This window comes from Methylobacter sp. (assembly GCF_004322395.1).
GTDB lineage: Bacteria > Pseudomonadota > Gammaproteobacteria > Methylococcales > Methylomonadaceae > Methylobacter_A.
On the sequence record NZ_SCTW01000029.1, the window covers coordinates 57,672 to 173,014 of the forward strand.

Genomic DNA, 115,343 nt, shown 5'->3' on the forward strand with positions numbered 1-115,343 from the left:
CTTCTGCTCACGGATGACATTCCCATCTGCCAAATCGCACAGTACGACCCATTCCGAACCGTCGTGCGCCTGTATTGCATATTGCGCCAAAAATGCTCCATGCCGATGTAATATTTGTTGTTTCTCAACCGTTCCCGGATGTAAAAGCAACGCCTTCCGTTGGCAGGGTTCGATATTAACCTTACTGGGAGGTAATGCATAGCGACCATCGGTCGTATTCGTATCCACTCTGTCGACCGCTCCGGGTTTTAATCCCGATAGATCTGCTGAATGGGCTATGTTTGACAATACAGTCTGAGCCATAAGACTCGACACCAAGATCAAAACTTTTTTAACAAACTTGCTATTCATAAAAGCGCCTCGTAAAACTGTAAAGAAACCGCTTGAATTAATCCCGGCCCAATCGATGCTTTATTGATTTCAAAAACAACCGGCCATGCAAAACTGATCATCAAGCAATTGGCTACATAATATAAAAAGCGCTGTAAAAAAATTGTAAATTTTGAACACGCCGCTATACATTTTTCTGAACCAAAATGAGCTATCGCAGCCAATGGCCGCGCATAAAAGAAGGACAACACAGGGCAAATTAAATACAGTGATGTTATTTCGGGTATCCCGACCTAATCAGTAATTTTTCACGCTGTCCAATTTAAAAACACCAGCCCCGTTAAGCCTTAAGTCGCTAGCCCACGCTTAATATTCGGTTAATCAATACCGCGGCTTAGTCAAATAATCGCAAAACTTTATTCAAACTATAGCCATAGATTGCTTCCATTAGCGCAACAATCCGTTTCCTATCAGTAAACATATCGTTACGAAATATTTACTTTAAAAACCCTACCATAAAACCATCGTTGAAATTCAATAGAAGAATTGACAGATGGACATTCTATTTTTTGTTTCCAGTTTTGGATCTCGCCAAACAGAAAAGCTTTCCCTTGAATCAACAAAATTTGAACGGCGCAACCCCCGACCCCGCACTGAACACAACAAAACCTTAACGATATTCCCGCTAGTTTAAAATCATAAGCCAGTTCAAATGAAAAAATTTACCCACCTCATCAACGTTCGTCATTTTTTTGCTTTAACAGTTCTTTTGCTTTTACCTGACTTCGCTTTTGCGGAAGACGTGACGCAACAATTGGATTTAAAAAACCATTTTATCGGTTATTTTGCCGTTGCGGTCACTGTCATTGCCTATGCCATCGCAATGACCGAAGATTTGCATCAAATGAGTAAAGCAAAACCCATGGTATTAGGTTCAGCATTAATCTGGTTCGCCATATTTGTTTTTTATAGCGTGGAATATGGGACAGCAAAAAATGTCGCCACCGTTTTCCAAAGTAATTTAACGGCTTATGCGGAGTTGTTTCTATTTATTACGGTGTCGATGACTTTTTTAAATGTCATGACCGAGCGGGGCATTTTCGACGCTTTGCGCATTGCATTAGCCAATAGACAGTACAGTTATCGGCAATTATTTTGGATTACCGGTGTGTTGGCTTTTTTACTATCCCTGGTTATCAGCAGTTTGACGGTAGGCTTGTTGATGGGATATATCATATTGGTGATAGGGAAAAGTAACCCTAAATTTGTGGGATTAGCAGGCTTGAATGCCGTGGTTGCCGCGAATGCAGGCGGTACTATAAGTCCTTTAGGCGGCATTTCCACCTTCTTCGTTTGGCAACAAAACGCACTGCATTTCATCCAGTTTTTTACTTTAACGATTCCCTGTATAGTGAACTTTTTAGTGCCTGCATCCATCATGCACTTTGCAGTTACTAAAGAAACGCCTGCCTTTTCTAAAGAAACGCCTGTTTTAAAACGCGGCAGCAAGCGGGTTATTTTTATATTTATCCTCACCTTCAGCATGACCATTTTATCGAACGTCTTTCTCGATATGCCCGCGATAGCGGGAATGATGCTGGGTTTAGCGTTATTACAATTCTTTGCTTATTATTTAACTAAATCTGAAAAATTGAGCCATTTTTTAATACCTGAAACACAAGAAACCAGCGATTCGAATAAAGGTTTCGATGTTTTTAAGTGTATTGCCGGTGTCGATTGGGATACTTTGTTATTTTTCTACGGTGCTATGATGATCGTCGGCGCACTGAACTTTTTAGGTTATTTAGATGCGATGGCGCATTATTTGTTCACCGAAATCAGTCCTACCGTAGCAAATATCTTAATTGGTTTATCATCCTCGTCCATTGATAACGGCACATTGATGTTTGCCGTGTTAAATATGCATCCCAACCTTCCAATTGGACAATGGTTATTATTAACCTTGACCTTGGGTGTCGGCGGTAGTTTATTGGCGATCGGTTCCGCACCGGCGTTACATGTATTGGGATTAATGAAAGGCAATATGGAAGAAGGCGAAGGCTATACCTTTACCCTGCATTTACGTTGGATGCCTGCCATTTTATTAGGTTTTTTCGCCAGTATCGTTACGCTTTTTTTTATAAATGGCGGCAGATTCTAATGTTCGTACGAAACTGCTTATTAGGTGTTTGCAGTGTTTTGATACTAAGTAATGTAGCCAGTGCAAACGACACACCTACTGGGTTGATTTCCGAACTGTCCGGAAAAGATGCGTCCAGTTGGACCGGACTGCACGCTTATGGACTGAATCTCGGCGGCTGGGCGGCGGGCGGCATCAACTATAACACCGATGATCCCACGGATAGTAATAACGGTCCGGTATCCATGACCGACCGAAGCGGCGAGTTTCATTTGTACCAGTTGAACCTATTCTTGGAAAAAGCCGTCGTCAAAGGCCCAACCTGGGATGTCGGCGGACGCTTCGACTTCATGTTCGGCACGGATAGCCGCTATACCCAAGCAACCGGCCATTGGGACATGGGTTTGATCAGCCAACGCGACCTGCGTTTTTACGACATCGCCCTGCCGCAGGCTTACGTGGAAGTCTTTGCTCCGATCGGTAACGGCTTGAGCGGAAAATTCGGCCATTTTTACGGCATCATCGGTTATGAGTCGGTGCCATCGCCACTGAATTTCTTTTCTTCGCACTCCTACAGCTTCAAGTCCTCCCCTTTTACCGCGACGGGCGCACTGTTTAGCTATGCACTGAACGATCAATGGAGCTTAAACCTCGGGGCGATAACCGGTGCCGACAATTTCGCCCGGGATTTAGGCGCCATGAGCCATACGAGCGGACTGACCTGGAACAATGCCAAGACCGGCACCACGGTTTCTTTTTCGGTGTTGCAAGGCGATGTCTACAAAAGCCAGAGTTCCGAGCTGGTGTATTATTCGGCGATTCTCCAGCAAGACCTCGGGAAATGGCATTACGTACTCCAACATGACCGGGGAACCCAGCAGAATGCCGTTGCTCAAGGACAAAATGCCGAGTGGTATTCCATCGTCCAATACCTGACCTATCAGGTGGCCGATACGTGGGGACTGGGTGTGCGTGGCGAATGGTTCCGGGATCACAACGGGGTTCGCTATTCGGCAGGTGCCGCCAACTATTACGCGATGACCGCCGGAGTGAACTGGAAACCCAAGAGCTGGTTGATGATCCGCCCTGAAGTGCGTTACGACTGGAGCCAGGCACAAATCGCCCCTTTTGACGGAGGACAACGGACCGATCAAGTTTTATTGGGAGTCGACGCAGTCATTCAATTTTGAAGAGCCCCCCGTGATGAAATCATTGCAGTTAAGATCTGATGTTATGCGGTTGATAGAATTTATCCTGATTTGGAGTCGCTAACGCGACGATTATTTGAATCGGGTTCTCGCACCCGAAGGCGAGTTACTTTCTTTTGCGCCTCGGCAACTGCTAAGTTACATGGATGTAATGAATGCAGAAAATGCAGGAGCATTTTTCTGTCCTGCATCGCCTAAAGCGCTTACTGTTGGTGCTCTCGATCGCTGTTTCAGACGCGATTCTACCTCCTGCATCTGTACAATCGAAAAGAAAGCAATCAAAGACCAATCCGATGGGAGCGGATTGGGACGCCAAAGGCGCACGAAGTGCGAGCGCCAGGAAGGCGCGAGTCAGCAGGCGACCCGGTTGCCGCTTTAATCACTCGGCACATACCTGTGCCTCGCCCTTGTATGGGAGAAACGGAAGCGGCTAGAATTGCGGAGGCGGAGCAGCTCAAAGTGCTGCTCATTTACGATGCCGACAACAAGCTCACGGAACACATGAGCAAAGCCTTTGCGACTTCGCAGTGATTTTATGTATAGAGCAGACTCTCTTGAAATCTACTAGAAAAACGACAGAAAAGCCTTCCGACTATCAGCATAGCGAATCGCCCTCCCATGGACACTGGCTTTGGGGCATCGCCATTCCGCTGTTATTGACATTAATCGACTGGCCGTTTCGAGAAATACTCACGACCAGCAATATTCTGATGTTTTATCTGCTGGGGGTATTTTTTGTCGCCATTCGGTTCGGTTTTTGGCCGTCTATTCTGGCATCATTGACTAACGCCGCCGCCTTCGCCTATTTCTTCGCTCCCCCGATTTTTTCCTTCGCAATCGCCGAGCCGGAAAACCTGGCCGGGCTGGCGGTAACGATGGTGGTTGGTACGGTGACCAGCAAGTTGGCGGAAAACGTCCGCCACCAGGCCCGCGTGGCCGAACAGAGGGAGCGGCGAGCGTCGGTCCTTTATCGATTGAGCAAGGAGTTAGCCGAAGCCCGTTTGGAAACAGAAATTATCGAAATCGGCGTGCATCATCTCTATGCCGAATTCGGTGGACGAAACACGTTTTTATTTCCCGACCGCAACGGGCTTGTATGTTATCCCAATGAACCGCCCTTGGACATTTCTTTACAAGGCGCCGATTTGGGCATGGCTCGGCGGGTCTTCAACCACGGGCAGATGGAAAGCAATAGCATCGATACCTTTTCTAATGAAAAAGCTCTATACATGCCCCTGACCGGCTCAACAGGAACCATTGGAGTACTGGTGCTTGAGTCCGTCAATCCGCGTCGAATATTCCTTCCCGAACAGCGCCAATTTTTAGGCGCTTTTATCAATCAAATCAGCCACGCTTTAGAAAGAGCCAGCTTAGCGGAACAAGCCAAGGACGCGACCTTGAAAATGCAGGCGGAAACCTTGCGTAATTCCCTGCTCAGCAGTATTTCCCATGATTTAAGAACGCCGCTGGCGGCCATCGTCTGCGCCGCCAGTACATTGGAAACGGATAGAGGGTATTTGAACGAAGACAGGAAAAGAAAATTGGCGAGCGCAATCAGTGAGGAAGCTCAGCGTATGTCCGACCTGACCATCAAAATCCTGGAAATGGCGCGGCTGGAAGCCGGCGAAGTAGTGCTCAACCGGCAGTGGTGCGCACCGGAAGAAGTTGTCGGTAGTGCGTTACGACGGCTCGACAAGAAACTGAAAGGCCGGCAAGTCAATGTGTCTATGCCGGATGGGCAGGCGTTGGTTTATGTCGATGCGGTATTGTTGCAACAAGTCATAGTGAATTTGCTGGATAATGCCGACAAATATTCGCCGTCCGGATTGCCTATCGACATTTCGGTTGAAACCACCCCGTTCGGATTGTCGATAGCCGTGGCGGACAGAGGATTGGGAATTCCTGAGGACTTGCAGGAAAAGATTTTCGACAAATTTTTTCGAATTCACACAGAAAGCGCGCAAAGCGGCGTCGGTTTGGGCTTGCCCATTTGCCGCGCCATTGTCGAAGCCCACAGCGGTGAAATTCACACAACCAACCGCAGCATAGGCGGAGCGGTGTTTCAACTGCATCTTCCCGTGTTGGAAGCAGCCCCGACTATCGATTCGGAAGAGAAAGGCTGACACCATGAAAACCACAGGCCCACTACTTTTGCTGATTGAAGATGACCCACAGCTCCGGCCGTTGCTGACTACCGCGTTGGAAAGCCAGGATTATACGGTGCTTGCTGTTACCGGCGGACGCGAGGGCTTGACCGCCGCCCGCAACCGTCAGCCCGGCTTGCTTATTCTTGACTTAGGATTACCGGATATCGATGGACAGGAAGTCATCCGCCGTCTGCGCACTTGGTCCGAGCTGCCTATCATAGTGCTTTCGGCTCGCGACCAAGAAAACGATATTACCCAAGCGCTGGACAACGGCGCCGACGATTACCTGACCAAACCGTTCAGCACCGCGGAATTGATGTCCCGCATTAAAGCCTTGCTCAGGCGCGTTGCCAAGTTGCCAGGTGGCGGCGCTCAGGAGTGTTTTCAGGTTGATGAACTGAAAATAGAATTAACCCGGCGGCGGGTTTTTGTCGGCGAACAGGAAGTTCACTTAACGCCGACAGAATTCCGCTTGCTCAGCGTATTAGTGCGCAACGCCGGTTTCGTGGTGACTCATCGGCAATTGCTGGAAAAAGTTTGGGGCGCTTCTTACATCGAGCACAGCCACTACTTGCGAATCTACATGGGACAGTTGCGGCATAAGATTGAATCCGACCCTGCCCGGCCACACTATTTACTGACTGAAGCAGGGGTGGGGTACCGGTTGAACACGGGAGAAAATTAGCTTGATAGAATGTGTTGGCCGCGGCGAAGCGCATTACCCGCAGCCTGTGCGCTTCCTTATTCCCTCTCTCCGCCGTGGAATTGATAAAATTCTTACTTTTCATCAAAACTTAGTTGTAGCATAGTCATCACTATCAATTCACTTGAGTTTCCATGTCTAGAGCAAACGATATACAACAGTTGTACGCACAAATGCGCGAATGGCGGCATCATCTGCACCGGTTTCCTGAAACTGCTTTTGAGGAAACCCAAACGGCGAAATTTATTGCCGATAAGCTGGCGAGTTTCGGCTTGGAAGTTCATCAAGGATTAGGCGAAACTGGTGTTGTGGCTACGCTTACTGCCGGAAGCGGCGACAAAAAAATCGCTTTGCGGGCCGATATGGATGCTTTGTTTATTCAGGAGCAGAACTCTTTTGCCCACAAATCCTGCCACGACGGAAAAATGCATGCCTGCGGCCATGACGGCCATTCGGCGATGCTGCTGGGGGCGGCTTGCTATTTAGCCGAGCATCGCAACTTTAGCGGCACGGTGTATTTTATTTTTCAGCCAGCCGAGGAAGGGCGCGCGGGAGCCAAACGGATGATCGATGACGGCCTGTTTGAGAAATTCCCGGCCGACTGCGTTTTTGGGTTGCATAATTTCCCCGATATTCCGCCGGGGCATTTCGCGGTTAAATCCGGCGCGATGATGGCGTCATTCGACTGTTTTGAAATTATTATCGCTGGGCAAGCAACCCATGCCGCAATGCCGCATTTGGGCAATGACGCGATAGTTGCATCCGCCAAGCTGATTACCGCATTGCAGACCATTGTCAGCCGAACGGTTAATCCGATCGATCCGGCGGTAGTCAGCATTACCCAGATCCATGCGGGCAATACCTGGAATGCGCTGCCGGAATCGGTGCTGTTAAGAGGGACTTTTCGCTGCTTTAGCAGTGAGGCTCAAAAAATCATTGCCGATAAAATCACCCGCTTGGTCAATGCTATCTGCGAGGGTTTTGAGGTCAGCGCAAAGATCAAATTCAATCCGGAAAATCCGGGCTATCCGGTGACTTTTAATGCGAAAGCGGAAACGGAACTGGCGCTACAAGTTGCGATGGCAGTGGCCGGAAAGGATTGTGTCGACCAACAACCAGCACTTTGCATGGGCTCGGAAGACTTTGCGTTTATGTTGCAGGAAAAACCGGGCTGTTATATCTGGATAGGCAACGGCTCTTCCGAAAACGGCTGTCTGCTGCATAACCCGCACTATGATTTTAATGACCGGATATTGCCGGTCGGCACGGCTTATTGGGTAAAACTGGTTGAAACGGTGTTAAGGTAATCAAGGCCTTAGAGTATTCAGATCTTCCAGGTTTTTAAAACCTGGAAGATCTAATTCAGCTCTTTTTCGGTTCAAACAGCATGTGCGCCATTTTTTTTGCTTTGGTTTTTAAATAACCGACATTGTCTTCGTGAGCCACGGCCTCGACCGGAATGCGGCCAGCCACGTTAATGCCGAGCTTTTTCAGCTCTTCTATTTTCTTGGGGTTGTTGGTGATCAGTTCTATGGACTTTACGTTCAGGTTTTCCAGCATTAACGCAGCAATGCCGTATTCCCTTTCGTCGGCAAGATGGCCCAAATGGATGTTTGCATCGACGGTATCCATGCCTTGATCCTGCAAATTATAAGCCTGTAGTTTTTTCAATAAGCCGATGCCGCGCCCTTCCTGACGCAGATAAATCAACACGCCGAAACCGGCTTTATCGATAATTTGCATCGCCATATCAAGCTGCTCGCCGCAGTCGCAACGCCTTGAACCTAATACATCGCCGGTAAAACATTCGGAATGGATGCGCACCGGCACATTTTCCTTGTCCGCGACATCGCCTTTAACCAGGGCTACATGCTCCTTGTCATCAATGGTATTGCTGTAATAATGCAGTATAAATTCGCCGTGTTTGGTCGGGATCGGCGTCTGTACCAAATTTTCTAATTGTGGCTTCACTTAAATATAACTAATCCAAAAATTGACTGTATTTTACCCAATTTGGCGGCTATCCAGTTAAAAAGTTTCATGCCGGTTGGGCCTTATGATTTCTAACAAAACGTATGATGTTTTTGTTTTTCCGCCTGGTATAAAGACATCCGCTGTAGGGCATGCCGTGCGCGCCTTGGGAGCTAAGGCGCGCACGGCACGCCCTACGTATGAAATTCTCCGCTATTTTCTGGCTTCAATCAGCTTGATAATGTCGCCGCTACGTTCATCGACATTCACCGAGGTAAAAGCGCAGGCTTTAACGTTTTTAACAGTGTTTCTGTTAATATTGGCTCCGAATAGACTGACAACGACAGGGTTAAGCAAGTTCATGACCGCTGCAACCATGCGGTTTGAACTTATCACATGTTCCAGCAATAAAACCTGTCCGCCCGGCTTGCAGACACGGTAAAGCTCTTTCAATCCTTTTATCGGTAACGGCACTGAACAAAACACAAAAGAGCAAATAACCGTATCGAAACTGTTATCGGCAAAATATAACGACTGAACGTCCATCAGCTCCAGCTCAACATTGACATTTTTCCTGTCGCGTTTTTTCTCCGCCTGCTTTAGCATTTGCCCGCTAAAATCAATCGCGGTTATTCTGGCATCCTTGGGGTAATAATCGAAATTTTTGCCCGTCCCTACGCCAACTTCAAGAATATGATGGCCTTCGACTTTGGCCCATAATCTCTTCCTCCAGCTTCTAAAAAACAGTCCTTCCATGACCGCTTCCATGCCTTCAAAATAGGGAGCAATCCGGTCGTATCGTTTTCTAATGGCGGCGCTGTCTGGCTTCATAATGGCTTCAGGTAGTTAATCGGGAGCTGCATAGTACAGCGCAAGCTTGGCTGTCATCAACAACAATATGGCGGCAAGGTAACTCGCAAAAAACTAACCACTACAATCACTTTGTAGCCAAAAATGGAACGCTGATGACGCAGATGAATATGATAAACGCAGAGTATTCATAAAAAAGCTTAGTTTAATCATACTCATCTGCGTTCCATTGTATTTAATAACCAGATATTTTATTTATTGCGAGTAGTTACCAATTGATTTATCAGGGATATTGCACAGGCACTGGCTCCAATTTCCAGATCTCCCGGTTATAGTCGCTGATGGTTCTGTCCGTGGAAAATTTGCCGCTGTTTGCACAGTTTAATATGCTCATCCGGGTCCAATGGTCTTTATCCTGATAGGCGGATTCCACCCGTTTTTGCGCGTCGATATAGCTCCTGAAATCCGCGATTGTCATCCATGGGTCATACTTGCTTTTAATCGATGCAATCAGCTCGTCGAAGATGCCCGGTTCAAACTGGTTGAAATGCCCGCTTTCCAATAGATTCATCACCCTTTGCAAATCCTCATCCTGATCGATGATAGCTGTCGGTTCGTAATGCTCACGCCTTGCTTCGATCTGCTCTTCGGTCAAGCCGAACAGAAAAAAGTTTTCATTGCCGACTTCTTCCCTTATTTCAATATTAGCACCATCCAATGTGCCGATAGTTAAAGCGCCGTTCATCATCAGCTTCATATTGCCGGTGCCGGAAGCCTCTTTGCCTGCGGTAGAAATCTGCTCGGAAAGATCGGCCGCAGGGCAAATAATTTCCATCGCTGAAACCCGATAGTCCGTCAAAAAACACAGAATCAGCTTATCGTCTACCTCGGGATCCGAATTAATAACCTGGGCGACATTATTAATCAGTTTAATGGTTTTTTTTGCCATCGCATAACCGGGCGCTGCCTTGCCGCCAATCAACACGCAACGTGCAACCCAGTTTGTTGTCTCGCCGCGCTTAATGCGATCGTATAGATGAATGACATGCAGCACGTTTAATATCTGCCGCTTGTATTCGTGGATGCGTTTAACCTGTACATCGAACAGTGCATTCGGATTTAAATCGATGTCCTGATATTTTTTATTGTGTGCGACCAGGCGTTGTTTTGCATGTTGTTTTATAGTGCGCCAGCGATCCCGGAACCCGGCATCTTCGGCAAAGGACTCCAGTTTTTTTAATTCATCCAGATGGGTTATCCAGCCGTCACCAATTGTCTCGGTTATCAGCGCGGCTAATTCCGGGTTACAAGAAGCCAGCCAGCGGCGCGGGGTCACACCGTTGGTCTTGTTGTTGAACTTGTGCGGCCATAATTCGTAAAAGTCGCAAAACAGGCCCTGTTGCAGCAGTTGGGAATGCAATTGGGCCACGCCATTGACCGAAAAACTGCCGACTATCGCAAGATAAGCCATGCGAACCTGCTGCTCGGCGCCTTCCTCGATGATCGACATTCTATTCAATCTGGCTTTATCGCCGGGCCAACGCGCGGCAACTTCCGACATAAAATGAGCGTTGATTTCAAAGATAATCTCCATCAACCTCGGCAATAATTTTTGCATCAGCCCGACCGGCCATTTTTCCAGCGCTTCAGGCAGCAAGGTGTGGTTGGTATAAGCCATGGTTTGCCGGGTAATCTCCCAAGCTGAAGCCCATGACAGGCCATGCACATCCATTAGCAGGCGCATCAGTTCGGCAATGGCGATGCTCGGATGGGTGTCGTTTAACTGAAAACAGCTTTTCTTCGCAAAATGACTAAAATCGTTTCCATGTTGCCTGATCCAATGAGAGATAACATCCTGCAAGCTCGCGGAAGCTAGGAAATATTGCTGGCGCAATCTTAATTCCTTGCCGTTTTCGTTGGCGTCATTGGGATACAGCACCATGGTAATGTGTTCTGCGGTAACTTTTGCGGCGACCGATTCGGCATAATCGCCGGCGTTGAATTCATCCAGGTTAAACTCCTCCGTCGCCACGGCTTTCCATAAACGCAACGTGTTGACGGTATTGTTTTTAAACCCCGGTATCGGCGTGTCGAAAGGGACAGCCAACACATCATTGGTGCTGATCCAGCAGACTCGCTGATTGCCTTGTTCATCGGTCTGTATTTCGGTATGTCCGCCAAGTTTGATGCGTAGCGAATATTCCAGCCGCTCAACTTCCCAGACATTGCCGTAGCGCAACCAGTGATCCGGCTTTTCGACCTGCTCGCCGTTGACAATCGTTTGGGTAAACATGCCGTATTCATAACGCAAACCATAACCCAGGGCCGGCAATTGCAAGGTCGCGCAACTGTCTATAAAACAGGCCGCTAACCGCCCCAAGCCGCCATTGCCCAAGCCTGCGTCAAGTTCCCTGTCAACCAGCTCTTCGATTTCAATGCCCAAATCGTACATGGCCTGAGTGGCTTCATCGGTTATGCCAAGATTAAGCATCGCATTGCTCAAGGTTCTGCCCATCAAAAATTCCATGGACATGTAGAATACCTGCCTGCTATCCGTGTTTTTGTAGGTTTTATAGGTGGATTTCCAGCGCTCCATCAGCCGGTCGCGGATGGACAAGGACAAGGCCTCGCAGGCATAGAAAGGCGATGACCGGAAAGTTACATCCCGCCCCAGCAAATGAACATAATACCGTTTAAAGTCATCAATAAAGTCCTCTTTTTTTATTCCCAATATCGCGACATCGGTGATTGAAGATTTAGGCTTGCTCATAACAAATCGTTTATTAGGCATGATCTACTCCAAGAGGTGAATGAGGATAAGGTATTAGTTTAGATAGCGTTCCTTTATTGTTTGTTGGATTTTATTTTGCGTAGTTGTTGACAACACACGGACCAGATTTCCTGCCACAATGCATCGTAAGCAGCTATGGATTGGCTTTTCTTGACATAGCTGCCTAACGGCATACGCTCCAGGCCCATGCGTTCAATGTCGCTTGCGTAAGGGATCGAGGCAGTTAAAATCTCGGGGTGGCTTTCAGTCAGGCTAGCCATAATGTCCCGATGCATTTTTTTGCGCCGGTCGACCATCGAGAAGAATGGAACCAGCGCCAACTTATTCAGATCATTGTCTTTGATAAATTTTTCCAGCTGCTCCAATGTTCTTAACGACAATGTGGTAGGAATTATTGGCGACAACAGAATATCGGCAGCCTCAAAAACGGCTTCGGATAACAGCGAAATATTGGGCGGACAATCCAGAAAAATAAAGTCGTATTCTTCTGCCAAGGGCTTCAGGAGTTTTTTAAGCTGTTGGGTCGGTTTTTTCTTGGCATCCAGAACCAAATCCAAGTTTCTAAACGAAAAATCGGCCGGCAATAAATCCAGATTTTCAAAGTCAGTACCTTTAATCAGGCCGTCCAGTTCGCGTTTTCCGGCGATCAGCTCTCTGCTGCCGCCTTTGACCTTGGGCTTGATGCGGAAATAATAGCTGCTGGCTCCCTGCGGATCAAGATCCCACACCAAGACACGGTGACCGTTGCGAGCTGCCGTGTATGCCAGATTTACCGCGCTTGAGGTTTTGCCAACACCACCCTTGATGCTGTAAACAGCTAATACGTTCATTACATGGTCTCGTGTTTATTCGGTAAAGTTGAAACACGATAACACAACCGCTGATATTGACAAGGCTACCGTAGCGTCAATCACAGGAATCGATTACATCCGTTTGGGGACCATATTAGCTGAGAATATCCGGGCAAGATCTTCTGCCTAATGTTCGCTAGCTTAGGACGATGAGGCAAGCTTTACGCCGTTGCGTTTGCCTTGTTTAACAAGATACAACGCGTCATCCGCCCATTTAATCAATTCCTTCCAGCTTGGCTTGCTCCCCATAGATCTTGCCACACCAATACTGACAGTAACGGGGTAACGCAACATGAGTCCCTGAGGCTGGTTTTCTTCAATAGAGCGACGGATGCGCTCGGCCAACGACAAGGCTGTGACGCTGTCGGTGTTCGGCGCGATAATCAGAAACTCTTCGCCGCCCAATCGGCAAACAATATCGCTGCTGCGTGCAGTTTTCCGCATCAAGTTGGCAGCATGGACCAGCACTTGATCGCCGACATCATGTCCCAACGTATCATTGACCGATTTAAAATGATCCAAATCCAGCATTAAAACGCTCAAGGACTGATTGGCGCGTAGCGCGGCCGCCGATTCCTGTTCTAGTCGATTCAGTGCATAGCGCCGATTAGGCAATCCGGTCAGAACGTCCGTATTCGCCATAGACTTAAGACGGCGGTTAGCTGCGGCCAGCTCGGCAGTATAGCGCTGGATATCCTTGCTCTCTTTTTCCAGCTCACGTTGCAACATGATGATACGCTGGCCTGCGCGCAGACGAGCCAGCAGCATACGCAGGCTGATCGGCTTCGTCACATAATCGTCAATACCGGCATCGAAAGCTTCAACCAGAGCATCCTCATCTTCAGTCGAGGTGAGCATAATTATATAAATGTTTTTGCCGAATGCCGATGCGCGCAACGCTTTGCAAAGCGCTAAGCCATCCATGGGTTTCATGCGCCAATCGGTAATCACCAATTGAGGCCCGTGCTCAATGACATGCTTTAGCGCGGATTCGCCGTCGCGGCACACCGCGACCCTATTCCCCGACGCTACAAGCTGCTTGGAAAGACGCGCCAACATCATCGGGTCGTCATCGACCAGCAGCAAGTCCAAGCCGGGCAAAGCCGGTTCCAAGGCAGTAGCAGTTTTTAGCGATGGCTGACGTACATCCGTTTTTACATCAATTAATTTCCCCCATTCACACCAAAGCTCAATTATTTTATCGATAAACTCAAGCAGAGCCTGTTCATCGAAAGCATGAAGACTGGCTTCCTCTATTAAACTCGGCAGTAATGCTGTTCGCCGGGTTTCATCGGCCACGCAGTAGTCCCCGATCAGTCGGGCGAGAATCAACTGTCTGGCAAACTGCTCAATTCGGCTGAATCCTACTACTTTCATCTCAAAACTCAGTTTGAGGGCATCCAGAAATACCGGCGGAAAACCCCAGTCCGCCAGCAACATTAGAGTTAAAGCGTTATGATCGATGGCAAAACGATCGCACTCCAAAGCAAGAAGCTGCTTACCCTCTGCCTTACCAAGACATTCTCCGTAAATCTCCGACCACGCGGTTGCCAGAGCGAGGCTGCCGATGTCGCCAAGCAACCCGATCGTAAAAGCCTCCTCCGGCACCACAGTGCGCTCACGGGCAGTAATCGCAGCACTGGACACTGAAATTGCCAAGGATCGCGACCAGTAAAGCTCGTAGTTAAAGCCCGAACAATATCCCTTGCTGTTGTCGCTAATCAGGGAAAGACTTAGCGCGAAGTTGCGCACTGCCTGCATGCCCATCATCATTACTGCAACTTGAATATCGGCAATGGGACGCCGGGCTCCGAAGGCGGCCGAATTTGCAAAACGCAAGATCCGTCCGCTTAAGGCAGGATCAATTTTAACCAGCTGACTCACTTGCTGTACGGTGGCATCGTTTTGTTGCACGAGCTGCATGATAGCTAATGCTGTTCCGGAAGGGGAAGGCAGGCGGTCGGCGGCTTTTAGTTCATTAAGATTGAATTCAGTTTTCATTGATTTGGTTTTTTCTTCGTAACAGATTGTCGATTAAATCCATAGTAGCCTGAGTTAACTCATTAACCATCGACTGAAAATCTGCATCAACACCGTTGCGAGCGGAATGTTCCAGTTTTATGGCAAGGCTGATTATTTTTTCGGCGCTAAAATGGCTTGCCATGCCTTTAATAGCGTGAGCCGCATCGGCTAGTGCGGGGAAATCTACTCGAGACAGAGCTGCGCTCAATTCTGTTAATTGTATAGGCGCCTCTTCCAGGAATAAATCTATCATCTCGGCCAGTAAATCATGATCGTCATCCAGCCGTTTAAGCGCGGCTGATTCGTCCCACCCCCTCGACTCCGCTCGGGGCAGGCCCTGATCTTTATCGGGAGACTCGCTCTGAGAGTTACCAAGAGGCTTGTCCTGAGCGGAGTCGAAGGACCTGCCCATCCAGCGCGCCAAAACCACTGCCAGATCAGTTCGATTGACGGGTTTGCTAAGATAATCGTCCATGCCTGCGGATAAGCATTTTTCACGCTCTCCTACCGACGCATGAGCAGTGAGAGCTATTATCGGCGTACGCGCCTTGCCGTCTTCCCGTTCACGCAAAATACGCGTGGCTTCGTAACCGTCCATAACCGGCATTTGGCAGTCCATAAACACCACGTCATAGGCCTGACGCTCCATCTGCTCCAGCGCCACTTGCCCATTATCGGCCAAATCGGGCTTAAGCCGAAACTTGGCGAGCTGTGCAAGTATCACTCTTTGATTAACCTTGTTATCTTCCACCACCAAAACGCGTTTGCCGCTGTAATCGAGCAAAACCTCTTGTAACTTGGCTGCTGTATCGGTCTTCTGGCCAGGAAGCTGCAACGCAGCAATAACAGCATCGAAAAGTTGCGATTGACGCACCGGTTTTAACAGACTTTGTGCAAACCCCAACGCGAGTCTTTCGGATTCGGAGCCTATGCTGCCTGAGGATAAAAGAATGCGCGGCGTATCGGCAATGGCGGGTTTTTCAATGATGGCGCGAGCCAGAGCGAAGCCGTCCATTTCCGGCATTTGCATATCCGAAAGCAGTAGATCATAAGATTGGTTTCGCAGCACGGCGGCTTCGAGTTCTATGAGCGCCGCAGGCCCGTCGTCTGCTTCGCTCAAAGTAAATCCCCAGTTACTTAAGTAATGCGTCAAAATCATGCGATTGGTAGCATTATCATCGACTATCAAAGCGCGCTTACCGGTAAAATATGCCTGCGGAACAGAGGCCTCGTTATCCACCGGTACCAATGGCAGAGTAAACCAAAAGTTGGTTCCCTGCCCCAATGTGCTTTCAACACCGATACTGCCGTTCATAAGCACAACCAGATCCTTGCTGATAGATAGGCCAAGCCCGGTACCGCCATAACGCCGCGAGGTGGAACTGTCAGCCTGGGAGAAAGCCTGGAACAAGCGCGCTTGCGTCTCGGCACTGATGCCGATACCGGTATCGATTACCTCAAAGCGTAGTACCCCCAAAGATGATGCGTATGCCGCCAACCTGCCGGGAGCAAGTGTGGCACCGGTATCGTCCTTTTTCAGCATATTTACTTTTACAGAAACTTCACCCTGTTCGGTAAATTTGACTGCATTGCCAATCAGATTGGTGAGCACCTGACGTATACGGTTGGGATCGCCTTGCCAACGTAGCGGTAGATTCGGCGGTAAAAAGCAGTTTAATTCCAGGCCCTTGCCTTGGGCGCGGCTGGACAACAGTGTGCAAACCTCTTCCACTAAATCGGGTAGATTAAACTCGATCCGCTCCAACTCGATTTTGCCCGCCTCCAGTTTGGAAAAATCCAGAATATCGTTGATGATGGTTAACAGGGATTCTGCAGAGCTTGCCGCAATATCTATCAAATCCCACTGCTCACGAGACAGTTGAGTATCCTGCAAAAGATCCAGCATACCCAATACACCGTTCATCGGAGTGCGAATTTCATGACTCATATTAGCCAGGAACTCCGCCTTGGTTTGTGCAGCCTGCAAAGCGGCATCCCGTGCCGCTTCCAGCGAAACATTAGCCTGATGTTGAAGTAGCGCGAGCGCCATCATTTCACCTACGTCCTTGAGCATCGCGATGCGGGATTCGCTATGCACAGGACAAGGATCGGTAAAAATAAATAACACGCCTAGAATTTCCCCGCCTGAAGCGATAGGCACAGTGTAATGGCCATGGGGCTGCTGTTTATCGCAACAGCACTGATCGGAAACGATAAGTTTTTTTGAAACAGCGGCCTGTCCGCATAGGCCATCACCCAAAACTATCCGCTGGCACTCAGACATACTCGAACCAAGTGCTACAAACCCTTCCAGACAATCATCCTGTCCGCGTAAAAATATGCAACCCTTGCGTTGCGGATCAAAAGCCTTCAAATCGAATAGAATTTCCAAAACTTGAGAGAAACGTTGTTCCAGTGGCAGGTGTTGATGCAATGCCTCGGAGATTGCCAAGCGTGCGGCGGTATCCTCGCTTTCGACTTGCAAGACCGCTTCCTGCTCGACCTGTTTGCTGACATCATGCTGAATCTGCACATAGCCGGACAGTGTGCCGTTTGCGGTCAGAATCGGCGTAATATTGGTTTTGGCCCAATATTCCAGCTCATCCTCTGAGGCTTGCCCTGAGCGCAGTCGAAGGGCTTGTCCTGAGCCGGGTCGAAGGGCTTGCCCGGAATTACCGCTGTCGTTTTCATGTCCCTGTGCGCGGTCATTATCATTACTTCGGCGGCGCCCCCTCAAACGGCCTGACCAGGCTTCGCAGCAACGGAGTCTGCTTTGCATCTCGGACAAGGTTTGCCGATCGGCGCTAGGACTGTCCAAAACAGAAGGTTTCTGCCCCATCAGCTCACACTCGGCCCAACCGGTGAACAGGCACAGCGCCGGATTTGCATATTGGATGAGTCCCTCTTCATTGGTGATGAGTATCATCTCGCTGCTGGCGTCCAGCGCACGCTTAAGCGCTGTCAGTTTTAGTTCATTCGCTTTTCGTTCGGTAGTATCCCGACGTATTGAAATATATTGCTTAGGCTTGCCGAGCTTATCCAGTACAGGCGCGATAGTGCTATCCACCCAATACAATTCTCCATCTTTACCGCGATTGCAAAACTCCCCGCGCCATACCTGCCCTCCAGCAATGGTGCGCCACATATTGCGCATATAATCCTGATCGTGATGACCGGAATTGACAATACGGTGATCTTGTCCGAGCAGTTCTGTCTGCGCATAACCGGAAACTTTGCAGAACATGTCGTTAGCATAGACGATGCGCCCCTGAACGTCGGCGATACTAACCAGGACATGGCTTTCCAGGGCTTTCAGCAGTTCTTTATTGGATGACCTTCTTTCCTGATCGATCTGCAAGACCAGAGGCCGAATCGCCAGCAACCACAGCAGCGGAGTGCTCAATGCCGTCAGCAAAATAATGTTCAGGACAGTATTTTGCATTGACGATAAAACAATTCCCCATTGATGGGCCGCGTCGAGCAATAATATAACCAGCGTTTCGGAAACGCTGGTAATTACAATGATAATGCCTAACAAACAGAGAAAATTACGTTTCGGATGCTGCGGCGACAATGTTGTTGACATGAATCTTTTCTGACGTTATTTGTTTATCATTATCTGGATAAGAAATAATAATCCGATAATCAAGGTATCGCTATTCTTTTCGGGTGTTGGTAAAACCCTTATTTTTATATGTTGTGAATATACCAAACAGCTTGTAAAACAGAGCAAATATCATTTCGACGTTAATCGAATAATGGCTGGAATTTCCGCTTTTTATATTCTTCGATGCCCTTAATTGGAGCGCAACCTTAAAAGCTTTGTTGTTTCATGAATATTGACGATAAACTTTCAATCGCGGCAAACTTATCCTATCCTTATACGCCATAAATTCAACCCGCGCCGAACCTGCCTCCCGGCAAACATACGGCACACCCACTATCCTTGGCGATAAAGAAGAAATCATGACTGAAGCAACCGCGTTATTTTCCGATGCAAAACTTGTAATTCCGGGCGGCGTAAATTCGCCGGTACGATCCTTTAGCGGCGTTGGCGGCACACCGGTTTTTATCGATCACGCCCAAGGCGCTTATATTTACGACAGTTCCGGCAACAGTTATATTGATTATGTCGGCTCCTGGGGGCCGATGATCTTGGGTCATGCCCACCCGGAAGTCATTGCGGCGGTCAAGCAGGCAGCCGAAAAAGGCCTGAGCTTTGGCGCGCCGACTGAAATTGAAACACTGATGGCCCAACGGGTTTGCGAGTTGATGCCCTCTATCGACATGGTCAGAATGGTCAGCTCCGGCACCGAAGCGACCATGAGCGCCATTCGCTTGGCCAGAGGCTACACCGGCCGGGATAAAATCGTTAAATTCGAGGGCTGTTATCACGGCCATTCCGATGCCCTGCTGGTCAAGGCCGGTTCCGGCGCTTTAACATTTGGCGTACCCAGCTCTCCCGGCGTACCGGCTTCCGTTGCCGAAAACACCATCACCCTGACTTACAACGATAGCGACTCGGTCAAAGCGCTGTTTGCCGAACTGGGTGAACAAATCGCCTGCATTATCGTGGAGCCTGTCGCAGGCAACATGAATTGCATCCCGCCTGAGCCGGGTTTCCTGGAATGCTTGCGCGTGGTTTGCGACCAATATAATAGCGTGCTGATTTTCGATGAAGTAATGACCGGCTTTAGGGTGAGCTTAACCGGCGCACAAGGGCACTATAATGTTAAGCCGGATTTGACCACGCTCGGCAAAATTATCGGCGGCGGCATGCCGGTCGGCGCTTTTGGCGGTTCGCGCAAAATCATGGAACATCTTGCGCCGCTCGGTCCTGTCTATCAGGCCGGTACGCTGTCGGGGAATCCTGTCGCGATGGCAGCCGGGTTAAAAACCCTGGAACTGATCGCTCAGCCGGGTTTTTACGAGGCATTAACCGTAAAAACCGAAAAACTGACTTCAGGCTTGAAAGAACGTGCCGGTCAAGCCGGTATCGCTATGACCACCAACAGCGTTGGCGGCATGTTCGGACTTTTTTTCAGTACCGAAACGCAAGTGAGCCGCTTTGCCCAAGTCATGCAATGCGACCAAAATCTGTTCAAACGTTTTTTCCATGCCATGCTGGAACAAGGTGTTTATTTGGCGCCTTCCGCGTTCGAGGCTGGTTTTGTTTCAGCTGCGCACAGTAATGAAGACTTGGAAAAAACCCTGGATGTTGCGGAAGCTGTATTCAAGCGCTTGTAATCTTGAGTCAAAAAGCTATGCCCGGTAATACCAAGCGTGGCTTTAAGCGGATTATTTTTGTTTTTGTAACTTCGAGATCAAATCTTTAATCGCCGGCTCCTGCGCCATGATACTCTCACATAATCGGAATTGACTGATTGCGCGTTGTAAGTTCTGTTCGGGCTCAGTCACCTTGAAATACCGGTTTCCTTCCAGATAATCGGTATAAAAACGGATGCCCAATTCAAAGGGGATCAGCCGGATAGCGAGGTACAAATAGTAATAGTCGTGCTCGGTAAAAAATGCGCCGGCCTCGGCCAAATAGCTTTTTAACAAAGCAGCGCAAATATCCAGATCAAATCCGCCCGACTCGGAGATGTAACAGCAAGATCGCAGACAGTCACCAATATCGTAATGCACCAGCCCCGGCTTGACGGTGTCCAGGTCGATAATGCTGACGATTTTGTTGCTGTGTCGATCGAACAGGAAATTATTCAATTTGGGATCGCCGTGGATAACTCGCAACAGCAGCAGACCCTGCTGTTTGGCAGCCTCAAGGCCATCGGCGATATGCTGGAACCGGGCGATAAATTCAGCGCAATAACGATCTTCAGGTTTAGCCGGCTGCTGTCTTACCTGACGATAATGCTCTAAATATTGTGGAGTTATATGAAAACCCGGCAGTGTGTCATGCAGAAGCAGAGGGTTAAGATCGCTAAGCAAACGATGAAAATGCCCCAGCGCAAATCCGACTTGCTCGGCGTCGCCGATAGCGCCAACGCTCTCTATACTTTCGGTATCGGCAATAAAACTTAACGCACGCCAGCAATCGCTGTTTCCATCTCTATAAAGTGAAGCTTTATCGGTAGTCTTCAAAATCTCCGGTATTTGCAGCTTAACCGATGCACTGAATTTTTGCGCTATATGCCGATTAAGCAGGGCCAGATTTGCCATGATTTGTTCCGGCGCAGGGAAAACCGTACGGTTTATGCGCTGCAGAACAAACGGCGATGATTGCGTTGCAACCAGATAAGTATCGTTGATCAGGCCGTTGCCGAGCGGCATGATTTCGGTAACGGCGTCGCTGAACTGGTTGGCGATAGGAAACAGTGTGTTCATCGAAGTATTGTTAAGAATCATCTCTCCCGATTAAGCCGTTTCTTTGGCCTTGATTAATGCCGTAAGAGTTTTCAGCGCCTGCGCTCTGTGACTGAGCGAGTTTTTAACCGCCGCCGGTAATTCTGCCGATGCGCAGTTTTGCTCCGGCACCCAAAACACCGGATCATAACCAAAACCGTTTTCCCCGATGGCATGATCCAAAATCCTGCCTTCCCAAACGCCTTGGGCGATCACAGGACAAGGATCATTCGCATGCTCCATAAACACCATCACGCAGATAAACCGCGCGGTACGCAGCTCATCAGGCACACCTTCCAGCTCCCGCAACAATTTGTCCAGGTTGTCCCGGTCACTGGCGCCAACTCCGGCATATCTGGCGGAAATGACGCCCGGCGCACCGCCCAACGCATCAACGACCAAACCTGAATCGTCGGCTATCGCCGGGAGATTGCAATGCAAAGCTGCATTCCTGGCTTTTAAAATGGCATTTTCTACAAACGTAGCGCCGGTTTCTTCCGCGTCGGCAACATTGAATTCGGATTGCGGCACAATAGGATGATTCGCCAGTATCGCCTGAATTTCCCTGATTTTTCCGGGATTGCCGCTGGCCAGAACGATTTTATGCATGGCAAGCCCTTCGGCTTCGCTCAGGGCAAGCCCTTTTGGAGTCAGGGGAAGTCCTTGGGAGTGGTAAAATGGCCCGTTCCCTGAGCGGAGCCGAAGGGCAGACAGATTTGTGTTGAAAAGTCATTTATGGTCTTCTATCGCTAGCCGTTGTTTTTCCAGCAATTCTTTGATACCTGAACTTGCCAGTTCCAGCATTGCGTCCAGCTCTTCTTTCCTGAACGCATGGCCCTCAGCCGTGCCCTGCACTTCAATAAATGCAGCCGCATCGTTCATCACCACATTCATATCGGTTTCCGCATTGCTGTCCTCTGCATAATCCAGGTCCAGCACCGGCACGCCTTCATAAATGCCTACAGAGACCGAGGCAACCTGACCGTGCAGCGGATTAGTCTTGATTTGCTTGCGTTTGAGCATTTGTTGTACCGCCAGAGACAGCGCGACAAAACCGCCGGTAATCGATGCGGTACGGGTCCCGCCGTCCGCCTGCAACACGTCGCAATCGATAGTGATAGTATGTTCGCCCAATGCCTTTAAATCAATCGCCGCCCGCAAGGATCGGCCGATCAAGCGCTGAATTTCCAGGGTGCGTCCGCCCTGTTTGCCGTGACTGGCTTCCCGTCCTATCCGGGTATGGGTCGAACGCGGCAACATGCCGTATTCGGCGGTAACCCAGCCTTCGCCCTTGCCTTTAAGAAAACGAGGGACACTTTTGTCAACACTGGCAGTACAAAGCACGCGAGTATCGCCGAATTCAACCAGGACGGAGCCTTCTGCATGTTTGGTAAAACCGCAGGTAAATTTGATGTCTCTCAGTTGATCCGGGTTACGTCCACTAGGTCTCATAGGTATTCCGCTAAAATAAAACCGCACAGTATACCTGAACAGCGCGCTGTCCGGCTGTTCAATTTAGACTCATTAACCGTCCGCAGCAGCCGGCCGCAATGCCATGGCCCAAGGAAAATGACCGAAATAGCCATCGACCTTAACGTTCTGATTGAGATGCGTTGGTGCTGCAATATCGTTTAAAAACAGCTTTGTAACCATCAGTATTCGTACGGATAGCTCCAAAAATATTTCCATGAGATATTAATTTCTGAAGAGGTTGTGCCTCAGCTTATCCACTACAAATATAAATACTAATTTAATGACTAAAAATAAATAAAGCTAAACCTACTGAAAGGTAGGGACAGAAAGTTACGGTTCCAAAACGGAAAGCCGGGACTGCCGAAGGTGACCTGCGTTAAGGTTATTAATATAGTTAGGCTTTTGCTGCATGATTGGGTTATTCCGCAGTGTATTAATATGCGGCATAAAAACCTTTTCCAAACAACAACTGACCTAGCGCTCAACGCGAGTATACAACTATGGCAGTTAAACAACATCACACAAAAATGTGGCCTCCACAAATTTTACCCTTATTCGCTCTCAGCCCCGTCATCGTTGGTCCTGAAATCATCCCCTCCTCAAAAACCTTCGATGGCGAAGCGCCTTATGGGGCTTCATTAAATTTCATGAAACGACAAAATCTTTTCGCCACAAAACGAGAAGAAATATTTTCAATGATAACAATTACTCGCGCAACAACTTAACCCGAGAAACCTAACTAAGGAGGTATGTCGGTGCCGGAGCATATTCACAAGCTCCGGAGATGGTTTTTGCTGTGCAAAAAATCCGACGATTCGCCGATATATCCTCCCGGCACAGGGAGCCCCTCATCACGGAAGTTTTCTCATTTACTCATAAATTATTAAGCAGGAGCTATTTTGATGAATAAGAAAAAATCCAAAACGCATGTCCATCTGCCCAGCACAAGAAGGATAGTGCAGACGATATTATCATTGGGATTGCTGGTTACCGCTTTCGGTACACAGGTTCATGCGCTGAGCCTGACGGTTCAAAGCCGAAATGGAAACACGGCGATTCCTGACTATAAATACATCATCAACATCGACAACACCGGCACCACAGAGCAGCGTAGCCCCGCGGATGGTTGTTCGCCTGCTAATCCCGCATATCCCGGGACGGTGTCCGATCCAGGCAGACCGTGCAACTGGGTCTCGATCACCGGCGTACCCGGCTCCAGCCCGATCTATACGCAGGGCGATCAGAGCGACATCGGCACTGTCAACTTGCCCCCTGGAAAATACCTGATTTCCGTATTGGCGGACGGTTACAAACTCGACGGCGTGCACATCACTGCACCGGTGGATAACGTAACTGTCCAGTTGCAGCCTAACGATGCATTGCCAAGTGCTACGATACAGGCCGCAGTATTCGAGGATATTTCGCCGACCAACGGCGCGCCGGATGTGCCCGCGGAGCGCGGTTTGGCGGGGTTCGTCGGCCATATCAACGACTACATCGGCGAAGTAACCACGGATATCAACGGTAATCCACTCTGCGCCGAGTATGATGCTGGCGGCAATGCTACTCCAGGTACCGGCGGTATCTGCGTGAGTAAGTGTTACATCGTCGTGAACGGTGTCGACACAGGCACTGTTCCTCCCGTTGACGCGGCCGGCCATTGTCCGGTTACCGACGCGTCCGGAAATACCGTCGAAGGCAAGCTCAAGATACCCAACCTCGGGCCTAACCGCTATGCGCTTTCCATGACGCCGCCAAACGGCTCCAATTGGCAGCAAACGACAACGCTGGAAGGCAACCTGGATTGGGATACCTGGGTCATGGAGGGCGCGACCGGTCTGGATACGGAGTTCGTCGTCGCGGGCGAACCCTTCCCGGCCTCAATTTTCGGTTTTGTACAATCGACAAATACACTATCGGGCGGTAACGGATCGATTTCCGGCGTCATTGACGCGGTAAAAATCTACGTTCCAACCACGGGCGGCATCGGAGGATTCCCGGGAACAATTTGGGGAGGCTTGGCCGGTGCAAAGATCGATGGCCCGGTAAAAAAACCCTGGATTGCCCTGACCGACTTGACGAACGGCGATACCGCAGTCTGGATAGGTCAAGGCGACGCCAACGGTCATTTTACGATTCCGAATGTCCCTGAGGGCAACTATACCTTGACCTGGTGGGATTCCAACTTGAACTATATCCTCGATCTCGTTCAGGTCACTGTGGGCTCCAATGAAAGCGTCGACATGGGCGTACTGCCTCTGACCGGCTGGTGGACCAAGTTTGAAGGTTACGTCTATTACGACACCAACAAGAACGGCAAAAGAGACTCTGGCGAAGCCGGTTTGGTTGGTTATCCCGTCGTCATGAAAAAGCGAGAAAATTCGCTGATGGACCGCGGTGCCGTAGGTACGACGACCAGACCTGATGACCCAAGTACCCTCGACATCGATGAGAGCGGGTACTACGCGATGGAAAACGCCTACCCGATGACGCAATGGCTTGTTATGGAGGCTTATGACGACCTGCACTACAGCACCGGCATCACTTACCAGGCCGACAATCAGCCGAGCGAAACGACCGTACCTGGAGAGGGCGTGGACGTCAGCGTGTTGCCCATCATCGGCCTGTCGGGACGTCTGGACTGGGGCAAACACGGCTACGAAGGCGGCACCAACGGCGGCATAGTCGGCACGGTCAGTTACGACACCACCCGTAATGAAATTGATCCGCGCTTTGCGGCTGTGGAGGCTTGGCAGCCGGGCGTTTCCAACTTGCCGGTGAATCTTTACGCGCCCGTTCCTTGCGGTACTAGTGCCAGCGCACCTTGCGATGCAAGCGGTCGCTATGAGTTAGAGGCAAACGGCGCTTTTAAAAAAGCAACTGTAAGTCCGATACAGACGTACGTCACCGAAACCTGGCAGCGGCCTAGCGGCTGCGTAGCACGCGATGTCGAAGGCAACCCTCTTGCCGGTCAGCAGGTTTTACCAACAAATCCCGATGCAGAATGTCTGGAAGGCCCGCTGATGGGTGTACAGTTCGGCCCGATGCCCGACAATCCGGCAACCCCGACCAACTTCGGCGCGGCGGTGGACGGCAACTACGGCTTTGGGGGACTTAGCCCCGGCGATTACCTGGTCGAAGTCGAGGTCCCGAACGACACACTCGGCCGGCCGCTGTACAAGTTTACCAAGGAAGAAGACATCAATATCGCCAACGGGGACACCTTTGTGCCTCAAATCCCGCCGCCGGAATGCGCCGGTCCGCTGCATACCGTCGACGTGGCCGGTCACGGCACCGACAACTACGGCCCGATTGTCGGAGACGGCAATACCGTACCGCTTGGCGTTACCGTGCCCGCATCAACCCCGACGGTAAATTCGACCTTCGTCGGCATCGGCGGCAGCCCATCTGAAGGCCAACCGAAGCCCCTGTGCAACATGAAGCTGGTACACGTCAGCAATGGGCGCTCAGTCGCACCGTTGTTTACTGTCTTCACCGATGTGCCTCTGCCGGGCCGTTTCTGGGGACTCATCGTCGACGACCTCAACTTCGCGTCCGATCCGAAGGCTCTGAATTACGGAGAAAAGGCCGGCATACCGTTTGCTCCGGTGGGTATCTATGACTGGTCCAACCAGTTGATTCATACAGTCGAGTCGGATTTCAACGGCTTATTCGACGTGCTGTTGCCTTCCACCAACCGTATCAATTGCCCGACACCTTCCGGCGTCTGCGCCAATCTCTACCGTTTAGTCGGTAACGATCCGGGCGTTCCAGGCAAACTGAACCCGAACTACCATCCGGAGTTCCGCACCATTTCGGCAGAGTTCGAGGCCTTCCCAGGCTTAATCGTCCCGGCCGACTTGGCGCCTGCACAGGTCGGTGTCTCGGTTCAACTGCCGGGCGGCCAGGTGGCTCAGCCCTTGAGTTGCCCTCTCAATATTTACAATGGCCCAAATGTCACGCCGGCTAATAAGCTGGTGCCTGAGTTGATGGCCGTGTCGACACCTGTTGTTACGAGGCCTTCCGGGAGTGGAACCGTCGATGTCACGATTCAGGGCGACAACTTCGGCAGCGCCAAGACAGGGCCGGCCAATGTTTATCTTGATAGTGTTCCTATTACGACAACAGCATGGACTTCCACGTCAATTACCATGAGGCTGACCTCTGGCGCGGCTATCGGGCCGCACCAGCTCACCATCGTCTCGGCCAATGGCCAGAAGACGGTGAACGGCCTGACCTTCCATGTGCTTGGCGGCAGCTATAACCCGACTGTCATCACTGTGGGGCCTGGAATCAATACCCTAACAAATCCACACGCAATCCAAAGCGCATTGGATTCGGCAGCCAACAACTCACAACCAAAGTTGGTGGTGGTTTATCCCGGTGTGGCGGACGCCAATCCGCGGATTAATCCACGCGGCGCTTATTACGAAAACCTGATCATCCATTCGCCGGTGAAACTGCAAGGCGTAGGGCCTGGGGGGATACGGAGCGACGGCAGCACAGTCGCGGGTACTATTATCGATGGCAGCGCCTTCGCCGGCGATACCCAGCAAGCGACCGACTGGCGCACTACGGTTGCTAATCTGACCTGGGTGGGAACCCAGACGGTATACGAAGGCGCCGTGATTACCGTGTATCCGGAAACGAGGAATCAGTTCCGTTCGACGTTCAGAGCCAGTATCGATGGCCTGGATCTGCGCGGCGGCGACCAGCAGGGCTTTCCCACCAACATCGACCAGATCGGCGGAACGCCTACAGGCTTGCCGCCTAATGTCGTGACGCAAGGCGGAGCCATCTTCGTCAACGGCTACGCCCATTATCTGCAGGTCACCAATAACGTGATCCAGAATAATGGCGGCGCCTACGGTACGGTGCGCATCGGTACGCCGAATCTGCAGGGCAATAACGCTAACGAAGGCACCGACCAGCACAACGACAACATACGCATTGCCAATAACCGCATTATTGCCAACGGCGGTACCAACCTAGCGGGAGCTGTTGGACTGTTTGCCGGAACCAGCAACTATGAGGTGGCCGGCAACGACATTTGCGGCAATTTTTCGGCGGAGTACGGCGGAGGTATCACTGCCTATGGCCTCAATTACGATCGTACGGAAGATTATGACAACGCCACCAACTTCGGCGGCAAGATTCACCACAACCGCATCTACCTCAATCGTTCCTATGACGAGGGCGCCGGCATCATGATCGCCGGGGCACTGCCGGCCAACCCAGGAAGTCTTTCAACCGGGTCAGGGCCGGTCGCCATCTACAGCAATCTCATCCAGGGCAACCTGGCCAATGACGACGGCGGCGGCATACGCTTTCTGCAAGCGGCGACGGACTGTGCGCCGGAGCGGGATACATACACCCCGTGCAGAAGCGATGTTTATAACAATATGATCGTGAATAACGTGTCGACCCACGAAGGCGGCGGTATCAGTCTCAACGATGCGCCGGCTGTTCGTGTGTACAACAACACGATCATGAAGAACATCACCACCGCTACAGCCGTCACCAGCATCGGTTTTCCGGCACCGGCAGGCCTGTCCACCTCATTGAACAGCGCTCAGTTGCAAACTGCGCTTGGAAATCCGGTAACCAACTGGAGCAATCCTCTGCTGTTCAACAACATCTTCTGGGACAACCGTGCAGGTGCGCGCTCCGGCGGTACCGTCACCGGTATCGGCGCGGCGGGTGACGCCACGGCGGTAAACCTGTGGGATTTGGGTGCGACGGATACCAGTGGCTTATTGTCTCCGACCAACTCTATTGTGCAGCAAGACCCGGTACAGTATCCGTACATTAGCTCACCGACTAATGCCAACACAGATCCGCTGGTCGTCACACCTTACGACACAATATTGGATTTTGCGGCGTGGCGAACCAATCCGGCGTTCCTTGGCGCCATTCTGGTGTCCGCAGACTTACCGCCTACACTCCTGGGAGACTATCACCTGCTAGGAGGATCTACGGCCATCAATTTTGGTGCAGGTAGCAAGAGCGATGTAAGTGCGCCGGCCCTCGATATCGACGACGGCATCCGTACCGGACTGCCCGACGCCGGTGCCGATGAACAAGGTATTGTAGCCTCCGGACCGGGCGGTGGTGCAGGCGGCGGCAGCACAGGACCAACGCTACCGGCGCTGACGGTGTTGGATAACTTCAACCGTGCTAATTCCAATACTCTGGGAGTGAATTGGAGCCAGATTATTATTTCCGGTAACGCAGCAATACGTGTTAACAGTAGCCAGGCGGTTGATTTGCAGGTCCCTGGTGCCGCGTACTGGAACGGTGCTGGCAACAGCTTCGGCGTTAACCAGGCGGCGGCCTTTACATTTGCCAACACGACGCTGAACAACGCAGCACTGGTGCTAAAAGCAAGCGGTGGATCCGCATCCTTACCAGCGAACTTCATCCGAGTGCAGTACCTGACAACGGATGATGGACGCATCCAGATACAAACGACCACCAACGGTAATACGCAGTCTCCAAACTACGTTACACGAGCCAAGTTCACCAAAGGCGTCAGCTTCGCTAACGGCGATACGCTGAGTGCTGTCGCCCGGGCAAATGGCACGGTGGAAGTCTATAAGACCGCAGGCTCCACAACTTCGCTGGTCGGTAGTGTGATCATTCCGATCAATGGGAGTGGTGCATGGACGCAAGGCGCAAGCGGTGGCCGGATCGGCATGCAACTCCCGAGTGGCGCGCGGGTCGACAACTTTAGCGGCGGTACGGTGCCATAGGCTTGGCGATGGAAACAGGGGTTGGCTCACGCCAGCCCCGAACCCTGCCCAAACGAATTCTTAGGAGAAATTGACATGAGCAATAACAAACTTTCCAACCACGGCCGCCGACGTTTTCTGAAACTTGCCGGCAGCGGCCTCGCAATCACCGGCGGCGCCGGACTGCTGCGGCGCCAACTCTTGCCTATCAGCGACGCGATGGCGGCTCCGGACGCTCCGGCCAACTTATTTTTCGTCGGTACCGACGGCTGGATCTCTTTACCGGCGACCCCGACGATACCCACGTTCCACCCCGACGTGTATGCCCCGACGAACTTTACGACTTATATCTTCGGTTTCCGCAACATGACCGGTATTCCTCCGATGGATCCTGCGGCGCCGGCGAACATGAATCCGCTGGTAATCGGGCAAAAAAACAAAGCCCAGCACAGCGCTCCTCTGTTCTGGGTCGATGAATTCACCGGCAGCAACACCTTCCGGCTGGACCTGCTGAACGTCGGCCTGGCGCAACGGCCCGACCTGACCGATTCGCACTCGATACACTGGCATGGTTTCCGCAACGTCATACCGTTTTTTGACGGGGAGCCGACCGGTTCCTTCGCCGTTCCGGTAGGCCGCGTGTTTCGCTATATCTTCAAACCGCGCGACCCCGGCACCTATATGTTCCACTGCCACGTAGAAGACGTCGAGCATGTACATATGGGCATGACCGGCCTGGTCTTCGTACGGCCACGGCAAAATGGACAGTCTTTCGGCGGTTTCACCAAGTTCGCCTACAACGACGGCGATGGCTCTACCGGCTATCACCGCGAGTTCGCAATGCTTCTGACCGAAGTATGGGCCGAATCCCACTGGTGCGACGCCCATATCCAACTGCCGGAATGGAGCGACTACAAGGTGGATTTTGCTTTGCTCAACGGACGGGTCTATCCAGATACCCTGGAACCCAATTCTCCGTTCAATGCGGCGACTTCCACGCATGCCTATGACACACAACGGCAAGCGGACGGCGATCTGGTCGTTCCGGCACGCCCCGATCTGCAATACCAGCCGCTGTCGGCCCTGGTGACCTGCAACGCAGGCGAACGGGTGCTGCTGCGTTTCGCCAATCTTGGCTTCAAGGAAGCCTCGATGACGCTAACCGGCATCAAGATGAAAGTGGTGGGCAAGGACGCGACCCCGATGCGCGGCTTCAATGCGGCCGGAACGGCGCGCACCGGAGCGGATACCAGCTATGAGACCAACACGCTGTCTTTCGGCGCCGGGGAGAGCTTCGATGCAATCTTTACCGCGCCGCCGCACTCAGGCGGCTCAGGACCTGACGTCTACATCCTGTACAACCGCGCCTATAACCGTTCGGACAATCAAATTAATGGCGCCGGCGGCCAGCGTACGGAAATCCGGGTGTATCCTTCCGGAACCATTAGCGCGCAGACCATACCCAACGAAAATCCTACGGTCGCCTGACGACTCGCCAAACGGAGTTCACTATGAATAAGTCAACTTTTAAACAGCTGTCACGGAAACTGGCAACACCGCTGGCGGTCGCCATATCAAGCCTGCTTACCGGCCTGCCAACGATGGCCATGGCCGCCCCCTTGGGTGTTGCCTGCACCAGCGGAGCCGGCACTAATCCGAGCTTCAATCTTACTACCCAAATTGGGGACATCCAACTGCCCGACGGTAATACCATGTATATGTGGGGTTACGCGTTGCAGGGTCAGGGCTTCCAACATCCAGGCCCGGTGTTGTGCGTCAACCAAGGCGATACCGTGACCGTCACCCTCACCAACAACTTGCCGGAAAAAGTCTCGATCATGTTTCCAGGGCAAACCGACGTTCTGGCGAATGGGGTTCCCGCCCAGCCGGAATTCGACCCTCCACTGCCAAACGCCGGCAGCCGTGCAATCTCATTGACTACGACAGCTCCCGCACAGGCCGCCAGTATTCCAGGCGTGGTCCAATACAGCTTCGTCGCAAACCAGCCCGGCACCTATATTTACGAGTCGGGCACCAACCCGCAGAAGCAGGTGCGCATGGGGCTGTTTGGCACGCTGATCGTGCGTCCGACCGGAACAGGCGGCGGCCCCGACCACCTGTACAATCGCGAGGATAGCCGTTTTACTACCGCAGGCAATTGGGATGAGGAGTTCCTTGTCCTGCTTTCGGAGATCGATCCCTACCAGCACTGGGCGGTTGAAGCCAATCCGGCAGCCAACTTCAACTTCAACAACTACAAGCCGCGCTATTGGCTTATTAACGGACGCGGCTTCCCCGACAGCATCGCCGACAATAATGCGGCGTTCCTGCCGACCCAGCCCTATGGGGCCTTGGCGCGCGTTCATCCGTACGGCGCTCCGGCACACCCTTATCCCGGCGCAATTAGGTATTTGAACCTCGGTTCGGAAGATTACCCATTCCACCCGCATGGGAACAACGGTTCAGTGGTCGGCCGCGACGGCCGTTCACTCGAGACGGAGGCAGGGGATGACGTGTCTTTCGAGAAATTTGTCGTGCCGGTCGGGCCGGGGCAGACCTGGGATGTGATGTTTAGTTGGCACGATGCGGAGGACTACAATATCAGAAACCCGAATGATCCCGTGGGTAGCCCAGATAACAACCCAGTGGATGTCAATATTCCTCAGATCGCCAACCAGTTTTTCGGGCAGTTCTACAGCTTCAGCCCCTATCTTGGCGTGCAGGGGCAGCAGCCTCCCAACTGGTCGACGCTTAACACCTGCGGCGAGTACTACATCATTTCGCATAATCATGCCCTGAACCAGATTACTTCATGGGGTGCACTCATGACGGGGCCGATTACCTATATGCGCGTCGATCCACCTCTACCCAATTCGTGCGCTCAGTAACGGGGCCTTTGCGGAAAACTCAGGAGATAACGGAAATGTTAATATCGACAAATATACTTAAAAAATTTAAACGCAAAGCACTACCTCTGACAATAGCAAGCGTATTAGGTTCCGGCCTGTATCAGGTACCGGCCAATGCCGCGTTGCCGACGAGCACGGCCTGCACCGGCACGGGAACTGTCAGCTGTGAACTGTGGGCAAAGGCGGGGACTGCAACGCTCACGACAGGCGTTACAGTCCCCGTCTGGGGCTATGCGGCTACGGCTGCAGACCCGGCCGGCTTGCCCGGCCCTGTGCTGGTCGTTAACCAGGGCGACACGGTCACCGTAACTTTGCACAACACATTATCCGAGCCGACAGCGCTGTTGTTCCAGGGTCAGAGCTTGCCACCGGATACGGCCGGGGCAGCGGCGGGAGGGACCAAGAGCTACACCTTCACGGCTTCAAATCCCGGCACTTATTTGTACGAGGCCGGGCTGCTGGAAAACACGCAGCACCAACCCGCGATGGGATTGTATGGCGCGCTAGTGGTGCGGCCTGCGGCTTCGAACCAAGCCTATGGCGCGACTACGGTTTTTGATGATGAGGCCCTGGTGCTGGTCAGCGAGGTCGATAGTGCTTTGAACAACAGCGCGAACCCGGCCGTGTTTGATATGCGCAAATTCGCGCCCAAGTATTTCCTGATCAACGGCAAGGCCCATCCGGGGCCCGATCTGGTTACGCTTCCGGATCCGGAAGTTACAGCTTATCCGACGACCGGTTTTAACCTGCTGCTGCGTTACGTTAATGCCGGGCTTAAACATCATTCGATGGCGCTGTTGGGGCTGAGGCAGAAATTTATCGCCAACGACGGCAGTTTGCTTCTGCACCCCCGCGACGGCGTGTCCGAAACCATCGCTCCCGGCCAGACAGTTGATGCCATTACCACGATTCCGCCCGCTGTAGTGCCTGATAGCAGGTTTGCTCTATACGATGCCGGCATGAGCCTGAATAACAGTAATGCCGCCGGCATGGGCGGAATGCTGACTTTCGTGGCATTGGGCGGAGACGGCATCCCGCCGACGCCGGGAACGCCTCCAGGGCCTCCGGCGCCTCCGGGCGACACGACCGGGCCCGTGACCAGCGGCGTCACTATGACGCCAAATCCCAGCAATGCGGGCACTGTAGCCTTAAGCGCGACAGGCAATGACGCGAGCACCGGTAACAGTAATGTGGACGCAGCCGAATACTTTATTGATGCAGCTCCATCCCCTTCTGCCGCAACCCGTGGCGTAGCCATGACTGTAGCGTCGCCTGGCGCGGTAGCGATTGCCACTGCCTCCATCACCGCACCGGCACAAGGCGCTCACGATATCTTGGTGCGCAGCCGCGACGCCGCCGGTAACTGGGGCGCGTTCGCTCCTGCCGTCAGCCTCATACAGGACGTAACCGGGCCGTCGACGACAGTCACGCCCATCGCCTCCAACGGCCTAAATGGCGTTAATTCGAGCACAGCTGCGGCCCGTATTGTTGCGGCGGCAACGGATAACCTGACCCATGTCAGCGCCGTCGAGGGCTATATCGACAGCAATACCACAGCGGTGTTCCCGTTCGTCCCGAGCGATGGCAGTTTCAACAGTCTATCGGAAAATGCCTACGCCGATATCCCGCTGTCAACTGTAACGGCGCTGAGCAGTGGCGATCATGTTGTTCATGTGAGAGCCAGGGATGCCGCCGGCAATTGGGGCGCGTTTACCGACACCAACAACTTGCTGGTCGACAAGACCGCGCCTAGCGTAACTGGCGCTGTGACCGCTACCCCGAACCCGGCCTTCTCCAGCTTCGTACTTTCCGCCAATGCGACCGACGCGGCCCCAACTTTGGGCATTGCCGGCGGCGAGTGGTTCGAAGGAACAGATCCAGGTATAGGCCGTGGCCATCCAATGACGGCAACGGGCGGGACGACGGGGCCATGGACTGTCACCTCTAACGAGAATGCGCGGTCATTGAACTGGGCAGAGGGGAATCATACAGTGAATGTTCGCGCCAGGGATGCCGCCCAAAACTGGAGTGCCGGCACAGTCAGCGGAACCGTAACGGTGCAATCGCCGATCTACTTCTCGACGCTTGGTAATACCAATCCGCCGGGTGTGGCAGGTACGGCCGACGATGCGGATATCTACAACTGGAACGGTACGGCGTTCAGCCGGACAGTTGATGTCACCACAATCGCCAATCCGCTACCAGCCGGCGCAAACGTTGACGGAATGCAACGTGTAGACGATACCCATTTCTATCTTTCCTTCACGGGCGACACGGCTTTGCCGGGTGTCGGAACGGTTCAGGATGAAGACATCGTCTTTTACAACAACGGCACCTGGTCGGTGTACTTCGATGGCACCGCTCGCGGGTTGACTGCCAACAATCTAGATATCGATGCGTTCACCATCGACGGAAGCAACATCTACTTCTCGACGACCGGCAACACCAATCCGCCGGGCGTGGGAGGCACGGCCGACGATGCGGATATCTACCGCTGGAACGGTACTGTGTTTAGCCGGGCGGTTGATGTCACCACTATCGCCAATCCGCTGCCTGCCGGCGCCAATGTCGATGGTCTGAAATTCGTGGATGCGACGCACTTCTATCTCTCCTTTAACGGAAACGTAACCATCGCGTTGCCTGGCCCCGACTTGACGGTACAGGATGAAGACGTCGTGTACTACAACAACGGCACCTGGTCGGTATACTTCGATGGCACCGGTAAGGGGCTGACTGCCGGCAATCTCAATATCGACGCCTTCGACATCCCGTAGCAGCTAGAGCCGTGTAAAGCGGAACCCAAACCAGCCGAATGAGGCAAGTGAAGGCCTCATTCGGTCGGATTGGAAAATTGCCCCGCTTTGCCTCCGGACGAAACTGCAACGGTGTTAGTTATGGGCTGCGCTAAGCCAACAAAAGCCTGAGCATAGCCCACGCAGTATTCTTTGATAACCAGGAGAACAGTCAATGAAAAAGCTATCCCTTTTTGCCGGCTTCGGCCGCAGATCCATCCTGTCCGTATCTGCAACAGGCGCCATGGCTTGTCCCCGTATAGCCGAGACCGAATCGAACCGGTCCAGGCACAAGCGGGCGGAACCAAGATTCCGCTATTTGGGGCGCATCCTTGCCGCCTTGGGCGCTATCGCCTTAATAATTGGGGGCGGATGGTATTACCAACAGCGCAGCATCACCGTACCGCCGGCAGCGGTTCAGGCATCAACCGGGTACATATCCAACGATCAATTGGAGGCCCAATACGGCGTTCGCATCACGCTCATCGGGGTTTCGGCAGTGGGCGGAATCGTCGATTTCCGCTACAAGATTGTCGATCCGGCAAAAGCCGCAGCATTGCTCCATGATCCTGAGAATGCGCCTGTCCTGACTGCGGTGGATAGCGGCTTGACGCTATCGCCGACCCAAATGGGCAGCAGGCACCATAGCCAGATGGGCATGAAGAAAGGCACCGCTCCGTTTACCTTCTATCCCAATGTCCGCAATGCCGTAAAAGCCGGCACTCCTGTTTCCGTAGCATTCGGCAAGATCAAGGTCGAACCGATAGCCGCGCAATAATTTTAGTTATGAGGTCCGTATCATGAAGACTGTATTGCTGATTGCGATAGGCCTCGCGCTGGCCTGCCATTTACCTGCTGTCCCTGCGGCAACCTCGGACCAGGGAAAAATTTCGTCCGAGGTGCAGTCTGCGGTCGCTGCTGCATCCTTAACACAAGAAATTTCCGTGATCGTGTATTTGAAGGACCGGGCCGATTTGGCGTCTTTCCGCCGCCTGCACCGCACCGAACGGCTCAAGGGCGTAGTCAATGCGTTACGGAATAAGGCCGAGCTCTCTCAACGCAGCCTGAAATCTTTTCTGGAATTGCGCCGCGGTCAAGGACGGATCGGCATGTATAGGCCGTTTTGGGTATTCAACGGCTTCTCCGTTACCGCCACTCCGAGCGTAATCCGGGAACTGTCCGCCCGAGCCGATGTGGAGCGGATTGAAGCGGATGAAATCAACATCGTGCCGGCGGCAATGCCTCCCGAGCCCAATCTTTCCTTGATAGGAGCGCCTGATGTCTGGAACTTGGGTTTCTACGGGCAGGGGGTAGTGGTAGCCAACCTGGACAGCGGTGTGGACAACACGCATCCCGACCTCGCCAACCGGTGGCGGGGCGGCTCGAACAGCTGGTACGATCCCTACGCACAGCATGCAACACCTTATGATCCGACCGGCCACGGCACCTGGACGATGGGGCTCATGGTCGGCGGAGATGCCGGTGTGACTTCCGTTGGTGTAGCGCCGGGAGCTCAGTGGATCGCCGCCAAGATTTTCAATGACAGCGGCACCGCCACGGCAACCGGAATCCATCAGGCCTTCCAGTGGATTCTGGACCCTGATGGAAATCCTGCTACCGTTGATGCACCGCAGGTAGTGAACAATTCTTGGTCCTATGGATTTCCGGGTTGCAATCTGGCCTTTCAACCGGATCTTCAGGCGTTCGTATCCGCAGGGATTGTCCCGGTGTTCGCGGCGGGGAACTATGGTCCGGGCGGCAGCACTAGCGTCAGTCCGGCCAATTACCCGGAAGCTTTTGCGGTCGGCGCTACAAACAATCTTGATCAACTCATTGCATACAGCGGAAAAGGGCCCTCGGCCTGCGGCGAAGCCTCGACGGTTTATCCGGAACTCGTGGCGCCGGGCATCAATATTTCAACCACCGATCTTTTCGGTTTTTATACCAGCCAATCCGGAACTTCCGTAGCAGCCCCGCATGTCGCCGGCGGTCTGGCGTTGCTGCTCAGCGCCTATCCGGAGCTGACGGCGGCGCAGCAACGCGATGCCTTGCTTTTGTCCGCGGTAGACCTTGGAACTCCGGGGCCCGACAACAGTTTCGGCTACGGCCGTCTCGATCTACCGGCCGCCTATGACTGGGTGGTGCTCAACGCCGGCAACCCGCCTCCGCCGGTTGATGCCTCCGGGCCCGACACGAGCGGTGTCAGCGCAAGTCCAAATCCCAATAACGGGACTCTGGGCTTCGACATCAATACGCCCGCCGTACGGGTCGCTGCTACGGTGGCCGATCCGGTCATCAACGGCTTGCAGTCCAATATCAGAAGCGCCGAGGTCTTCGTCGACTCGGTGGGAAGCAATGGCTCCGGCTTAGCATTTATCGCCGGCGACGGGGCTTATGACAGTCCGTCTGAAGCCGCCTACGCAGATATCCCTCTGACGACCGTCGCCCAGCTTGCCGAGGGTTCACATGCCCTTTACGTGCACGGTCAGGATTCTGCCGGAAACTGGGGACCAGTGAGCAGCGTGGCGTTGATCATCGACAAGACCCCCCCTATCGTCAACAACGTCACTGCGACTCTGGCGGACACGACGATCAATCTGACCGCTACAGCCGCCGATTCGTCTCCGGGCAGCGTCGATGCAGCCGAATGGTTCGAAGGCAATGATCCGGGCTTAGGGCTGGGTCATTCGATGTCGGTGTCGGGCGGCACTGTTGCAGCAACTATCGATGCCGGAATCTGGGCGCCCGGCAGCCACACGCTGTTCGTGAGGGCAAGAGATAGCGCTGGAAATTGGAGCGCCGCGGTATCGGCGAACATCACCATAGCAGCGCAGAACGTCATTTTCACTGACGGCTTCGAGTCGGGGAACTTCACGGCCTGGAACGGAGGAGCTACCGGCGCCCGTATTAGCGTTAATAGCGCCGCAAAGATGACCGCAGGCGGAATCTACGGCATGCAGGCCACTCTCGGAGGCGGCACCGCGCCGGGCTACGTTGCCGATGGATCGCCGACCCTTGAAAAAAGCTACCACGCACGGTTCTACTTCAACCCGCACAGTACCAATCCGGGAAGCGCGCAGGTGACGATTTTCTCCGGCCTGAATGCAGCCGGCACGACTATCTTTCAGGTTCAATTCAAACGCAACGGCAGCAGCTATCAAGTGCGCGGCGCCGTATTGAGATCGGGCGGGACGACCTATACGAACTGGTTTGCCGTCGCCAACAACGCCGCACATCCCATCGAAATAGCCTGGCAATCGGGTATGTCCGCGTCCTTCCAGTTTTACACCGACGGGACGCTTAAACAGACGCTGGGCACCCTAAACACCAGCGCCTATCTGTTGGATACGGTACGGCTGGGAACCTCTGCCGGTCTTGTTAATGCCGCCAGCGGAACCTTGTATTTCGATGCTTTCGCATCGACGAGGACTACTGTCATCGGGCCGTAACAGCAACTTGATTAAGACTCCCAGCTTAAAGTTGGGGGTCTTATTGTGCTACTGCTTTAGTGGATAGTGAGTAACAGGGGGTTACCGCCATCAACCGCCGGCAAGAGCCTGCTGCAATTCGGCAACCGATTGCGGACGATTTTCCGGTTGCAACTCCATTGCCCAGTCGATGGCTTTTAGCAGATGTTCAGGGAATTTTCGTTTAAACGCTTTGACTGCCGGAACCAGCGTGTCCTGCCGTGCCCTATCCAGGGCAGGCACCGGAGTTTTATTCTCCAGGCAATTGCGCATGCTGGCGCCCACCGCATAAATGTCCGTCCACGGGCCAAGCTGCGCACTTAGGTTATGCTGTTCTACCGGTGAATAGCCTTTGGTTAAAACCTTGCTTTGCTTACCCAGATGCGATTTCGGAAAGCTCTGAATTGCGCCGAAATCCAGCAATAACGCATCATTGCCCGGCCTCACCAGAATATTGGAAGGCTTAATGTCAAGATGAATAAACTGTTGGCTATGAATATGCCCTAGTCCTGCCAATAAGGAATTAAACAAAGTTAATAAAAAGTCTTCGGAAACAGACACTGTTCTATTTTTTAAAAGTTTATCCAGCGTAACCCCATAGTCATAAGTCATTACCATATAAACCGTGGAATTGGCCTTAAAAAAACCGATAACTTCAACAATATTGGGATGCTTTAACTTGGATAAAACCTTGGCTTCCTCAAAAAATAAAACTCTGCCGCGCTTGAATAAAACCGCAGCTTCTTCGTTGTTGGCGACAACCATATTGTTCCAGGTTCGGTGAGCAAACTTTCGGGGCAGATATTCTTTAATGGCGACCTGAACCTGATCCGCTATTTGCCTGGCCAGATAAACGGAACTAAAGCCGCCGTGAGCCAACTCCCGTTCAACGACATACTGGTCTATAATGGTGCCGGTTTGCAGGTAGTTCCACTCTTTCGGGTAGGTTTGCGGATCGTAGTATTCAGCCATTGGGTTGTTTTTGTACTTAAGTCCGTTAAATTATAGGTGAAAAATGATTAGAAGCATGACCGCATTTGCCGGTAATGAAACAGAAATAGGCGACTTAACCATAAGTTGCGAGTTGCGCACAGTCAATCACCGCTACTGCGACATTAGCTTAAGACTGCCGGATCGCCTGCGGTTTGTTGAAGCCGACCTGCGCGCAGCGGTCGCCGCAAAAATCAATCGCGGCAAGGTTGAATGCTCATTGAGCTATAAAAAACAATCTAAAAACGGACAAAACTTCATTATTAATACCGATGCCGTAACCGCCCTACTTACCGCAGCTTCCAGCATAGAGAAGCAAATGCTCGGCCCCCTATCCTTTTCTGCGTTGGATGTACTGGCATTCCCCGGCATCCAGCAGGAACCGGATATCAATAAAGAGCAGCTGACTTCGGGCATTTCGGCTCTTGTCGATCAAACCTTGGCGCAACTCGTGGAGGCAAGGGAAAGAGAAGGCGCGCAACTCAAACTATTAATTGAAGAACGTTGCGCAAAAATGCTGATTTTTGTCGTTTCAGCGAGCAAGCGCATGCCGGAAGTATTATTATCGATTCGCAATAAACTCAAAGACCGAATTACCGAGCTAGTCGCGCAGCCCGATTTTGACCGTCTGGAGCAGGAGCTGGTGTTGCTGGCTCAAAAACTGGACATCACCGAAGAACTCGACAGGCTGGAAACCCATATCAATGAAGTGTTACGGGTACTCAAGCAAAAAGACCCGGTCGGCAGACGGCTGGATTTTTTAATGCAGGAGTTGAACCGTGAAGCCAATACGTTGGGTTCTAAATCGGCTGATAAGGAAATGACCCAGATAGCGATTGAGCTTAAAGTGCTGATCGAGCAAATGCGGGAGCAGGTGCAGAATATTGAATGATGGGGGATTTCATCTGAAATTGACGCTTGAGTGCACCGAGAAGATAGACTGAAGTGCAAAGCCCATCAATTGAGCCTGATAGTATGAGCTTTACAACACCATAAAATAGAGACTCATGAATGCGGGCGAAAAAGTGTCGTCCTTCCTATCGATTTAAACCACAACAGCAGATAAAACCAAGGTGTTCGTCGTTCCTGCGTTGGATTAACGTTGAAAGGATACTGAAAGCTTGCAATGTTAAACTCGTCATTAGAAACCTTTATAAATGTTTTAAGTTTAATGCTTGCTCTACCTCAGCCTTAACGTACAATTTGACCCTTAAAACCACCAGACAACAGAGCTTAAGGAACACTAACATCATGGGTATACTCAGCATACTGCTCTGGACTCCGGCTGCCGGGGTCTTGCTGCTGGCTTTGACGCCCGGCCGAAATATTCAGCTAATCCGCTACATCGCGCATCTGTTTGCCGCTATTGCCTTGTTATTGGTCTGCTGGCTGCTGAGCATTTATAACGCGAATGACGCGGAGTTGCAGTTTAATGAATATTTTCCGCTGAACCCTAAATTGGGCAGTGCTTATGCACTGGGGGTAGACGGTTTGTCGATGCCGATGCTGGCGTTGGCGACGTTGCTCACGTCGATGGCATTATTGGCCTCATTCACCGTATCTAACAGCGTTAAGGGCTATCATATTTGCCTGCTGTTGCTTGAATTCGGCATATTGGGCGTGTTCCTGGCGCAGGATTGGGCGTTGTTCTATATCTTCTGGGAAGTGACCTTGATTCCGTTGTTCTTCCTGATCGGCCGTTGGGGAGGCAGCAGGCGGCACGCGGCCAGTCTCAACTTTGTGCTGTATACGATGGGCGGCTCGATTTTTATGCTGGTCAGCTTGCTGGCGGTCAGCCAGTACGATCTCGAACACGGCGGCTCTTTAATGTCTTCGATGCATCAGGCGGCGAAAGACATGCCAAGGATTGAGCAGGTTTTAGTGCTTCTGGGGTTTGTGATCGGTTTCGGTGTAAAAATGCCGATTTTCCCGCTGCACGGCTGGTTGCCTTTGGCGCACGTCGAAGCGCCCAGTCCGGTCAGTATTTTGCTGTCCGGTATCTTGCTGAAAATGGGCGCTTACGGTTTGATCCGGGCGGTAGTGATGCTGCCGGAGGCCGCAAAACTGTTGCAGCCTATCCTGATTTTTCTGGGACTGTTCGGCATGCTTTACGGCGGCCTGCTAGCCTGGAGGCAAAGCGATCTTAAAGCGATGGTCGCCTATTCCTCAATCAGCCATATGGGCGTTGTTCTGTTGGGCATCGCGACGTTGAATGAAACGGGCATCACCGGCGCAGTGTTGCAAATGACCGCGCACGGCCTGATTGCCGCGGCGCTATTCTTGCTGGTCGGCCTGCTGTACGAGCGCACTCATACCCGCAACATTCAGGATTACAGCTCACTGATCCGGGTGATGCCGCGTTTTGCCGTATTCCTGACCTTAACTTTGCTGGCAGCGATGGGCTTGCCCGGTTCGGTCGGTTTTGTTGCCGAGCTGCATACCTTGATTGGCAGCTTCAACTCATTTACCAGCCTCGGTATGGGCATGGGCGTAATTGTTCTTTTTAGTGTCAGCGTTCTGATCGGAGCCGCCTACGCGATACGCACTATCAGCCTGTTATTTACCGGGCCGGAAAAATCGCAAATGCAACAGCTTGAAGACTTGAGAGTCCCGGAGTTACTGGCTGCCGGAATACTGGTTACGGGCATTGTGTTATTCGGCCTGTCGCCCGGACCGCTGCTTGATTTATCCGCAGCCACCATCGGCCAGATGAACGGCGTGATCAGTCAACGGATTTTGTAGAGTTAGTAATGCAAGAGTCACCTTTAAAACTGCGCGAGCAGATCACCTCAGCGCTGCACCATTTGGATCACGTTCTGCCTGGACAGGCGCCGATCCTCGATTTCGTGCATCACAATACCTTGCATGGCTTTCAACACCTGCCGTTTAACGAAGCACTGGCTGAGTTTGAAGCCTTGACCGGTATTAACTGTTATCTTCCGGAAGCGCAAAACCGCGATTTCTATCGTCAGGGACGTATTAATGAAAGCGATTTATCCGTCGTATTTGATCAATGCCCGCACTTGCATGCAGAGCAAGTCATTTGCACTTTGCAAGACCGGATCATAACCCGGCAGGCTATTTATCGCATTGCGCTGTTATTCGATTTGCAGACGGTCAGCGTCAGTCAGTTGAACTGGCAAATAGAGGAATTGGCGGCGCTGGAAACCGTGCAGGCCGATGTGCCGGAGCCGATTCGGCGGCGATTGCTTGCAACCGATGGCGATGTGGCTCGGCACTTATGGGAAAGTATTTTAACCAAGCTCGGGTTGGAACAGGCAGCTTTGCATCCGGAGGATATGCTGGACTTATCGGTGGAGCAGGCCGAAGAATGGCTGGCCTCCTTCGACACGGCTCAGGACAGGCTTGGCGGGTCAGTCCATCAGCAAATGCGGCAACACGCAGGCGCGGCGCTCGACGAACTGTTGGGCACTTTAGGCGGCAGCATCAGCTTGCGCGGATTTATTCTGGCTTTGACCGGCACGGATATACTCGATGCGATCCGCTCGCAACTGATACGTTTTTGCGCATCGGGGCTGGATGAAGGCATGGCTGCGTGGCAGTTGCCTCAGCGTAGCGAACTGGGCCTTTATGCGGCTTGGCGGGCAACGGCCCAGTATGACGCGAATCCTTTTTTGCACGAGTTGAGCGACTGGCAACAGATAATTGCCGAGCTGCCCGAAGATGCGGTCGACACGATCATCCTGCAACTGAGCCACCTGGAAATACCGCAAGCGCAATGGGAAAACTATCTTCGCCGGTTGGCGTTGGAAATACCCGGCTGGTCGGGATTGGTCAACTGGCGGCAGCATCACCCTAACTATCATACCGCCAATGACGCAGAGCCAACGCTGGCCGATTATCTGGCTATCCGCCTGACCCTGGACCGGCTGTGGCTGAACCAGATTTGCCGGGATACCTGGAAAATCGAAGCCAAGCTTAGTTCAATCAACGGCTATTTTCGAAAGAACCTGTCGGAATTTATGGTGCGCAGCCGCCTGTATCAGGACGACTTGCCGGAATACTTGGCACACTGGGCGGAAGCATTGACGTTGCATGCCGGTTCAGAACGCTACGACCGCACCGACTGGCAGCAACTTGCCGACCTGATTTGGACTTGGCAGTGCAGCCCGATGGCGGATAAGAGCGTAGTTGCGCACTCCCCGCATAACAGCGGCTGGCGCTTGTTCCGTTTATGCCAGCATCTGGGGCTTAGCGCAGCAAGCCTGCAACAACTGAATACGGACGATTTGCAAGCCATGCTGGCCGTGCTGGATGAATTCACCTTGACCGAGCGCAGCAAAGTCTGGCTGCTTGCTTACGAGCATCATTATCGGGAAGACTTTTTACAGGCAATACGCGCCAATCATAACCGCGGCCGCTGGGCCGAACGCGGGCAACGTCTCGACGCGCAAATCGTCTTCTGCATGGATGACCGTGAAGAAGGTTTCCGCCGCCATCTTGAAGAGCTTAATCCTGCTATTGAAACATTGGGAGCCGCCGGATTTTTCGGCGTTGCAATGAATTACAAGGGACTGGACGACAGCAAGGTAACGCCGCTGTGTCCTGTTGTGGTGACGCCTGCGCATGAAGTTCGGGAAGTCGTCAGGCCCGGCAGCGAGCCGATGCTGCTTAAGCATAACCGTGGCCGGAAGCTGAACCAATGGCTTGCCAAGCTGGTACATCAGGGCTTGCGCCGTAACCTGTTATTGTCGCAAGCTGTTATCGACACTGCCGCGCCAGTTGCTTTCGCCGGATTATTGGCTAAATCGCTGCTGCCGAAATCCCAGCACAGCCTGGTTTCCGGCACGGCTAAGCTGGTTTCGCCCGAAGTTAAAACGCAGTTGCTGTTTACCGCTAAGGACGAGACGGTCGCCACGCCGGAGCGCCCCAGGTTGGGTTTTACCAATACCGAACAGGCTGACCGGGTTGCCGGCTTTTTGCGCAATACCGGCCTGACCTACGGATTCTCGGAACTGGTAGTGCTGATGGGGCACGGCTCGATCAGCCAGAACAACCCGCATCTGGCAGCTTACGATTGCGGCGCTTGCAGCGGCCGACACGGCGGTCCCAGCGCCAGAGTATTTGCGGCAATGGCTAATCGCCCTGAAGTGCGCAAATTGTTAGCCGAACGCGGCATCACTATCCCGACCGATACGTGGTTTATCGGCGCTGAACATAACACCTGCAATGAAGAAATTAGCTGGTACGATCTCGATCTGCTTCCAGCCGAGCGATTGTCCGGGTTAGAGGCATTGCAGCAGGAATTACGCCATGCCCAGCATATGTCGGCGCACGAACGCTGCCGCAGGCTGGCTTCGGCTCCGCGCAATCCGACACCCAAACAGGCTTTGGCGCATATAGAACAGCGCGCCGCCGATTTCTCCCAGGCACGGCCTGAACTCGGCCATGCGACCAATGCTTCTGCGGTAGTCGGGCGGCGATCTCTAACCCAAGGCGCATTTTTTGACCGGCGGGTATTTTTGATTTCCTACGATCCGACTCAAGACCCTGAAGGCAAAGTGCTGGAAGGTATTTTGCTGGCGGTAGGTCCGGTTGGCGCGGGTATCAATCTGGAATATTATTTTTCCACCGTTAATAACGAACGCTTCGGCTGCGGCTCTAAAGTGCCGCATAATGTCACCGGCTTTTTTGGCGTTATGGAAGGAGCCAGCAGCGATTTACGCACCGGCCTGCCCCGGCAAATGGTAGAAATCCACGAGCCGATGCGTCTATTGATGTTGGTTGAAGCGAAAACAGCGGTGCTGGAGCAAATTTATCATCGCCAGGAATCTATACGGGAGCTGGTTGCGGGCGGCTGGGTACAATTGAGCGTCAAAGACCCCGATAGCGGCGAGATTTTCTTGTTCCAAACGGGCACGGGGTTTGTGCCTTGGCAGTCCGAGGCGAAAGACTTGCCGGTTCGGGATAATTCACCGGATTGCTACCGGGATCAAACCTTACCGGTAGCGCCGATGTTGATCAAGCAAACTCAGGGTAAACCTGAAAGGATTGGGATTTAATCAATGGACGCATTAGTTTTTTTAATCCCCTTAATGCCATTGCTCGCCGCTTCGGCAATCGGCATCGGCCATCTATTTGGCGTAATCGACGGTGAACGTAGCGAAAACACTACGGCAGATATTGCAAGCTGGACGATCATCATGTCCAGCCTATTGGCGTTGACTTTATTAACCGCCGATATACTGGGAAAGAATGCCGGTTCTTACAGTGTAGGGCATTGGCTAAACAGCGACACGCTGGATATAAAGTTAAACTTTATCACCTCCGGCTTTAATGTCCGTTTGGCAGCGCTGCTTTCAATGCTGTTAGCCGTTGTGATTCGTTTTTCGATTGATTACATGCACCGTGAAGCGGGTTATCACCGGTTCTTTTTTATCCTGAGCCTGTTTTCTTCGGCCATGCTGTTGCTGGTGTTATCGGGTAACTCGGTCGGCACTTTTGTCGGCTGGGAAGTTGCCGGATTAAGTTCCTATTTTTTGATAGCTTACGCCTATGATCGACCGGTTGCCGCCGCTAATGCGACGCGTGTATTTGTAACCAACCGTATCGGCGACGCCGGTTTTATCTTAGGCGCTAGCTTAAGCTATGTCTGGGCTGACAGCGTCAACTGGAACACTATCAATGCTCAATCCGCACAATTGCCGCCGGCTGAAGCTACCGCGATCGCGCTGTGTTTTGCGGTGGCCGCCTTTGCCAAATCGGCGCAACTCCCGTTCACTCCTTGGCTGGCGCGGGCTATGGAAGGGCCTACACCGTCCAGTGCGGTATTTTACGGGGCGGTCATGGTGCATGCCGGCGTTTATCTGGTCATTTTGCTCAAACCTATTTTTGAGCATGCGCCATTGGCTATGGCTGTGGTCGCGATAGCCGGTCTAATGACGGCCTTATATAGTTTTGTCGTCGGGCTGACCCAGACCGATGTTAAAAGCTCGCTGATTTTTGCAACATCCGGCCAATTGGGTCTGATGTTCCTGGAATGCGGCTTGGGTTTTTGGCAGCTTGCCGGCTGGCATCTTTGCGCTCATGCGGTGGTTCGCGGCTATCAATTCCTGACTGCGCCCTCGCTGATGCATAACATGCAAGGTCTGAATGCAACTCCCCCAAACAAGGCTCCGACTTGGCTGTTCGTGGCTTCTTTACAGCGTTTCTGGCTGGACCAGATTACCGACTGGGCGCTGGTCAAGCCGGTGCGCGGCTTAGCTCACGATATGAGTTATTTTGACGATCATATCGTTGATCGCTTTATGGGGGCTCCTGTGCCTGCAATTCAGGCCATATCGTCACTGGCGCAACTGGAAGAACAGATCGTTGGCGCTCACTTGGATAATAAATCCGATAAATTCGCCCAAGGCAGCGGTCTGGCCGGAAAGCTCACCGAATGGACGGCAGCCGCCGTACACTGGTTCGAAGACCACTTTGTATTGAGCGGCATAGGTAACGGTACGGTTAATTATGGCCGCCGGCTTGGGCATGTCGCCAACAAGTTTGAACAATCGGTATTCAGGCCCCGCTATCTGGTGTTGTTTGTGTTCATAACATTGCTAGTCGCATTTTGAGGTGCTGATGGATATTACTGTTACTCCCTGGTCGGCATCGGCGGCCTTCCCGCTGCTCACTACGCTGACGCTGGTGCCGTTGGCCGCAATGATCGCTATCTTGTTTTCCCGGTCAGCGACTGTTGCGTTGCGTTTCGGTTTTGCCGGAGCGGCATTGACGGTACTGCTTAGCCTTTATCTGCTGACTATTTTCGATTCAGCCAGCCCCGGCATACATTTGGCTGAACAGGCGTATTTTGCAGGATTCAGTTATCGCGTCGGTGTTGACGGAACCAATATTTTATTTATCCCGCTGACTGCTGTTCTAACCTTTCTGGCGTTAATCTACACCTTGATTACCCGGCATGTGACCGACCGGCTGTTCATTGCCTGTTTGTTGGGTTATGAAAGCGTATTGATCGGCGCTTTTGTCGCGTTGAACGTGATGCAATTTTGGTTATGGTGCGTATTGGAACTGGTTCCTGTGACACTGTTGACGGTTCATGCCGGAACCGGCCAAAACAGGCGTTGGGTCGTCGCGCAATTGCTGCAATATTGGGGCAGCGGCTTGCTGATGATCCTGACCGGCTTTTTGCTGCTGGCTTTCAGCTTAATCGATTCCGAACATGCGTTGACTTTCGACTGGCTCACGCTTAAACAAAATAATGCCTATTTACATGACGAGGTACTGATTTTCGTACTGCTGTTCTTCGGCTTTGCGATCCGGATGCCGCTGTTTCCGTTCCACGGTTGGCTGCCGGTGTTGGCGGAGCAAGGCACGGTCGCCAGCGGCGTTATTTTTCTGGTCGGCTTGAAGCTGGGCCTTTATGCGGTCATTCGTTTTATTTTACCGATGGTGCCGGGCGTTGCCGAACAATGGTCCGGATTTGTCGTCACACTGGGTCTTATCAGCATTTTTTACGGCGCTCTATTGGCGTTGATGCAAATCAATATTCGCCGCTTACTGGCTTTTGCGGTGATCAGCCAAACCGGTATGCTGATTATCGGTCCATTCTGTTTTAACGCGAACGGCTTGGAAGGCACTCTACTGCTGTCGGTGGCCTACGGTCTGGCGACGGCAGGAATGTTGTTCAGCGTTGGTTTGATTTATGAGCGCTGCCGTACCTCTTATCTGCCGCGCTTGGGCGGGCTGTTCGATACCAACGGCACGCTGGCCTTGCTGTTCCTGATTTCCGCGTTGAGCACCATGGTTATGCCCGGTACGCCGGGATTTGACGCGGCGCATCTACTCGTTGAAGGGGTTATTGAGGAAGACGGTTGGCTGCTTGCGATCGCTATTTTGCTCGGCAACGTGATGTCCGCCGCGTTCTTGCTATGGGCTTTCCAACGGGCTTTTATGGCGACCCCCAAGCGCGCCGCACAACCTTACAGCTGCGCGCACCACCCGGTTTGGAAGGAGCGTTTTATTACCGTCGTGATTTGCCTGTTGCTGATCGGCACCGGCTTTTACACGACACCGTGGCTGAACTTTATAGACCAGGATGCGGCCGCTATCGGCAAACTATATCCGATGCACGGCGATCGATCCGCCAACGAAAACGAAGCCGGTAACAAGGACGGCCAACATGAGTAATGCCAGTTTTCCAGTTTTAAGCCTGATTATTTTGCTGCCTTTATTGGGCGCGGTTGCCGTATCGGCTATTCCCAATATCCGTCATGCCAAGAACGTTACGTTGCTGTTTGCTGCGTTGGAATTAATAGCAACGCTGGCGGTAGTACAGCTGTTTAATGCCGAACTCGGCAATAACTTTCAGTTGGTTGAGCGCCACGCCTGGATACCCAGCCTGAATATCGAATATCTGGTAGGCGTAGACGGCATTTCAGTATTGTTTTTGCCGATGTCCGCGCTGTTGACATTAATGGCGATCATCGCTTCATGGAATTCGGTGCAACATCTGACTCAATTGCACTTTGCGTTATTGCTGGCATTGGAAGGCATCACCATCGGCGTGTTTCTGGCGTTGGACATGGCGCTGTTCTTTTTGTTTTGGGAACTGACCTTGCCGCCGATTTTCTTTTTAATCGGCTTATGGGGCATCGGTTCGGCGCGGCGCAGCGCGGCGATAAAATACACGCTGTTTATGTTGTTCGGCGGCGTGCCGTTACTGTTTGCGATTATCATCCTGGCCGTCAACCATGCCACCGCAACAGGCGGTAGCATTCCGCAAGATATGGCTTTCAGCCTGCCGGTATTATTGGAAACGCCGTTGCCGGATAACTTGCAGGCGCTGGTATTTTTATTATTACTGCTCGGCTTTGCGGTTAAAGCGCCATTGGCGCCGTTTCATACCTGGCTGCCCACCGTCGCAATGGAAGGCCCGACGCAAATGACGGCCTTGCTGACTGGCCTGAAACTCGGCGCTTTCGGCATAATCCGTTTTGCGATGCCGCTGGCGCCTTCCGCCGCCGTTGAATACAGTTGGGTCTTGGGCATACTCGGCGCAATCACGTTGGTCTACAGCGCATTGATTGCGTTGCAGCAAACCAACTTGCGCCGCCTGCTGGCTTATGCCAGCGTCAGCCATGTCGGCTTGGTCATCGTCGGTATTGCTTCATTAAACATGCAGGGCATCCAAGGGGCGGTTTTTCAATTGCTGAATTTCACTATGGTTGCCGGTTCCTTGATGCTGACGGCCGGGTTTATCCAGCATCGTTTGGGTAGCACCGAAGCTATCCATCTGGGCGGCTTGGCTAAAGTGATGCCGCGATTGACCTGCTTTTATTTTTTGTTTGCGCTAGCCAGCATAGGGCTGCCCGGCACCAGCGGATTCCCTGCCGAATTATTGTTGATTATCAGCACCATGCTTGCACACCCCAGCATCAGCATCGCAGCCTTGATTGGCGCGGTACTCAGCGCCGCTTATATGCTGTCGTTTACCCGTCGCGCTTTCTTTGGCCCCGTCACCCAGACTAGCGTCAAACAGGTGCAGGATTTGCGACCACGCGAACTGACATTGTTATGCGTATCGGCATTGTTGATATTGGGTTTTGGATTTTTTCCGAATAGCGTGCTGAAAATGAACAAAGCAACGGCGGAGGCTTGGTTGACCCGGTTAATGGATCAGCCGGTATTGGCAAGTAAGGCAGAGCGGGATTAAAAGATGCGTGGCGTTGTGTTGACATTTGTAACACATTTGGCAGATACTTCTAACATAAAGTTATTTATGTTGGCATGAAATTCAATGAGAACAGAACATACACCTGCAGAAGTAAACATCCACTTACGTGCGAAAGCCCACGATAGATTGCTTATCGACCAAGCCGCCGAGTTGGTCGGTTCAAATCGTTCGCAATTTATGATGGCCTCAGCACTCAAGGAAGCCAAGAATGTGATCCTTGACCAAACCTCTATTTATATAGACAACAAGACATTCCAAAACGTATTGGAGTGGCTGGACACACCGGCAACACAAGAACAGATTGACGGGATGGACCGATTGCGCGCAATCGAACCGCCTTGGTCGGATGAGTAAAAATAAAGGATTTTGTTCGCCTGCCCATTTAACCGTACGGCATGAAATAGAGGGCTTTCACTCGGGCGAGGAAACGCTGGATACTTGGTTGCGTGAACGAGCATTCGCCAACATGGAAGCATCGGCAAGTAGAACCTATGTTATTTGTCCGTCAGGTTCGCCTAAGGTTATTGGATATTATGCCATCTGCATGGGGCAGATTCTTAACCAAGAGACTGTTGGCTCCATGCGCCGGAATATGCTCCTCCAGATTCCAGCGGTAATTCTTGGGCGATTGGCTATTGATAAACAATGGCAAGACCAAGGGTTAGGCAAAGCCTTGCTTCAAGATGCAGTGCAAAGATCTGCCCGTGCCACTAAAGAAGTATCCGCTCGTCTTTTGATTGCACATGCCATTTCTCCGGAAGCGGAAGCCTTCTATTTGCATTACGGTTTTACCCGTCTTCCAATCGAAACACCAACCTACGCTCTAGACCTTATCAAGTTTGCCAAGTTTTCGGAATAAACTTTGTCAGTTTGGATCGGCGGACCCAAGAAAGGAAGTATGCGTTTGGCATTGCTCTCAAAAATGCTTGCCCATGCACAATACAAGACTTACAACAAAGTAGCGATTAGGAAAAACAGCTTGCATTCAAAATTTCTGCGTACTAAAGTTCGCTTTGATGTAAATTAAAGGGAATAAGCCAGTGACCGACGCAACAATGCCAAAGCGGGTTATCGTTTATGCCAAAGAAAGCGGAAAGGAACCTTTTACCGAATGGCTTTATAGCTTGCGGGATGTCATCGTGCGAAAACGTATCCTTGCCCGCGTTTCCCGTTTGCAACAAGGCAACTATGGAGATTGTGAGCCGGTCGGCGAAGGGGTTAGCGAGTTGCGATTATTTTTCGGTTCCGGCTACAGGGTTTATTTTGGGGAAGAGGGTAACCAAATTGTCGTCCTGCTCTGCGGCGGCGACAAGGGAAGCCAAAGCAAAGACATTGATCAAGCCAAAACCTATTGGCAGGAGTATCTAAACCATGAGCATTTATAGAACGATTGGCGAAGTTGAAGAACAATATCTTCGCGACCATCCCGAGGAAGTGGACGATTATATTACCGTCCTCTTCGACGAATATGCTGAAAACGGCGACACCGCCGCCCTGTTGTCCTCCCTGCGCGTAGTCAGTCGAGTGAAAGGAGTAAGCCGAGTCGCGGAAGCTTCCGGCTTAAGCCGCAAGGGTGTGCAAAAAGCCCTTTCGGAAAACGGCAATCCACAATTTAGCAGCGTCAACGCCATTATGCATGCCATGGGCTACCGACTGACCCCGCAAAAACTTCCTGCGGCGAATCATACTTCTTAATCTTTAAGGAACGGGTTGAGTTTGTTCGTGCTGTTATCGAAGCTCGGTAGAGGGGGCGCATCGCGCCCATTTCCGATACCGTTGATATTTTAAAATCTGCAAATGGTGCGCGATGCGCCCCCTACTTGGCTTCCCCTGCTTAGTTAGCTCTCTGGTAAGGATAAAAGTTCTTAAAATTCCTATTGAGGTAAGAGCCAACAGATGGTGCCATCCTCAGATTCTCATATTCAAGTTCAGATACGCCTTTGTACGCATAGATAGAACCATCGAGAAATTGAACATATACCCATTGACTTTCGGCATCATAACCAACCGCAGATATATTTGATGAGCTTACAGGGTGCATTTCAGGAATAGACATATTTTCTCCTTAACTAAATGTTTGGTTTCGCCAATTTCGGATACTGGTTTCATATTCCAGCATATCTGGGCATGGATTTTCCCACAATTTTGAGGCAATAGGATCAGCACTTTTGGTAGCATTATTTGTTTGAAAGAATTTAACTCTTGATGGAATGCGGACTGCTTCCCCACTGACAATCGCTTCCCCAGTTCTCAAACTCGAAAGAACATCGGCCATTTCCCGTAGTTCATCCTGCATCGCTGATGAAACGTGGCCTTTGTCCTTTGTGTTTGTCATTCTCAGAGCGATAATGGAGCCGCATTGACTCAACACTGTTTCGTCCAATTCTGATGGACGTTGTGTGACCAGAAGCATACCGACCCCATATTTCCGACCTTCTTTTGCAATCGCCTGTACAGTCCTTGAAGAAATCGAGTCTTCGCCTGCTTTTAAATAGGCGTGAGCCTCATCCAATACGATAAGCAACGGCTGCTTCTTTCCCCCAACTAGTGTGTTTTGTCCCCAGTAGAGCGCGTCATAAATAATCTTCAAAATAGAACCTGAAATTGCTTGCATAATATCGGATGGAATCGCCGAAAGATCCAAAATGGAAACAGGGAAACCCTGCCCAAACCAACTGGCAAACAAGCTTGGGAGATCATTTGGTGCCTGCCCTTTGAGATCGGGACAATAATTTTCAGGATCAAACAAAAAACGGTATCTCTGATCAAAAAGGCGAGAACGCATACCATCGAGAAACCCAAGAATACCTTTTGCCCTATTGTTGAGAAATGGTTCTCCTCCACCGGGCGCAGCTGGCGGATAGCGATTTGACTTTAATAGTGCAGCATCCCCCTCTTCTACCAATTCAAAAAGTGTCTCTCTATCTTTACGAAACGTCATACGTTCAAAATTATCCAAATCAAACCAAAGCTGCTTAATCGAAAAAGGAATTGGACTGTCAGCCGTGATTGCCTCTTCCCGAAGCCCTGTACTTTCCGATGCCCAACTACGTTTCATGTCCAGCACTTTCTCCCGGATATAATCTTCATTCTGGTCTGAAAGCTTGCCTGGAAATATTGCCATCAACTCTTTAAACGGGAGCGCCCAGAAAGGAACGCAAAGTTCCTTATCGCCAGCTTCTGCATTCGCCCCTACTCTAAAAACGCAGCATTGACCGGACAACGAACTCGCATACTCGCCATGCGGATCAATCATAAGAACCCGCGTACTTTGGAAAGGCTTATCGGCAATAGCTTTAACCACGATGCTCACTGCATTCGATTTCCCACTGCCTGTTGCACCAAGGATAGCGCAATGTCTAGAAATGAGCTTATCCATGTCCAGCTGTGCAGCAAGCCCTTCCGAGGCACTTTGATTGCCAATCACAATCGACGATTGGACATTGTAGCCACCATAAACAATACGAAGGTCTTCATTTGTAACCAGATGCACTTGGTCGCCCGAAGTTGGCGATTGCAGCACACCTCTCTCAAAGTAAGAACCAACCTGTTCGCCAACCAAAATCATTTTTAACCAACGATGCCCATCAACAACTGACGGGGTTTCTTTGTAAGCTATAAGCAACGATTCCGGCATAGCCAAAACGCCCGCTTGGGTAATTAAGCCATACAGATTAGCGTAACCCAGAGGGATTTTAAGAAAAGAACCAATTTGTCCAATTCTGTAAACAGTGCCATCTATAATCGGCATATTCGACGGGTAGCTACCCAGCATCTTGATAGTCACTGAATTTCCACTGACGCTTTCGACTTCCCCGATGTGGGTAGGATTATGTTTCATATTGATTCTCAGCACCGGAAGCGTCTTTGGACGATGACAGTCCATTGAGAAACTCCGATAACTTGCAAAAATCAGGCAGTCGAAATTCGCCTGTTCCCTCCCATTTTTCATTTCCTTTATACTCTCCTGTTTCATCCGAAGGTATGGCACCGTCTTCGTCAAAATATTGGTCGACTTGAATTACCTCATCTTTTTTTGGTTCATCCCTGAGCTTCCATTTACCAAATTTTCCACCGATCACCGCATGACGTAAACCATACACTGACATTTTTCCTTTAGTCCCATTAGTTGCCATTTCGCGGACACCATCCTTTTCATCGGCAAGCCCATAGAGTGGGTTATTTTCCTCGCCGTGTTTATCGTAATACATAGCGATAACATGGGAGTTGGCTCCCCGTCTAAGCGACGTTGCGATTCGCTCGTTGATGTGGCTGTCGCCAAAGGAATAACCGCATGTAATCAAAACGGCATCATCTTGTTGTAAAAATGTGCAAAGGCGATCAATCAAACCGACATAAGGCTGCTTCTTTGAAGCATTATATTTAAGGTGCGATGGATAAATCAAAATGGACTCATCATCAGACTCGACTGTATTGGCTTGTTTACGAATCACTGCTTTATCGCTTTCCCGAAATACCCAACCCAACGATCCATGCATCTTCCAGAGCTTAACCAAATGCAGATATGCATCAATGTCCTCTACCGCTTCAGGGCAAAAGAACGGCTCATAGCTTCCAGAAAACCCATCGAAATAGGGTATGCCTAAACCTTCCAAGGCAATTTCAAATAAATAATCGTAATTGGTCGTAAAAATTTCTACCGGGTAGCTTCTTCGCGCATTTGAAACCCAACTGGAAAATTTTGAATGGGCCAGCGTGGCCCTGTCTTCGGATTTAAAATCCTCATGAACCGACACAAGCTTTACAATATTATCCTTCACCAGATTAGCAAGCGTTTTAAAGCCAGCGGAATCTAACCCATTCAAATTTCCGTTCCCAATAACCTCACGTTTAGCCTCAATGCTTGAAAGCAATGATTCTATGTTGAATATGTTGAATGGTGGTTTTCTATTTTCAATTTCTTGTTGAATTTGTTGTACAGCGTTAGCAAACTCAGCTGAGTGGTCGGCAGCTTCTTTCTCAATTAGTTTAGTCATCTGCCCTATGACAGGGACACCAATGGTTGAGATGCCTGTTGCATTTGTACAAGATGAACCCGCGCCAAAAAGAAAGCCGATGCGCTTTTTGTTATTAATCAATATTTGATGAACGCCGCGTATATGCTCACGAGGGTCATGCGTGTGTATTCTCATAATTTGCTTTCCCTATTGTTGACCTGTACTTCTACACATTAAGTTAGAATGCGCTAAAAATATAAACATCGTTCATTATTATTTAGCATAGTCTTTTCTATACGCCAAGCTCAGTCGATTTTATCGCATTCTTGTCCGATATGCTTTTGTTTCGTTTCTTAAAAGATACGTAACTATTCAGTGAATGCTAATGTTGAGATTGTCGATTACCATTGAGGAGAAAAAACATGATACATAACGGTATGCGGCCCATTCACCCTGGCGAAATCCTGCGGGAAGACTACCTGATTCCGCTAGGTCTGAGCGTAAACGCATTGGCTAATGCCCTGCGCGTTCCGGCTACTCGCCTGCACGAAATTGTCAAAGAACGCCGTTCCATTACGCCCGATACCGCACTGCGTTTGGCGCGTTATTTTGGCAGTGATGCTCAATCCTGGCTGAGTTTGCAAGTTGCTTACGATTTGCGCGTGGCGGAGCAACAAGCTTTGGCCGCAATTGAGAAAGAAGTTTTGCCGCGTGAGGTGGCTTAACCGACCACCCTTCGACAAGCTCAGGGCGAACCGTTAAGCTTAACAACGTGTATTGTCTTCAATAGTAATGCCTCAAGGCAATTACGAATCATCAACCTGATCGGCAAGCACAGTTAGTTTCTTAATCAACTCCGATAATTGCTTCTGGTTTTCCGCACGCACCGTCGCATGAGCCACTTTCCGCCCTTTGCGCGGGGCTTTATCGTAAAGATGCAAATGCGCATGGGGAATTGCCAATAGCTCTTCAGTCTTCGGAAGTCCGCCAATGAAATTAACCATGGCTGCATTGCCTACCGGCGCTGTTGAGCCTAACGGCAGATCCAGAATCGCCCGCAAATGATTTTCAAACTGGCTGGTTTCGGCCCCTTCAATCGTCCAATGGCCGGAGTTATGCACTCGCGGCGCAAACTCGTTGGCAACCAGTTTTCCGTCTACTTCAAATAACTCCAAAGCCAATACGCCGACATAATCCAGCGCTTCCAGCAAGCGGGACACATAGGTTTCGGCCTGTTTTTGCATCGGGTCATCCGCACGGCATTCGGAAACGCGCAATATGCCGCCGCGATGCAGGTTTTCCGATAACGGATAGAAAACAATCTCTCCTGAAACACTGCGCACGGCAATGATGGACACTTCGCGGTTAAACGGGACGAAAGCTTCGACCACAGCCGGTGCGCCTTGCAGTTGTTCCCAGGCCGCTTTTAAATCGTCCGCCGATTTGAGTACGGACTGGCCTTTGCCGTCGTAGCCTTGGGTGCGGCTTTTTAAAATGGCCGGATAGCCGAGGGTGGGCATAGCTTGTTGCAGGCTTTCAAGGCTATCCACCGCCGCATAATTCGGGGTAGGAATATCGATGTCGTGGAAAAAGCTTTTTTCGATCAACCGGTCCTGGGCAACGGCCAAGGCTTTTGGCGAGGGATGTACTTGGGTGTGAGAAGCCAGAAACTCAGCAACTTCTGCAGGAACGTTCTCGAATTCGTAAGTGACCACATCGGCGCGTTCCGCCAGTTGCGCCAATAATTCCGGATCGTTGTAGTCGCCGATCAAGGCTTCGCCCAGCCTGTTGGAGCAGGCATCGGCGGAGGGGTCGAGAAAGATAAATTCCAGACCTAAAGGTACGCCCGCCAGCGCTATCATTCTGGCAAGCTGGCCTGCACCTAATACACCCACTCTCATAATTCATCCCCTGGTCTTGGATCTGGGTGTGCAAGCACCGATTCGGTTTGCTCACTTCTGAAATTGTTTAATGCGCCCTTATATTGGACATGTTTGTTACTGATAATGGCCGCCGCCAGCAAGGCCGCGTTGATTGCGCCGGCTTTGCCTATTGCCAAGGTGCCGACCGGAATCCCGGCGGGCATTTGCACGATGGATAACAAGGAATCCATGCCGTTCAGGGCTTTGGATTGCACCGGTACGCCCAACACAGGTACGGCGGTTTTCGCGGCTGTCATACCGGGTAAATGCGCCGCGCCGCCTGCGCCGGCAATGATTACTTCCAGGCCTTTGGTTTCGGCAGATTCGGCATAATCGAACAGTTTATCCGGGGTACGGTGCGCCGAAACGACTTCAACCTCATGCGGAATGCCGAGCCGCTCCAGCGTTTCCGCGGCAAAGCGCATGGTTTCCCAGTCGGACGTCGAGCCCATGATGATGCCAACCAGTGCGGTCATGTGTTACTCCTAATTAAGCAGGTAATCATAAATGTCTAATAGCTACCACGAAAGGTGGTGTATATCAAAAAATCAAAGCCGCGTAGTATCGCATAAATGCCGGTATGTTCATCTTTATACACAAGTATTTTAAGATTCGTCATTCCGGCAGGGATTGCCGGAATCCAGGTCACAGGGATGTGAACGCTTGATTTATCTAACCAACTCCTGTTTTGCAAGACTTGTCGGTTGCTTCGGCATTGCCATCCATGGCGCCTGGATCCCGGCAATCCCTGCCGGGACGACGCGGCTAATAAGCACTTGCGTATAAAGATGAACACAAGTTTTTACCTTGGGTTTCTTCATGGAAATATGTTTTAAGTTAACGCTTACCGAATTTCTAACTTTCATCGCTATCAAGCCCCGCCTGATCGCTGATACTTTTCGGGAAAGTCTTTTTGACTTTAACGCCCAGCTCGACGAAGCTGCTGGCTTGGCGAATCAGGTTGCCGTTGCCTTGGGTTAATTTATTCATTACGCCGTCATACGTGCTGTTGACGGTGCTTAGCTGTTTGCCCAGTTTATCCAGGTCATCCACAAAGCCCCGGATTTTGTCGTAAACCAGCCCTGCCTTATCGGCAATAGCACGGGCATTTTCGTTTTGGCGTTCATAACGCCAGATGTTTTCGATAGTGCGCAAGGTAGCTAATAAAGTGGTCGGGGTAACCACGACGATTTTGTGCTCGAAAGCGTCGGCAAATAAGCGCTCGTCAGCTTGGAAAGCGGCGATAAAAGCGGCTTCAATCGGCATGAATAACAGCACAAAATCCAGAGACCTTAAGCCTTTTAAGTCCGAATAACTCTTGTTGCTGAGTCCCTTGATATGTTCCCGTACCGCGTCGGTATGCTGCTTTAATGACAGTACCCGCTCCTGGTCGTCTTCGGTTGAGCAATAACGCTCATAAGCCAGCAGGGACACTTTGGAATCGATCACCACATCCTTGTTTTCAGGTAGGCGGACGATCACATCCGGCTTGAACAGCCTGTTATCTTCATCCCGGAATGCGCCTTGCGTTTCGTATTCGATGCCTTTGCGCAGCCCCGATTTTTCCAGCACTTTTTCCAGGATCATCTCGCCCCAGTTGCCTTGAGCTTTTTTGTCGCCTTTTAGGGCGCGGGTCAGGTTAAGGGCTTCCTGGTTCATTTGCGCGGTATCGCGCCGCAACGAGACGATTTCCTCGCGCAGGGAAATGCGGTCTTTATTCTCGTTGTCGTAAACCGTTTCTATGCGTTGCTTGAACTCGCCGAGCTGTTCCCGCAATGGCGTGACGATATGGTCCAGGCTGGTTTTATGGTGTTCGGTGAATTGTTTGCTGCGGTCGTCGAAAATCTTGCCGGCCAGATTTTCAAACTGGGTGTTCAGGCGCAGTTCCGCGTCCAGCAAGAGTTTTAGTTTTTCCGCGGTATTTTTTGCCTGCTCATCCATGCGGGTTTGCAATTGCGCATTCTCGGTTTTGGTCTCGATAAACAGCTGCTGCAACTGTTTAAATTCGTTTTCACGGATTTGTGATTGTTTTAGTTTTTCTTCGGCGACAGCGAGATCGGTTGAGAGTTGCCGGATCAGGGTTTTATCCTTGCCGTTTAGCAAACGTATTGCAAATGCGCCAACCAAGAAGCCGATTAAGGTCCAGACCAGAGGAGGAATATTATTGAGAAAACTCATGTTAACTATACTTTAAAACGGTCAAGTTTTCGGTTTTTTCAAAAAACAGTTGGAATTTCATGGTCATATTAAAGTTTGCATATTGAGGCAGATAAAGGAGTCCGATCCCTGCTGCCGTGTCGACGATCGACTGGTATTTTTTTTGGTATTTAGCATTGTCCAGTATCAACGTGATGCGGCATCCGGCATTTGAAGTCTTTGTTATTTATCGATGTTGAACTTAAAGCCCACAATCCGCACATAGAGTGGAAAGTTACAATACATCAGCTATATAGACAATATAAAACGCTTTGAAACTTATGAATTAAGACTGCCGCTAAAATTGATTATACGCTAGCTCCTGGAATCCATTAAGAGCCAAGTTTAAATCGATTTACTTTCAAATTAACAGCGTTAATCCACGCTTAAAATTCCAATCAAAGACGGGGCTAAACGAATTGGCAAAACCTTACTTTTCTATTTAAATAGGAATCGTTTGCATCTTTATAAGCATTTAACCTATACTATTTTTACCAATTATTTGCGAGAGGCCGTATAAATGAAAAAAAATAAATACTTATTAAAAGGCGGAATACTGACAGCGCTTGTTACATTGAATGCACCCGTCAATGCATTGGAAAAACCGCAGACCATGGAAGATATGTGGAAAATCATCCAAGCGCAGCAAAAGCAAATCGATGAGATGAAATCGAGTATGGCAGCCGCTCCGGTCAAAGCTGCCAATGGCGACGTAAAAAATTTAGAGCGGAAAACCGATGTGTTGAGTCAGGAAGTTGAGAAATTACGCACCAACCTGACCATTCCGGATGAGGTGCAGTATAAAAGCGCTTATGGCTTGGGTCCTGCGGCATCCAAGGTCTATCAGGTAGGTAAAGGTTTGTCGATTGGCGGTTACGGCGAAGCCAATTATCAGGCCAATGTTGGTGAAAAAGGCACCAATACTGATAACGCCGATCTTGAACGTTTGGTGCTCTATACCGGTTATAAATTTAGTGACCGCATACTTTTCAATAGTGAACTTGAATTTGAACACGCTACTACTGGGGAAGGTGCTGAAGAAAAGGGCGAAGTTTCTGTCGAATTTGCAGCACTCGATTTCTTTATAAACCCGCTGGCCAACGTCCGCGCCGGTTTGGTACTGATGCCGATGGGCTTTATCAATCAAATGCACGAACCTCCATTCTTTTTCGGCAATAATCGCCCTGTAGTTGAGCGGCTTATCATCCCCACCACTTGGCGCGAAATGGGTGTGGGTTTATTTGGTCAGATAACACCGGAATTGACTTATACCACTTATGTAGTTAATGGGTTGAATGCAGACGAGTTTACTTCTGACGGGATCCGAGAAGGTCGCGGTGGCGGCAGTAATGCGAAAGCCGAAAATTTCGGATATGTTGCACGTATGGATTATACGCCTTCTGCATTACCAGGCGTGACCGTCGGGGGTTCTGCTTATGTGGGTAATTCTGGGCAAAACCAAACCTTTGATGGACAACACCCAGATGTCTTTACGCAACTTTATGAAGCGCATGTGCAATGGAAGTACCGTGGCCTGGAATTCCGCACGCTTGGTTCATGGGGGCACATCAATAATGCCGATATTTTAAGTGCAGCCAAAGGAGAAACCATAGGTACGGAAAACTATGGCTTTTACACCGAGCTGGGTTATGACGTGCTGCCGTTGCTATGGAAAGATACAACACAATATCTAGCACCTTTCTTCCGTTATGAAACGTTAGATACTATTGCCAAAGCACCGACAGGTTTTGCCGATGATCCAACCAAAGACATGAGTATTTATCAAGTAGGCTTGAACTACAAACCTATCCCCAATGTCGTGATCAAAGCCGATTATCGCAATCGGGTTGCCAAACAAGGACCATTATCGGATGATTTTAACTTAGGTTTCGGCTTTATTTTCTAACTGATAAGTATTTCTCAGCATGAAAAACACGAACGGCTGTAGCCGTTCGTGTTTTATACAACAAATAAGTAAAATCGATTGTTTGCCGGTAGTGTTAAACTATTTGTGTTTATCTAAATCAATTCTGCAAACGAGACACTCTATGAAAACAATCAGGCAAAGGGGATTTGTCATTCTCTTTTTATTGCTGATAAGCGCTGCTGCAACCCCAAGCTTCGCCACAGTCTTTTATAGCAAAAACGAAGCACTGGAACTGGCGTTCGGCAAAGACGCCAACGTCGAACAGTTATCGTTATTCCCCGATCCACAGCAAACTGCTAAAATCGAAGAATTGTCCAAAGTTAAACTGGAGTCAGGCCTGTTTACTTTCTATGTCGGCAAAGCTCAAGGCAGAGTGCTCGGTTATGCTGCTATTGAAACCAGTACAGTTAGAACCAAGCCGGAAACCCTGATAATAGTTTTAACAGCGGATGGCGAATTGCGCAATGTCACAACCCTCGCTTTCCACGAACCACCGGAATATCTGCCGCCCGAACGCTGGTTCGAACAGTTATACAAGCGTCCGTTAGCCGACATGGATTTTAACAAAGGCATCGACGGCATCAGCGGCGCGACCTTAAGCACCCGAGCGACAGTCAGCAGTGTCCGCAAAGTCATGGCGATTTATCAAGTTATGGTAAAAGAACAGGGCAAAAACTAATGCGCTATTTTGTTACCGGCGAACAGCATCGCAAATCGTTGATCAACACCTTAGTTTTAATGTTTTTGGTATATATCGCTTTGTTATGGGTGAGTAACGGCATGATGTATTTTCATCATATGGACTTAACGCCCGGTTCGGTAGTTGCCTATTATCTAGGTTCTGAAGAGCAATTTACCCAGCCGCGCAGTTATCAGGGCATGCTCGAAGTATCTCATTTTCATCTGTTCTCAATGGGCATGCTGGTGCTGACCCTGACGCATTTAATGCTGATGACCGAGTTCCCGGTACGGCTGAAAATCTGGCTGAGCAGCCTAACCTATGCGGCGGCACTGGCTGACGAAGCAGGCGGCTGGCTGGTCAGGTTTGTCGATCCGCTATTTGCCTACTTTAAAATCGCCGCGTTCGTCGTATTGGAGCTTTCGCTGGCGGTTTTATTGATTGTGGTCATTACGGCTCTGGTTCAAGCTAGAGCCCGGATGAGCAAAGCCAGTTCCGAATAACCCCCTGCTTTTTGATTTACCACGATGAAAAGCTCGTCGTGGTAAATCAACCAATCTCACCGGAACATCAGTTTAGGTGTTTCTACTCATTGCCTATATGGCTCGTTTCCTCTAGCCTCTCGTTACCCATTGAGATAAGTTACGTAGGGCGTGCCGTGCGCGCCTTAGGAATTAGGCGCACGGCACGGCACGCCCTCGGCGGCTGTCCTTATATATTGAAGCAACAAAACTTTTCCGAACAACGCTATCTTTCGTGGATCAATCAGCCTTTTAACAGACGATTCAAAATCACTCTTTAAGAAGATAACTATGAAAGCAAATATCGGATTAATCGGCTTGGCCGTCATGGGCCAAAATCTGGCTCTAAATATGAACGACCACGGCTTTAAAGTAGCCGTACATAACCGCACACTCAGTAAAGTAGATGAATTCCTGAACGGCCCTGTCAAAAACACGCAGATTATCGGCACCCATTCGCTGGAAGAGCTGATTGATAACCTCGAAACGCCCCGCATCGTCATGCTGATGGTTAAAGCGGGCGACATCGTCGATCAGTATATTGACCAGTTAGTGCCGCTGTTATCGGCCGGCGATATTATTATCGATGGCGGCAACTCGCTGTTCACCGACACCCACCGCCGTACTCTCGCCCTAAAAGAAAAAAACATCCTTTATATAGGTGCAGGCGTTTCCGGCGGCGAAGAAGGCGCAAGGCACGGACCGTCGATCATGCCCGGCGGCAACAAAGACGCATGGCCTGCAATCCAACCCATATTCCAGTCCATCAGCGCACAGGTCGACGGCGAACCTTGCTGCAAATGGGTCGGCGATAACGGCGCGGGGCACTACGTCAAAATGGTGCATAACGGCATTGAATACGGCGATATACAATTGATCTGCGAAGCTTATCAACTGATGTCCGACGGCTTAGGCTTAAGCGTCGACCAAATGCACGACATATTTGCCGAGTGGAACCAGGGCTCATTAAGCTCTTACCTAATCGAAATCACTGCCGCGATCTTGGCTTACAAAGACGAAGACGGCCAGCCGCTGTTGGAAAGCATCCTCGACGCCGCCGGACAAAAAGGCACCGGCAAATGGACCGTGACTAATGCCCTTGACTTGGGCATCCCTTTAACCTTGATCGGCGAATCGGTATTTTCCCGTTGCTTGTCCGCGCAAAAAGACGAGAGAGTTAGAGCCTCGTCCATCTTGCCCAAGCCGACCCAGCAATTTACCGGTGACCAAAAAACCATGATCAATGCGATTGGCGACGCTTTATACGCGGCCAAGATTATTTCTTACGCCCAAGGCTTCCGCTTGATGCGTGAAGCCTCGAAACAATACAACCTGTCGCTGAATTATGGCGATATTGCATTGATGTGGCGCGGCGGCTGTATTATCCGCAGCCGGTTTTTAAACGACATCAAGCAAGCCTACGATGCCGACCCTGATTTAGAAAACCTGCTGTTAGCCGACTTTTTTGTCGATGCGATAAAACAAGCCGATCAAGGCTGGCGCAAAGCCGTTATATCAGGCATCGAGCTAAGCATCCCGACCCCGGCCTTCTCTTCCGCGCTGGCTTATTACGACGGCTATCGGTCTGAAAGATTACCGGCTAATTTATTGCAGGCGCAAAGAGACTATTTCGGCGCGCATACCTATGAACGGATAGACCGGCCCAGAGGCCAATTTTTTCATACCGACTGGACAGGGCGCGGCGGCAAGACTGCATCGACTAGCTATAATGCTTAAATAAAGCATTTCAGATTACGCGACTTTCTGCATTCACTGATTTCCAAGCTTCTGATAGGAATCAGCACAAAATCAATATTTGTGTGGACATACTCCCATGCGCCCTCTATCGTGTTTACTTACGTTATAACAAGGCGACGTTATGTTAACCCTCAAACTTACAACTATTGGCAATTCCGTGGGCGTTGTTTTACCCAAGGAAGCGTTGGACAAGCTGCACCTCGAAAAAGGCGATAAAGTGTACCTGACCGAATCCCCTGAAGGTTTCCGACTGACGCCCTATGACCCGGAATTTGAAAAACAAATGACTTTAGCGCGGCAGATTATGAAAAAGCGCCGTGAAGTTTTGAATGAACTGGCAAAATAATGTCAGTCGTATGGATTGAAGAGTCCGTTGTCCTTGCCCTGCATGAGGAACATCTTGCAGAACATGGCGGCCCTGTTGGCGTTCGTGATCGCGGGCTACTGGAGTCCGCCTTGTTTCGTCCGCAGAACTTAATCGGCTGGTGATCCAGATCTCGCCGCTCTTGCCGCCGCCTATGGTTTTGGCCTTGCTCGCAACCATCCTTTTATCGACGGCAACAAACGCACAGCTTTCACGGTAATGGAGCTGTTCCTTGCTTTAAACGGTCAGGAATTAATTGCCGGCGATCCGTCATGCATTATTACTATTTTAAAACTCGCTGAAGGTAGCCTGAGCGAAGCAGAGTTTGCAGATTGGATCAGGGCAAACGCTAATTCTAGCTGAGCTAATGTGGCATACGGCGCAATACAGTAGGCTATTATCGCCCTACAGATCCGCCTTACCGAGTTACAACATTCGGTGTTAGAATCCAGCCATCTCCAATCCCTACGGTGAAAGCCATGTATGCAGTAGAATTTGAAACCCATATCGACAACGGCATCGTTCATATCCCTGCCCGCTATAAAGAATTACAAAACAGCAATAAAGCTAAAATCATTGTTATGGTCGATGAAATCGGCGATAAAAAAGATGAGCTTGCTTTTGACCGGTTTTTAAAACAAAGCAAAAAAGTAGAAAATCTGACCGTTTTCAGCAGAGATGAATTGCATGACCGATAAGGTTTTCATCGATACCAATATTTGGGTCTACGCCTGTCTCGATACCGACAATACGCAATCTCATAACAAACATCTTAAAGCGGTCGAATATTTGCAACGGCTTTACCGCGATACCGAAATGATCATTTCCACCTAGGTTTTAAGCGAGTATTACAGTGCCTTGCTAAAAAACAAAATTGACGACCTTGATATTCAAGAAAGCTCACGAGAACTTACACAAGCAATTGAAGTCGTCGCCTTATCAAAAAACACTGTAACAAACTCCTATCTGATTCGAAACCGTTATCGCTACAGCTACTGGGACTCTCTGATTATTGCTTCCGCGCTGGAACATGGCTGCACAAAGCTAATCAGCGAAGACATGCAAAATCATCAGTTCATCGAAGACCGGCTAAGCATCAGCAATCCCTTCGTGGATTAGCTCTCATCCTGCGCACAATTCAGTTGATCCTTAAGGCTAAATGTAGCCCGCGCAGGTCTGATCAGTGTAGCTTAACGTACCTACTCCCGTAGATTGAGCTGAGGTACGAAGCCCAACAAATAGAATGGCAAATGTTGGGCTTCCTCATGTCAGCCCAACAGCCCTGAGATGCAACGCCAATGCATCAAGCAGTAAACCGGATTTTCAAGATCATGATATGATGCGTTAGAGTTTAAGGTACGCGCCGCGTACCTATTACGATGCTAATTCCTTAATATTTTGAACTTGAATTAATATGGCTGAAGATAGAAATCTCTATTTAACGAATCCTTGGATTACCTCACTATTTATTTATTACTTTTTTGTGCTACTAGTTGGTTTTTCAATGTCTATACTAGCATTGCAACCAGACTTTATTGATATTAAAACATATAATATTTTAACGTTAAGTATTATTGGATCAATTGGTATGGCACTAAATGGAGCAGCAATATTTTATATTAGAAAGTTATATAAACTTTGCTTTGATGATAGATTAAAAATAGATGACTCTAATAATATTTATGTTCGTAGATTAGGAACAGTTATTTACTTTTTTGCCAGACCATTATTCTCAATTGGTTTCGCAATCCTTTTTATTATTGGTTTGCAATCAGGGTTCATGCTGACAAGCAACAAACCTATAGAATTGAACTCAGGTTTTATATATTTAACAATGTTTCTATCTTTCTTTGGAGGCTTCTTGTCTGGCAAGGTTATTAAGAAACTTGAAGTTTCAGGCGAAAAAGTTATTAGTAAAGTAACGAGGTAATATCAACAATGAGTAATAAAGATAATGATAAAAATATTTTAGAGTTAGAAGAGCTAGCATCTACTGTATTTAATTTAAAAAATGAGTCCATACCCCGCCGCCCTATTGTAATTGAGTTTTGCGGCTCTCCAAAATCTGGAAAAACCTCTTGTATTAACTCATTAGATCTTTTTTTAAGACGGAATAATTTTAGAACACGCGTATTAAGAGAACGCGCGAGCATATGCCCTGTTGAAGATAAGTATGATCCATATTTTAATATATGGACTGTTACTTCAGCTATAGCTGAGCTTTCTGAAATACTATCAAATCATTCAAAATACTATGATGTTGTTATCCTTGATAGAGGACTATTTGATGCCTTATGCTGGTTCTCTTGGCTACAGAAAAAACAGCATTTTGATGAATATGAGTTTACTTCTGTTGAATCCTTCCTAACAATGAATAGATGGCGTTCGGTAATTGACTTAGTATATGTTTTTACGGCTGAACCAAAAGTATCAATGCAACGAGAGTTTGCAAATTTGCTGACAAGAAAACAAGGAAGTATTATGCGCAACCCTGTATTAACTACTTATAAGCAAACTTTAATTGATATGATGTCAAAGTATAAAGATACATTTGGAACGATAGAGCATATTGATACTAGCGAAATAGATCAAAATCAAGTTAATTATAACGTAACTAAAAGTATTCTCGATGTTTTAAATAATAATATATCTGAAAAAGTCGGATTTATTAATAGAAGTCAAATTAAAGCATCGTTGCCCGAGCAATTTAATTTTAGTGAATTAAGTTGTTGTACTGATAAGTTACAATTTGACGCACGGTGTAATGTCGAAAAATCTTCTGACAAAGTACAACCTATTCCAATTCTAATAATTACAAATATAGAAAGAACAAAAGTGTTTGTTGTTAAAAAAAGTAAGAAAAGAACCTCTGAAGAATCTCCAGAATCAAATAAAATCTTATTGTATTTAGGAGGTCATATTCGCCAGGAAGATTTAAGCTATAGTGGAGAAAATGATTTACTTTGGGTTTCTCGTTACGCGTTACATAGGGAGATTAAAGAAGAAATTGGCATTGATTACTATGCAAACCCAAAAGATGAACCATTTTGTATATGGGTTAAAGATAATGATAGAAGTGAAAAACATTTAGCTATTTGTTACATTAAGGAAGTTGATTTTAATACTTTAAAATATAAGCTTGATAAAAATGAATTTGTTTTTTCTGGATCAACTAAAAGTGGAACACCCCAAGATATAGCAACTGTTTACAAAGATTATGATAAATTGGAAAGTTGGAGCCAAATAATATTACAAAAAGTCTTTGGATATAAATCCAAGCAAAATGCTATTCAATTAGAAGTATTTAACCCGTAAATCCGGCATTACACTAAGCCCGCAGAACGCAATAGCAGCTTTATCACGTATTGCGCCGAATGATAATTCTCTACAAATTACATTCTGCCGCGTTTACCCTCATCAAAATACATTGCAAAGCTACGTCTTCGTGGACTCAGCCCAATTTTCAACCTGCAATCCGTCAACACCAACAAATTCCCGCTCGTTGTTAGTAACCAATATCCAGCCTTCGGCGCGGGCATGGGCTGCCAGCCAAAGGTCGTTGTTACCGATAATCCTCTCTTTGCTTTGCAGGGCTGCGCGGATTTGGCCGTAGTGTTCTCCGGCGGCCTCAGGAAGTGGGGCAACCTGGATCACCGCTTCAAGTTGGCTGATAGAAGCCAATGCACGTTCGCGGGACTGGCTTTTTTCTGTGCCGAAACGAAGTTCGCCTAGCGTGATGAAGAACATAGCCAGCTCGGAGGCCGCGTGCCGTGCGAAGCGTTCGCGCACGGCACGCGGGTTATGCTTGGCAATATAGATGCAGATGTTGGTGTCCAGCAGGTAGCGCATTCCCATTAAAGCGCTTCTCTTTCTTGAGGCGGGGTATCTTCACGACCGTCCGCCATAAAATCGTCCGGCAGGCTGACCAACGCGTCAAAGATAGCGGCAGCATTCGCTGGGTGCTCGCGCAGCACGATTTCATCCCCGCGGCGGAAAATTTCTACCCGATCGACTTCCAAACGGAATTCCTTGGGCAGTCTAATGGCTTGGCTGTTGCCGGATTGGACTGCAAATAAGGCTTACATTCGGCGGAATATGTTATGTTATTTGACATTGCCATCCATGGCTTCTGGTTCCCGGCACAAATCCGTATGGAACGGATTTGCATTTATCCGAAGGGCTCCGGGCAGGATAGCCCGGAGTGAATCCCTGCCGGGATGACGGGCTGCGTAGATAACCATGAGCTCTACTTCCCCTAAAACAGCGAGGTACTAACAATGAAAGCCGAACCCTGTACATACGTTATTTTTGGTGCCACCGGGAATTTGTCCCGGATTAAATTAATGCCGGCTCTGTACCGCCTGGAGGCCGCCAACCGTCTGCCTGAAGGCACGTGTATTCTGGCAATAGGGCGCAGGCCGTGGGATCAGGGAAAATGGCAGACGGAAGTCAGGCAGATGATTCAGGACAAAGCGCCAGGCGATTTTAATGAAGCGGTTTTTCAGCGTTTCAGCGCCCGGCTGCATTATCATCAAGGCGATATCACACAGCCGCAATGTTACAGCGACTTATCCGACAAGCTCAGCCGGGAAAGCGGGTTTCCTAAAAACATGGCCTTTTACCTAGCCATCAGCCCGTCGGACTTTGGTCCGGTCATAGAATTATTAAACAATAACAACCTGTTTGATGAAGAACACGGCTGGCGCCGGGTGATTCTGGAAAAGCCGATCGGCTATGACCTGGACAGCGCTCAGGCCCTGCAAAACCGCATCAGCCGCTATTTGGCCGAACAGCAAATTTACCGGATCGATCATTATCTTGGCAAAGGCATGGTGCAAAATGTGCTGGTGTTTCGTTTCGCCAATGTGATGCTGGAGCCATTATGGAACCGCAATTATATCGACCATATCCAGATTACCCATTCCGAGGACATCGGCATAGGCAGCCGCGCCGAATACTACGACAAGGCCGGAGCGATGCGCGACATGCTGCAAAGCCATCTGCTGCAATTGCTGACTTTGGTCACGATGGAGCCGCCGGTTTCGATGGATGCCGAATCCCTGCGCGACGAGAAAGTGAAAGTATTAAAGTCAATCCGCCCGATTCCTCGGGAAGCGGTGCATGGACATGCCTCTCGCGCTCAATACAGCAAAGGCCGTATCGACGGCGAACAGGTCAACGGCTATTTGCAGGAAGAAGGCATTCCGGCCGACAGCTTCACCGAAACGTATGCCGCGATAAAACTGTATATCGACAACTGGCGCTGGCGCGGCGTGCCTTTTTATTTGCGTACCGGCAAACGCATGGCCAAGGCGCAATCGGTTATTTCGATTTGTTTTCGCCATCCTCCATTACAGTTTTTCCGCGGCACCGAAGTGCAATGCATGAACCCTAACTGGGTACTATTAGGCATACAACCGGAAGAGTGCATCCGCATCGAAATGACCGTCAAAGAACCCGGCCTGGAGATGCGCACCCGCTCCACCAGCCTGGATGCCAGCTTCCGTCTGGAGAATGAAAAGCCCATAGATGCCTATGAAGACTTGTTGTTGGACGTATTAAAAGGCGACCGCTCGTTATTTCTACGCTTTGATGAAGTAGAATACGCATGGCGCATTGTCGACCCCATTCTGCAAACCTGGGCGATTGAACGTGACTATATTGCCACGTACCCCGCCGGTTCCTGGGGACCTGAAGACAGCCGCCGCTTATTCGACAAAGAAAGCCAATCCTGGCGCAGCTCATTAACCCCGGAGTGTGACTAAATGCAAAAAAACTGCCGCTGGCATTATTTGGAAACCGCAGACGACGTAGCGACTGCCGCTTGCCGACAAATTCTTAACGCCGCCGAATCGGCTATTTCCGAGCGCGGCAAATTCAAGATGGTTTTAGCCGGAGGCAGCACCCCGGAAAAAGTCTATCGCCTGCTGGCTGACTCCAATGCCGATTGGGCTAATTGGACTATTTACTATGGCGATGAACGTTGTTTGCCGGCTGATCACCAGGACCGCAACAGCTTGATGGCAAGCCGGGTTTTACTGGACAAGGTAGCTATTCCGGCGAGCCATATCTTTACCATGCCAGCCGAATTCGGGCCTGAGGTTGCAGCCGATCGCTACAAAGTCGCCGTCGCCAAGGCCGGGGCTTTTGACATGGTGCTGTTGGGCATGGGCGAAGACGGCCATACCGCCAGCCTGTTCCCCGGCCATGAGCACCCGGAAAACGAACTGACCCATCCTGTTTACAATTCGCCAAAACCGCCATCGGAGCGCGTTTCGATCAGCGCCAAGGCGTTGAGCAACTCGCATGAAGTCATCTTCCTGATCACCGGCGCCAATAAGCAGGAAGCCGTCAATCTGTGGCGTTCGGGTGCGGATTTACCGGTTGCAACGATTGTTCCGGAAAACCCTGTCGATATTTATGTCGACAGCGATGCGTTTAAGCCCGTGGCTGATTAGCTAAGGACTTTTACTGCGAAGGACACGGACGACGTTATGGTCGCAACGGCTCCCGGCAGTTAGCGGCATTTCCTCCTTTCATGAAAGTCGGGAGGTAGAATCGCGTCTGGAACAACAGCGTTCAACAGCAGTTGCTCCGTTCGAAACATCCCGCCTGTTCAGAACGTCGCCAGTTAGACCTTCCAGGTTTTTAAAACCTGGAAGGTCTGCCTAACGGTAGTTAAAGGACTGTGGGAATGACAACATCCCGCAGATACTGGTATATAACGACGAGCGCCGGAGTCGGCATTTTCCCACCACTCACCTTACCATCGGTACTCGAAAGTCGCCGACAATGTATGCCAGTTATCGCTCTTGGCCAGCTCGGCGTTGTAAGCGACATTCAGTTGCGCCGTTTCGCTAAAGCGCGTTACCAGATCGGCACCGACCACGGCGCGGCTGCGGTCGAGTTGCGGGCCGTTGACGCGTTAGACGGCGGCAGGCGCAGCAACAAAATCGGCGGCCAACCGCGAAACCCTATCGCCATGCTCATGCACCCAGGCGGTATGAAGCGAAGGCAGTATCGACACACCCCATCCGGCCTTTACGATCTGGCTCAGCCGCGCTCCCAGCATCGTTCTAAAGAAGTGTCAGTGCCGTGAGTAATGATAATGCCGTCATATTGATCGGGCCGGGCGGCTTCTATGGCTCCAATGAGCGTATTCCAAGCAACGGGGGCAAGGTTCTCGCTTAATATCTGTAGCGGCTGGACGTGTTCAAAGCGGATTTGCCGGTGATTTTCATATTGCTGTTCAAATAGCCGGATCAATTTGAACGATGTGGTATTGGAGGTATTGATGGTGCCGCCGGTTGCAATAGAGCCGATAGTGCCTCCGGTAAATACAACCAGTATGTTTTTCATAGTATGATGGTTCGGTGAAATTAATTACTTAAAGAATACTGCATTAAAATGAAAATATCACTTATCGTCGCGATGGCGAGCAATAGGGCCATCGGTCTGAATAATCAAATGCCCTGGCATTTATCGGCCGACCTTAAAAAATTCAAAAAATAACCATAGGCGCACCAATATCATAATCAGCAGGAATCCGTCATACAGCCAACCGGGCTGTCTGGTGTTTAATGATATTGAAAAGGCGCTGGAAAATTGCAGCGATGCTGAAGAAGTTTTTGTTATCGGGGACTCGGATCTGTATAAGTCGATGCTGCCGATTGCCGATACGCTGTATTTGACCCGAATACACAAGGAATTTCCCGGCGATACGTTTTTTCCCGAGATCGATGCGGATAAGTGGGTCGAGGCGGAGCGGGAAGATATAGACAACGATCTCGATGTATCGTTCAGCTACAGTTTTTTGAAGCTGGAAAAACGCAAAGATTAAGAATCCAAAGCTTCCGCTCCTTAACATCAAAGGCTACGTAGGGGCGTTGGTTCTAAAACCCCATGCCGATTTCCATCCATGCCCTAACCGAATCGGTTTTACCCACCAAATCAGGCACCGGGCCGACCGGCGTGGCGATATAGGTTCTGGCGCTTAACCGACCCGCCCCCGCCCAATTCAGCTTCGGCCCCAACCAGTTGATCCCGCCGCCTGCTCCGCTCAGCGTGGCCCTGTTGGTTCCCGCAGACCATGGATTTTGATTGACCGTTACTTGCGCGCTGTCGATAAAGCCGACCACCTGAAATTGCCCAAACCGGCCCGAACCGAGGCCATGCCGAAGCTCGGCAGTTCCTATATAGCCCGTGTCTCCGGACACCGCACCCATGTCATAGCCGCGCACCGTGTAAGGCCCGCCGACAATCATCTTCATTGACGAATCCAGATTGTCTTGCGCCCACTGGCCGGCGAAAGCCAGATACAATTCGTCCCGCTCGGTCAGGTTTTGCAGGCGGGCCAGATTCGCGTTCCATTTAGAGAACATGCCCTGGGTTTTTACAGTCGCGGCATCCAACAACTGCGCATCCTGGTTGTCGAAGCCGACATGACCTACTGTCCAGCCCAAACTCCAGGTATTAATACCGCCTGACAGCAGCCTATCCCGCGCATCGCCGGAAACGCTCAACGTGCCGTTATCGATATGCCGAAAAGACCGGATATCACCTACATCGATACGGTCGCGCAATTCCCTCCGGTCATACTCGAGCTGCCCGTAGAGGTTGAAATTCCGGCTGCGGATCAGCGGGTGATTGCCCCATACACTGCCCACCTGTGCGCTGCCGTGTGCATTGAGGGCCGAGAGCGATCCGCCCAGCTCATAGTGCAGCGCTGAATAAGACCCGCCCAAGCGAGTGCCTTGCCCGTTCACCAAAGATTCGTAGGCAAGACGCCCGTAGTTCAGCCCATCTCCGGAACTGAGCCCGCTTAGGCTCAGCACATCGCCATGGTGCAAGGGGTTGATCCAGTTGACCGTCCCGCCGACTCTGGGCCTGCCGGTATAGCGGTTGCCGTACCCGTCAACTACCAGATTCCCGATGACAGCAGGGCCGGGGCTGGCGTTAACCAGCAAATCCGATGTCCCGACACTCTCGCCAGTTTTCAAGGTCGCATTAGCCGCGACACCCGGAATATCGGAGAGCAACAACAGCGCACGATCCAGTCCCGCTTGGCCGATAGTCTGCCCGACTTGCAGCGGGGATAATGTATCCTGCAACAACGAATCGATGACCTTGCTGTCGTTGTGGAGCTTGATCTCGCCGTAACGGGCCTCCATAACTTCGATGCGCACCATGCCCGACTGAATTGTTTGCGCCGGGATGAACGCCCGAGCCAGCGGATAGCCATGGCCGTGATAATAGCCGGTAATACGATCGGCCAGTTCGCTTAACTGGTGCAGGGTGATGCTGGTGCCTTCCGCATCCGCCACCAGGGCGTGCAGGGTTTGTGTATCGATTTTTTCGTTGCCGGAGATTTGGATAGATTTCACCGGGAAAGGCACACTGGTCGGCAGCTTGCCTCCGCCTTTTTGTTCAATGTTCAGCTCCGGCCCGATCGGCGAAGGGGCAGGCGGCTTGACCGGCTGAAGCTGCTGTAACAGAGAGCCTGCGCCGGGAGCAACAAAATCTGCAGCCGGAGCAACCAGCGGAAAAAGGACGAGTAGGGATGCCAATAACGGTTTCATGGTTTGATGCGATCTGGTGTTAAATTTCAAACTGAAATGAACGAGGTAAAAAATATCTTATTCATCCACGTTGAGCATATTGTCCGGCAGCTTCACGCCGGGATGCACAATTGTAAATGTCGAGCCGTTCTCCCTAGAGCTCAGGTTGGTATTATTTTGCACTGTGTCGGTGGCGGATTCAGGCGTCGATTCATCGTCTGTGCCTGCGCTGGAACTTTGTGCCACTGTATTGCTTGGGGATGAATCGGACGTTACAGGCTTGATGTTCGTTGGGGGTAAGAGAATCGTCGACTCCAGTTGCGCCACCGAATTTTTGACCAGTCTGGAGTCATTCAGCGTTAGGGCGGGGTTGCTGGTGGTGACGATCAAAGGTGCGGCATTTATCGTCAGCGCGCCATTGGCGTAACTGATGGTATAGTTGGACGATGTCAGGCCCGAGGGTGTGATGGCATAGGAACCGGTATTGACAGCGTTTTGCGAGCTGCCGCCGTAGGCCAGCGCGCCGCCCAGCACGCCGGAACCTTCGCCGTTGACGAAGCCGCTGTAGGAAACGCCGTTACCGCCGCTGTAGGCCAAGCCGTCGTAGATTTTGCTAAAGCCGTTGGCGGTGACGGTCAGCGCCGCCGGATTCACCGTCAGGCTGCCGTTTACATAACTGAAGTCGTAGTTGCCGGAAGTCAGGCCCGAAGGTGTGATGGCGTAGCTGCCGACGTTGACCGCGCTTTGGGAACTGCCGCCGTAAGCCAGCGTGCCGCCCAGTACGCCGGAACCTTCGCCGTTGACGAAACCCGAGTAACCAACACCATTGCCGCCGCTGTATGCAAGACCGTCGTAAGTCTTGGAAAACCCGTTGGCTGTCACGGTCAACGGCGCTTTGTCCACCGTCAGGTTGCCCACGTAGAGAATCTGGTAGCCCGGTCCCGTGCCCGTGGCGCCCGCGCCGCGCACGGCGCTGGTCGTGCCGGCGGCGCTGGCGGGGCTGGTCGAGGCGGTCCAGGACAGACCGCCGGTGTTGACGAGGCCGGTGGCATTCGCGCCCGTCTGGTCCAGAATGCTGGCGATGCCGAAGGTCGCCGCCGAACCGTAGGTCTGGCTGGCGCTGGCGGTAATAGTGATGTAGGGCAGCGTTTTGATCCCCGGATAGGGATTGCCCGAACCCCAATCGGCTGCGAGCCATGCACCGCCGCTGGGGGCGGTGCCGAATGGGCCAAGGGTGGACCATTCAGCGGTGGTCAGTCCGGTACCGTCGCCGCCCCCGCCGCCGGTGACGTTGGCGCTGTTGCCCTGGCCGGTAGTGTCTTTATCCCAGTAACTGCTGGTGACCGAACCGCCGCCGCCGTTCACTTCGCCGATCAGGCCGCCCAGGTTGGTGCCGCCGACGGGGAGGTTCGTGACGGGATCCTTGGCGCTGACGGCGCCCGTGGCGTAGCTGTTGCTGATGCTGCCACTGTTGGTCTGTAGCCCCACCAGCCCGCCGATGCCTTTATTATCGGCGGGATCGGAGGCCTTGCCGGTGACGCTGCCGGTGGCGTAGCTGTAACTGATGCTGCCGCCGTTGGATCCCACCAGCCCGCCGGCAAAGGCGTCGGTGGCAAAGCCGCCGTCGGAGGATTCGACGCTAACGTTGGCGTAGCTGTAGCTGATGCTGCTAGCGCCGGTGTTGGTGCCGACCAGCCCGCCGACTCTGTGGCTGTACGCTTTCACGCTGCCGCCGTCGGCGTAGCTGTTGCGGATGACCGTCGCACCGTTGGCCCAGCCTACCAGCGCGCCGGTGCCGTCCGTGCCGCCTTTGAGATTCACGTTCAGCAGCCCGACGTTTTGCAGCGCGGCGCCATTTGTATTGCCGAACAGCCCCACGCCTTCATTCACATTGCGATCGATGAACAGATTGCTGATGGTGTGGCCGAGGCCGTCAAACTTGCCGGTGAAAGGCGCATTGGGGACACCACTAAGTAGATTGATACGACCCACCGGCACGAAGCCTGTACCGCCGTTCCAGGTGGCGGTGCCGCCGGCGTCGATGTTCGCGCCCAGCGCGTAGTTGCCGGCGAGGGCGCCGCCCATGCCCTGCAGGGTGCCGTCATTGCTGCTGGCCGATGTACCCAGGCTGGTGATGACGGTGTAGGTGGTCGCCGCGACATTGTTACCCAGCTTGGTGCTGAAGTTGGGGCCGGCAGGAAGGCTGACTTGCGCGCCGTTGCTTAGGGTGTAAGTGCTGGTATTGCCCGCGTTCGCCGCGCCTTGGCCGTATTCCAAGGCAAGCTGGGCTGTGCCGGAACCGTTCAGGTTGGCGTTGATGGCGATGTTGCGGTACGCGGAAAGGGTCAGTAGGTTGGCGCTCCAGCTTACGGCGTCATTGACGAAGATGTCGCCGTTGCCTGCGGCATTCCCCGCTCCGCAGGTTGCGCCGGTGCAAGTGACCGATCCTAAGGCGGTCTGGATAGTTACAGCCCCAACACCCAGCGCGGCGGTCAGCGCAGTTCCGGTGATGTCGCCGCCGCTGGCGGCGATGGTAAAGTCATACGGGTCGATTAGCCAAGTACCCGCATGGCCGTTGGGCGCGGCGGTGGTGATTTTAGCACCGTCGGCGATTTTGACGTGGGCGGCGGAGGTTTCGATGAAGCCGCCGTTCTCTTCCCCCTCACCCCCAGCCCCTCTCCCTGTGGGAGAGGGGCGTACGGAGGCATCCAACGTACCGCCGACATTTACCGTGCCGCTGTCCATGTCGCCGAGCAGTTTGATCACGCCGTTGTGCTCATCGACAGTGCGGGCTTCGATGACGCCTTCGTTGTTGACGACGCCGGCCAGCAGCGTATCGGCGGCCTTGGCCGTCATCAGCACGATGCCGCCGTCGGCCTGGATCAACTGTTTGTTTTCCGCCAGCGCTTGCAGCGCGCCTTTATCCACTTCGACATTGAGCAGTTTGTCGCCGGCGAAATCCAGGCTGATTTTATCGCCCGCCGCCAGCGCCACGGTGCCGAGCCGGGCCTGGATGATGCCCTGGTTGCTCACTTGCCCGCCCAGCAAGGCGACGTAGCCGCCGTCGGCGGCGGTAATAGTACCTTGGTTGACGATTTTTCCCTCGCCCCCGTTTGCCTTGGAAGAGAAGGTGCGCTTGCCGGAAGCCGCATCGGCGTCGGAGATGTCCAAAGTGGACGCCACCAGACCGCCGACGTTGACTTGCGAGCCTTGGCCGAACAGCACGCCGTTGGGGTTGATCAGGTAAATCTGGCCATTGGCGTTGAGCCGGCCCATGATCTGGCTGCCGTTGGGATCGGCGATGCGGTTGACGGCAACGGCGGACGCGTTGGGCTGGTGGAAATCGACTTGGGCGTTTTGGCCGATGTTGAAAGTCTGCCAGTTGAGGCTGGCGTTCTGGCTGGCCTGGTTCACGTCCATGTGGGAACCGTCGACGGCGATGCTTGCTTGACCAGCGGTGACTTGACCGCCGCTAGGCAGTTCCGTGGGGACCGGTGCGGCGTAAGCGGCTGGAGTGAACAAGGGCAGAGTGGAAAGATACGCAATGCGTACTATACGCAACTCGATTTTTCCGTTACGGGTGAATGTGGTGGCTGAAACATAGCCATTGGTTACGGCATCCCAGATTAGGCGGTAGGTCAGATTCATGGCTATTCGCTTTGTTATTTTTGAGCCATGATACCTTTAAAACTTATAGGGTTGTACCCCCTAATTAGGGGGTATTGCCGAGTTTGAGTTGTTCACGGTACGCATATTGCTAGCCGTTAGAGTCTCGAAAATTCCGGTGTCCAGGTTAGACAAAAACGTAATATTAAATGTCACGCTTATGTGCTTAACACCCGTTAAATAATATTTATCGGATAGGGCGTGCTGATCCGTCGGTTCTGTGTCATCGGTGTTTTATTTTTCGTGTTTTTCGTAGTTTTCGCGGAATCAGTTAGGACGATTGCCCCAGCCACAGCGCCATCAGCGCTGCACGGTTGTTCACGCCGAATTTACGGAAAACAGCGCTGACGTATTCGTGGATGGTGTGATAACTGCGCCCCAGTTCTTCCGCGATCTGTTTTTCGGGAAGGCCGGTCAACAGCAGATGCAACACCTGCCGCTCGGTCGGCGTCAGGGGAGCCGCGGCCGCCAACAATCCGTGCGAGAGCATACGTTGGCGATGGAACCATTTGATGCCGCGCAGCGCGTAGGAGAGCAGTTCGACTTCTTCGTCGGTGAACGTCTTTCGGGAATAGAAACCGAAGTGGGATTCGGCGTCCTGGTTGAGAGGGAATCCGATAAAGACGGCATCGCAGGTGCCGACGGAGCCGTAATGATACCTGTAGAAAGGCGACTCAAACCATTCCGGCGACAACTCTCTGCGGAACGAGTAGGTTCTGAACGTGCCGACGCTTCGCATGGGGAGAAGAAAGGAGGGGTCGATTTCCCGCCGATCCCAAAGTTGCAGGATTTCCTTGAAGGGGCCTTCATCCGGATCGGGGGCAATGGGATGCAGTTGTATCATGGCGGAAACACGCCACCCTTGCAGCAGATCGTTATCATGCTCGCCATCCATGCGCACCGCGCCGCCCCAGGTGGCATTCCAGGCGTCAGCCAGATTGCATAGCGATTTCATCAGAAGGGAGACGGCCTGGTCGGATTGGCTGGCCTCGAAGTCCGACAGTTCATCCCAAATGCGATGTATTTTTTCCTGTATTGCGGGGGTCATGGTTTCTTACTCATTCATTTGCAATGGTTACGGTTGAACTTTTTAAACAAAGGGGAAAAGCTACGGCGCCTGGCCGAGCCACAGGGCCATCAGCGCGGCACGGTTGCTTACGCCGAATTTGCGATAGATGGAGGTGACTTGTTCATGAGCAGTGTGATAACTGCGCTCCAGTTGTTCTGCAATCCGCTTTTCGGAAAGCCCGGTCAGCAGCAGATGCAGTACCCGCCGCTCGGCCGGCGTCAGAGGATTTTTAGCTACCAGCAGGCCGTGGGAAAGCATCAGTTGCCGATGGAACCACTTGAGGCTGCGTAGGGCATAGGCTACCTGATCCCGGTCGGCTTCTGTGAAAGGCGGCTGGTCAGGGCCGCGATATATGCCGAACCAGGATTCGGTATCCTGGTTTACCGGGGAAGCCACCCAGACGGCATCCGCCTTACCGAGGCTTTGGTAATAGAGCCGGTAGTAAGGCGATTCGAACCACTCAGGGCCTACCAAGTCCCGCAACCGGTTAGCGCGGAAAACGCCCGCACCATCCAGATTACGGATGGTGGTTTCATCAATGTCACCCCGCTCCAGTTTGTCCACCTGTTCGCGCGAGGCGGCGTCCAACAGCGGAGTGGGGTGCAGGTAGCGGATGGCGCCCGCTCGCCAGCTTTTCGCCGGGTCGCCGGGAGAAGAGCTATCCAGGCGCACAGCGCCTATCCAGGTGATATTCCTAGCTCCCGTCAACACGCACAAGCCGCTCATGAGATGCGTCAAAGCTTCCTCGGAACGGCCGACATCGAAATCGGCCAGTTCGTCCCACAGGTTGTGGATGTCGTCCGAACGGTTGCAGCTCATCAATTCTGCCTTTTGATACCCGGCTTACAGGCACGGTAACGGTAGTTGAGCATGAAACTTTCGGTTGGACGCTTCGGATTGTTATAACGATAACGCTGTACAACGTTTAAGCTACGTTCCGCTGTCATGAAGGGTGTCTCCACAGTTGGAGCAGATGATTTCTTGATGGTATGTCATGATAAAAACTATACAAGATTTTTCAAATTTCACCCATCATCATTTTGATTTATTCAGTACTCTCCCGCCAATTAATCATCAATCCGTTATTTATAGGTAATTATGCGGATTTATCTAGGTACGCAAACTGGAGATACTTCACTATGAATTTGAAGTTTCTTTAAGCCATTATATAAAAAGGCCGGGGCACAACGAAGATGGAGACGTTATATTTCGAATCGTTTATGTCAATCGATGAAAAGCTATTTTGGCCGATACTAATACCTTTAGCCTTATAAATGCGATGGAGCGCAACTATCTAAGCTCATCATTTGTTAACGCGCGAGGCACAAACAAATCCATTGTGTCCGAAATTCCAAACTACAAGTATGAACTTAAGATATGGTCAGTAATAACTTCCCGACATGGATCGAGTAAAATTTTTCCGTTCGCCCTGAGCTTGTCGAAGGGTGGGCGGAAAAATTTCGGCCCCCACCGCACCAAGCCGATCATGCTTCGACAAGCTCAGCACGAACGGCTTGATGGCCAAAAATATTGATTTCGGGAAGTTATTTTTAACCAAGTCCTTAGGAGTTAATGATGCGATGGGACATTAAGTTCACTGGGTCTTACCTGGCTTGTTTATTGATTTTCTTGCTGCTAACCAGTTGCATGGTCGGACCCGACTATGTTTCTCCCGCTACCGAAACGGCTTCTCAGTGGCTGGAAGCCGAAGACAAGCGGCTTAATACGACCTCCACTCATGATCAAAATTGGTGGAAAACTTTCAACGACCCGGTCCTGAATCAGCTAATCGACCGCGCCTACCTCGATAATCTCAACATTCGCGCGGCCGGAGTGCGGGTACTCGAAGCCCGGGCTCAATTGGGAATCGCCATTGGAGATATTTATCCGCAAAATCAGCAATTAACCAGTTCGCTGAGCAAGGTACATTTAAGTGAACGTGCTTCGCAGGCTGCTTTCTCCAAAATATTCGATTACGCCCAAACACAACTAGGGTTGACTGCCAGTTGGGAGATTGATTTCTGGGGTAAATTCCGCCGCGCAATCGAATCGGCGGACGCCGGGTTTCAGGCTGCGCTGGCCGATTACAACAACGCACTGGTCAGTCTCACTGCCGATGTGGCCAATGCTTATGTCACTATCCGGACGCTTGAAAAACGCTTGAGCATTGCCCGGCAAAATGTCGAGACGCAAAAGGAAAGCCTGCATATTGCGGAGATTCGCTATAACGGAGGCACCACTTCGGAGCGCGACGTCGAACAGGCCAGAACGGTGCTGGCTAATACGCAGGCTTCCATCCCCGCACTGGAGATCGGGCTGCGGCAGCAACAGAATGCGCTTAGCGTTTTGCTGGGCATACCTCCCAGCCGGATGAACGATTTGTTGGCTGGGACAGCGCAGATTCCCTCGCCCCCCATGCAGGTAGCCGTGGGCATACCCGCCGAACTGTTGCGGCGGCGGCCTGACGTTCGCCATGCCGAATGGCAGGCCGCCGCCCAATCCGCCAGCATCGGCGTAACCAAAGCCGCCCTGTATCCGGCTATCTCGCTGACCGGTACTTTTGGCTTGTTGTCTACCGATGTCGGTTCGTTTGCCCTGGGCGATGTTTTTCTCTGGAAAAGCCGCACCGCCAACTTTGGTCCGGCATTGCAATGGAATATCTTCAACTATGGGCAGATTACCAATCAGGTACGGGTGCAGGATGCACGATTACAGGAATTGTTGGTCAATTACCAAAACACTGTGCTTACCGCGCAACGGGAAGTCGAAGACAACCTGGTGGCTTTTTTACGTTCCCAGGAACGCGCTCAATCGTTGGGAGAAAGCACCGCAGCGGCCCAACGCTCGCTGGATCTGGCAACATTGCAATACCGGCAGGGCATCACCGATTTTACTACCGTGCTGACGGCTCAGCAGGCGCTGCTAAGCGAACAGGATAATCTCGCCAGTACTTTGGGAGATATTTCCAATAACCTGGTCGGTGTATACCGGGCTCTGGGCGGCGGCTGGCAGATTCGGGAGGGTAAGGATGTCGTGCCCGACTCGATCAAGGAACAGATGGCTAAACGCACCGATTGGGGCGGCCTGTTAAGCCCTGCCGCCCAGCCATCGCCGGATACCCAGACGCCGTCGGGCGTCAGTTGGCCGCGATGGTAAGGTTTACCAAGGTGATATGGATAGCGATGATCTTCGGTACAGCTTGCGAAGACAAAAATACCTACGCACCTCCGCCTCCGCCACAAGTCACGGTTAGCCAACCCGTTCGCCGGCAAGTCAGCGAATATCTGGAATTTACCGGAAACACCCAGGCTTTTAACTCGGTCCAGTTGGTCGCACGGGTGCAAGGCTACCTGGAAAATGTGTTCTTCCATGATGGCGACAGAGTAAAAATCGGCCAGCCGTTGTTTCTGATTCAACAGGACACTTACCAAGCCCGCTTGAAGCAGGCCGAGGCTCAGGTGCTTCAGCAAAAGGCCAGTCTCGATCATGCGCAAACCGAATTGGATAGATTCAGCGACCTAAGGCGGCAACACGCAGCCGCCCAGACGGATGTGGACAATTGGCGGTTCGAGCGCGATAACGCCAGAGCCGCAGTGGTGGCCGCCGAGGCGAACCGCGATCTGGCTAAATTGGATTTGGATTACACCAAGGTTGTCGCGCCTTTCAATGGGCGTATCGACCGTCGGCTCAAGGACCCGGGTAATCTCGTTGGCGCCGGTGAGTTTACCCCATTGGCTCAGATCAATCAGACCGATCCCATTTACGTCTACTTCACGATCAACGAGACCGACCTGCTGAGGGTTATCAAACAGACCAGCATCGGACCGGGCGAGGCTGAGAAATTGAAGATACCGGCTACGCTTGCGCTATCCGGAGAAGAAGGCTATCCCCATACGGGATACCTCGATTTCACGGCGATTTCGGTGACGCCAACGACAGGCACTTTACTGTTACGCGCCAGTTATCCGAATGCCGACGACACGATCTTGCCGGGGCTGTTTGCCAGGGTGCGGGTTCTCGTGGTCAACTCGGAAAAAATGGCGCTACTGGTTCCGGAAGCAGCTATAGGCTATGACCAGTTGGGTTCATACCTGCTGGTCGTGAACGACAAAAATATTGTAGAACGCAGGCCGGTCAAGCTTGGCGTTAAAGCGGAAGATGGCCTGGCAATCGAAGAAGGGATCGGCGATCAAGATTGGGTGATTGTGACGGGGCTTTTACATGCAATTCCCGGCAATACGGTGAATCCGGTACGCAAGCCGCTAAACAAAACCGATGGCGCACCTGAGAACCGGAAAGCAGCGCCATGATTTCCCAATACTTTATCGAAAGACCGATTTTCGCCAACGTTATTGCGCTGATCACTATCATTCTGGGCCTGGTTTGTTTTATGAACCTGCCCGTGGCGCAATATCCGCCTATTGTGCCGCCGACCATACAGGTGACAACCCGCTACCCCGGCGCCAGCGCCGAGGTGGTTGCGAATACGGTGGGCATCCCTATCGAACAGGCGGTCAATGGCGTGGAGAACTCGTTATATATGCTGTCAACCAGCGCCGGCGACGGCAGCTACACCTTAACCATCACATTCAATGTCGGGACCGATCTTAATACTTCCACGTCGCTGGTACAAAACCTGGTCAACAGCGCTTTGCCGCAGCTTCCCTTATCGGTTCAACCGCAGGGCGTCAACGTAAAAAAAGTTTCAACGGACATCTTGTTGGTGGTAGGACTGTATTCGGAAGACGACCGCTTTGACGACACTTTTCTTTCCAATTACGCCGTAATCAACTTGCAGAATCCGCTGGCGCGCTTGCCCGGTGTCGGTCAAATCGCGGTACGGGGCGCCGGGCCTTATAGCATGAGGGTCTGGTTGAATCCGGAAAAGCTTCGCTACTTCAGCTTAACGACTCAGGATGTCATCAGCGCCATCCAGAGCCAAAATTTGCAAGTGGCCGCAGGACAACTGGGCGGCCCTCCGGTTCCCGCGAACCAGACATTCCAATTTACCGTCAACGCGATGGGCCGTTTAGAGGATGTGGATCAATTCGAGAATATCGTTATCAAAAGCACCCGTGGGGAGTCGGCGCAGATCGTGCGAATTCGCGATGTCTCCCGCGTCGAGCTTAGCCGCCAAAGCTACAGCAACTTTTCCGAATCCAGCGGCCACAAGGCGACGGTGATGCCGGTGTTTACCTTGCCCGGCGCCAATGCGCTTAGCGTAGCCGAGGAAGTTAAAAAGGCGATGGCGACCATGAGCAAGGACTTTCCTCCGGGCCTGAAATACGAAATTCACTATGACACCACGAAGTTTGTCCGTAGCGCGATACACGATGTCTACATTACATTGTTCGAGGCCGGCATACTGGTGCTCATTGTCGTGGTGGTATTTTTACAGAGTTGGCGAGCCACGCTGGTGCCGGCGACGACCGTCCCCGTCACGCTGATCGGCGCGTTTGCGGCGATGTCCATGCTTGGTTTCGGTATCAATCTGTTGACTTTGTTCGCGCTGATTCTGGCGATCGGTATTGTCGTCGACGATGCCATTGTTATCGTCGAAAACGCCTCGTATCATATCGAGCAAGGTATGGCTCCGAAACAAGCGACAATCAAAGCGATGCAGGAAATCACCGGGCCGATAATGGGTATCACTCTGGTACTGACTTCGGTGTTTCTACCGGCGGCTTTTCTTCCGGGAATTACCGGACAGCTGTTTCGTCAGTTCGCTTTGGTCATCGCATCCACAGCTATCATCAGCGCGATTAATGCGCTGACGCTCAAACCGGCCCAGTGTGCTCTGTGGCTGCGTCCAGCTCAAAATAAGCAAGTCAATTGGTTTTTCCGCGGTTTTAACAAGGCGTATAGTTGGTTTGAGAATGCTTACGTGCGCTTGGTTACCTGGATGGTACATCGGGCCGTTGCGATGGTGCTGCTGTACGTGCTGATCATCACTCTCAGCGCGTGGAGGTTTGCCTATCACCCTACAGGATTCTTACCCACCGAAGATCAGGGTTATGCGATAGTGATTACCAAACTTCCGGATGCTTCTTCGCAGCCGCGAGTAACTGCCGTGACCAAGTCGCTGAATGAGATTCTTCATAAAACTCAAGGAGTGGAAGCCTGGGTCACCATTGGCGGACTGTCCATACTGGACGGCGCCAATGTCTCCAACATCGTCACCACTTTTATTGTTTTTGAAGATTGGAGCAAACGGGGGGCGGATTTAAGTCAGGACACGATTACCGCCAATCTGCGCCGCGATCTAACGACCCTTGAGGAATCCGGATCTCTTGTGCTGATACCTCCCCCGATCCGTGGGCTGGGCCAGGGAGGCGGTTTCCAATTAATGATTGAAGATCGTCAAAGCCTGGGCCTTGCCGAGTTACAAAAAGCGGTCGACGAAGTCATCCGGGCAGGCAATTCCCAATCCGGCTTGCGAAATTTGATCTCTACTTTCAATGCCCGCAGCCCGCAGCTTTTTCTTGATATTGACAGGACCAAGGCGGAGTCATTGAATATTCCGCTGAGTAATGTGTTTTCGACGTTGCAGACCTATCTGGGTTCATCCTTTGTGAATCTGTTTAACAAATTCAACCAAGTATTCCAGGTTTATGTTCAGGCCGATGCGCCGTTTCGTACACAGCCGGAAAACATCAAGAGCCTGTATGTCCGAAATGGACAAGGTGAAATGGTGCCGTTGGGAACTCTGCTGGAAGTTAAGCGGACTGTAGGTGCCGAACTGGTGTCGCGTTACAATCTTTACCCGGCTGCGCAAATATACGGCGCTGCCGCGCCGGGATTCAGTTCCGGACAAGCGCTAAATTTGATGGAGCAAGTGGCCAATAAAACCTTGCCCAAAGGGATCGGTTTCGACTGGACTGCAACGTCTTATCAGGAAAAGCAGGTGGGCAATCAAGCTTATTTTATTTACGGTCTCTCGATTACGTTGGTGTTTATGGTGCTCGCGGCGTTGTACGAAAGTTGGACCAGTCCTTTGGCCGTGGTGCTGGTCGTGCCTATGGCTTTAGTGGGCGTGCTCTTGGCTTTAATGATGCGGGGATTCGACAATAATCTTTATACGCAGGTCGGGCTGATCTTAATGATAGGCCTGGCTTGCAAGAATGCGATTCTGATCGTTGAATTCGCCCGGCAGTTGCAAGCCGACGGAATGCCTGTGCCGGAGGCTGCGGTGGAGGCCACTCGTCGGCGCTTTCGGCCCATCGTCATGACCTCATTCGCTTTTATTCTGGGTGTTGTGCCTTTGCTCGGCGCCTCGGAAGCGGGGGCGGCCAGCCAACAGGCCATCGGTACGGTGGTTTTTGGCGGTATGCTGTCTTCAACGCTTTTGGCGATACCGTTCGTACCGGTACTTTACGTTATGACACAGCGATTGGGGGCTTGGACAACCGAACATATGAGCAAGTAAATTGGTTATCCAAAAAACCACTGATGTTACGCAGTTAGCCGAATAAATGATGTATTAAGGAGTCGCTCATGCGAAGGTTATTTGAATCGGGGTCTCGCCCCCGAAGGCGAGTTACTTTCTTTTGCTTCGCCAAAAGAAAGTAACCAAAGAAAAGGCGCCCCGATTGCCGCTTTGCTCCTGCGTTCCTCGATTTCACCGAGGGTTGCCAGAAGGGCCATCCTTGGCCCTCTGGCAACGCGCTGCATCCATGCAGCGCCCCTAACGGGCTGTTCTCGGCGAAAGCTCCGGTACTCGGCGCGGCAAACGGGAAAAATACCGTCCGTGTGTAACATCAGAAAATCAGTTGAATGCGATATTTCCGGACAACTGTAGCAGCATTTGAACGAAAGCCTATTTTGCCAAACGGCGGCATCCTGTATCATGTAAATTATTTAATCTACACCTATCTACTCAGGTGCGATCCTGAGTCTTTCATCAGATTTATTTATGAATATCGGCAAACTGTATATTATTTCCGCTCCTTCCGGCGCCGGTAAAACCAGCTTAGTTAAACAGCTGGTTGCCGATTTGGATGGTTTGACAGTGTCAATATCCCATACTACCCGTCAGATGCGTCCCGGCGAAGCTCATGGTCAGGATTATTACTTTGTCTCTGTCGCAGACTTTCAAGCCATGCAGGAAAAACAGGCGTTCCTTGAGCATGCCCAGGTTTTTGATAATTTTTACGGCACTGCACAGCAAACCGTAGAAGAAAACCTGAACCGGGGATTGGATGTAATTCTCGAGATCGACTGGCAAGGCGCGGAACAAATAAAAAAACTGCTGCCCGACAGTATTTCGATTTTTATCCTGCCGCCATCGACGGAAGTTCTATTGCAGCGCCTCAGAAACCGAGGCCAGGACGATGAGCAAATTATTGAACGCCGGATGCGCGATGCGGTGACCGAAATTCGCCACCATGAGGAGTTTGATTATCTGGTGGTTAATGATGTGTTTGCCCAGGCACTGACTGAATTAAAAAGCATCATCATCGCCAATCGGTTAACCCGGCAACGGCAATTGCATAATTTGCGGCCTTTATTAACTTCGCTGCTCGCATCAAAAAACGCTTAGTTAACCATCCAGTTTTCTATAGAACGCTTTTTCGCTAGTAAATTGCAATTCCGCTTTTTTTTCTTTGAACTCATTTTCTTTTTTAATTTCCAAATTTCGGCGCCTGCGGTCGCCTTTGCGCTTATTCTTAGACGCTTCAACCAGCTGTTCTCTGCTGATTCTCGGATCGTTGTGCCAACGCCTGGTTTGATACTCACGTACGACAACACTTTTGCCCTTTATTCGCTTCTTGTTGAGCTTATTTATGGCTTTTATTGCAACGGAATCGGGGGTTATTGTAACGAGTCCATGACATTCAAAATCCTCCATTGAGCTATCTTTTTGCCTTAAAATAGAAATATGTTCTATTTGGCCGCGTTTACTTAACAAACTACCTTTAATAGCGGGCTGGATAAAATCTTCTATATCTTTTTCTGTTGTATTGCTAAGTATATTTTTTAACAAAATAATCATTGAGATATCCATTTTTTAAATTGCAAAAAGACGCATCTGGTACATTCTAGTCTGTCGGGTACTTTTTTCTACCCACGAGGCTCTTCGGCTTTTTTAAATAGCCCCATTCTCAACCATCGGCAGCACTCGGTATTCAATGCCCGAACAGGAAAACTTCGCTCTCTGTTGCTTTAAAGTGTAGCTAATTCCTGTTTCGGCGAGCCAAATAATTTAAATAAAACCGGCAGCAACAATTAAGGTTAAAAAAGTGCCGTAGCGTGGTTTCGCGCTAGAAAATCGCCATGATGGGTTCCTTCCAGCTCGCGAACCACTCGGTCAAATCGCGGCTGCCGCCCAGAGCGCTGAGACGGCGGTCGATGGCGTCCTGATTGCCCCACACTACTCCTGCCAACGCGCCGCCGGCCACACGCGCTTCGATATCCTTACAGTAAAGCCCCAGGTCGCGCTGGACATAGAATCCGTATGTGCGGCAAGCTACCGGGCGATGGGCGTAGACCATGCAGGCTCCCGCCGACCGGTCCAACAACGGGCAGACGATAGGGCGCGATGCTTGCTCGGCCAGCGCGGCGATGTCACGGCCGATTTCTTGAAGCCGCTCCGAGGACAGCGCGGCCAGCCCGTCCCTCAGTAAATCCCATTCCTCCGCAGTGAGCCGGGGTATTTCGGCGAGCCGTCGGCAACAACCGTCGCAGCCCATACGGCAGAGCCAATCGGGATTGTCATCGCGGATAGCTCGTACCCGCGCTTCGATATCGGCATGGAGTTGGGTCAGTGTGTTCATCTTCGTGTCCGGCCTTTTTAACCGCGCTTTGAAAAGCTTTTATTATGGATTGAAAATAATGGAACTGAAATTTGATGGCCGAAATAATATCCTAAACCGGCATTTACCGTTTAAGAATCTGAACTGATAGGCTGATTGACTCGGCTTGTCGACAAGTTCTATGCAAGGTCAGGTGAATTTTCAAAAACAGCTATTCAACGCAACGCTCAGCGAACGAAGCGTAACCGGAGGTTAGGCACGAATGCAGGTTATGGCTGAGCTTTGCGAAGCCCGACAAATTGTGTCTTATAATGTTCGGCTTCGTACCTCCGCCTCGTCGGTGATGTATACAACCTAAGAATAAAACCCAATTAAGGAGCGCTAATCATGGCTTTAGTGTCATTGCGACAAGTTTTGGATTATGCCGCGGAGCATGGCTTTGCCGTTCCCGCATTCAACGTCAGTAACATGGAGCAAGTTCAGGCCATTATGCAAGCGGCGGACGCCTGCGATAGCCCGGTGATTATGCAAGGCTCGGCCGGTGCAAATCGCTATGCCGGCGAAGTGTTTTTACGGCATTTGATTCTGGCCGCCGTTGAACAATATCCGCATATTCCAGTCGTCATGCACCGGGATCATGCGCCGACACCCGACATTTGCGCACAAGCCATTCAATCCGGCTTCAGCTCCGTGATGATGGACGGCTCGTTGCTGGAAGATATGAAAACGCCAGCCGATTTTGAATATAATGTGGACGTTACCCGCACCGTGGTCAAAATGGCGCATGCGTGCGGCGTATCGGTTGAAGGCGAAATCGGCTGCCTAGGCTCATTGGAAACTAAAAACGAACCGATGGATCACAGCCGGTTGCTGACCGATCCCGACGAAGCGGTCGAATTTGTTAAGCAAACGCAAATCGATGCGTTGGCGGTCGCCATCGGCACCAGTCACGGCGCTTATAAATTCAGCAAACCGCCGACCGGCGAAGTGTTGGTTATCAGCCGTTTAAAAACCTTGCAACAACGCCTGCCGAATACGCATTTTGTTATGCACGGCTCCAGTTCCGTGCCGCAAGACTGGCTGAAAATCATCAATGAATACGGCGGCGATATTCCAGAAACCTATGGCGTTCCGGTGGATGAAATTGTCGAAGGGATTAAATACGGGGTCCGTAAAGTCAATATCGATACCGACTTGCGCATGGCTTCTACCGGGGCGATTCGCCGTTATATATCCCAACCCGAAAACGCATCGGATTTGGACGCGCGTAAAATCTACCAAGCAGCAAGAGACGCGATGCAAGCGCTTTGTCAGGCGCGTTATGAAGCCTTCGGCTCTGCCGGGCATGCCGGTAAAATTAAAGCCGTTCCATTGGGCGAAATGGCTAGGCGTTATACATAAGAATAGAGAAACGGGTGATAGCTAATAAGTTTAAACTGTAGCCCGTATGAAGCAACGCGAAATGCGGGGCATTTAGTGCCACGAGTCCCTGGATTCCGCTATGCTCCATCCAGGCTACAGGCTGAAAGCTGTGAAGCAGGATTCAATTTCCGCATCGGAGTTTGCAATAAAAATTTCGATAGCCATTGATTGTCTGGAACGAGAACGCATAATGTTCAAGATCAGCGGAAACGCCCTTCGGGAAGCTCAATCGAAGCCGGAAACTTCGAATAACTACCGAAACAAAAGAAAGAACCCCAGGGCGTTTTCCGCTGCATCGTCATGTTAGGCCAGTTTGTTACGTCTGTGTGGGCAAATGATAAAGCCTTTTGCCCATCTACCGGGCTGGCTTTGCATTTTTAGTTTCTAATCTTGCCATGTGGTATTCGCGTGCTTGTATCGCACTCACCTTCGAACATTCAATGCGTGAGGATAAGGTACCCCATGAGTCATATTTTGGCGGGTAGAGCTTTTCCAACTCAAACTTTTGGATGCAGTCTTCGGCAAAACGTAGGCTTTCATCGGAATATGTTAGGATCATGTTGAAAATATTGATGTGCAACTGCCCTTCCCGTTCCCACCATTCGTTCACGAATTTATCCAAGGTATGAAGAGAATCGTAGAAAGCAATTAACGCCGTCGCATCATCGCCCGTCAAATCCCGGAATTGCGGAGCATTCGGATACAAAGTTGGCATGTACGGGATGAAATCTTTTTGCAGGTCGTTCGGTTTGACTATTTGCTCTCCGGCAGCATAGGCTATAGAAGCGCTTGAGAAAGTCGGAATAGCGCGCTGGTGAATGTAGAGAACTCTCTCTATAGTCCGGTTCAATTCGGGTGCCAGATACCTACGCGCTTCGGATTCGCGCCGCGCCTTGTCCTCGGAATTAGAACGTCGATTATTCAATTCGGTAACCCATGCTCCCAACAAGGAAGCTCCAGCACCAAACAATGCCCCAGAGATCGTTGAAACCTTAGTGGATAGAAATGCGATGCCAGCTAAGAACAGCAAAGCCGCCAGCGCCATGTGCGGATTCTTCCGAATATAGCTGAGACCGGAGACGGCAGCCAATTTGATACAAATTCCGATTTTCTGCATTCGTTTCTTTTGTCTCTAGTTGAATTGCCAAAGATCACACCAACAGCATTTGAAGTGATCCGTCCGCTTCCGGCAATTAGTCAAACTTCGCTTTTTATACAGGCCTATCAAATAATTAGATAGTTTCTGTATATCATCCCTAATTATCAAACTCTAAGCAACAAACTGAGGCAACTTTATCGGAATGTTAACCGTATATCTTTCCTTAAGGGGTGATATACGGTTTTTTATCTTAACAAGCATCTGCTGCCCGTTGCTGACTACACAGTCAAATGGCTGAAGCAATAGACGGGTTTGAATCGAACTGTCAATAACCGATACGGATGAAATCCAGACTTTTATCTCAAAGAATCCCATTTTCAACCACCGGCAGCACCCAATATTTGATCCCCGAGCCGGAAAACTCGGCTTTCAATTGCGCCAATAACGCGGCCAAGCTATGCTCCGGCACATACATTTGAAAACGGATTTTCTTTTGCCGCCCGCTGACCTGTTCGGCCAGCGACAAGCCTTCATTCCGGTGATCATGGGAGTTGACCGGGAAACTGCTGAAGCCGTGTTCCGATTCCAAAGTCAGCAAGCAATCGACGGCCGCTTCTTCAAGGCTGGGCGGCACTTCGAGTGTGACTAAATACTCCTCGATATTCATTGTTCGACCTCCTTCGGCAAACCGAATAATTTAAACAAAATCGGCAGCAAAAATAAGGTCAGGAAAGTCGACGACACTAAGCCGCCAATCACGACGATAGCCAGCGGCCGTTGAATTTCGGAACCCGGCCCGGTCGCAAACAGAAGCGGAATCAGGCCGAATGCCGCGATACTGGCGGTCATCAGCACCGGCCGCAAACGCCGGGCGGAACCGACCTGCACCACCTTAACCAAATCCATGCCGGTTGCGAGCAGCTGATTAAAATAACTGACCATCACCACGCCGTTTAGCACCGCAATACCGAGCAACGCGATAAAACCGACCGATGCCGGTACCGATAAATATTCGCCGGATAGCCATAACGCGAACACGCCGCCGACCATCGCCAACGGGATATTGGATAGCACCAATACGGCTTGGCGGACCGAACCGAACGTTGAAAACAACAATAAAAAGATCAGGCCTAGCGAAACCGGGATGACCAATGACAATGTCGCCGCAGCGCGTTGCTGGTTTTCGAACTGGCCGCCGAATTCAACATTATAGCCGGTCGGCAAATCGATTTTCTCAGCAACCGCTTTGCGCGCTTCATCGACAAAGCCTACCAAGTCCCGGTTCAGCACGTTGCTGGTGATAACCACAAAGCGCTGGCCATGTTCCCGGTTCACCGACACCACGCCTTCCACTTTTTCAATTTTGGCTATTGCGGTAACCGGCACCTGCCCGCCATTCGGCAACGCAATTTGCAGGTTATCGAAATCGGCGGTATTGCTGTCGCCGCGCAAAATCAACGGCGTGCGTTTAATGCCTTCCTGCACTATGCCCAACTTTAAGCCTTCGATCTGCGCCCGCAGCAGCGTTTCAATGCTGTCGCTGTCGAGGCCCAAACGCCCGGCGGCCGATTTATCGATGGTTAGTTGCAAAAACTGCATCCCTTCATTTTGCTTGGCGAACACATCGCTGGCGCCGCTTATGTGTTTCAAAACTTCCGTTATTTGCTGGGCTTTTTCATTCAATACGCCTAGATCGGTGCCGAATAATTTAACAGCGACATCGCCGCGCGTACCGGTCAACATTTCTGAAACGCGCATTTCAATCGGCTGGGTAAACTGAAAAGCGATGCCCGGCACTTGCGCCATGACCTTTCTAATCTCATCCTGCAATTGTTCCTTGCTGTCCATGCGCCATTGCTTTTTAGGTTTGAGTATTAAAAACGTATCGGTATCGTTCAGGCTCATAGGGTCAAGCCCCAACTCGTCGGAACCGACACGGGCGACTATATCGACGATTTCCGGGATATTTTCACGCAGCTTTTTTTGCACCTGAAGATCCAAGGCCACGGATTGGTCCAGCGTAATCGACGGCAGTTTTTCAAGTTGCACTATGATGTCGCCTTCGTCCAGGGTCGGCATAAAGGTGCTGCCGATTTGGCTAAACACCAACACGGTCAAAACCAGTAATGAACCTGCCGCGATAAATACTTTTTTGCTGTTGGCAAGACACCAGACTAACGCTGGCTGATAGAATTTCTGCAACTGTCTCGGCAACCAGGGCTCTTCATGCGACACTTCTTTCAGCAAGTAAGAAGCGATTACCGGAATCACCGTCAGCGACAACACCAGCGAACCGCTAAGCGCAAACACGATAGTCAGAGCCACCGGAGTAAATAATTTGCCTTCCAACCCTTGTAAAGTCAGCAACGGTAAAAACACGATAATAATAATCAAAATGCCGGATACCACCGGCGCTGCAACTTCGCGGGTCGCGCGGTAAATAACGTGCAATCGCGGCAGGCGTTGCGCTTTTTCGACATGCGCAAGATGAGTGATCAGGTTTTCAACCACCACCACGGCGGCATCGACCAGCATGCCGATTGCTATCGCAAGACCGCCCAAGCTCATCAGGTTGGCCGACATGCCCATGTAGTTCATCAAAATAAAGGTAAACAATGCGGCCAACGGCAAGGCCAAAGCAACCACCAATGCAGCGCGCAAATTGCCAAGAAATAAAATTAAAAGAATCACGACCAGCACGATAGCTTCCAGCAGAGCGTGCAGAACCGTGTCTACCGCCTTATCCACCAGGTTGCCGCGATTGTAAAAAACCTTCGCTTCAACCCCTTTAGGAAAACCCGGACTGATTTCAGCCAGTTTTTTCTCTATGCCGGCAATGGTTTGTCTGGCGTTAGCGCCGCGCAAACTCAGCACCAGTCCGGTAACCGCTTCGCCTTCGCCGTTTTTGCTGACCGCGCCGTAGCGGGTTAATGCGCCGATTTTGATTTGCGCCACATCGCCGACCGTAACAGGAATGCCGTTTTTGTTATCGACTACGATAACGCCGACATCGTCCAACGTTTTGATGCGGCCTTCGGCTCGGACGATCAAAGCCTCTTCGCCGTCGGTCATACGTCCTGCGCCGTCATTACGGTTATTGCTTTCCAGTGCGGCCGTCAGTTGGGCCATGCTGATGTTTCTGGCCGACATCCGAATATTATCGGGGATTACTTCAAAGCTCCTGACCATGCCACCCAGCGAATTGACGTCGGCAACGCCGGGAACCGTGCGCAATGCAGGGCGTATCACCCAGTCCAATAAGCTGCGCCGTTCCATCAGGCTCAAACCTCCGCCTTCTATGGTGAACATGAACATTTCGCCTAAGGGCGTGGTCATCGGGGCAATGCCGCCTTCGATGCCCGCAGGCAAATCCCCCCACATCGTATTCAAGCGTTCGGCGATCTGCTGACGCGCCCAGTAAATATCGGTACTTTCTTCAAAGTCGACGGTGATGTCGGTCAGCGCGTATTTGGCGATTGAACGCAACATGGTTTGATGCGGAATGCCCAACAGCTCAACCTCGATCGGTGCGGTAATCCTGGCCTCGACCTCCTCAGGCGTCATGCCTGGGGCTTTGACGATCACCTTGACCTGAGTCGGCGACACTTCAGGAAAAGCATCAATCGGGATGTTTTTAAATGCATAATAGCCGCCGCCCGTCAGCAGCCCGACCAACAACATCATCAGCAGTCGTTGGCCCAGCGCAAAGCCAATCAGATTTGCCATTACTCGTCACTCCCCAGCCCAAGCCAGTTCGCTTTGAGCGCAACCGCGCCTTTAACAGCAATTTGTTCATCGCCGGTAAGCTCGCCGCTGATAATCGACTCGTCATCCTGTTTGCCGACTACGGTAACCGGAGTCACAGAAAATCCTTGCTGGTTGCGGATAAAAATGAAGGCCTTGCCTTCGTTCTGGGCGATAGCCGTATTGGGAACTTTAAAAGCCGCCTTGTCGCTGGATTGGATAATCCGGGTATTGAGCCGTTGTCCGGGGCGCAAAAATGTCTCGCTCCCGCGCGGCGCGTTCTCTACTACCGCTCGGGCCAGCATAGTCTGGTTTTCCGGATTTATGCTTTGTCCCAGCAAAGTGATTTTTGCGCTGAGTTCGGAGTTTTCAACCATGACCCGATCGCCGATTTTAATGTTGCTCATACGTTCCTGCGGGATATTAAGTTCCAGCCAAAGTTCATCCAGATTGGCGACGCGGTACAGCGGCGCCATCATATCGATATGCGTCCCGGCAACGGCTGAGCGCTCCATTACCACGCCGGCAATGGGCGCCCGGACATTGAGCTGACGGGTTAACCGGTGCGTTTTGGCAAGATGGTTAACCTCGCCGGAGGTCATCCCGGCGATTTCCAGCAATTGCCGATGTTCATCCGCTTCGGACACTGCCGAATTATACTGACTGCTGGTTTCCTGCCAGCGCCGTTCCGGAATCACGCCTTCTTCCAGCAGTTTTTTATCGCGATTGTAATTAATCAAGGACGCTTGTTGTGCCGTGCCCGCTTTCAGGTATTCCCGTTGCAGCGTCAACAGGTCAGGGCTGTTGAGCTGGGCCAGAACCTGTCCTTTTGCAACTTTATCGCCTATTGCGACATTCATTTTATCGATGACGCCGGCCTGCGATGCACTGACAACATATTCCTGCGTCGGTGGAATCACCACCTTGGCCGGGGCAGATAAAACCGGAATTTGTGTAACAGGCTCCGGCTTGCTCAAGACTACGCCGAGGTTTTGAAGGTTTTCCTCGGAAATTTGAATATTGTCTTCGGCAACCGCGCGGCCGAAACCGGCCAGACTCAATACCAATACCATTGCGGAACGGACGAAAAACGGGCTCATGGCATAACTCCTACGGCTTGGTTATAAAGCGCTATATCTCGCTGTATTATGACCGCTCGCTGCTTGGCATTTAATACGGCTTGCTGGGTTCTGGACTGGATTTTTAATAAATCCATCAGGTTAATCTCCCCTACCGAAAAGCTTAAGTTAGTCATTTTTAAATGTTCCTCAGCCACCTGTTTTAATTCATTGGCGATACCTTGTTCAACACGATTGACTTCCAGATTATGTTCAGCCTCGTGATGCGCCTGTTCCAAATCGCGGTGCATTTGCTCGCGTTCTGCAATCAGCTTATTTAATTCGACATTAACAGCGGCAACATGTGGTGCCAAATGCGCGCTGCCGCCGAACGGAACGATAACGCCGATGTTGAAACTTGCCGTTTGATTACTTCGAGGGTCATTAGTGAACTGGTCGCTATTGACGCCGACGGCAACATTGGTCTGGCCGGAATCTATTAATTTAACCGCATTCAGTTCGCCTTGTTTACGTTCGATTTGACTGTTAATCGCGACTAATGCCGGATGGTTTTGCTGAATTTTCAGTGTGTCTGCCAGCTTCTCCTGATAATCGCCGGGAACTTTAGTCATTTGTGTGATGCTGATATAACGTTTACGGGCGTGCATTAATTCAGCTTCAGCTTGAGTCACTAATGAGCGTTTTTGCAGCAACTCCGTTTGCGCCAACAATAAGTCGGCTTTGGGCAAGTCGCCCAACTCGACACGCCGCTGCACCTTACCCAATAACTGATCGGTAACTGAAAGCTCGATTTTCGCCTGTTCGTAGCTTAAGTCTGCCAATGCAATATTCCATAAGGCGGCCCTGACCAATCCAGCCACTCGTAATTTAACCGCATCGGATTGCGACATTGCGCTGCTTTCCGCCAGCTTTGCTAATTTTTGTTCGGCATCGCGTTGGCCTGGATTCCATAACGGCACTTCCACGACTCCATCAATATAATGCAATGTACCGCTGGTCGCTTCCTGATAACGAAGCCCCAATTGCGACGCACCCGCCGTCCAACTGTCGCCGCGCTTTTCTATCGCCTTGGCTTCTTCTTCCAACGCGGCAAGCCAGGTTATGTCAGGGTATTTCTCTAACGTTAAATCAACAACTTTGGACAAACTTAAAGTCGCATCGGTTTCAATCCGGTCATAATGCTCGACAACATAGGCCGAATCGGCAAAACTCAGCGATGCTGTCAGTAAATAAACAGACAAACACCTGCTGAAAAGGTTCAGGAAAAACATAGATCAAGCTCAATGCGGGTTTAACGCCGCTTTACAAATAAAATCAACAAAGTTCTCGGCACATTGTTACGCTGCTTTTACATCTTTGCAGTTGTGTAAGAACTAAAATATCAGTGGGAATTATTGGGCAGGGGGCGCGCGAGGGGATAGCGATGGAATCAGCAAACGGCAGGCAAACTGCTGCGGTTGCGGAGAGAAATTAATATCGAAAGGCGAGATTGCGGCATTAAATACCGGAGCCTGTTGATACAGATAGTGACTGTTATCCAAGTCTGCATTGACTTGTTTATCTTTCATTCCGGCATCGATACTGACGATGATTCCTTCGACTGCCAGGGATGGCGGAAGTGTCGCAATCGGTCGGGAACCGATGTGACCCGAACTGAAATCATCGCTTACTGCCTGAGACATAGAGGGCTCATCCTCGACACCGTACATCTCAAGACCGGGAACATGCAGCCCCAAGTCTGAAACCTTTTCTCCGGCATGCGCATGCACCAAAGGTGCAATCAATTGCAGTATGGCCAGAAAAATAACGGTAAATTTGCGTAGTGTTGTAAACATGCAGACAATGCTATGCTATTAGAAAGTAATTAACAACTTGTTGTTTAATTATTCGCCCCAATAATGTATGAACCTTAACTATCTTATTTTGTAAGCATATGAACAAATATACCGGAATTATTGCTACGTTATTAATCGGTCTTTCCTTATCTTTAGGCGGGATCTCGGACGCTAATGCCAAACGCTTTGGCGGCGGCAGCTCTTTCGGCAGCAGACCGTCTTACAGCGCACCGTATCAACGCTCCGCAACGCCACCGTCACATCCTTCCAACCAAAACCAGCAACAAGCGGCTACGCCAAACCAGGCGGCAAAACCGGGCTGGGCTAACCGTGGCGGTTTGATGGGCATGTTGGGCGGCTTGGCATTGGGCGGCTTAATAGGCTCGATGCTGGGCGGCGCCTTTCACGGCATTAACTTTATGGACATCCTTGTTTTCGGCGGGATTGCGTTTTTACTGTATAAGTTGTTTGCTGCCAAAAATGCCGGTGCCGCGCAACGTCCCGTTTATAACCGGAATGCTGATAATAATTATCAGGATACTGTTTCAAACTACCAGGAACCTCAACCGACTCAAACAGGTCCTTCCGGTTTTGACACTGATATACTGTTCAAAAAAGACAAGAACAATACAACTGCATCAATGCAGCCGGCTGCCGTTATACCTAAAGACTTCGACCAACAGGCTTTTCTTAGCGGCGCTAAAATAGCTTTTGCCAATCTGCAAAAAGCCTGGGATCAGCGCGATCTTGCCGAGATCAGGGGTTTGACGACGGACAAAGTATTTGCCGAAATCCAGGATCAGCTGAAAGCGTCCGATACTGAAAATCGCACCGAAATACTGAAACTGGAAGCGGAATTGCTGGAAGTCAGGGAAGTCGGTTCTGAACTCGAAGCCGTGGTGCTATTCGATACCATCATGCGTGAAGACACCCATGCTCAGGCGGAGCAGGTCAGGGAAGTCTGGCATTTTATCAAGCCGAAAGTCAGCATCCAGCCCAAATGGTATCTGGATGGCATTCAACAATTAGCTGACTAATTTACATTACATTTTTCGTTTCCGGCTTATCGTTATGGTGCGCCGGAAACACGTTTTCACTCGCCCACTTAAAGTAAGCTCAACCACACCTTCCCGTATTCTCGATTTTTTGGATTAGTCTATGCCTTCAATTCTATCGAGATAAACACGAACCAGTTTGTAACTCTCACTTAATGAACAGACATCAGCCCATAATTTTGACAATGTTTGATGAAATTCCCTTATTTTCATATTGCCGAACTTGATATGAATCACTCTTGGAGGAGGTTCATTTAACAGTACGAGTTCTGAGAAATCAGCATCTTTGCTGACGATCGTTAAGTTTTGCTGCTTTGCATAAAGCCAGATTTGGCTATCTGTTAATTCATCGTTTATGTTGGCGACATGCTGATATTCATCGCCAGCCCAAAGGGAAAAATATCACGGTAGATTGACATCTATCAAATATTTTTTCATTTAAGCGACTTCTTTAAGGATATATTTATGATCCATGAGTTTGCAGGCAAAAATGAGACAGGCATTAATATCTTCCATTTCCAATGAAGGATATTGCCTTAAGATTTCTTCTTGATTTTCTCCCGCACTTAAAAATTCGAGAATCGTTTGCACAGTGATTCTTTTACCTCTGATAGTGGGTTTCCCATTACATATATCAGGATCAACCGTGATTCTGCCGTTGATAAAACTTGTTGAGTTTGCGTTCATATTTTCGCCTTTATGGATTTATTGAAGATAATCATTATTGGCCATTCTTTATTAAACCAAAGTTCAGCATTCAGCAACTGGAAGATTAATTTCATCTTTCGTTTCCGGCCATGACAAAACCGGAAACGCCCGCTCTCCCTCGTCTACCAAAAGTAGGCTCAAACAGGTTTATTCCGGCCGCTACTATTGGATCAACCCGCCCGCTTCCTGTAACGGATCGACGAAATCACCGATAGCGCTATTAAAAAAGCACCGGTCAACCCGGTCACAACTTCAGGAATATGGTGGACTATGCTCACCAGCATAATGCCCGCCAGAACGCCGATCGCATAATGCGCGCCATGCTCTAAAAACACATATTCATCCAGCGTACCTTTCCGCACCAAGTAAACCGTCAGGCTCCGTACAAACATCGCGCCAATTGCCAAGCCCAGCATAATAATGACCACATCCTGGGTAATCGCAAAAGCGCCGATCACGCCATCGAATGAAAACGACGCATCCAATACTTCAAGATAGATAAAGCTCATCATGCCGCTTTTTTTAAGCGTCGCGACGACCTGTTCGCCTTCTTCCTCATGTTCAAACAAGGCCGCAAAGCTGTCCACGACAACGAACAGGATAACCCCTGTAACGCCTGCAACCATCACATCCAGCCGGATTTCCTCAGGCAAGTAGTTTTGAATAATTAACAGCGGCCCTAAAGCCATGATAATTTCAATCGCTTCAAGCTTTCCGAACGAGGACATTTTTTCTTCGATATAGCCGAGCCAATGCAATTCCTTATTTTTATCGAAGATGAACGAATAAAACACCATCAGCAAAAACATGCCGCCGAATGCCGCAATTTGCACATGCGACGCTTCTAAATGTTTGGCATACGTGGCTGTGTCTTTTAACGCCATTTCGGTTACGCCCATAAAATCGATGCCGGTGGCCGCCGAAACAATCACGACAGGGAACAATAAACGCATTCCAAAAACCGCAATCAAAATCCCCCAGGTTAAAAAGTACTTCTGCCAGCGGTCATCCATCCGCTTTAGAATCGATGCGTTAACAACAGCATTATCGAATGACAGGCTGACTTCAAGAACTCCCAAAATAACGGCGATAAAAACCCCAATTATTCCAGCCCAATAAAATGCCGCCGCTAAGCAAAGCGCAGTGACGATAAAAGAAAGACGAAAATGCTGCATGTAATACTCTTTAAAAGTTAAGGATTAATATTTTTTGTTGCGCAACTATAAGTGCATTTAATTTAAAATCAACATTTATAAAAATCTGAGCAACGCTATACTTTTCCAAATTCTACGAACTACCCTTACTTTATAAAAGAAAAAATCGTAAGCGCTAACTTACAGGCGTAACATATAAAAATGCTAGAATTACAGGTTTTAAATTACTGATGCTTATGCCTCTATTCCGGTTGGCTATTTTATTGTGTCTGGCACTCTGTTCATCATCTTTATCGGCGGAATCCGCACTTCCCGAAAAGGTCTCTTTGCAACTGAAGTGGCTGCATTCTTTCCAGTTTGCCGGATACTACGCAGCAAAAGAAAAAGGCTATTACGCTGAAGAAAATCTGGATGTCACTATCCGTGAGCGTATTCCCGGCATCAGTAATATTGAGCAAGTTCTAAAAGATGAGTCTCAATACGGCGTAGCCGATACCGGCCTGTTGGAACAGCGGCTCGACGGCAAGCCGTTAGTTGTTTTAGCATCCATTTTCCAGCACAGCCCGCTGGTTTACCTTACTTTAAAAGATTCCGGCATAGACAGCCCCTACGAGCTTAGGGGCAAACGGGTCATGGAAGACAGTTATGACAATGCACCGCTACTTGCGATGCTTTATGAAGCCGGTATTTCTACTAATGAATTTACTCATTTGGAGAATACCTTCAATCCCGATGACCTGATCAACGGCAAAACCGATGCGATGGTCAGTTATCTGACCGATCAGGTTGATTACTTCAAAAAGAAAGGTATCGAAATCAATATCATTAATCCACGCAACTACGGCGTGGATTTTTTAAGCGATAATCTATTCACCACCGAACAGGAAATAGACCGGCATCCCGAAAGAGTTCGGCGTTTCCTGCGCGCCTCGCTCAAAGGCTGGGATTATGCGCTCAAACATCAGGACGAACTAATCCGGATCATTCTCGACAAATACAATCCCGAAAACCGGCTTTCTGCCGATCACTTGCGGTTTGAGGCACAGGTAACGGTAAAAATGATTTTGCCGGAAACCGTTACAATCGGTCACACCGACATTAAACGCTTTCAACGTATGGCCGACACTTATCGGCAACTGGGCTTGATAAGTTCAACAGATCATCTTGATGGTTTTGTTTATGGACAAGAAAAACAAAATAAGCTTAATTTCACCTTGGCGGAAAAAGCTTGGTTACAGGCGCATCCGGTTATTCGAGTAGGCGTCGACCGCGATTTTGCACCTTACGAATGGATCGACGCCGAAGGTAATTATGTCGGCCTGAGTGCGGATTATATTGCCTTGGTCGAGCAACGGCTGGGTGTAAAGCTTGAAATAGTGAAAGATAAATCTTGGGCTGAGATTTTGGAAATGGCGCAACGGAATCAGCTGGATATGCTTTCCAACGCCAACAAAACGCCCGAACGCGAACTCTATTTAAATTTTACGGAAGCTTATCTAAGTACCCCGGCCATCATTATCAGCGATAGCAATAACGGCTTTATCGGTACGCTGGATCATCTTGACGGCAAGCAGGTAACGTTGGAAAAAAGCTACTTCATGCAGGAACTGCTAATGCATGATCATCCTGAAATACGGCTGATCCTCGCCGACGATGTCCGCGATGCCTTGAGCATGGTCAGCAGCGGCAAGGCAGATGCCTATATCGGCGATGCCGCTTCGGCAAATTATGTGATTAAACGCGAGGGCATGCTCAACCTGGGCTTTTCCGGCGACACTCATTACAAAAGCTGGCACCGCATGGCTGCCACTAAAGCTAATCCCGAACTGGCAAGCATACTTGCCAAAGCGCTAGCCAACATTCCAGAGGCTGAAAAGCAAACCATCCAGAACCGTTGGATGAGTTTAAGATATGAGCCCGGCATAAAAACCGAAACTGTTCTGCTCTATGCAGCGGCTGCACTGCTGCCGCTTGCTTTTATTGTGATCTGGAATGTACGTTTACAACGGGAAATCCGCAAGCGGAAACAGGTTGAAGAAGCGCAGCGTATGGCCTCCAGCGTTTTTGCCAGCACCCAGGAAGGCATCCTTATTACCGATGCGCAGCGCAATATCATCGATTCAAATCCGGCTTTCACCAGCATAACGGGATATTCACGGGATGAAGTACTGGGTGCAAAACCAAGCCTGCTCAAATCAGGTCTTCACGATGTCCACTTCTATGAGAATATGTGGAAAACCATCAAACAGCAGGGTTACTGGCGCGGCGAGGTTTGGAACCGCAAGAAAGGGGGAGAAATATTTGCCGAGTGGCTTACCATTTCTGCGGTTGCGGATGAACAGAAAAAAATAACACATTACATTGGCACGTCTTCAGATATTACGCAGCTCAAAGAGCAAGAACGGAAGCTGGAACTTATTGCTCACTATGATCCTCTGACCGGTGTGCCAAACCGGCTTCTGTTGGCGGATCGCATGCATTTGGCACTTGCTCAAACCAGGCGTGATAACTGTTCAATGGCGGTCGGCTATCTTGATCTGGACGGTTTTAAACCGATTAACGATAGACTAGGTCATGCGGCAGGCGACCAGCTACTGATCGAAATTGCCCGGCGCATTAAAAACGCCCTACGCGAAGGCGATACCATTGCCCGTTTAGGCGGCGATGAGTTTGTATTTTTATTATTGGGCCTGGAAATGGTTGAAGACTGCGAAATGACTTTGCATCGCCTGTTGGAAGTTATTAGCGCACCTGTGACCTTGAACAATCAGACTGTCTCTGTATCCGCCAGTATTGGCATCAGTATTTTTCCTGACGACTGCAAGGATGCAGAAGGCAGAGCAACAAAGGGAGGAATAGCCGAGGACAACACCGACCCGGATACACTGTTACGGCATGCCGATCAAGCCATGTATCAAGCCAAACAAGCGGGAAAAAACTGCTTTCATATTTACAACCTGGAACTGGACCGTCAGCTCCATGAGCATCGCGAAGCTCTAAACCGCATTGGACAAGCGTTGGAAAAAGAGGAATTCGAGCTTTTTTTCCAGCCCAAAATCGATATGCAGCAAGGTGTCGTATTCGGGGCGGAAGCATTGATACGCTGGCGGCATCCCGAACGAGGTCTGGTCATGCCGGGCGATTTTCTTCCGCTGCTTGAACATCATGAACTTGCAACCAAACTCGATGCCTGGGTTATCGACAAAGCGTTGGAGCACATGGAGAATTGGCATAATCAGGGGCTTCACCTTCAGATTAGCGTCAACATCTCCGCCAGATCGTTGCAAACGGATGATTTTGTGCTGCAACTTTATTACGCATTTGAGCGCTATCCCGCTACCAAACCGGCTTATTTTGAACTGGAGATATTGGAAAACCAAGCGATATCCGATCTATCGCTGACCTCCCGAATTATTAAAGATTGCCAGGCGTTAGGCGTACAGTTCGCCCTGGATGATTTCGGTACGGGCTACTCCTCGCTCAATTATCTTAGACATCTGGCAGTCGAAACACTGAAAATCGACCAAACTTTTGTTCGCGATATGCTCGTAGACGAGGATGATTTAGCTATCGTGCATGGCGTTATCGGTTTGGCCGAATCATTCCGGCGAGAGATTATCGCCGAAGGCGTGGAGTCGATCGAACACGGCATCGCCCTGTTGCATATGGGCTGCCACCTTGCCCAAGGTTACGGCATTGCCAAACCGATGCCTGCCCCCGAGCTTGCGGCTTGGGTGCAAGCATGGCAAGCGCCGAAGGAATGGAAAATACCTCATCCATCCGCACCGGTTTAAGTTTTATTCACCACGAAGACACGAACGACTGCAAGGATAGATATTTGCTCCTGCAATCTCTGCATTGCCTACATGGATGTAGGTAAGGAGCGTGAGCAGGAGCGGAAGCTTTCACCACATCCATGTGGATTATGCAGGAGGTAGAGCACCAACAGTAGGCGCTTTAGGCGATGCAGGAGCAATTGCCGAGAGCACGAAGAACATAAAGGAATAAAACTTCGTGTTCTTCGTGTCTTCGTGGTGATAGTCTTTCTTGATTAGCAAGATGTCTTTTAAGAATTGACGTAACATTTCACTACTACCATCATTAACCGACATGACCTACAACGAAGATTTTTTCAATCTGGCCAATCAGCTGATTGATGCCGGCCGATTTATCGACAGCAAAGGCTGGGTGCCTGCGACCAGCGGCAATTTTTCCGCACGGCTGCCTGACGGCAACATCGCCATCACCGTTTCCGGCAAACACAAAGGCCAATTGCAACTGGACGATATTATGCTGATCGATGCCGATGCCAACTCCCTTGACGGCAAGAAACCGTCGGCGGAAACGGTGCTGCATACTTCATTATATAAACGTTTCCCTGAAGTTCAGTCGGTGTTGCACCCGCATTCGATTAATGCCACGCTGTGTTCGCGGATTTTTAAATCCGAAATCGCGCTGGAAGATTATGAGCTGTTAAAAGCCTTGGCTGGCATTGACACCCACGAAAGCCGGGTTGTGATACCGATTTTTGCCAATGACCAGAATATCCCTCGTTTGGCCGGTCAAGTGGAGCAATACATGGACAAACACGGCGCTATATATGCCTATATAATTGCCGGACACGGCCTTTATACTTGGGGCAGTTCAGTGCAAGAAACACTGCGCCACCTTGAGGCGCTGGAATTTTTATTTGATTGCGAATTACGACTGCATGGAGTCAAAAGACTATGAGCGCATTAACCGTTTACCCCGATAATCAGCCTCAGCTGGGCAAAACAGTCACCGATTTTTCCGGCATCCAGGCCCAGCTAAATACCATAGGCGTACAGTTTGAACGCTGGACGGCTAACTGCGAGCTAGCCGCCGATGCCGATCAGGACACCGTACTGGCCGCCTATAGCGATTCTATCGACCGTTTGAAACAGCAATATAATTTTCAATCCGTTGACGTGATCAGCTTGAATCCCGATCATCCCGACAAAGCCACTTTCCGGCAGAAGTTTCTTTCCGAACACATCCATGCCGATTTTGAAGTGCGATTTTTTATCGAAGGCCGCGGCCTGTTTTACCTGCATATCGAAGGTAAAGTGTATGCCATATTGTGCGAGCAAGGCGATTTAATCAGCGTACCGGCCGATGCTAAGCACTGGTTCGACATGGGCGAAAATCCCCGGTTTAAATGCATACGCCTGTTCACTACGCCGGACGGCTGGGTGGCCGATTTCACCGGCAGCGATATTTCCGCGTCTTTCCCTACCCTTGATCAATACGTTGCCGAACTGTCATGATTAAAGCCATTGTTACCGATATTGAAGGCACAACCTCGTCGATTCTGTTTGTTAAAGATGTGCTGTTTCCTTATGCGCGTGTAAATCTAGCTAACTTTGTCCGTAGCCATGCAGACGACTCGCAAGTAAAGCCGCTGCTGAAAGATGTCTGCAACGAAGTTGGTAACCAACTTTCTACCGAACAAATCATCGCCCAGCTAATCCAATGGATAGACGAAGATAAGAAAGTCACGCCGTTAAAATCCCTGCAAGGCCTGATCTGGGAAGCCGGTTACCGGCAAAGCGATTTTAAAGGCCATATTTATCCCGATGCTGCTGCAAACCTCAAGGCATGGAAAGCTGAAGGCCTGGATTTATATATCTATTCTTCGGGTTCGGTTTACGCGCAAAAACTGTTGTTCGCTCACACTAAATACGGTGATTTAACGCCGTTATTTTCCGGTTATTTCGATACCCATATCGGCGGCAAGAAAGAAAAAGAGTCTTACGACAATATAGCCGAACAGCTTGCCATGCCGGCGAACCAGCTGTTGTTTTTATCGGACATTAAAGAAGAACTGGATGCGGCCAAAGCCGCCGGTTTTGAAACCATCTGGTTAACCCGGAACAACACACCCGACCCGCAAGCCGAGCATCGGCAGGTAAACAGTTTTGATCAAATCGATGTAGGTCGGAATAAGCCAGCTTAGGACAAGCTCATGCCGGACGGGGTTGCAACCCATACGCGTCAACTTAAGAGCTGATGTCACGCAGACCTTCCAGGTTTTTAAAACCTGGAAGGTCTAACTCGGAACGCTCTCAACAGGCGCGACGTTTCGGACGAGACCGCATGCCCCGTCCGGCTTTGGTAACTCTTATTCCAGCTTATGCTCAGCACTTGCAGGCAGAGCATATACCTCAACATTCGTCTTCCATAATTGAGAAACTAGCGGCTTGGCTTTATCCGGTACGCCGCTAGTCCAAAAGCATTCCGCACCTACCCTGCTTTCATCTGCCAACAAATCCCCCACTTCAAGCCGTCGGCGAAGTTGCCGCGCAACGGCAGCAGCGGAATCTATCACAGCCACTCCAGGCCCGGATATCTCCTGTATCAACGGCGCCAAAAATGGATAGTGCGTACAGCCCAACACTATCGTATCGGCGCTCCGCTCCAATAACGGAAGCACATATTGCGCTAACAATAGCCGGGTTTTGCCGCCGGACAGATCGCCTGCCTCCACTTGCTCGACCAGGCCGGGGCAAGCCTGACCCAAAATCTCGACATCCTCCCCGTATCGGGCAAACAATTTCACAAAATTATCGCTAGCCAATGTCCGGCTGGTCGCTAAAACGCCGATAACGCCGGACTTGGTACTCTCTGCAGCCGGTTTAACAGCAGGCTCCATCGCAATAATCGGCATCAAGAACCTTGAGCGCAACGTCGTTACCGCAGCGCCCGTTGCCGTATTGCAGGCAACCACAATAGCTTTAACATTCCGGCTCACTAAAAACTCGCTAATCGCAATCGACCGGTCTTCGATGAATTGCTGAGATTTATCGCCGTACGGCGCGTACCCCGAATCCGCCACATACAGCAAATCTTCAGCCGGCAGCGCCCTGCGAATCTCATGCAGTACGGATAAACCGCCAACGCCGGAATCAAAAACGCCAATGGGATCAGCAGGACTCATGCTTTACAACTTCATAGGTCAAAGAGTCATTTGTACCTTGGCGATGACCGGAATTTCCGAAAAACGGAAAAATAAAATCCATTAACACCAGCGCTTTTTTAGTTTCATTCATTAACGATTTTAAATAATTCGGGGCTTTCTTTTGGCAGCCGTTCAGTCATCGATATATCCGATATTTCAAAAATGACATGCCAAGTTTCAAATAGTTTTTGGCATTTTCAATGAAATTTATTATACATTCATTAATGATCGATTTTCTTGTCCTGTAGACACAAACGTCAATAAAAGCGAGGATGAATCCACTGTCGTGAAACAAGCCGAAGACTTACAGCGCTGGCTTAATGGTTTCCCAGGAGTTTTCGTTAAAATCGATGGCGTCCCTGGCGAGAAAACATCAACCGCTTACAAACAGGTCACCGGCCGTTATTTACCGGCTGACCCAAGAAGTTAAGAGTTTTTCCACGTTCCCACGCGTTGTGTCATTGTTGCTAAGTTAACATAAGCCGCGTTATCCCGGCAGATTGCCGAAACCCAAAATAGCTTTTCTTTCTTAGCCAAAAGCATAGCCTGCCAGAGCTTATTAGCACCTATCATTTTTTAAATATCGCGTCATACCGTCATGGATTCACTCCGGGCAGGATAGCCTGACATGACCCGTCAGAGCGCGTAGCGAATCCATGCCGGTATGACGTAATGGACATACTCGTTTAACTGATAGGTGTTAAGAGAAAATAATATGTAAGGATTATTTAGCAATGACGATTAATATTGATTACATCAGTTGTAAAATCGTCGGATTCACTGTGTAACACATTTTTATACAAAATAACGATGGAGTTAAGCATGAAAAAATTGGTTATGTTTGTAACGCTTATTTTGCTTATAGGCGCAGTATGGTTTTTTTTGAGGACAAAGCCTGACGATACAAAAGTCGAAAAACTGGTGCTTACCGGCTCCAGTACCGTAGCGCCGCTTGCTGCGGAAATAGGCAAGCGCTTTGAGACGTTACACAGCAATGTGCGGGTAGATGTGCAGACCGGCGGTTCATCACGCGGGGTCAGCGACGCCCGGGCCGGACTTGCCGATATAGGCATGGCTTCCAGGTCGCTGAAGGAGGATGAAAAAGATTTGCTGAGTTTTACCATTGCATTGGATGGGATCAGCGTCATTTTAAATAAAGCTAATCCCGTTGAAGCTCTAAATAAACAGCAAATCGTCGACATTTATACCGGCAGAATCACCAACTGGAAAGATGTCGGCGGCAACGATGCGGCTATTACCGTGGTTAACAAAGCAGAAGGACGCTCGACACTGGAATTGTTTCTGCATTATTTCGGTTTGAAAAATACCGATATCAAGCCGCAAGTTGTCATTGGCGATAATCAACAAGGCATTAAAACAGTGATGGGCAATCCGAATGCCATAGCCTACGTTTCTGTGGGCACAGCCGAATATGAATCAAGCCAAGGTGCGGCAATTAAATTGCTGCCCCTCGAAAGCATAGCTGCATCGGTAGAGAATCTGCGCAACCGCAGTTTTCCCTTATCCAGGCCGTTGAATCTGGTGACCCGTGGCGAACCTGCCGGCCTTGCCAAAGACTTCATCGAGTTTGCCCGTTTGCCGCAGGTTAATGATCTGGTCGAGGCGCAGTACTTTGTCCCTGTCCCTCGCTGACAAACAACTGGCCGCACTATTATGGGGCTGCGCACTGCTTGCGGCTGCGCTAGTGCTATTGGTTCTGTTATTTCTGTTCAAGGAATCCTGGCCGGTATTGCAGCATATAGCCTTGATACGTTTTTTTAACGATACGTCCTGGCATCCGGTGGACGGTTTGTATAAGCTGACGCCGATGCTGTCGGCTACGTTTTATTCAACGCTGGGGGCAGTAATGCTGGCCGCGCCTCTGGGCATCGCTTCAGCCTTGTTCAGCCGTTATTATGCGCCGTCATTTCTTGCCGGTTGTTATCGTCGCCTGATCGAATTACTGGCAGGCATTCCTTCGGTCGTTTACGGATTTTGGGGATTAACAACGTTAGCGCCGTTAATCGGCCGTCTGCATCCGCCCGGCGTCAGTCTGTTGACCGGAATACTGGTTTTAACGTTGATGATTTTGCCGACCATAGCATTAACCGCCGATGCTGCGTTAGCTGCTGTACCGGCTGCCTATCTGCGCGGCGCGGCTTCCTTAGGCCTATCGCGCTGGGGTTTAATCAGCGGCGTAACTTTGCCCGCCGCTCGTCCGGGCGTAACCGCAGGCATCATGCTGGCAGCAGGCAGAGCCATAGGCGAAACGATGGCAGTGTTAATGGTTGCCGGCAATGTGGTGCAGCAACCGCATAGTCTGTATGATTCGGTACGCACACTCACTGCGAATATTGCGCTGGAAATGGCTTACGCAACGGGTGACCATCGCGCGGCTTTGTTTGTATCCGGCTTGGCCTTGATGTGCGTAGTACTGCTTTTAGTCGGTATGGCTGAACTAATGTCCCAAGAGCGCCGACATGTTTAAAAATGTGCTAACAACGGTATTAATCTGGCTGACGGCGCTGATTGTCAGCGGGGTCTTTGTCTGGCTGCTGTCCGATATTGTTATCCACGGATTGCCCCGCCTATCTTGGGCGTTTCTAGCCGAAGCGCCTAAAAATGCAGGCCGTTCCGGCGGTATCGGACCGATTATCATATCGACGCTGTCGATTTTGCTGGTTGCGATGGTAACCGCTACGCCTCTTAGCTTGGCTACCGCTGTTTTGTTGAGCGAATTCACCGAAAACGACAGTGTGATTGGCCGTTTGGTACGGCGCAGTCTGGATGTGCTGGCGGGTGTACCCTCCATCGTATTCGGGTTGTTCGGCAATGCGTTTTTTTGTATTTATTTGGGCCTGGGTTTTTCCATTTTGTCAGGCGGTCTAACTCTGGCCTGCATGGTTTTACCTATCTTGATCCGTACCGCTGAAGAAGGCTTGCAGGCAACACCCGATGATTATCGGCTGGCAGCCGCCGCTTTAGGGATGTCGCGTAGCGCAACACTGGTTCATCTGCTGTTGCCCAGCGCTGCCCCAGCTTTGATCGCCGGTTTAATGCTAGGTGTCGGGCGCGCCGTTGCTGAAACCGCCGCACTTATTTTTACCAGCGGTTATGTCGATCGCATGCCGGACTCTCTATTGGATTCCGGCAGGGCGTTATCGGTACATATTTATGACTTGTCCATGAACGTGGCGGGCGGCGACACTAATGCCTATTCATCCGCGCTGATGTTAATCCTGCTTTTATTAATCATCAACAGTATTGCCATGAGCTTAGCTAAACAGTGGCTGCACAGGGACATTGTATTGTATGAATGAAATTGAACGGACCGGTAAAACCCATGAATGAGACTTATACCTTGGGGCCTTTGCAGATAGGCCCTCCGTGCTGCGATCCTGAGCCGCTGATCCGCGTTGACAATCTGTCTTTATATTATGGAGTAAAGCCGGCGCTGGAGAATGTTTCGCTGGATATCTATAAAGGTTGCATTACCGCGCTGATCGGGCCGTCGGGATGCGGTAAAACCAGCTTCCTGTCGGTACTCAATCGGATGACCGATATGATTCCGGATTGCCGCGTGTCGGGCAAGGTTCATTTCAATGGTAGAGATTTACGTGATCTTGCTCTTGACGTACAAGGGTTACGCCGTGATATTGGCATGATTTTTCAAAAGCCGGTGCCGTTTCCGCTGTCGATCCGGCGCAATATTGAACTGCCGTTACGGGAACACGGTATCAGTAAACAAGCCGAGTTAAACGATGTTATCCAGCAGGTTCTACAGGATGTGGGCTTGTGGGTTGAGGTGAAAGATCGACTGGAATCCTCGGCGCTGGCTCTGTCCGGTGGACAGCAACAACGGTTATGTATTGCCAGAGCATTGGCATTAAAACCGAAAGTATTGTTGATGGATGAGCCGTGCAGTGCCTTAGACCCGATTTCTTCGGGTGTGGTGGAGGATTTGATTCAGCGTTTACGCGGAAAATACACAGTAGTGATCGTGACCCATAATCTGGCCCAAGCTCGGCGCATTGCCAATTACGCGGGGTTTTTCTGGATCAGGGATCAACAGCGAGCAGGATGCCTGATCGAATTTGGCCAATGTAAGCAAATTTTTGAAGCTCCAGCTCATGAATTAACAGCGGCTTATGTCAATGGTAGTCGCGGTTGAGGTCTTAGTTTTATAATCAAATATCAATGAATCGATCCTGCTGCTTTTATTGCGGACAAAAAAAATCCGCTACCCGGATAATCGGACATAGCGGATTCTTTACTTATGGCGGCTCTGATCTTAACCAATAAGCCGTATGATGCGCTTAATGCAAAGAGAAAATCGCCGTCTCATGATGCGCTGGGTCGAACTGATACATCCGCAGCCTTGGAGACGGTTCGTAGTTCATGGTGAAATCAACTTTGTGCATACCGGGAATTCCATCTAGACCAACGCCATTAACAGGTTGTACGTTAACCATGCCGAATGGCCCGCCTACGTTCATCCACCACTGGAAACGTCCGAAAGTAAACCAACAGCCCGAACCGCCAATATCTTTAGTGGATTGGAACTGATTTTCCCAGCCGCGCGAGCCGCCAAAATCCGGGTTCAGATAACTGTGTAAAAAATGATCGCCGTTTAACAAGGTGATTTTAACGTTTGTGCCACGCAGTCTCCATTTATCCAGCACAGGCCTGCCACCGCCTTTCATTTGTCCATACATCGTATTGTTGATATAGAGCAATGTTGCATCGGCGTCCGGATCTGCAACAATCCCGCGTGGCAACCGCGTACGATGACCCCAGTCATCGAACGCAGCCAACGCTTCATCCATTAACGCCCTAATCTCTACATCCGAAGCAGGTGCGCCTGGGGTTGTGGCTGTGTCGTTAGCGTAACCGATAGCTTGACGCATAGCCTGCCACATTCTTTTTTCCGGTGCGAGTTCGCCAATTTTAGCGATAGCCGCGAGTTTGTTTTCAACGCTGGCTGTCGGAGCCATACCGAACACATCCTGTTCCCACTGTACCAGAGTTCTTGGAACGCCCGCCTCATTAGGCAGTTTCTTGGCGGCATTTTCCGTAACTTGAGCCCGTGGCGGGTGTTCTCGCCAGCCCCAGGTATAGGACAGGTTGTAGTATTTTCCGGGCGGCATCTTTATCTTGAATATGTAACGCTTGCCGTCGATCATTGGAAAAAAGGTGGTATCCATGCTGGTGTGAGGCATAGGCGGCATGCCTGGCATACTGAGCGCCGGATCGTCAAAATACATCACCATCGGCGCAAAATCATCCTCACCCCGATTAAGCACATCCACCGTGTAGGTAATGGTGAACGGTTCTTCTTTGACTTGGCTGACATCGATAAACGCAGCATCGGCTTCAATATGGCTGCCATACCAAATTTGATGGATATTTACATTCTTAGTGTTTTTATCTACGACGGCAACTTTTTCCGGGCCTTTGTAATGCAAAACCGACATGCCACTATAGACTCGGTTGGGTATAGAGTTACCTTCCAGAATATCCAGAGCGCGTTGAGCCAGCTGTTGGCTGCTTAAGCCCTTCTCGCCAGGCAGGCGTTTCTCGGTTATAAAACCGTCTTTGTCTTTGTTTTTGTCCTTATCTTGCTTGAGTAACTTAAAAATATGCACTAAGTCGGTCTCAGGCGAAGCCACGTCAATACTGCTAACCTGAGGCGCATCATGTAAGTTATACGGATGCTCGGCACTGGACGGTAAAGTATTTTGCATTTCCACGCCATTGCCGTCGAACAGATTGCCATCGAAGTTGGGTAGAAGATTGGTGGCATGAACCGGATCGACAAAGGGATCCTTTTTGGCGAAAAGCGATGGACTCGTGATTACTGTTGTCGTATCCCCCACTGTAGTTTGAGTCGGCATCGGCGGGCGAGGATTTGGGCAGGGATGCCCCACGTAAATGGTTCTGAATGTACCGTCTGGAAGCATTTGTGACATAGGTACACATTGGCCTGGGCCGGTCGGCAGATTGGGGCTTGGTGCAGCAAGTGCTAGACCGATACCTGAGGCCAGTAAGACCAACGTGCCGGAGAATGATTGGATTAATGAATTTTTCATAATATTGTCCCCTGAACACTAGGCCTTTTTGCTATTCGGTTCTTTATTGACTTCAACCCAGGATAAGCGTTGAGCGAGCTGGTGCGGTTGAGCCATTGCATGAGAGGCTGCCCAGCGCGCATAAGGCTCGTTACCGTAGCGCCAGATATGATGATTAACGCCCGCTCCTTCGTAACCGCCGTGAGGACCTAATTTCTGATAGATTGCCTGCATATCGGATGGTTTTCCGGTAACAAATATCCAGCCTTCTTGTGCGCCATGTTTTTTAGCGAAGGCTTCCAGAATGGCTGGACTGTCGTGTTCGGGATCGGTTGTAATCGACACCATAAATGTCCCTTGTCCGAGCTTGTTCCCGACAAGTTCTTGAACTTTTGCAAGGTTCTGGGTCACGGGGAATTGCTCTTCAGACTTTACCGACATGAAATTGATTCCGACGATTTTGCCTTTAATCAAATCGTCGTAGAACCAGGCTCTGCGTCCTGTATGGGTCATGACCACAACATTAGGGAAATATTTTGCCGAAGGCCCACCCGGTTTTTTGCAAATACGGCTTTCTGTTGAAGCGGTTATCAGGTTGCTTGGACCGGTACTTGTGCAAGCGGATAAAGCCAAGGCAGGCAATGCGGCGCTAGCGGATAAAAATTGTCTTCTACTTTTCATGATTGATTCCTCTTCAAATTAAAAGCCAGCCGGCGGAGTGCCTAAGCGCATCACGGGGCGCGGCTCGATAATTGCACCAAGCACGGGGCCATTTTTGGGCGGAGCTATGTGCCAGTGAATCATCATGGTGTGATCTTCATGAACGACATTGTGGCAATGCATCACATGGCAGCCAAGGAAGTCACGGAAATGGAAAAACAGTTTCACTTCATCGCCAGGACCTAAGGTCAAAACATCCTTGCGTGAATTGTTTACATCACTTTCTTGCAGAGGTTTACCATTGAATTCCAGAATCTGAAACTCTTCAAAATGGATATGAATCGGATGCTCCCAGCGGGTGCCACCGTTGCGTATAGTCCAGATTTCCGCGCTGCCCTGCTCGATATATGCATCCATGCGATCCATATCAAAACCTTGGCCGTTAACGGTCCACATGCCGCCAAAGTAGTCGAATTTAAACAGGCGTTCCTGTTTAACCTCTTTCAGGTTTATTTTCGGTAACGCTCTCAGTTCGTTAGGGATGCGGCTTTTGTCAGGCCCGGTCAGAGGGACAACCCTGAATTCCATCACCGGATCGCCTTCACCTTTGGCAAACTTTCGGCCGGTCGGCCCTTCACCTCGAATCTGCTCCATCAAATTTTCGAGTATGATTGATGCGCCAGGTTGATATTGCGAAAAATCGACGATAACGTCGAAACGTTGCGCCACCGATAATTTAATCGTTTCGGCAATGACCGGCTTAGGCAGTAAATT

Annotated in this window: 92 protein-coding genes, 4 pseudogenes and 1 riboswitch (2 of these 97 cut by a window edge); of the genes and pseudogenes, 56 read left to right on the forward strand and 40 right to left on the reverse strand. The window is 50.6% G+C overall.

The annotated features are described in order from the left end of the window. Positions 1 to 351, reverse strand: the 5' portion of a protein-coding gene (locus tag EPO18_RS04050; protein ID WP_292430859.1) for a hypothetical protein. The gene continues 21 nt to the left of window position 1, outside the view; the window shows 351 of its 372 coding nt (coding positions 1-351); its start codon is at positions 349 to 351; its stop codon lies beyond the left edge, outside the window. Positions 352 to 1,042: 691 nt separating this feature from the next. Between EPO18_RS04050 and nhaD the strand changes: the two genes are divergently transcribed. The 6 genes from nhaD (at position 1,043) to EPO18_RS04080 (ending at position 7,835) form a co-directional block, all read left to right on the forward strand. Further along, on the forward strand, positions 1,043 to 2,491 hold the full coding sequence (nhaD, locus tag EPO18_RS04055) for a sodium:proton antiporter NhaD (RefSeq protein WP_292430862.1): 1,449 nt from the start codon (positions 1,043 to 1,045) through the stop codon (positions 2,489 to 2,491). Next, positions 2,491 to 3,660 (forward strand): porin, encoded by a 1,170-nt coding sequence (locus EPO18_RS04060; protein ID WP_292430865.1) that lies wholly within the window; start codon positions 2,491 to 2,493, stop codon positions 3,658 to 3,660. Before nhaD ends, EPO18_RS04060 begins: the two co-directional genes overlap by 1 nt. A gap of 345 nt (positions 3,661 to 4,005) precedes the next feature. Continuing rightward, complete coding sequence (locus EPO18_RS04065) at positions 4,006 to 4,209, forward strand: hypothetical protein (RefSeq protein ID WP_292430867.1); 204 nt, start codon at positions 4,006 to 4,008, stop codon at positions 4,207 to 4,209. A 23-nt stretch (positions 4,210 to 4,232) separates the two neighbouring features. Further along, the gene (locus EPO18_RS04070) at positions 4,233 to 5,801 is read left to right on the forward strand and encodes a DUF4118 domain-containing protein (RefSeq protein WP_292430870.1); all 1,569 of its coding nucleotides are present in this window, start codon (positions 4,233 to 4,235) and stop codon (positions 5,799 to 5,801) included. Positions 5,802 to 5,805: 4 nt separating this feature from the next. After that, entirely contained in the window at positions 5,806 to 6,510 is a 705-nt protein-coding gene (locus EPO18_RS04075; protein WP_292430872.1) for a response regulator, read from the forward strand. A gap of 152 nt (positions 6,511 to 6,662) precedes the next feature. After that, on the forward strand, positions 6,663 to 7,835 hold the full coding sequence (locus tag EPO18_RS04080) for a M20 aminoacylase family protein (RefSeq protein WP_292430874.1): 1,173 nt from the start codon (positions 6,663 to 6,665) through the stop codon (positions 7,833 to 7,835). A gap of 55 nt (positions 7,836 to 7,890) precedes the next feature. Here EPO18_RS04080 and ribA read toward each other — a convergent pair whose 3' ends face one another. The 6 genes from ribA to EPO18_RS04110 all read right to left on the reverse strand — a co-directional run bounded on the left by ribA (position 7,891) and on the right by EPO18_RS04110 (position 18,559). Next, positions 7,891 to 8,499, reverse strand: coding sequence for a GTP cyclohydrolase II (gene ribA, locus EPO18_RS04085; RefSeq protein WP_292430877.1), 609 nt, complete (start codon positions 8,497 to 8,499; stop codon positions 7,891 to 7,893). Between the two features lie 213 nt (positions 8,500 to 8,712). After that, positions 8,713 to 9,330, reverse strand: a complete 618-nt coding sequence (locus EPO18_RS04090; protein ID WP_292430879.1) for a class I SAM-dependent methyltransferase — start codon at positions 9,328 to 9,330, stop codon at positions 8,713 to 8,715. A gap of 262 nt (positions 9,331 to 9,592) precedes the next feature. Beyond that, positions 9,593 to 12,100, reverse strand: a complete 2,508-nt coding sequence (locus tag EPO18_RS04095) for a glycogen/starch/alpha-glucan phosphorylase (protein ID WP_292430881.1) — start codon at positions 12,098 to 12,100, stop codon at positions 9,593 to 9,595. 53 nt (positions 12,101 to 12,153) lie between these two features. Then, the gene (locus tag EPO18_RS04100; RefSeq protein WP_292430883.1) at positions 12,154 to 12,930 is read right to left on the reverse strand and encodes a ParA family protein; all 777 of its coding nucleotides are present in this window, start codon (positions 12,928 to 12,930) and stop codon (positions 12,154 to 12,156) included. 162 nt (positions 12,931 to 13,092) lie between these two features. Further along, the gene (locus EPO18_RS04105) at positions 13,093 to 14,952 is read right to left on the reverse strand and encodes a GGDEF domain-containing response regulator (protein WP_292430885.1); all 1,860 of its coding nucleotides are present in this window, start codon (positions 14,950 to 14,952) and stop codon (positions 13,093 to 13,095) included. After that, positions 14,942 to 18,559 carry a response regulator gene (locus EPO18_RS04110; protein WP_292430887.1) on the reverse strand — a complete coding sequence of 1,206 codons (3,618 nt, stop codon included), beginning with the start codon at positions 18,557 to 18,559 and terminating at the stop codon, positions 14,942 to 14,944. Before EPO18_RS04110 ends, EPO18_RS04105 begins: the two co-directional genes overlap by 11 nt. Positions 18,560 to 18,939: 380 nt before the next feature. Here EPO18_RS04110 and hemL point away from each other — a divergent pair, with 380 nt between their 5' ends. Then, the gene (hemL, locus tag EPO18_RS04115; RefSeq protein ID WP_292430888.1) at positions 18,940 to 20,220 is read left to right on the forward strand and encodes a glutamate-1-semialdehyde 2,1-aminomutase; all 1,281 of its coding nucleotides are present in this window, start codon (positions 18,940 to 18,942) and stop codon (positions 20,218 to 20,220) included. Positions 20,221 to 20,271: 51 nt separating this feature from the next. Here hemL and EPO18_RS04120 read toward each other — a convergent pair whose 3' ends face one another. From EPO18_RS04120 to EPO18_RS04135, 4 genes are all read right to left on the reverse strand, one after another. Then, the gene (locus EPO18_RS04120) at positions 20,272 to 21,318 is read right to left on the reverse strand and encodes a phosphotransferase enzyme family protein (RefSeq protein ID WP_292430890.1); all 1,047 of its coding nucleotides are present in this window, start codon (positions 21,316 to 21,318) and stop codon (positions 20,272 to 20,274) included. Positions 21,319 to 21,348: 30 nt separating this feature from the next. Next, on the reverse strand, positions 21,349 to 21,945 hold the full coding sequence (gene rdgB, locus EPO18_RS04125) for an RdgB/HAM1 family non-canonical purine NTP pyrophosphatase (RefSeq protein ID WP_292430891.1): 597 nt from the start codon (positions 21,943 to 21,945) through the stop codon (positions 21,349 to 21,351). A gap of 120 nt (positions 21,946 to 22,065) precedes the next feature. Beyond that, entirely contained in the window at positions 22,066 to 22,788 is a 723-nt protein-coding gene (gene rph / locus EPO18_RS04130) for a ribonuclease PH (RefSeq protein ID WP_292430892.1), read from the reverse strand. A 72-nt stretch (positions 22,789 to 22,860) separates the two neighbouring features. After that, on the reverse strand, positions 22,861 to 22,989 hold the full coding sequence (locus tag EPO18_RS04135; protein ID WP_292430894.1) for a hypothetical protein: 129 nt from the start codon (positions 22,987 to 22,989) through the stop codon (positions 22,861 to 22,863). 109 nt (positions 22,990 to 23,098) lie between these two features. Beyond that, a riboswitch (cyclic di-GMP riboswitch) is annotated at positions 23,099 to 23,174 on the forward strand. A gap of 135 nt (positions 23,175 to 23,309) precedes the next feature. Here EPO18_RS04135 and EPO18_RS04140 point away from each other — a divergent pair. The 7 genes from EPO18_RS04140 (at position 23,310) to EPO18_RS04170 (ending at position 38,690) form a co-directional block, all read left to right on the forward strand. After that, positions 23,310 to 23,534 carry a hypothetical protein gene (locus EPO18_RS04140; RefSeq protein ID WP_292430896.1) on the forward strand — a complete coding sequence of 75 codons (225 nt, stop codon included), beginning with the start codon at positions 23,310 to 23,312 and terminating at the stop codon, positions 23,532 to 23,534. Between the two features lie 177 nt (positions 23,535 to 23,711). Next, a complete protein-coding gene (locus tag EPO18_RS04145; protein WP_292430898.1) occupies positions 23,712 to 29,561 on the forward strand; it encodes an IPT/TIG domain-containing protein in 5,850 nt (1,949 codons plus the stop codon). Between the two features lie 75 nt (positions 29,562 to 29,636). After that, a complete protein-coding gene (locus tag EPO18_RS04150; protein ID WP_292430900.1) occupies positions 29,637 to 31,028 on the forward strand; it encodes a multicopper oxidase domain-containing protein in 1,392 nt (463 codons plus the stop codon). A gap of 23 nt (positions 31,029 to 31,051) precedes the next feature. Next, entirely contained in the window at positions 31,052 to 32,428 is a 1,377-nt protein-coding gene (locus EPO18_RS04155; RefSeq protein WP_292430902.1) for a multicopper oxidase domain-containing protein, read from the forward strand. A gap of 35 nt (positions 32,429 to 32,463) precedes the next feature. Continuing rightward, complete coding sequence (locus EPO18_RS04160; RefSeq protein WP_292430904.1) at positions 32,464 to 35,223, forward strand: multicopper oxidase domain-containing protein; 2,760 nt, start codon at positions 32,464 to 32,466, stop codon at positions 35,221 to 35,223. 193 nt (positions 35,224 to 35,416) lie between these two features. Further along, positions 35,417 to 36,019, forward strand: a complete 603-nt coding sequence (locus EPO18_RS04165; RefSeq protein ID WP_292430907.1) for a hypothetical protein — start codon at positions 35,417 to 35,419, stop codon at positions 36,017 to 36,019. Positions 36,020 to 36,041: 22 nt separating this feature from the next. Next, the gene (locus tag EPO18_RS04170) at positions 36,042 to 38,690 is read left to right on the forward strand and encodes a S8 family serine peptidase (RefSeq protein ID WP_292430908.1); all 2,649 of its coding nucleotides are present in this window, start codon (positions 36,042 to 36,044) and stop codon (positions 38,688 to 38,690) included. Positions 38,691 to 38,780: 90 nt separating this feature from the next. On the opposite strand, the gene EPO18_RS04175 is transcribed toward EPO18_RS04170, so the two are convergent. Next, a complete protein-coding gene (locus tag EPO18_RS04175; RefSeq protein ID WP_292430911.1) occupies positions 38,781 to 39,680 on the reverse strand; it encodes a serine/threonine protein kinase in 900 nt (299 codons plus the stop codon). A gap of 43 nt (positions 39,681 to 39,723) precedes the next feature. On the opposite strand from EPO18_RS04175, the gene EPO18_RS04180 reads away from it, so the two are divergent. The 10 genes from EPO18_RS04180 (at position 39,724) to EPO18_RS04225 (ending at position 52,092) form a co-directional block, all read left to right on the forward strand. After that, positions 39,724 to 40,590 carry a YicC/YloC family endoribonuclease gene (locus EPO18_RS04180; RefSeq protein WP_292430914.1) on the forward strand — a complete coding sequence of 289 codons (867 nt, stop codon included), beginning with the start codon at positions 39,724 to 39,726 and terminating at the stop codon, positions 40,588 to 40,590. 359 nt (positions 40,591 to 40,949) lie between these two features. Continuing rightward, the gene (locus tag EPO18_RS04185) at positions 40,950 to 42,440 is read left to right on the forward strand and encodes a complex I subunit 4 family protein (RefSeq protein ID WP_292430917.1); all 1,491 of its coding nucleotides are present in this window, start codon (positions 40,950 to 40,952) and stop codon (positions 42,438 to 42,440) included. 8 nt (positions 42,441 to 42,448) lie between these two features. Then, positions 42,449 to 45,721, forward strand: a complete 3,273-nt coding sequence (locus tag EPO18_RS04190; protein ID WP_292430919.1) for a DUF2309 domain-containing protein — start codon at positions 42,449 to 42,451, stop codon at positions 45,719 to 45,721. Positions 45,722 to 45,724: 3 nt separating this feature from the next. Next, entirely contained in the window at positions 45,725 to 47,278 is a 1,554-nt protein-coding gene (locus EPO18_RS04195; RefSeq protein ID WP_292430922.1) for a proton-conducting transporter transmembrane domain-containing protein, read from the forward strand. A gap of 7 nt (positions 47,279 to 47,285) precedes the next feature. Then, positions 47,286 to 48,851 (forward strand): complex I subunit 4 family protein, encoded by a 1,566-nt coding sequence (locus EPO18_RS04200; RefSeq protein ID WP_292430926.1) that lies wholly within the window; start codon positions 47,286 to 47,288, stop codon positions 48,849 to 48,851. Continuing rightward, on the forward strand, positions 48,844 to 50,376 hold the full coding sequence (locus EPO18_RS04205; protein ID WP_292430929.1) for a complex I subunit 4 family protein: 1,533 nt from the start codon (positions 48,844 to 48,846) through the stop codon (positions 50,374 to 50,376). Before EPO18_RS04200 ends, EPO18_RS04205 begins: the two co-directional genes overlap by 8 nt. A gap of 84 nt (positions 50,377 to 50,460) precedes the next feature. Further along, positions 50,461 to 50,751 (forward strand): type II toxin-antitoxin system TacA family antitoxin, encoded by a 291-nt coding sequence (locus EPO18_RS04210; RefSeq protein WP_292430933.1) that lies wholly within the window; start codon positions 50,461 to 50,463, stop codon positions 50,749 to 50,751. Beyond that, complete coding sequence (locus tag EPO18_RS04215; RefSeq protein WP_292430936.1) at positions 50,744 to 51,256, forward strand: GNAT family N-acetyltransferase; 513 nt, start codon at positions 50,744 to 50,746, stop codon at positions 51,254 to 51,256. The genes EPO18_RS04210 and EPO18_RS04215 overlap by 8 nt, the downstream gene beginning before the upstream one ends. A gap of 181 nt (positions 51,257 to 51,437) precedes the next feature. Further along, complete coding sequence (locus tag EPO18_RS04220; RefSeq protein ID WP_292430939.1) at positions 51,438 to 51,782, forward strand: type II toxin-antitoxin system RelE/ParE family toxin; 345 nt, start codon at positions 51,438 to 51,440, stop codon at positions 51,780 to 51,782. Then, positions 51,769 to 52,092, forward strand: coding sequence for an addiction module antidote protein (locus tag EPO18_RS04225; protein ID WP_292430941.1), 324 nt, complete (start codon positions 51,769 to 51,771; stop codon positions 52,090 to 52,092). The genes EPO18_RS04220 and EPO18_RS04225 overlap by 14 nt, the downstream gene beginning before the upstream one ends. A gap of 139 nt (positions 52,093 to 52,231) precedes the next feature. Here EPO18_RS04225 and EPO18_RS04230 read toward each other — a convergent pair whose 3' ends face one another. From EPO18_RS04230 to EPO18_RS04240, 3 genes are read right to left on the reverse strand one after another with little or no spacing between them, the layout of a single operon-like run. Then, positions 52,232 to 52,453: a KTSC domain-containing protein gene (locus EPO18_RS04230; protein ID WP_292430943.1), complete on the reverse strand. Its 222-nt coding sequence runs from the start codon at positions 52,451 to 52,453 to the stop codon at positions 52,232 to 52,234. Between the two features lie 9 nt (positions 52,454 to 52,462). Next, entirely contained in the window at positions 52,463 to 54,238 is a 1,776-nt protein-coding gene (locus EPO18_RS04235) for an ATP-binding protein (protein WP_292430946.1), read from the reverse strand. After that, positions 54,228 to 55,550: an SIR2 family protein gene (locus EPO18_RS04240; protein WP_292430948.1), complete on the reverse strand. Its 1,323-nt coding sequence runs from the start codon at positions 55,548 to 55,550 to the stop codon at positions 54,228 to 54,230. Before EPO18_RS04240 ends, EPO18_RS04235 begins: the two co-directional genes overlap by 11 nt. A 227-nt stretch (positions 55,551 to 55,777) precedes the next feature. On the opposite strand from EPO18_RS04240, the gene EPO18_RS04245 reads away from it, so the two are divergent. Beyond that, positions 55,778 to 56,080, forward strand: coding sequence for a HigA family addiction module antitoxin (locus EPO18_RS04245; protein WP_292430951.1), 303 nt, complete (start codon positions 55,778 to 55,780; stop codon positions 56,078 to 56,080). 81 nt (positions 56,081 to 56,161) lie between these two features. Here EPO18_RS04245 and EPO18_RS04250 read toward each other — a convergent pair whose 3' ends face one another. The 3 genes from EPO18_RS04250 to EPO18_RS04260 all read right to left on the reverse strand — a co-directional run bounded on the left by EPO18_RS04250 (position 56,162) and on the right by EPO18_RS04260 (position 59,455). Next, a complete protein-coding gene (locus tag EPO18_RS04250) occupies positions 56,162 to 57,256 on the reverse strand; it encodes a 5-(carboxyamino)imidazole ribonucleotide synthase (RefSeq protein ID WP_292430953.1) in 1,095 nt (364 codons plus the stop codon). Then, positions 57,253 to 57,753, reverse strand: coding sequence for a 5-(carboxyamino)imidazole ribonucleotide mutase (gene purE / locus EPO18_RS04255; protein WP_292430956.1), 501 nt, complete (start codon positions 57,751 to 57,753; stop codon positions 57,253 to 57,255). The genes EPO18_RS04250 and purE overlap by 4 nt, the downstream gene beginning before the upstream one ends. Before the next feature lie 379 nt (positions 57,754 to 58,132). Then, positions 58,133 to 59,455 (reverse strand): DNA recombination protein RmuC, encoded by a 1,323-nt coding sequence (locus EPO18_RS04260; protein ID WP_292430959.1) that lies wholly within the window; start codon positions 59,453 to 59,455, stop codon positions 58,133 to 58,135. A 538-nt stretch (positions 59,456 to 59,993) separates the two neighbouring features. On the opposite strand from EPO18_RS04260, the gene EPO18_RS04265 reads away from it, so the two are divergent. The 12 genes and pseudogenes from EPO18_RS04265 to EPO18_RS04320 all read left to right on the forward strand — a co-directional run bounded on the left by EPO18_RS04265 (position 59,994) and on the right by EPO18_RS04320 (position 68,037). Next, positions 59,994 to 61,379 (forward strand): hypothetical protein, encoded by a 1,386-nt coding sequence (locus tag EPO18_RS04265; protein ID WP_292430963.1) that lies wholly within the window; start codon positions 59,994 to 59,996, stop codon positions 61,377 to 61,379. A gap of 142 nt (positions 61,380 to 61,521) precedes the next feature. After that, the gene (locus tag EPO18_RS04270; RefSeq protein WP_292430965.1) at positions 61,522 to 62,079 is read left to right on the forward strand and encodes an FMN-binding protein; all 558 of its coding nucleotides are present in this window, start codon (positions 61,522 to 61,524) and stop codon (positions 62,077 to 62,079) included. After that, positions 62,079 to 62,582, forward strand: coding sequence for a hypothetical protein (locus EPO18_RS04275; RefSeq protein ID WP_292430968.1), 504 nt, complete (start codon positions 62,079 to 62,081; stop codon positions 62,580 to 62,582). Before EPO18_RS04270 ends, EPO18_RS04275 begins: the two co-directional genes overlap by 1 nt. Positions 62,583 to 62,891: 309 nt before the next feature. Beyond that, positions 62,892 to 64,337, forward strand: a complete 1,446-nt coding sequence (gene gnd / locus EPO18_RS04280) for a decarboxylating NADP(+)-dependent phosphogluconate dehydrogenase (protein ID WP_292430970.1) — start codon at positions 62,892 to 62,894, stop codon at positions 64,335 to 64,337. 142 nt (positions 64,338 to 64,479) lie between these two features. Further along, positions 64,480 to 64,704 carry an AbrB/MazE/SpoVT family DNA-binding domain-containing protein gene (locus EPO18_RS04285; protein WP_292430973.1) on the forward strand — a complete coding sequence of 75 codons (225 nt, stop codon included), beginning with the start codon at positions 64,480 to 64,482 and terminating at the stop codon, positions 64,702 to 64,704. After that, positions 64,704 to 64,847: a hypothetical protein gene (locus EPO18_RS04290; protein WP_292430976.1), complete on the forward strand. Its 144-nt coding sequence runs from the start codon at positions 64,704 to 64,706 to the stop codon at positions 64,845 to 64,847. The genes EPO18_RS04285 and EPO18_RS04290 overlap by 1 nt, the downstream gene beginning before the upstream one ends. A gap of 61 nt (positions 64,848 to 64,908) precedes the next feature. Continuing rightward, complete coding sequence (locus tag EPO18_RS04295; protein ID WP_292431283.1) at positions 64,909 to 65,085, forward strand: hypothetical protein; 177 nt, start codon at positions 64,909 to 64,911, stop codon at positions 65,083 to 65,085. A gap of 116 nt (positions 65,086 to 65,201) precedes the next feature. Further along, positions 65,202 to 65,420 carry a hypothetical protein gene (locus EPO18_RS04300; protein ID WP_292430979.1) on the forward strand — a complete coding sequence of 73 codons (219 nt, stop codon included), beginning with the start codon at positions 65,202 to 65,204 and terminating at the stop codon, positions 65,418 to 65,420. Then, complete coding sequence (locus EPO18_RS04305) at positions 65,410 to 65,556, forward strand: PIN domain-containing protein (RefSeq protein WP_292430982.1); 147 nt, start codon at positions 65,410 to 65,412, stop codon at positions 65,554 to 65,556. Before EPO18_RS04300 ends, EPO18_RS04305 begins: the two co-directional genes overlap by 11 nt. A 12-nt stretch (positions 65,557 to 65,568) precedes the next feature. Further along, positions 65,569 to 65,841, forward strand: a pseudogene (locus tag EPO18_RS04310) (PIN domain-containing protein); the annotation flags it as partial. 295 nt (positions 65,842 to 66,136) lie between these two features. Next, positions 66,137 to 66,652, forward strand: a complete 516-nt coding sequence (locus EPO18_RS04315) for a hypothetical protein (protein WP_292430985.1) — start codon at positions 66,137 to 66,139, stop codon at positions 66,650 to 66,652. Positions 66,653 to 66,660: 8 nt separating this feature from the next. Next, positions 66,661 to 68,037 (forward strand): NUDIX hydrolase, encoded by a 1,377-nt coding sequence (locus tag EPO18_RS04320; RefSeq protein WP_292430988.1) that lies wholly within the window; start codon positions 66,661 to 66,663, stop codon positions 68,035 to 68,037. 120 nt (positions 68,038 to 68,157) lie between these two features. Here EPO18_RS04320 and EPO18_RS04325 read toward each other — a convergent pair whose 3' ends face one another. Both EPO18_RS04325 and EPO18_RS04330 read right to left on the reverse strand, forming a co-directional pair. Then, positions 68,158 to 68,577 (reverse strand): type II toxin-antitoxin system VapC family toxin, encoded by a 420-nt coding sequence (locus EPO18_RS04325; RefSeq protein ID WP_292430992.1) that lies wholly within the window; start codon positions 68,575 to 68,577, stop codon positions 68,158 to 68,160. Continuing rightward, positions 68,577 to 68,777, reverse strand: a pseudogene (locus EPO18_RS04330) (antitoxin); the annotation flags it as partial. The pseudogene EPO18_RS04330 and the gene EPO18_RS04325, both read right to left, overlap by 1 nt. A 222-nt stretch (positions 68,778 to 68,999) precedes the next feature. Between EPO18_RS04330 and zwf the strand changes: the two are divergent. The 3 genes from zwf (at position 69,000) to EPO18_RS04345 (ending at position 71,821) form a co-directional block, all read left to right on the forward strand. Next, the gene (gene zwf / locus EPO18_RS04335) at positions 69,000 to 70,487 is read left to right on the forward strand and encodes a glucose-6-phosphate dehydrogenase (RefSeq protein WP_292430995.1); all 1,488 of its coding nucleotides are present in this window, start codon (positions 69,000 to 69,002) and stop codon (positions 70,485 to 70,487) included. Then, positions 70,488 to 71,180, forward strand: coding sequence for a 6-phosphogluconolactonase (gene pgl / locus EPO18_RS04340; protein ID WP_292430998.1), 693 nt, complete (start codon positions 70,488 to 70,490; stop codon positions 71,178 to 71,180). Between the two features lie 338 nt (positions 71,181 to 71,518). Next, complete coding sequence (locus tag EPO18_RS04345; RefSeq protein WP_292431001.1) at positions 71,519 to 71,821, forward strand: hypothetical protein; 303 nt, start codon at positions 71,519 to 71,521, stop codon at positions 71,819 to 71,821. Here EPO18_RS04345 and EPO18_RS04350 read toward each other — a convergent pair. Then, a complete protein-coding gene (locus tag EPO18_RS04350; protein ID WP_292431004.1) occupies positions 71,776 to 72,081 on the reverse strand; it encodes an asparaginase domain-containing protein in 306 nt (101 codons plus the stop codon). The genes EPO18_RS04345 and EPO18_RS04350 overlap by 46 nt on opposite strands. Positions 72,082 to 72,129: 48 nt before the next feature. On the opposite strand from EPO18_RS04350, the pseudogene EPO18_RS20790 reads away from it, so the two are divergent. Then, positions 72,130 to 72,562, forward strand: a pseudogene (locus tag EPO18_RS20790) (dihydrofolate reductase). Between the two features lie 52 nt (positions 72,563 to 72,614). Here EPO18_RS20790 and EPO18_RS04360 read toward each other — a convergent pair. The 4 genes from EPO18_RS04360 to EPO18_RS04375 all read right to left on the reverse strand — a co-directional run bounded on the left by EPO18_RS04360 (position 72,615) and on the right by EPO18_RS04375 (position 79,725). Continuing rightward, entirely contained in the window at positions 72,615 to 74,300 is a 1,686-nt protein-coding gene (locus EPO18_RS04360; protein WP_292431007.1) for a ShlB/FhaC/HecB family hemolysin secretion/activation protein, read from the reverse strand. A gap of 57 nt (positions 74,301 to 74,357) precedes the next feature. Next, positions 74,358 to 77,927 (reverse strand): two-partner secretion domain-containing protein, encoded by a 3,570-nt coding sequence (locus EPO18_RS04365; RefSeq protein WP_292431010.1) that lies wholly within the window; start codon positions 77,925 to 77,927, stop codon positions 74,358 to 74,360. 289 nt (positions 77,928 to 78,216) lie between these two features. Next, positions 78,217 to 78,993 carry a response regulator transcription factor gene (locus tag EPO18_RS04370; protein WP_292431012.1) on the reverse strand — a complete coding sequence of 259 codons (777 nt, stop codon included), beginning with the start codon at positions 78,991 to 78,993 and terminating at the stop codon, positions 78,217 to 78,219. A gap of 60 nt (positions 78,994 to 79,053) precedes the next feature. Next, a complete protein-coding gene (locus EPO18_RS04375) occupies positions 79,054 to 79,725 on the reverse strand; it encodes a helix-turn-helix domain-containing protein (protein WP_292431286.1) in 672 nt (223 codons plus the stop codon). Between the two features lie 861 nt (positions 79,726 to 80,586). On the opposite strand from EPO18_RS04375, the gene EPO18_RS04380 reads away from it, so the two are divergent. The 4 genes from EPO18_RS04380 to gmk all read left to right on the forward strand — a co-directional run bounded on the left by EPO18_RS04380 (position 80,587) and on the right by gmk (position 87,553). Next, positions 80,587 to 82,170, forward strand: a complete 1,584-nt coding sequence (locus tag EPO18_RS04380) for an efflux transporter outer membrane subunit (RefSeq protein ID WP_292431015.1) — start codon at positions 80,587 to 80,589, stop codon at positions 82,168 to 82,170. Between the two features lie 26 nt (positions 82,171 to 82,196). Continuing rightward, positions 82,197 to 83,324: an efflux RND transporter periplasmic adaptor subunit gene (locus EPO18_RS04385; protein ID WP_292431018.1), complete on the forward strand. Its 1,128-nt coding sequence runs from the start codon at positions 82,197 to 82,199 to the stop codon at positions 83,322 to 83,324. Continuing rightward, complete coding sequence (locus tag EPO18_RS04390) at positions 83,321 to 86,440, forward strand: efflux RND transporter permease subunit (RefSeq protein WP_292431021.1); 3,120 nt, start codon at positions 83,321 to 83,323, stop codon at positions 86,438 to 86,440. Before EPO18_RS04385 ends, EPO18_RS04390 begins: the two co-directional genes overlap by 4 nt. Before the next feature lie 486 nt (positions 86,441 to 86,926). Beyond that, a complete protein-coding gene (gene gmk / locus EPO18_RS04395; RefSeq protein WP_292431024.1) occupies positions 86,927 to 87,553 on the forward strand; it encodes a guanylate kinase in 627 nt (208 codons plus the stop codon). On the opposite strand, the gene EPO18_RS04400 is transcribed toward gmk, so the two are convergent. Beyond that, entirely contained in the window at positions 87,554 to 88,006 is a 453-nt protein-coding gene (locus EPO18_RS04400) for an RNA recognition motif domain-containing protein (RefSeq protein ID WP_292431026.1), read from the reverse strand. It lies immediately after the preceding gene. 268 nt (positions 88,007 to 88,274) lie between these two features. Next, positions 88,275 to 88,787, reverse strand: coding sequence for a YkgJ family cysteine cluster protein (locus tag EPO18_RS04405; protein ID WP_292431029.1), 513 nt, complete (start codon positions 88,785 to 88,787; stop codon positions 88,275 to 88,277). Positions 88,788 to 89,153: 366 nt separating this feature from the next. Here EPO18_RS04405 and fba point away from each other — a divergent pair, with 366 nt between their 5' ends. Next, positions 89,154 to 90,167 carry a class II fructose-bisphosphate aldolase gene (gene fba, locus EPO18_RS04410; RefSeq protein WP_292431032.1) on the forward strand — a complete coding sequence of 338 codons (1,014 nt, stop codon included), beginning with the start codon at positions 89,154 to 89,156 and terminating at the stop codon, positions 90,165 to 90,167. Positions 90,168 to 90,543: 376 nt separating this feature from the next. Here fba and EPO18_RS04415 read toward each other — a convergent pair whose 3' ends face one another. The 6 genes from EPO18_RS04415 to EPO18_RS04440 form a co-directional block, all read right to left on the reverse strand. Beyond that, a complete protein-coding gene (locus EPO18_RS04415; protein ID WP_292431035.1) occupies positions 90,544 to 91,305 on the reverse strand; it encodes a hypothetical protein in 762 nt (253 codons plus the stop codon). Positions 91,306 to 91,648: 343 nt separating this feature from the next. Continuing rightward, positions 91,649 to 91,954, reverse strand: coding sequence for a DUF3240 family protein (locus EPO18_RS04420; RefSeq protein ID WP_292431038.1), 306 nt, complete (start codon positions 91,952 to 91,954; stop codon positions 91,649 to 91,651). Further along, the gene (locus EPO18_RS04425) at positions 91,951 to 95,013 is read right to left on the reverse strand and encodes an efflux RND transporter permease subunit (RefSeq protein WP_292431041.1); all 3,063 of its coding nucleotides are present in this window, start codon (positions 95,011 to 95,013) and stop codon (positions 91,951 to 91,953) included. The genes EPO18_RS04420 and EPO18_RS04425 overlap by 4 nt, the downstream gene beginning before the upstream one ends. Further along, on the reverse strand, positions 95,013 to 96,131 hold the full coding sequence (locus EPO18_RS04430) for an efflux RND transporter periplasmic adaptor subunit (RefSeq protein ID WP_292431043.1): 1,119 nt from the start codon (positions 96,129 to 96,131) through the stop codon (positions 95,013 to 95,015). Before EPO18_RS04430 ends, EPO18_RS04425 begins: the two co-directional genes overlap by 1 nt. Then, positions 96,128 to 97,381, reverse strand: a complete 1,254-nt coding sequence (locus tag EPO18_RS04435; protein WP_292431046.1) for a TolC family protein — start codon at positions 97,379 to 97,381, stop codon at positions 96,128 to 96,130. The genes EPO18_RS04430 and EPO18_RS04435 overlap by 4 nt, the downstream gene beginning before the upstream one ends. A gap of 120 nt (positions 97,382 to 97,501) precedes the next feature. Beyond that, the gene (locus tag EPO18_RS04440; protein WP_292431049.1) at positions 97,502 to 97,945 is read right to left on the reverse strand and encodes a hypothetical protein; all 444 of its coding nucleotides are present in this window, start codon (positions 97,943 to 97,945) and stop codon (positions 97,502 to 97,504) included. Between the two features lie 98 nt (positions 97,946 to 98,043). Here EPO18_RS04440 and EPO18_RS04445 point away from each other — a divergent pair, with 98 nt between their 5' ends. Next, entirely contained in the window at positions 98,044 to 98,982 is a 939-nt protein-coding gene (locus EPO18_RS04445; protein WP_292431052.1) for a Tim44 domain-containing protein, read from the forward strand. Between the two features lie 114 nt (positions 98,983 to 99,096). Here EPO18_RS04445 and EPO18_RS20690 read toward each other — a convergent pair. The 3 genes and pseudogenes from EPO18_RS20690 to EPO18_RS04455 form a co-directional block, all read right to left on the reverse strand. Continuing rightward, a pseudogene (locus tag EPO18_RS20690) lies at positions 99,097 to 99,366 on the reverse strand (DUF5615 family PIN-like protein); the annotation flags it as partial. A 72-nt stretch (positions 99,367 to 99,438) separates the two neighbouring features. Continuing rightward, on the reverse strand, positions 99,439 to 99,687 hold the full coding sequence (locus tag EPO18_RS04450; protein WP_292431055.1) for a DUF433 domain-containing protein: 249 nt from the start codon (positions 99,685 to 99,687) through the stop codon (positions 99,439 to 99,441). 191 nt (positions 99,688 to 99,878) lie between these two features. Beyond that, the gene (locus EPO18_RS04455; protein ID WP_292431058.1) at positions 99,879 to 100,883 is read right to left on the reverse strand and encodes a DUF475 domain-containing protein; all 1,005 of its coding nucleotides are present in this window, start codon (positions 100,881 to 100,883) and stop codon (positions 99,879 to 99,881) included. A 209-nt stretch (positions 100,884 to 101,092) separates the two neighbouring features. On the opposite strand from EPO18_RS04455, the gene EPO18_RS04460 reads away from it, so the two are divergent. The 4 genes from EPO18_RS04460 to mtnC all read left to right on the forward strand — a co-directional run bounded on the left by EPO18_RS04460 (position 101,093) and on the right by mtnC (position 106,839). Next, a complete protein-coding gene (locus EPO18_RS04460) occupies positions 101,093 to 104,656 on the forward strand; it encodes an EAL domain-containing protein (protein ID WP_292431061.1) in 3,564 nt (1,187 codons plus the stop codon). A 316-nt stretch (positions 104,657 to 104,972) separates the two neighbouring features. After that, positions 104,973 to 105,593 carry a methylthioribulose 1-phosphate dehydratase gene (locus EPO18_RS04465; protein WP_292431063.1) on the forward strand — a complete coding sequence of 207 codons (621 nt, stop codon included), beginning with the start codon at positions 104,973 to 104,975 and terminating at the stop codon, positions 105,591 to 105,593. Continuing rightward, positions 105,590 to 106,150 carry a 1,2-dihydroxy-3-keto-5-methylthiopentene dioxygenase gene (locus EPO18_RS04470; RefSeq protein WP_292431067.1) on the forward strand — a complete coding sequence of 187 codons (561 nt, stop codon included), beginning with the start codon at positions 105,590 to 105,592 and terminating at the stop codon, positions 106,148 to 106,150. The genes EPO18_RS04465 and EPO18_RS04470 overlap by 4 nt, the downstream gene beginning before the upstream one ends. Next, the gene (gene mtnC / locus EPO18_RS04475) at positions 106,147 to 106,839 is read left to right on the forward strand and encodes an acireductone synthase (protein WP_292431069.1); all 693 of its coding nucleotides are present in this window, start codon (positions 106,147 to 106,149) and stop codon (positions 106,837 to 106,839) included. Before EPO18_RS04470 ends, mtnC begins: the two co-directional genes overlap by 4 nt. Before the next feature lie 165 nt (positions 106,840 to 107,004). On the opposite strand, the gene murI is transcribed toward mtnC, so the two are convergent. After that, on the reverse strand, positions 107,005 to 107,820 hold the full coding sequence (gene murI, locus EPO18_RS04480) for a glutamate racemase (RefSeq protein ID WP_292431072.1): 816 nt from the start codon (positions 107,818 to 107,820) through the stop codon (positions 107,005 to 107,007). A 307-nt stretch (positions 107,821 to 108,127) separates the two neighbouring features. Between murI and EPO18_RS04485 the strand changes: the two genes are divergently transcribed. From EPO18_RS04485 to EPO18_RS04505, 5 genes are all read left to right on the forward strand, one after another. Further along, positions 108,128 to 108,271, forward strand: coding sequence for a hypothetical protein (locus tag EPO18_RS04485; protein ID WP_292431075.1), 144 nt, complete (start codon positions 108,128 to 108,130; stop codon positions 108,269 to 108,271). A 392-nt stretch (positions 108,272 to 108,663) separates the two neighbouring features. Then, positions 108,664 to 109,494 (forward strand): phosphate ABC transporter substrate-binding protein, encoded by an 831-nt coding sequence (locus tag EPO18_RS04490; protein WP_292431079.1) that lies wholly within the window; start codon positions 108,664 to 108,666, stop codon positions 109,492 to 109,494. Continuing rightward, complete coding sequence (pstC, locus tag EPO18_RS04495) at positions 109,475 to 110,329, forward strand: phosphate ABC transporter permease subunit PstC (RefSeq protein WP_292431082.1); 855 nt, start codon at positions 109,475 to 109,477, stop codon at positions 110,327 to 110,329. The genes EPO18_RS04490 and pstC overlap by 20 nt, the downstream gene beginning before the upstream one ends. After that, complete coding sequence (pstA, locus tag EPO18_RS04500) at positions 110,322 to 111,161, forward strand: phosphate ABC transporter permease PstA (protein WP_292431085.1); 840 nt, start codon at positions 110,322 to 110,324, stop codon at positions 111,159 to 111,161. Before pstC ends, pstA begins: the two co-directional genes overlap by 8 nt. 23 nt (positions 111,162 to 111,184) lie before the next feature. Continuing rightward, complete coding sequence (locus tag EPO18_RS04505) at positions 111,185 to 112,012, forward strand: phosphate ABC transporter ATP-binding protein (protein WP_292431088.1); 828 nt, start codon at positions 111,185 to 111,187, stop codon at positions 112,010 to 112,012. A gap of 145 nt (positions 112,013 to 112,157) precedes the next feature. On the opposite strand, the gene EPO18_RS04510 is transcribed toward EPO18_RS04505, so the two are convergent. The 3 genes in view from EPO18_RS04510 to EPO18_RS04520 are tightly spaced (at most 18 nt apart) and all read right to left on the reverse strand, a layout consistent with a single transcriptional unit that may run on beyond the window. Next, positions 112,158 to 113,930, reverse strand: a complete 1,773-nt coding sequence (locus tag EPO18_RS04510; RefSeq protein WP_292431092.1) for a hypothetical protein — start codon at positions 113,928 to 113,930, stop codon at positions 112,158 to 112,160. A gap of 18 nt (positions 113,931 to 113,948) precedes the next feature. Next, positions 113,949 to 114,590 (reverse strand): SCO family protein, encoded by a 642-nt coding sequence (locus tag EPO18_RS04515; protein WP_292431094.1) that lies wholly within the window; start codon positions 114,588 to 114,590, stop codon positions 113,949 to 113,951. Between the two features lie 18 nt (positions 114,591 to 114,608). Continuing rightward, positions 114,609 to 115,343 carry the 3' end of a multicopper oxidase family protein gene (locus tag EPO18_RS04520; RefSeq protein WP_292431097.1) on the reverse strand. 972 nt of this gene lie beyond the right edge of the window, so the window shows 735 of its 1,707 coding nt (coding positions 973-1,707); its start codon lies beyond the right edge, outside the window — the gene reads right to left on this strand; the stop codon is at positions 114,609 to 114,611.

Bases quoted from the DNA above. Each gene is read 5' to 3' on its own strand.
- nhaD (WP_292430862.1), top strand. From the start codon at position 1,043: ATGAAAAAATTTACCCACCTCATCAACGTTCGTCATTTTTTTGCTTTA.
- EPO18_RS04060 (WP_292430865.1), top strand. From the start codon at position 2,491: ATGTTCGTACGAAACTGCTTATTAGGTGTTTGCAGTGTTTTGATACTA.
- EPO18_RS04075 (WP_292430872.1), top strand. From the start codon at position 5,806: ATGAAAACCACAGGCCCACTACTTTTGCTGATTGAAGATGACCCACAG.
- EPO18_RS04080 (WP_292430874.1), top strand. From the start codon at position 6,663: ATGTCTAGAGCAAACGATATACAACAGTTGTACGCACAAATGCGCGAA.
- EPO18_RS04090 (WP_292430879.1), bottom strand. From the start codon at position 9,330: ATGAAGCCAGACAGCGCCGCCATTAGAAAACGATACGACCGGATTGCT.
- EPO18_RS04095 (WP_292430881.1), bottom strand. From the start codon at position 12,100: ATGCCTAATAAACGATTTGTTATGAGCAAGCCTAAATCTTCAATCACC.
- EPO18_RS04100 (WP_292430883.1), bottom strand. From the start codon at position 12,930: ATGAACGTATTAGCTGTTTACAGCATCAAGGGTGGTGTTGGCAAAACC.
- EPO18_RS04105 (WP_292430885.1), bottom strand. From the start codon at position 14,952: ATGAAAACTGAATTCAATCTTAATGAACTAAAAGCCGCCGACCGCCTG.
- EPO18_RS04110 (WP_292430887.1), bottom strand. From the start codon at position 18,559: ATGTCAACAACATTGTCGCCGCAGCATCCGAAACGTAATTTTCTCTGT.
- hemL (WP_292430888.1), top strand. From the start codon at position 18,940: ATGACTGAAGCAACCGCGTTATTTTCCGATGCAAAACTTGTAATTCCG.
- EPO18_RS04120 (WP_292430890.1), bottom strand. From the start codon at position 21,318: ATGAACACACTGTTTCCTATCGCCAACCAGTTCAGCGACGCCGTTACC.
- rdgB (WP_292430891.1), bottom strand. From the start codon at position 21,945: ATGCATAAAATCGTTCTGGCCAGCGGCAATCCCGGAAAAATCAGGGAA.
- rph (WP_292430892.1), bottom strand. From the start codon at position 22,788: ATGAGACCTAGTGGACGTAACCCGGATCAACTGAGAGACATCAAATTT.
- EPO18_RS04135 (WP_292430894.1), bottom strand. From the start codon at position 22,989: ATGGTTACAAAGCTGTTTTTAAACGATATTGCAGCACCAACGCATCTC.
- EPO18_RS04140 (WP_292430896.1), top strand. From the start codon at position 23,310: ATGGCAGTTAAACAACATCACACAAAAATGTGGCCTCCACAAATTTTA.
- EPO18_RS04145 (WP_292430898.1), top strand. From the start codon at position 23,712: ATGAATAAGAAAAAATCCAAAACGCATGTCCATCTGCCCAGCACAAGA.
- EPO18_RS04150 (WP_292430900.1), top strand. From the start codon at position 29,637: ATGAGCAATAACAAACTTTCCAACCACGGCCGCCGACGTTTTCTGAAA.
- EPO18_RS04155 (WP_292430902.1), top strand. From the start codon at position 31,052: ATGAATAAGTCAACTTTTAAACAGCTGTCACGGAAACTGGCAACACCG.
- EPO18_RS04160 (WP_292430904.1), top strand. From the start codon at position 32,464: ATGTTAATATCGACAAATATACTTAAAAAATTTAAACGCAAAGCACTA.
- EPO18_RS04165 (WP_292430907.1), top strand. From the start codon at position 35,417: ATGAAAAAGCTATCCCTTTTTGCCGGCTTCGGCCGCAGATCCATCCTG.
- EPO18_RS04170 (WP_292430908.1), top strand. From the start codon at position 36,042: ATGAAGACTGTATTGCTGATTGCGATAGGCCTCGCGCTGGCCTGCCAT.
- EPO18_RS04175 (WP_292430911.1), bottom strand. From the start codon at position 39,680: ATGGCTGAATACTACGATCCGCAAACCTACCCGAAAGAGTGGAACTAC.
- EPO18_RS04180 (WP_292430914.1), top strand. From the start codon at position 39,724: ATGATTAGAAGCATGACCGCATTTGCCGGTAATGAAACAGAAATAGGC.
- EPO18_RS04185 (WP_292430917.1), top strand. From the start codon at position 40,950: ATGGGTATACTCAGCATACTGCTCTGGACTCCGGCTGCCGGGGTCTTG.
- EPO18_RS04190 (WP_292430919.1), top strand. From the start codon at position 42,449: ATGCAAGAGTCACCTTTAAAACTGCGCGAGCAGATCACCTCAGCGCTG.
- EPO18_RS04195 (WP_292430922.1), top strand. From the start codon at position 45,725: ATGGACGCATTAGTTTTTTTAATCCCCTTAATGCCATTGCTCGCCGCT.
- EPO18_RS04200 (WP_292430926.1), top strand. From the start codon at position 47,286: ATGGATATTACTGTTACTCCCTGGTCGGCATCGGCGGCCTTCCCGCTG.
- EPO18_RS04205 (WP_292430929.1), top strand. From the start codon at position 48,844: ATGAGTAATGCCAGTTTTCCAGTTTTAAGCCTGATTATTTTGCTGCCT.
- EPO18_RS04210 (WP_292430933.1), top strand. From the start codon at position 50,461: ATGAGAACAGAACATACACCTGCAGAAGTAAACATCCACTTACGTGCG.
- EPO18_RS04215 (WP_292430936.1), top strand. From the start codon at position 50,744: ATGAGTAAAAATAAAGGATTTTGTTCGCCTGCCCATTTAACCGTACGG.
- EPO18_RS04225 (WP_292430941.1), top strand. From the start codon at position 51,769: ATGAGCATTTATAGAACGATTGGCGAAGTTGAAGAACAATATCTTCGC.
- EPO18_RS04230 (WP_292430943.1), bottom strand. From the start codon at position 52,453: ATGTCTATTCCTGAAATGCACCCTGTAAGCTCATCAAATATATCTGCG.
- EPO18_RS04235 (WP_292430946.1), bottom strand. From the start codon at position 54,238: ATGAAACATAATCCTACCCACATCGGGGAAGTCGAAAGCGTCAGTGGA.
- EPO18_RS04240 (WP_292430948.1), bottom strand. From the start codon at position 55,550: ATGAGAATACACACGCATGACCCTCGTGAGCATATACGCGGCGTTCAT.
- EPO18_RS04245 (WP_292430951.1), top strand. From the start codon at position 55,778: ATGATACATAACGGTATGCGGCCCATTCACCCTGGCGAAATCCTGCGG.
- EPO18_RS04250 (WP_292430953.1), bottom strand. From the start codon at position 57,256: ATGAGAGTGGGTGTATTAGGTGCAGGCCAGCTTGCCAGAATGATAGCG.
- purE (WP_292430956.1), bottom strand. From the start codon at position 57,753: ATGACCGCACTGGTTGGCATCATCATGGGCTCGACGTCCGACTGGGAA.
- EPO18_RS04260 (WP_292430959.1), bottom strand. From the start codon at position 59,455: ATGAGTTTTCTCAATAATATTCCTCCTCTGGTCTGGACCTTAATCGGC.
- EPO18_RS04265 (WP_292430963.1), top strand. From the start codon at position 59,994: ATGAAAAAAAATAAATACTTATTAAAAGGCGGAATACTGACAGCGCTT.
- EPO18_RS04270 (WP_292430965.1), top strand. From the start codon at position 61,522: ATGAAAACAATCAGGCAAAGGGGATTTGTCATTCTCTTTTTATTGCTG.
- EPO18_RS04275 (WP_292430968.1), top strand. From the start codon at position 62,079: ATGCGCTATTTTGTTACCGGCGAACAGCATCGCAAATCGTTGATCAAC.
- gnd (WP_292430970.1), top strand. From the start codon at position 62,892: ATGAAAGCAAATATCGGATTAATCGGCTTGGCCGTCATGGGCCAAAAT.
- EPO18_RS04285 (WP_292430973.1), top strand. From the start codon at position 64,480: ATGTTAACCCTCAAACTTACAACTATTGGCAATTCCGTGGGCGTTGTT.
- EPO18_RS04290 (WP_292430976.1), top strand. From the start codon at position 64,704: ATGTCAGTCGTATGGATTGAAGAGTCCGTTGTCCTTGCCCTGCATGAG.
- EPO18_RS04300 (WP_292430979.1), top strand. From the start codon at position 65,202: ATGTATGCAGTAGAATTTGAAACCCATATCGACAACGGCATCGTTCAT.
- EPO18_RS04305 (WP_292430982.1), top strand. From the start codon at position 65,410: ATGACCGATAAGGTTTTCATCGATACCAATATTTGGGTCTACGCCTGT.
- EPO18_RS04315 (WP_292430985.1), top strand. From the start codon at position 66,137: ATGGCTGAAGATAGAAATCTCTATTTAACGAATCCTTGGATTACCTCA.
- EPO18_RS04320 (WP_292430988.1), top strand. From the start codon at position 66,661: ATGAGTAATAAAGATAATGATAAAAATATTTTAGAGTTAGAAGAGCTA.
- EPO18_RS04325 (WP_292430992.1), bottom strand. From the start codon at position 68,577: ATGGGAATGCGCTACCTGCTGGACACCAACATCTGCATCTATATTGCC.
- zwf (WP_292430995.1), top strand. From the start codon at position 69,000: ATGAAAGCCGAACCCTGTACATACGTTATTTTTGGTGCCACCGGGAAT.
- pgl (WP_292430998.1), top strand. From the start codon at position 70,488: ATGCAAAAAAACTGCCGCTGGCATTATTTGGAAACCGCAGACGACGTA.
- EPO18_RS04345 (WP_292431001.1), top strand. From the start codon at position 71,519: ATGCCAGTTATCGCTCTTGGCCAGCTCGGCGTTGTAAGCGACATTCAG.
- EPO18_RS04350 (WP_292431004.1), bottom strand. From the start codon at position 72,081: ATGAAAAACATACTGGTTGTATTTACCGGAGGCACTATCGGCTCTATT.
- EPO18_RS04360 (WP_292431007.1), bottom strand. From the start codon at position 74,300: ATGAAACCGTTATTGGCATCCCTACTCGTCCTTTTTCCGCTGGTTGCT.
- EPO18_RS04365 (WP_292431010.1), bottom strand. From the start codon at position 77,927: ATGAATCTGACCTACCGCCTAATCTGGGATGCCGTAACCAATGGCTAT.
- EPO18_RS04370 (WP_292431012.1), bottom strand. From the start codon at position 78,993: ATGACCCCCGCAATACAGGAAAAAATACATCGCATTTGGGATGAACTG.
- EPO18_RS04380 (WP_292431015.1), top strand. From the start codon at position 80,587: ATGATGCGATGGGACATTAAGTTCACTGGGTCTTACCTGGCTTGTTTA.
- EPO18_RS04385 (WP_292431018.1), top strand. From the start codon at position 82,197: ATGATCTTCGGTACAGCTTGCGAAGACAAAAATACCTACGCACCTCCG.
- EPO18_RS04390 (WP_292431021.1), top strand. From the start codon at position 83,321: ATGATTTCCCAATACTTTATCGAAAGACCGATTTTCGCCAACGTTATT.
- gmk (WP_292431024.1), top strand. From the start codon at position 86,927: ATGAATATCGGCAAACTGTATATTATTTCCGCTCCTTCCGGCGCCGGT.
- EPO18_RS04400 (WP_292431026.1), bottom strand. From the start codon at position 88,006: ATGATTATTTTGTTAAAAAATATACTTAGCAATACAACAGAAAAAGAT.
- EPO18_RS04405 (WP_292431029.1), bottom strand. From the start codon at position 88,787: ATGAACACACTGACCCAACTCCATGCCGATATCGAAGCGCGGGTACGA.
- fba (WP_292431032.1), top strand. From the start codon at position 89,154: ATGGCTTTAGTGTCATTGCGACAAGTTTTGGATTATGCCGCGGAGCAT.
- EPO18_RS04415 (WP_292431035.1), bottom strand. From the start codon at position 91,305: ATGCAGAAAATCGGAATTTGTATCAAATTGGCTGCCGTCTCCGGTCTC.
- EPO18_RS04420 (WP_292431038.1), bottom strand. From the start codon at position 91,954: ATGAATATCGAGGAGTATTTAGTCACACTCGAAGTGCCGCCCAGCCTT.
- EPO18_RS04425 (WP_292431041.1), bottom strand. From the start codon at position 95,013: ATGGCAAATCTGATTGGCTTTGCGCTGGGCCAACGACTGCTGATGATG.
- EPO18_RS04430 (WP_292431043.1), bottom strand. From the start codon at position 96,131: ATGAGCCCGTTTTTCGTCCGTTCCGCAATGGTATTGGTATTGAGTCTG.
- EPO18_RS04435 (WP_292431046.1), bottom strand. From the start codon at position 97,381: ATGTTTTTCCTGAACCTTTTCAGCAGGTGTTTGTCTGTTTATTTACTG.
- EPO18_RS04440 (WP_292431049.1), bottom strand. From the start codon at position 97,945: ATGTTTACAACACTACGCAAATTTACCGTTATTTTTCTGGCCATACTG.
- EPO18_RS04445 (WP_292431052.1), top strand. From the start codon at position 98,044: ATGAACAAATATACCGGAATTATTGCTACGTTATTAATCGGTCTTTCC.
- EPO18_RS04450 (WP_292431055.1), bottom strand. From the start codon at position 99,687: ATGAACGCAAACTCAACAAGTTTTATCAACGGCAGAATCACGGTTGAT.
- EPO18_RS04455 (WP_292431058.1), bottom strand. From the start codon at position 100,883: ATGCAGCATTTTCGTCTTTCTTTTATCGTCACTGCGCTTTGCTTAGCG.
- EPO18_RS04460 (WP_292431061.1), top strand. From the start codon at position 101,093: ATGCTTATGCCTCTATTCCGGTTGGCTATTTTATTGTGTCTGGCACTC.
- EPO18_RS04465 (WP_292431063.1), top strand. From the start codon at position 104,973: ATGACCTACAACGAAGATTTTTTCAATCTGGCCAATCAGCTGATTGAT.
- EPO18_RS04470 (WP_292431067.1), top strand. From the start codon at position 105,590: ATGAGCGCATTAACCGTTTACCCCGATAATCAGCCTCAGCTGGGCAAA.
- mtnC (WP_292431069.1), top strand. From the start codon at position 106,147: ATGATTAAAGCCATTGTTACCGATATTGAAGGCACAACCTCGTCGATT.
- murI (WP_292431072.1), bottom strand. From the start codon at position 107,820: ATGAGTCCTGCTGATCCCATTGGCGTTTTTGATTCCGGCGTTGGCGGT.
- EPO18_RS04490 (WP_292431079.1), top strand. From the start codon at position 108,664: ATGAAAAAATTGGTTATGTTTGTAACGCTTATTTTGCTTATAGGCGCA.
- pstA (WP_292431085.1), top strand. From the start codon at position 110,322: ATGTTTAAAAATGTGCTAACAACGGTATTAATCTGGCTGACGGCGCTG.
- EPO18_RS04505 (WP_292431088.1), top strand. From the start codon at position 111,185: ATGAATGAGACTTATACCTTGGGGCCTTTGCAGATAGGCCCTCCGTGC.
- EPO18_RS04510 (WP_292431092.1), bottom strand. From the start codon at position 113,930: ATGAAAAATTCATTAATCCAATCATTCTCCGGCACGTTGGTCTTACTG.
- EPO18_RS04515 (WP_292431094.1), bottom strand. From the start codon at position 114,590: ATGAAAAGTAGAAGACAATTTTTATCCGCTAGCGCCGCATTGCCTGCC.